A 114368-nucleotide genomic window follows, 5' to 3' on the forward strand; every position below is an offset into this window, starting at 1 on the left:
GACGCGGAGGCGGCGGCCGCCGCCTCCGGTGGTGGTGGCGGCGCCGCCGTCGAACTGCTCGCCGCCGCCCGGCGGGAGGCCGCCTGCGAGCGCCTCGATCCCCCCGCGGTGCTCCGGCGCATCGACGAGGCCGCCGCCGCCCTCGACGAGGCCCTGCCCCCCGACGACCCCCTCCGCGAGTCCCGCTCCCGCGCCCGGGCCGGCCGCGCCCTCCTCGCCGCCCGCGGCACCGTCGCCTGCGCCCGCGACTTCGTCGCCACCCACCGCGGCGCCGTCGCCAGCCGGGCCCGCACCCGCCTCGCCGAGGCCGAACGCCACCTGACCCTGGCGCGCCCCGCGGGCGGCGCCTCCCCCGCGACCGTCCTCGCCGAGGCGGACCGGGCCGCTGCGCTCGCCCGCCAGGCACGGGAGCTGGCCGAGAGGGACGTGGGGGTGTACGGCGTCACGCACGACGAGCCCGATCCGGGCGTTCCCGGGCTGCCCGACGCGCCTCGGGCGCTCGGTGGGGCGCTGCTCGGGGGGATCGTTCTGGCGGGGTTGCTGCCGGCGACGTTCGGCGGGGGCGCGACGCGGGGGCGCCTGGCGGCGCCGGAGAGGTGAGCCCCGGTCCCGCCCTTTCACCGTTTCCCGGGGCGCTGCCCCGGCCCCCGTGAAAGCGGCTTCGCCGCTTGTCCTCAATCGCCGGACGGGCTGGTTGTCGCGCCCGGGCGCGAACTTCAGCCCGTCCGGCGATTGAGGACGCCGCGCGCAGCGCGGCTCGGGGGGTCTGGGGGCTCGCCCCCAGGAATCGGAGAAGGGGCGGGACCGGGGCACCCCCACCGCCTCAATAGAGGCTCATCAGAGCCTCCACCGCATCCGGCGCCCCCGCCTCCCCATCCGGCAACGCCAGTTCAAACCACACCGTCTTCCCATCAGGAATCCGCCGACTCCCCCAAGCCGCACTCAGCAACCCCACCAACTGCAACCCCCGCCCCCCCTCATCCGTATCCCGAGCCCGCCGCCGCCGCGGCTGCACGGACCCCCCGTCCCAGACCTCGCACACCAACGTCCGGTCAAGAAGCAGACGCAGCCGGATATCACCCTCGCCGTACCGCAGGGCATTGGTGACGAGCTCACTGACGAGAAGCTCGGTGGTGTCCACCAGAGCCTCCAGCCCCCACTGCGGCAGCATCTCCCGGGCCAGCTCGCGCGCACGGGCGACGGAGCGGGGCTCGGGGGGAAGGGTCCAGTCGCCGACGTGACCGGGGGGCAGGCCGCGGAGGCGGGCCATGAGGAGGGCGATGTCGTCCTCGCCGTGGTGGGTGTCGAGGGCGGAGAGGACGTGGTCGCAGACGTCCTCCAGGGGGCGGGCCGGGTCGGTGAGGGCGTCGCGGAAGGCCTGGAGGCCCTCATCGAGAGGGTGGTCGCGGGACTCGACCAGGCCGTCGGTGTAGAGGGCGAGGAGCGCGCCGTCGGGGAGGTCGATGACGGTCTCCTCGAAGAGCTCGCCGCCGACGCCGAGCGGCATGCCCGGCTGCACCTCCAGCAGCCGCGCGGGCTTGCCCTCCTCGACCAGGACCGGGGGCAGATGCCCGGCGTTGGCGACCGTGCACCGCCGGGTGACGGGGTCGTACACGGCGTAGACGCAGGTGGCGAGGTAGACCTCGGACAGGTCGGCGGGGCGTACGCTGCCGCGCACCCCGCGGGAGGCGGACTGCTTGCCGCCGGGCCGCCCGAGACCGTGGGCGATCTCGTCCAGGGCGGACAGCACCTCGGCGGGTTCCATGTCCAGCATGGCCAGGGTGCGGACGGCCGTGCGGAGTTCGCCCATCGCGACGGCGGCCCGCAGGCCGCGGCCCATCACGTCGCCGACGACCAGGGCCGTGCGGTGACCGGGCAGTTCGATGACGTCGAACCAGTCGCCGCCCACCTCGGTGGCGGCGTTGCCGGGCAGGTAGCGGCAGGCGATCTCCAGCCCGGCGGCCTCCGGGTCGACCGGGGGCAGCAGGCTGCGCTGGAGGATGAGGGCGCGTTCGTGCTCGCGCCGGTACAGGCGCGCGTTGTCGATGCAGACCGCGGCCCGCGAGGCCAGCTCCACGGCCACCGCCGTCTCGCGCTCCCCGAAGGGCTCGCTGCCCTTGGTGCGGGTGAACTGGACCAGCCCCATGACCGTGTCGCGGGCGACCATCGGCACGGCGAGCGTGCACTGCGCCGACATCCCCGGCTCCGGCGCGTCGGCGCCGTCCCCGCCCCCGGGGACGGCCTGCACCTGGGCGGTGCGCAGGGCGCTCGCGCACGGCGAGTGGAAGGCGTACCGGTGCACCTCCCCGACCTGGATCGCCTTCTCGTCGGGGGCGTCGGAGGCGACCGGCGCGCCCGACACCGCGCTGGCGAAGGCGACGCGCCGCAGTTCGGCGCTGCCGTCGGCCAGGCCGGGCGGCGCCTCGTCACCGGCCAGGAGGCCCTGGTACAGGTCCACGGACGCGAGGTCGCAGAACTGCGGCACGGCGACGTCCAGCAGTTCGCGGGCGGTGGTCTCCAGGTCGAGCGAGGTGCCGATGCGGGCGCTGGCCTCGTTGAGCAGGGCCAGGTTGCGGCGGACGCCCGCGGCCTCCCGCTCGGCGCGGCGGCGGCCGGTGACGTCGGTGGCGATGGCGGCCACGCCGATGGGCCGCCCGCTGCCGCCGTGCAGCCGGTAGAGCGACACCGACCAGCGGCGGCGTTCCGCCTTGCCGGGCACCGGCCCCATGAGCTGGAGATCGGCCACCGGCCGGCCGGTGTCGAGGACCTGACGCAGGGCGAGGGTCAGCCGCTCGGCCTCGGTGCGGGGCAGGAAGTCCTGCGGCCGCCGGCCCCGGTGCCAGGCGACCGGGTGGCCCAGGGCCTGCGCGAAGCTCTGGTTGACGCGGAGCAGCCGCAGATCGGTGCCGACGAAGAAGAACCCGAGGGGAGATTGGCCGAAAACGGCTTCGGACGCCGCGATGTCGGTCTCTATTCCCTGGAGCGCCCGGACGTCGACGGCCACACAGAGCGCCGCGCGCTCCCCGTGCTTGTTCTGACTGGGCATGACGTAGACCTCGGCGAGGCCCTGCTGCCTGCCGTCGCGCTGGTACGGGACGAGTCCGGTCCTGGCCCGTACCTCGAATCCGTCGCCGGGCGGCGCGTCCCCCGAAAAGAGGACCCCCTGTTGCGAGGAGGCGAACACGTCCTGGGGATCACGGCCGACGGCCTGACCCGGAGTTATCCCGAAGAGCTCGGTGGCGCGCTCGCTCCACTGCTCGATCCTGCCGTCGGGTCCCAGCGAGAACGACGCCACGCGAATGTAGTCGTAGAGGGATCCGGGCGGGCTGTTCTGCCACATCGAGGTGGTGTCCTTACCCTCTGGGCTGCCCGCCTCAGCGCCCGCTGGCTTTTCGCTCACGTGCCCGTCCCCTCCGGCTCATGTGCTCGCACCGGCATCAGAAGGCCGAGTATCCAGCACGAGAGGCCCTCGGAACACGGACTTCACGATCACAGCACGGTCTCGACCCGCAATGGGTCTTCCCCGGGTTCCTAACCTGGCAAGCTCAGTTCGAACCACACCGTCTTGCCGTTGTCACCCCGGCGGGTACCCCAGCGGCGGGAAGCCAGTGCGACGAGCTGAAGTCCGCGGCCGCCCTCGTCGTCGGCCTCGGCCACGCGTTCGCGGGGCGGATCGGGGAGCGGGTCGGAGACCTCGACCTGGAGCACGCGGCCGGCGCGGGAGTACATCCGGACGCCGATGGGCCCGGTGGCGTGCCGCAGGGAGTTGGTGACGAGCTCGCTCACGAGCAGGACGGTCACATCGGTGACGGCCGCCAGGCCCCACTCGTGCAGGGTGTCGCGGACGAGCGTACGGGCGGTGCGCACCGCACCGGCCTCGGCGGGGAAGCTCCATTCGGCGAATCCCGGCGTCGATGCCAGTGCGCTGTCGCTCACGCCGACCACTTCCCAGACCGCTGACGCGACCCAGCCGGAATGCCCGGCTTGGGACCAATAATCAGCACATACCCGGTATGGGGGTCGGCATATCGTCCGCGCCCGCAGTCGGGTTACGGCGGGCCGTCGGAGGACCGGCGTGCGCCGGGCGGCGTCAGGGCGCCACGCGCACGCGCTCGACGATGTAGAGCTGCTTGTGGCCCTTCTCGTCCAGCCGGTCGGCGACCCGCTCGGCCTCCGTCCTGGTGGCGTACCGCCCGACGCGGTAGCGATTGCCGTTGTCGTCCTGGCGGATCACCAGCCAGGGCAGGACCGGTTCGTTCTCACTCATCGCCCCTGCCCTTCCGCCGTCGCACCCCTCGCGAAGAAACCGCAGTCCGCATATGCCCGAGCGTACGCCCGACCTTTACGCAGCGGATACGGGTTTTCACGAAGAGGTGCGCATTCGGCCACCCGTACGTGTCAGCGGGTACCAGCGGTCGCGCTCGCGGCCTCTTCCTCGGCCTCGGCGCGCTCCATCTCCGCGATCTCCTTCTCGGTGGCGACCAGCGTCGGGTTGCGCCAGGCGCTCCGCACACCCCACACGTAGAAGGCGAGGCCGATCAGGGCGACGACCGCCAGGTCCCAGCCCGGGGCCAGATAGCCCTTGCCGCCGAACTCGGTGCCGCCGGCCCATGAGACGAACGCCATGACCAGCAGGTACGTCACGACCCAGGCGCCGGCCTTGAGGTGCGGCTTGAGCTCGGCCCACGGCTTGCGCAGCTCGTACCAGGCCCAGATCGGCAGGCCGACCGCCATGATCAGGATGACCTTGCCGGTGAGCGGCCACTTGCCCCAGTAGAGGACCAGCGAACCGAAGACCATCGCGATGGGCGCGATGACCGGCATGGCGCGCAGCTTGACCGGGCGCTTGAGGTCCGGGGCGATGCGGCGCAGCGACATCACGGCGACGGGGCCGGTGATGTACGAGATGACGGTCGCCACGGAGACGATCTCGGCGAGCGAGCCCCAGCCGCGGAAGACGGCGAGGAAGAGGAAGGCGACCACGAGGTTGAGCAGCAGGGCCGGGCGCGGGACGCCGGTCTTCTTGTCGACCTTGCCGAAGATGCCGGGCAGGTGGCCGTTCTCCTGGACGCCGTGGATCATGCGCGAGGTGGTCGCGGCGTAGATCATGCCGGTGCCGGACGGGGAGACGAAGGCGTCCGCGTAGAGCACGATCGCCAGCCAGTTCAGGCCCCAGGCGATGGCCAGGTCGGCCAGCGGGGACTTGTAGGTGAGGGCGTTCCAGCCGTCGGAGAGGTCACCGGAGGGCACGGCCATCAGGAAGGCGACCTGCAGCGCTATGTAGATGACCAGCGCGATGAGGATGGAGCCGATGACGGCCTTCGGCAGCGACTTGCCGGGGTTGCGGGCCTCACCGGCCATGTTCAGCGGGGACTGGAAGCCGTTGTACGCCCAGACGATGCCGGAGGTGGCCACGGCGGTGAAGACGGCGCTCCAGCCGTTGGGCGTGAAGCCGCCCGCCGACTCGATGTTGTGCGTGTCGAAGTGCGACCACATCAGGGCGCCCGCGGTCAGGACCGGGACGACGACCTTGAAGACGGTGATCGCGTTGTTGGTCTTCGCGAACAGGGTGATCGCGAACCAGTTGAGGAAGAAGTAGAAGACCAGCAGCACGCTGGCGAGGGCCACACCGCTGCCGGTGAGCTCCTTGCCGTCGTACAGGTCCTTGGCCCACTGCCACTTCCAGGAGCTCATGTACTGGACGGAGGCGGTCGCCTCGCCGGGGATCACGGAGACGATCGCGATCCAGTTGGCCCAGGCGGCGAGGTAGCCGGCGAGCGAGCCGTGCGAGTACTGGCCGTAGCGGACCATGCCGCCGGCCTTGGGGAACATCGCACCCAGCTCGCTGTAGGTCAGCGCGATGGTGAGCGCGACGACGGCGCCGATGACCCACGCGAGGATGGCGGCCGGGCCGGCGATACCGGCGGCCCGCTGGGCGCCGAAGAGCCAGCCGGAGCCGATGATCGACCCGAGGCCGACGGCCGTCAGGGCCACCGGACCGAGGGTCCGGCGGTAATTGGAGTGGGAACCCTGTTCGGTACTCAAGCCCCGGCTCTCCTTTTCTTTCTCATCCCCCGCAGGACACAAACCGCGCCATCGTACGAGCGATTTGGCCGAGTTGGTTCTGCGAAACGGCCCTGACCAGGGGCTATGTGAGGTTTGCAACACCGGGAACACGGTCTTTATGTAGGGATGAGTCCGGACATAGCGCGCACTTCCTACCCCCGGGTAAGGACCGCGGGTAAGGGGCGCTTTCCGGTCACAGTCCTGACGAGTACGTCACCTCGTCAGGGGGTCGCGAAGATTCACCGGGACGACATGTTCCGGTCATGGTCGAGTGGTAGGCGGCCGTGCGTCGCGCACGAGGGCGCGGGGGCCATCTCACGGGCAGGCGCGGGGGCACTTCGCGGATAGACGCGGGGTCATTTCACGGGCAGACGCGGGGGTCACTTCGCGGGCAGACCCGGGGCATTTCACGGGCAGAACGCGTGGGTCATTTCACGGGCAGGTGATACGCGACCCGGTGCCGCTCGGCGAGCATCACCACGTCCGCCGTCTCCACGGCCCGGCCCCCCGCGAAGTACGTCCGCGAGACGACGAGGACACAGTGGCCCGGGACCCCGCCCAGGGCGAGCGTCTCCTGCGCCAGCCCCGGCCGGGCGCTGATCTCCTCGACCACGTTGTCGACGACGAGGTCGATGGCGGCCATCCGCTCGACGACCCCCCGGCCGGCCAGCGGCCCCTCCTCGGGAAGCATCACCGGCGTCCGGCCGGTGACCGCCAGGGGCTCCCAGGAGGTGGAGAGCATCGTCGGCTCGCCGGCGCAGCGGAAGACGTAGTCGGTGCGCATCACCCGGTCGCCCGGCCCGATCCGCAGCCGCTCGGCGATGACGCCGGTGGCGGGCACCTGCTCGCTGCGGGACTCCCAGGTGCCCTTCACCCGAGGGTCGGCCTGCTCCTGCCGGAACGCCGAGGACTCCCCCACCGTCCGGTAGCCGGTGCGGACCACGGCGCGCCGCTCGGGCCGCTCGCGTACATAGGTGCCCGAGCCGGAACGGCCCTCCACCAGGCCCTCGGCCATCAGGACCTTGCGGGCCTCCAGGGCGACCGTGTCCGAGACGCCGTACTGCTCGCGGATGCGGGCCTGCGAGGGAAGGCGGGTGTGCGGCGGCAGCTCGCCTGCGACGATCTTCTGACGGAGATCACCGGCGACGCGAAGGTATGCGGGCTGGTCACCGAATGCCACGTCCACTCCTGAGGTTGACGGTCCGCAACAGCTTGGCAACCCACCGTGGCGATCCGCAACTCAAGGCCAAGGAATCACTAGATGTGGTGAATTGCAGCTCAGAGGGGAGTGAACGCCACCCTGACGCACGTGCAATACGCAATCTCCGATGGCACATCTGCGACGATGCGGAAGATCCCGGTGATCTTCAGGCGATCTCAGTGATCTTAAGGAGCCGCTCGTGCTTCGCCGCTCTTCGCTGTGGGCCCCTTCCCGCACCCTCCCCTGCGCCCTCCTCCTGATCGTCTGCGCCGGCTGCGCCCCCACCGGGACGGCCGTCCGCCCCGCGGACCCCAATGAACCGGCCACGGCCGGCGTCAAGGGCGTCGGCGACCCGCTCTTCCCCGCCATGGGCAACGGCGGCTACGACGTGGAGCACTACGGCCTCTCCCTCGCGTACGAGCCGAAGGACAACAGCCTCATCGGCACCGCCGAGATCCGCGCCCGCACCGACCGGGCACTGTCCTCCTTCAGCCTCGACCTGCACGGCCTGCAGGTCGAGGCGGCCACGGTCGACGGCGACCCCGCCACGGTCGCCCGCCGGGGTGACGAGCTCCGGCTGACCCCGGCCAAGAACCTGACCGCCGACACCACTTTCACGGCCGTCATCACCTATCGGGGCGTCCCACAGACCGTCGTCGACCCGGACGGCTCCAAGGAGGGCTGGCTCAAGACCCCCGACGGCGCCGTCGCCCTCGGCGAGCCGAACGGCTCCATGGCCTGGTTCCCGGGCAACCACCACCCCTCCGACAAGGCGGCCTACGACCTGTCCGTCAGCGTCCCCGAAGGCCTCACCGCAGTTTCCAACGGCGAACTGAGCAAACAGGAGACTGTCAACGGACGCACCGTCTTCACCTGGCGCACCGCCGAACCCATGGCCAGCTACCTGGCGACCGTCGCCATCGGCTCCTTCACCCTCGACCGCACCGCCGCCGGCAAGGTGCCGCAGACCGTCGCCGTCAACGCGACCCAGGCCGGGCGGGCGAAGCAGATCCCCGCCCGGGTCGGCACCATGACCGACTGGGGCACCCGCCTCTTCGGCCCGTACCCCTTCTCCTCCACCGGCGCGACCATCGGCTCCGGCCCGTCCATCGACTACGCCCTGGAGACCCAGACCCGCCCCTACTTCAACCACGCCCCCGACGAGATCTCCCTCGTCCACGAGATCGCCCACCAGTGGTTCGGCGACTCCGTCACCCCGCGCTCCTGGCAGGACATGTGGCTCAACGAGGGCTTCGCGACCTACGCCGAGTGGCTCTGGGAGGAACAGCACGGCGGGCCGACCACGGCCGACGCCTTCGACGAGTACTACGCCCTCGACAAGGACGAGGACCTCTGGTCGTTCCCGCCCGCGAAGCCACCCTCCGCCGAGGACGTCTCGGGGGACCCCGTCTACTACCGGGGCGCGATGGCCCTCCAGCGACTCCGCGAGACCGTCGGCGACACCGCCTTCTTCACCGTCCTGCGCACCTGGACGACGGACCACCGGCACGGCAACGTCCGGACGAGCGACTTCACCGCCCTGTGCGCGAAGGTGACGGGGAAGGACCTGACGGCCCTCTTCAAGAAGTGGCTCTACAGCAGCGGCAAGCCGTAGGCCGTGCGCCGGCGCTCGTCAGCCTTCCTCCGGGGCGGGCAGTACGGGCCGTTCGAAGAACGTCTCCAGGACGACGGTCGCCTGGGTGCCGCTGACCCCGTCGATCGCGTAGAGGCGGCGCAGCACGTCCTGGAGCTGCTCGGTCGACGCGGTCCGCACCTTCACCAGGACCGACGCGCTGCCCGCGATGACGTGCGCCTCCTGAACCTCCGGGACGGCCGCGAACGCGGGGGCCGAATCCCCCATCCAGGACGTGGAGTCCACCATCACGAACGCGAGCACCCCGCGTCCCACCGCCGCGGGATCGACCTCCACCCCCGTCCGCCGGATGACGCCACGCTCCCGCAGCTTGCGCACCCGCTCGTGGGCGGCGCCGGCCGAGAGCCCGACCGCCTTGCCCAGGGACGCGTAGGAGCGGCCGGCGTCCTGCTGGAGCAGGCCGAGCAGTTGAAGATCGACGTCGTCCACTTTTTTCATGGCGGAACAGTATCTCATCCAACAACACACCTGATAAGTTGAATGAAATCCAGTGATCAAGGGAATCGAGGCAACAATGTCCAGCCAGACGCTGTACGGGGTGTACGAGATCCTGGACGAGCGGTTCCGTACCGGCGGCTGCGTGAACGGCGACGCGCGCCTGGAGACGCTGTACGGGGACTGCCGCTGGGCCGAGGGCCCGCTCTACCTCCCGGCCTGGCGCCAGGTCGTCTGGAGCGACATCCCCAACGACCGCATGCTGCGCTGGGACGAGGCGACGGGCGCGGTGAGCACCTTCCGCTCCCCCGCCGGCCACTGCAACGGCAACACCCTCGACGGCCAGGGCCGTCTCATCACCTGCGAACAGGGCAACCGCCGGGTGACCCGGACCGAGCACGACGGAACGGTCACCGTCCTCGCCGACCGCTTCGAGGGGCGCCGGCTGAACAGCCCGAACGACGCCGTCGTCAGCTCCGACGGGACCATCTGGTTCTCCGACCCCGACTTCGGCATCACCAGCGACTACGAGGGCCACCGCGCCGAGAGCGAGATCGGCGCCTGCCACGTCTACCGCGTCGACCCCGCCACCGGCGAGGTGCGCATCGCAGCGGACGGCTTCAGCGGCCCCAACGGCCTCGTCCTCTCCCCCGACGAACGGCGGCTCTACGTCTCCGACACCCGCCTCAACCAGATCCGCGTCTTCGACGTCCGCGACAACGGCTCCCTCTCCGACGGCGAGGTCTTCGCCACCTGCCGCCCCGGCATCGGCGCGTTCGACAACATCCGCTTCGACAACACCGGCCGCCTCTGGGCCGCCGCCTGCGACGACGGCGTCCACTGCTACGCCCCCGACGGCACCCTCATCGGCCGCCTCCTCATTCCCGAGACCGTCTCCAACATCACCTTCGGCGGCCCCAAGAACAACCGCCTCTTCATCACGGCCACCACGTCCCTCTACTCCCTCGTGATGTCCGTGACGGGACTCCCCCGCGTCCCGGGACCGACGAAGGGACCTGCCTCCGGGGGCGAGTGAGTGCCGCACCGGAGGCAGCGCCACCACGGTCCGGGCCGACCGCGCCGGATTGTCAGTGGCGGCTGCTTCCATGGCGCCATGAGCACTGTGCACGAGACCGCACGCCTTCTCCCCGACCCGGCCCAACTCCGCGCCCATCTGCGCGCACTGGCCGCCCTGGACACGGCGCTCGGCGACGATCCGCAGTTCTGCCACTACACCTTCGACACCACCTGGGGCCCCGGCGAGGAGGCAGCCCTGCTGGACAACGGCTCGGGGGACGACTTCTCCGTCCTCTTCTCCCCGGCCGGCGTGCTCATACGCGGCTTCGACCACGAGTCGGAGATGAGTCCGTACGGAACGGAGGGCGAGCAGATCTGGCCCGGCGTCATCGACGAAGTGCCCGCCGCGCTGCGCCCGCTCCTGGACCAGCCCTCCTCCCACGACGAGGGCATCAACGCCTCTCGGGTCACCGCCTGCCTGTGGCGGGAGACGGGGGACACCGTCTGGCGCACCGGCAGCGAGGACCCGGACGGCTCCGGCTTCCTCTTCCGCCTTCTCACGGACCGCTCCCCGGAGGCCGTCCAGGCCCACTTCGAGGACTACTACGAGCGCCCCGTCCCCCTCGACGCCATCCGCCACGTCCTCGCCGGACATCCCCTCGCCCCCGCGATCGCCATAGCCCTCAACCCAGCCGTCCTCTCGGACGACGCACTGCTCCGCAGAATCGCCGCACATCCCGAGGCCGCTTCCTACCTGTCCTGCGACGGTGAGTTCGACCTCGCCCGCACCGACCCGGTCGAGTCGATCGCCCTGCCCAACGGCCTCCCGGTGGAGCCCGTCGCCGGCTGCGGCGCGGGTGGCACCCACTACCTCTGCGGCCCTGCCGTCCCCGACAGCCCCCGCCCCGTCCTCTACACCGACTCCGAGGGCCGGGCCTCCCTCATCGCCGAGTCCCTCGCCGAGGCCCTGACCCTTGCCATCGTCCTCCCGTCCTGGCACGACGCCCTGGACGACTTCCGGCCCCCGGCCCTCAACTCCGACTACCTCGACGATCACCCGGACCACCCCACCGTCCGCGACCGCCTCCTCGCCGCACTTCGGCTTCCCCCGGCCTCCGACCGGGAAGTCCTGAACCGCCTGCTCACCACCGCCGCCCGCACCGTCCCCGACGGATTTCTCCCGTACGTCCCCGCCGAGGAAGAGTCCACCTTCGAGCCGATGCTCGAACCGTCGGTCGAGCAGGGCCGAGAACCCGACCGCTACTGACATTGCGTCAGGACACGCGGCTCGTCCAGCGTGGTGCGAGGGGGGCGCTGGACGGTTCCTCGCGTGCGCCTCCCGCACCACCTGACCGGAGGTCAGATGACCGTTTCCCTGCTCTTCACCGCTGAGATCAGTCCCACCAGAAGTCCCAGCAGTTCATGCCGACGATGTGCTCGGCGTAGGCGGCCAGGGTGCAGGGACGGGAGCCCTGCCAGACGTTGTCCGGGCAGAAGGCGAAGTGCTCGGCGGCGACCAGGAGGGCGTCCTCGGTACTCATCGGGGGCGCCACGACGCTGAGATGGAGGGTGCTGAAGCCGACGGCTACGACGCGCACACCGAAGCGGCGCTCCCAGTCACGCACGACGGCGGAAAACTTGGCCGTGTCGTTGTCGTAGTTGGCGGGACCGCCCCAGCCGACGGCGGTAAGTGCGTCCGCACCGCAGGCAGCGGCGACGAGCCCAAGCCTCGACCGAGGATGCTGATCGGCGAAGACCCGCGCGTACTCTGCGGCCATCTCATCAGCACCTGTCACGGGCCCTTGGCTGCGGGCGGGACTTGGGCAGGCCTGGCCGAACGGCGCGGTGACGGCGAGACGCTCCTCGGGCGTGAGGAGGCCATCGTCGTCATCGGTACTCGTGTACACCTTCCACCACTGCGCCAGGAGAACCGCCGGGTCGTGCACGTCGGGTGAGGACATCCGCTCAGGAGACAGCTCGCCGGACGCCCAGGGCCGGAATTCGCCGTCGTCCAGGTCATCGGCGTCAAGAAGGAGAGGCCAAAGGCCCGAGGCGCTGTGCTCGGAGCACAGGTGGGTCCACAACTCGGCGGAAGCCGGGGTATCACTCAGCCACAGCGGTTGCATGTCGCCGTCACCCTCATCAGAGGTAATCATCCGGCCCTTCGGGAGCGGGACAGCTACGGAGGCAAGGAGTTCAGGATTCACGGGCGGATGCTAGTTCGAGGGTCTGACAACTGGGGGCACGCCGGTTGGTGATCGTTCACTCCTGTTCAGGTGAGGTATTGGGTGAGCACGCCGGCGACGGCAGTGGCGAGGGTGATCACAGCGGCGAAAGCGGCGGCTGCACGCATCAAAGCGGCCGGGTAGGTGGCGCCATCGAGGCGGGCCAGTGTGCCCGTGGCAGCGGCGGCCAGGAGTGCGAACACAACGGTCACGGCGGCGGTCAGTAGGACGACGGCGACATGGGTCACGACGATCTCCCTGCACATGGTGGGATGTTGATGTGACCGAAGTTCGCCGAAGCGATGTTCGCCGTGGTTCGGCCGGACAATGATGAACATCGGCGAACACATGCGACTGGGGGCCTGATGCCTAGCGAGGAGCACGATGGAGGGGAAAGCCCGCTGGCCAAGCTGCGTGACAAGCTCAGCGATGGACTGGCTCGCAAAAGACTGACCAAGACCCAGCTCGCTAACCAGTCAGGGCTGGGTCGCACGACCATCCAGGAAGCGTTCCGGGTGGATGGGGCTGTCCCGTCGGCTGAAACAGTCGTGGCGCTGGCCCGAGTGCTCGGGGTGTCAGAAGCGGAGCTGCTGGATCTGCGGCGTAGGGCTGCCGCCCACTCGATCGGTTCGGTGCCCGGGCACGGCGAGGGACCTGGCAGGCCGATCGGACAGTGGGATCCGCACGACCTGGAGGTTCATCCATCTGGATCCGCCGCAGCGGCCAGCTCGGTGCGGGCATTGTCCGGCTACGTCCGCCGTGCGCACGACCAGGTGTTGGCTGAGGCGGTGAGCGAGGTCATGGAGGGCCGCAGCCGGATGTTGGTCCTGGTCGGCTCGTCGTCCACAGGCAAGACACGGGCGTGCTGGGAGGCTGTTCAGCCGCTTGCTGACGAGGGGTGGCAGCTCTGGCATCCCTACGACCCAACCCGCGCAGAAGCGACGCTCGCCGAACTCGAACGTGTCGTGCCGCTCACGGTGGTATGGCTTAACGAAGCCCAGCACTACCTCGGTCACCCTCAAGTAGGCGAACGCATCGCAGCCGCCCTGCACACCCTCCTCACTGACCCCAGCCGCGGACCGATCCTCGTCCTCGGAACCCTCTGGCCCGAGTACGAGGGCCAATACAACGCCATGCCCAGACCTGGCAGCCCAGACCCGCACAGCCGAGCCCGCGAGTTGCTCGCTGGCCGCACAGTGACTGTCCCCGACACCTTCAACCAGGACGCACTCCGAACAGCCACGATCCTCGCCCAGGACGGTGACCGGCTGCTGTCGGATGCCCTTTCCCGTGCTGGCACTCACGGCCGCGTCGCCCAAGACCTCGCTGGTGCCCCCGAACTCCTGCGTCGCTACGAGCATGGCGCCCCGGCCGTTCGGGCACTGCTGGAAACCGCGATGGATGCCCGCCGTCTCGGGGTGGGGCTCCACCTTCCCCAAGCGTTCGTCACTGACGCCGCCGCCGACTATCTCACTGACGACGACTGGGACCGACTCACCAACGACTGGGCAGAGGCCGCCTACGCGGACCTCGCCCGCCCCGTCCACGGCAAGCAGGTCCCGCTCGGCCGGACAAACCCTCGACCCTCGCGTCGTCCTCCGATCGATCCGACGCCGGCAAGTGCTGCGCCCCCACCAACGGGTCCTATGCTCCGCCTCGCTGACTATCTCGAACAGCACGGGAGGAGCACCCGCCGTCTACTCTGCCCACCGGCATCCTTCTGGCACGCTGCTCACACCCATCTCACACACCCTGGCGATCTCAACAACCTTGCTCAAGCCGCCGAGAGCATGGGCCGTTCACAATGGGCCCACCACCTCCGCCTCCGAGCAGCCGGGGCTGGTCACCCTGATGCCCTGATCAAAGTCGCCTGGGTACGGGAGCGCGTCGGGGACCCTGAGGGTGCCGAGTCCCTATTCCGGCAGGCTGCGAACGCTGGGGACCCAAGAGGTCTGAAGTTCTTGAGCTACGGGCCGGAGACGGCCAGGGACTGGGAGGGCGCAGCGGCCTATTACCGGCGGGCCGCCGACGCCGGCGACCCAGATGCGATACGCGGTCTGGCACGGCTGCGGGAACGGGTTGGGGATTTGGATGGTGCCGAAGTCCTGTATCGGCAGGCAGCCGACGCTGGCGACCCCAATTCCCTGTCCGATCTGATGATGATGCGGGAGCGCGCCGGAGACCGGGAAGATGCCGAAGCCATCGCCCGGGAAGCCACCGACGCTGGCGATACCTTGTGCTTCGAGATCCTCGCGGAAATGCGGGATGAAGCCGGGGACTGGGAAAGCGCCGAAGCCATCGCCCGGGAAGCCGCCAATGCCGGGAACATTCTCCCTCTGTTGCAGCTATGGCGATCGCGGCTTGACGGCGGCGACTTGGAGGGCGCCGAATCTGCCTTCCGGCAGGCCGCTGAGGCCAACGGCGGACCCACCCCGGCCCACTTGGCACGAATGCGGGAGCAGGCCGGGGACCGAGAAGGCGCCGAATCCCTTGCTTTGAAGGCTGCCGATGCCGGTGATTTCTACATCCTGCGCGACCTGGAGCGAATGCGGAACGAGGCCGGGGACGAGAAGGGCCTTGACGCCCTCTACCGACACGCCGCCGACGCCGGCCACATCCGCTCACTGTTGGGCCACAGAAGGTGGCAGTACGGGCTGGACCCGGACGGTTCACCCTCATCTCCGTGGATCTCGGAATAGGGGCATCAGTTCGACCATCAGGGATCCGTGATGGCTCACTCGGTCCGCACCACCAACGCGAACGATGTACACATGCGTCGGAAGCTCCCATGCCCCGTCCGGCCGGTGTGGCTCATGCACTCGACGTCCACGGCCGCGCCCTCCATCGACGGTTGCGCCGACCACCCGCACTCGTAGGCCAGGCATTCCGCCTCGAACGTCACGTCCGTGCCCGGGTGCTGAGCAATCCGGTGCTCTACGTAGCGCAGGACGGAGCGGCTCACAGCCTCCTCCGACCATGTGTCCGGTGCGGGTGGTTGCGGATCTCCACGTCCGCGTCCGTCGCTGCCGACAGGTCGCCCCTGTCGCGCGCCGCCTGGCGCTGCGAGACCAACGCCGCGCACACCCCGCAGCCGGGTGCAGGATCAGGCGGAGTCCGAGGCAGAGACACATGCACCGGGCCGCTCATCGTCGTTCTCGGATTACTCACGCTTGCCGCCTCCCCGACCGATTGCAACCAGTTTCATCGGGCGAGCCGGAGGGGCCCAGGTCTATTGGCGTTGTCGGGTAAAGATCATGGCCCAGTCGTGCAGAAGTGAACGGCAGTCGTCACCCCACACGGCGTATCCCTCGTACCGCTCGAAGTCCTCCCGGTACACGTTCACGTCCCGATGGTCCCGAAGTATCAGGGCCCCTGTTCCTGTCTCCACGGTGGCCAGGCGACGGTCATAAACGGTGAACGTGTTGAGGGGCTGCTCTGGAATGTGTCCACCCAAGGGGATCACACCCAACCGCACATTCGGGATACGGGACACAGAGACGAGCCGGTCCATCTGCATGGCCATTTCCAGGGGAGGAAGCAGCGGCCATCTGACGGCCTGTTCCGTCAGCAGGAACGTGAACCGCTTCTCCGGATTGACCAGGACGCTCTGCCGCTCCAGCTTCTTCGCTATGGTCTTGGACTGGTCTCCAGGAACGTCAGCGATGCTCGCGCGCACGTACTCAGGCGTGGCGAGCAGGCCGGTAATCATGGAGAGCAGGAAATAGCGGAACTCCGTGGAGACCGCCTCAAGCCTGGCCAGTTCGTTCTGCTTCTTGTCCAGGCCCCTGCGGCGTGAGCTCCAGTGGTCCTGCCACTCCGTGTTCGCGGAGCGGGCGAGAGCGAGGATCTCAGCCGCCAGAGGCCCTTCCGCTCCGAGGGCATCAAGGATCAACTCTACGTCGACTATGGCAGGGGTGAGCTTCCCGCTCTCGATATTGCTGATCTTTGTCTGGCTCATGTTGCAGCGCTTCGCGAGCCGGACTTGAGTCCAGCCGGCCCGCTTGCGCTCGTTCTTCAGGACCGCCGCTAGGTCTGACCTGGATTGACCTAGGGCTTCTGGCTCAAAGCTCAAGGCCCTTCACGTACTCCTCAAAGGGAACCGACTCGGCTACCGCGATCCTCTGGTATTCGACGAACGGCGCCGTATCGCCCTCGTACACTTCGCGGCTGATCTGCCTACCGTCCGGGTGGTAGTTCATAAGAACCACTTCGGAGTGGTCAAACATCCAGAAGTCCTGTGCGCCCTCAAGGGGATTGAGCCTGTCCGTCACATCGAGGATGCGGATCTGCTCACCGGCCAAGGCATGGGCCTTGTAGTAGTGGTGGAACTCGAACCGCAGGTATTCAGAGAGAGGGCGGGTCACGACGTGGACGCGGCCCTGCGTGCGCCCCTCTGCCGCCTGTCGACGTAGCCGATCCGTGTACTCGTTCGCCACGGTCTCCGGGTCGATACGGGCCCCGGAACGGAACGCCGCGAACTCCTCTTCCTCCTGCGGCATGAGGTACTGCGGCAATGTCTCAAGACGCCACGCCTCTCGCGTGAAGCGGTCGAACCGCGCCGCCCACGCCTCACCAGCCAAGAGCACGGAAAGCCTCCCTCAACGTCTCCTCCGGGATCTCCACGAGCCCTTCCCCTTCGGGAGCGGTGAACGCATTGGACACGTCGCCCTGAATGACGAACGAGCCGGACACGGTCCGGTAGACGTTCGGGCAGTCATCCTTGCCGCACTCGCCGTTCCCGTTGCCGGTCAGCCGGGTCAGTTCCTCACGAGCCATGGTGAAACCCCCTGTCCCGCGCCCCCCTCGTGGGGCGGCATCACGACCGTACGGAGGGGGCGCTGTCGCCGTCCATGCGGTCACGCGAATATTCGCGTTGTCGCATAAACAGGGGCCATTCCCGGAGGCCCGAAGCAACATCGTCAGGACGCGAACGGCTCCGCCATCAGCACAACACGATCGCTCTGGACCTCGAATCCAAGTACGGGATGGCTGCCGTCGCCGCCCTCGGCATCCATCAGCACCGGCTTGCCCAACCGCCGTCCGATGGCAGTGAGGAACCCGCAGAACAAGTCGAGTCGCTCCTGCCCCTGGAGTTCCCGCAGGTCGACATCAAAGTCGATCTCGTCTGCCGAGTAGAAGCGGAAGATCACCAGCACCTCGGGGGCCAGCCAGACCCCCAGCTGCGGACACTCCGCGTCAGCCTGGCGGGACAGAACTACCTCCGCCCGAGGCACAGGAAGCACTGACTCTCCTTCGGAGTACTGGCACTTCCATCCGCTCACGTCAACAAGGTCGAGGACAGCCTGCCAGTCTTCGACCGAGGCCCCAGGAACGAGCACGTCTGGCAGCGCGCCCATCAGATCGGGGTCGAAGAACCCCTCTGACGTCATCCCACAGCAGGTCAGCCACTCCCCCATCCTGCCCGGCGGCCCTTCCGCGTGCGTACCGGGTTTCCCGTGCCCGGCCCCAGGTGCGCCCCCGTTCTCTCCGGCCTCGCACGGCACCCCGGAAACCCCAGCTCAGAGCACGCACAAACCCGCCCGGTGAGTCAGCACCAAGTCAGCACAGGGCCAGGAAACAGGCTGATCCAGCCGGAGAAAACAGGAAGGGGCCAGACCCGAAGATCTGGCCCCTGAGCTGGGATTTTACCGTCTGACCAGCATCTCAGCCGATCACGGCGTCAGCCCGTCACACGTTGAAGCGGAACTCCACCACGTCCCCGTCCGCCATCACATACTCCTTGCCCTCCATGCGGGCCTTGCCGGCCGCGCGGGCCTCGGTGACGGAGCCGGTGGTGACGAGGTCGTCGAAGGAGATGACCTCGGCCTTGATGAAGCCCTTCTGGAAGTCGGTGTGGATGACGCCGGCGGCCTCGGGGGCGGTGGCGCCCTTCTTGATGGTCCAGGCGCGGGATTCCTTGGGGCCGGCGGTCAGGTAGGTCTGGAGGCCGAGGGTGTCGAAGCCGACGCGGGCGAGGGTGGCGAGGCCGGGCTCTTCCTGGCCGACGGACTGGAGGAGTTCGAGGGCCTCGTCCTCGTCGAGCTCGGCGAGGTCGGACTCGAGCTTGGCGTTGAGGAAGATGGCTTCGGCGGGGGCGACGAGGGCGCGCTGTTCGGCCTTGAAGGCGTCGTCCGTCAGCTCGTCCTCGTCGACGTTGAAGACGTAGAGGAAGGGCTTGGTGGTGAGGAGGTGCAGGTCGTGCAGGAGCTCCTCGTTGCCGGAGCCCTGGACGATGCCTGCCGAGAAGAGGGTGTCGCCCCGCTCCAGGATGGCCTTGGCCTCCTCGACGGCCTTGACCTTGGCGGCCTTGTCCTTCTGGATGCGGGATTCCTTGACCAGGCGGGGCAGGACCTTCTCGATGGTCTGGAGGTCGGCGAGGATCAGCTCGGTGTTGATCGTCTCGATGTCGTCCTTGGGCGAGACCTTGCCGTCCACGTGGACGACGTTCTCGTCCTTGAAGGCGCGGATGACCTGGCAGATCGCGTCGGACTCACGGATGTTCGCCAGGAACTTGTTGCCCAGGCCCTCGCCCTCGGAGGCGCCGCGGACGATGCCCGCGATGTCGACGAAGTCGACCGTGGCGGGGAGGACCTTCTGCGAACCGAAGATCTCCGCCAGCTTGGTCAGCCGGGTGTCGGGGACGCCGACGACGCCGACGTTGGGCTCGATGGTGGCGAACGGGTAGTTGGCCGCCAGCACGTCGTTCTTGGTCAGGGCGTTGAACAGCGTCGACTTGCCGACGTTGGGCAGACCGACGATTCCGATCGTGAGCGACACGTGACGACTTCCTGTAGTGAAGGGCCCAGAGCGAACAAAGCCAACAAAGGGGGCCCTGGCCGGGCCGGTCAACCAGTCTACGGGTCCGTGCCGGGCAGCGGCCCGGGGCGGCCGCGGCCGGGCGGGGTCGAACGAACGGCCGAGGGGGTGCAAAGAGCGTGTCCAACGCCGGATTCCCGGCGTTCCGCGACCTAGTTTGGACGGGTGGAGCAACCCGGCGCACGCATCACTCAGCACAAGGTCCGCCGCGCGGCCCCGGTGCCCCGCCCGGCCGCCCCGGTGGGGCAGGGCAGGGCGGCACCGGCCGGCCGGGACCGGGCGGGACGCACTCCGCCGCAGTTGCTGCGGGCGCTGCGGCGGGACCAGCCCGTCCGGCTGACCGGGCTCGGCAGCGGGCTGCTGGCCGTCCTGGCGATGCTGACCGCCGGCCTGCTGGTGGCCAGGCTGGCCGGCGGCTCCCCCGCCGCCTACGGCGTGCTGTTCGTGCTCTGCTGCGTGGTGTGCGCGCTCGGGGTGCGGCCGGCGGAACTGGTGGCCGCGCCGGTAGGCGCGCCCATCGCCTTCGCGGTCGGCGCCGTCCCCGTCACGGCCGTGGCGGGCGGCCCGGGGGCCCGGGTGATGGCCATGGTCAGCTTCCTGTCGTTGCAGGCGGGGTGGCTGTACGGCGGGACGCTGCTCTGCGCGCTGATCGTCCTGGGCCGGCGGGTGGTCCTCGTCAGGCGTCGCCGGCTGGCACGGGTACAGGCCCGGAGGCGGCCATCGCGGCCCCCACGATCCCCGCGTCGTTCTCCAGCAGAGCGGGCACGATCTCGGCGTTGACGCCCTCGATCAGCGGCAGGAACTTGTCCGCCTTGCGGCTGACGCCGCCGCCGATGACGAAGAGCTCGGGCGAGAAGAGCGATTCGACGTGCCGCAGGTACTTCTGCACCCGGCGCGCCCACCGGGGCCAGCTGAGGTCGCCGTCGTCCTTGGCCCGGCTGGAGGCCCTGGTCTCGGCGTCGTGGCCGTTCAGCTCCAGGTGGCCCAGCTCGGTGTTGGGGACGAGCCGGCCGCCGGTGAAGACAGCGCTGCCGATGCCGGTGCCGAAGGTGAGCACGATGACGGTGCCCGTACGGCCCCGGCCGGCGCCGAAGGTCATCTCGGCGATGCCGGCCGCGTCCGCGTCGTTCAGCAGCGTCACGGGGGCGCCGATCCGCTCGCCCAGCAGGGCGGCGGCGTCCAGGCCGATCCAGCCCTTGTCGACGTTGGCGGCCGTCCTGGTGGTGCCGCCGACGACCACGCCCGGGAAGGTGGCCCCGACGGGGCCGCCGGACCAGCCGAAGTGGTCCAGGACCTCCTTGACACGGTCGGCGACCGCGTCCGGGGTCGCCGGGTGCGGCGTGAGCACCTTGTGGCGCTCCTCCGCCAACGTCCCTTTCGTCAGGTCGACCGGTGCGCCCTTGATGCCCGATCCGCCGATGTCCACACCGAATGCGTCCATGGCGACCACGCTAGAGGCGGAAGCCCGCGGTCACCCCTCGGCGGCGCCGGAGGAACCGGAAGAAGGCGTGGACGGGCCGGAAACGGCCGCCGCGGCCTCGGCGCGCAGGTCGCGGCGGAGTTCCTTGGGCAGCGAGAAGGTGATGGACTCCTCGGCGGCCTTGACCGTCTCGACGTCCTCGTAGCCGCGGGCGGCGAGCCACTCCAGGACGCCCTCGACGAGGATCTCCGGCACGGAGGCCCCGGAGGTGACGCCGACGGTGGCGACGCCCTCCAGCCACGCCTCGTCGATCTCCTCGGCGTAGTCGACCAGGTGGGCGGCGCGGGCGCCCGCGCCGAGGGCGACCTCGACCAGGCGGACGGAGTTGGAGGAGTTCTTCGAGCCGACGACGATCACCAGGTCGGCCTCGGCGCCCATCTGCTTGACGGCGGTCTGCCGGTTCTGGGTGGCGTAGCAGATGTCGTCGCTGGGCGGGGAGAGGAGGTTGGGGAACTTGTGCTGCAGCGCGCCGACCGTCTCCATGGTCTCGTCCACCGAGAGGGTGGTCTGGGAGAGCCAGACGACCTTGTCGGGGTCGCGGACCTCGACGTTCGCCACGTCGGCGGGGCCGTCCACGAGCTGGATGTGGTCCGGGGCCTCGCCGCTGGTCCCGATGACCTCCTCGTGGCCCTCGTGGCCGATGAGGAGGATGTCGTAGTCCTCGCGCGCGTAGCGGACGGCCTCCTTGTGGACCTTCGTCACCAGCGGGCACGTCGCGTCGATGGTGGCCAGCTTCCCGCGGGCGGCCTCCTCGTGGACGACGGGGGCGACGCCGTGCGCCGAGAAGATGACGATGTTGCCCTCGGGCACCTCGAACGTCTCGTCAACGAAGATGGCGCCCTTCTTCTCCAGGGTCTTGACCACGTATTTGTTGTGGACGATCTCGTGGCGCACATAGACCGGCGCGCCGTACTGCTCCAGGGCCTTCTCGACGGCGATCACGGCACGGTCCACGCCCGCGCAGTAGCCACGGGGGGCGGCGAGCAGGACCTTTCGAGCGCTGGTTGCAGTCATGCCGTCCATCGTACGGGCCGGCACCACCGGCGCGTCCCGGCTCCCGCCCCGCGCCGGTGGCCGAATACTGGCCGGACGGGGACCCGTCGGGCCACCTGACCGACCTGACCGGGCACCGCCGCAGCCGACCGCAGGAGGGCGCCCGTATGTCCGTACCACCGGCCACCGGCGAGGACGGCCTGCGCCGGGCGCTGACCTTCCGGGACCTCGTCGTCTACGGGCTGCTGTTCATCGCCCCGATGGCGCCGGTCGGCATCTTCGGCACGCTCGTCGCGAAGGCGGACGGCGCGGTGGCCGTGGTGTACCTGGTGGCGACGGTGGCGATGGGGTTCACGGCGTACTCCTACGCGCGGATGGTGCGGGTGGTGCCGCGGGCCGGGTCGGTCTACGCCTACGCGCGTGTGGGGCTCGGCGAGGGGGCCGGGTTCGTGGCGGGGTGGATGGCGATGCTGGACTATCTGCTGATCCCGGCGGTGGCGTACCTCTTCTCCGGCATCGCGATGCACGCCCTGGTGCCGTCCGTGCACGCGTGGGTGTGGACGGCGCTCGCGGTCGTGGTGACGACCGGGCTGAATCTGTCGGGTGTGCGGGTGGCGGCGCTGGCCGGTTCGGTGGTGCTGGTGGTGGAGATCGCCGTGCTGTGCGTCTTCGTGGCCGCGGCGGCGTACGCACTGGCGGTGGACGGGCCGCGGCGCGGCTGGCTGTCGCCGCTGACCGGTGAGGGGGCCTTCGACGCGGGTGCCGTGCTGACGGCGGTGTCGGTGGCGGTGCTGTCGTACCTCGGATTCGACGCGATCGCCTCGTTCGCGGAGGAGGCGGTGGGAGGTGCGGGCCGGGTGGCGCGTGCGGTGCTGACGTGTCTGGTGGTGGCCGGGGCGCTGTTCCTCGTCCAGACCTATCTGGCGGCGCTGCTCGCTCCCTTGTCCGCGGCCGAGCTGGCGGCCGAGCCGGCGCGGCAGGGGGCGGCGTTCTACGACACGGTCGACGCGTCGACGGGGCGGTGGCTGCACGACCTGGTCGCGGCGAGCAAGGCGGGCGGCGCGGCCTTCGCGGCGCTGTCCGGCCAGGCGGCGGCGGGCCGTCTGCTGTTCGCGATGGCCCGCGACCGTCGGCTGCCCGGGCCGCTGGCCAAGGTCGACCTTGCAAGCGGCGTGCCGCGGCGGGCGCTGCTCGGCGCGGCTGCGGTCACGCTGGTGGCCGCGGTGTGGGCGGCGCGGCGGGATGACGGGCTGGACCGGCTGGTGTCGGTGGTGAATGTGGGGGCGTTGGTGGCTTTCGGGCTGCTGCATCTGTCGGTGATCGGGTGGTTCGCGGTACGGGGGCGGGGCGGGGCCCGCGTTGACGTGGTGCGGGATGTGGTCGTGCCTCTCCTTGGGCTGGCCGTGGTTCTCGCCGTGATCGCACGGGCGGCGGGGGCGGCGCAGGTGGTGGGGGCGGTGTGGTTGGGGGTGGGGTTGGTGGTGCTCGTGGTGCAGGGGGTGGCGGGGCGCGGGGCGCGGTGAGGGTGCCCCGGTCCCTCCCCCAGAGGGGGCACCCCCACCCCCCGCTACCCTCAACCGCATGGCGCTCACCACCTCCCCCGACGCCCCCCTCCCCGTAGGCCAGGTCTCCCGCCTCATCGGCGGCTGGATCGACCGGCTCGGCGCCGTCTGGGTCGAGGGCCAGATCACCCAGCTGTCCCGGCGGCCGGGGGCGGGCGTGGTGTTTCTGACGCTGCGCGACCCGTCGCACGACATCTCGCTGTCGGTCACCTGCTACCGCGCGGTCTTCGACCGGGTCGCGGACGTCGTCTCGGAGGGCGCGCGGGTCGTCGTCCACGCGAAGCCCGAGTGGTACGCGCCGCGCGGGTCGCTGTCGCTGCGGGCGGCGGAGATCCGGCCGGTGGGGGTCGGGGAGCTGCTGGCGCGGTTGGAGCACCTGAAGAAGTCGCTGGCGAGGGAGGGGCTGTTCGACGCTGAGCGGAAGCGGCCGCTGCCGTTTCTGCCGCAGTTGATCGGGCTGGTCTGCGGCCGGGCGTCGGCGGCCGAGCGGGACGTGCTGGAGAACGCCCGGCACCGCTGGCCCGCGGTCCGCTTCGAGGTGCGCAACGTCCCGGTGCAGGGGGTGCACGCGGTGCCGAAGGTGGTCGAGGCGGTCCGGGAGCTGGACGCGCTCGACGAGGTGGACGTGATCGTCGTGGCCCGGGGCGGTGGCAGCGTGGAGGACCTGCTGCCGTTCTCGGACGAGGAGTTGATCCGTGCGGTGGCCGCCTGCCGGACGCCCGTGGTGTCGGCGATCGGGCACGAGCCGGACGCCCCGCTCCTCGATCTGGTGGCCGATCTGCGGGCGTCCACCCCGACCGACGCCGCCAAGCGCGTCGTCCCCGACGTGGGCGAGGAGCTGGCGCGCGTCGAGCAGCTGGGCGGCCGGGCGCTGCGCGCCGTGACCTCGCTGCTGGACCGTGAGGAGCGCGGGCTGGCCGCGGTGCGGGCGCGGCCGTGCATGGAGCGTCCGCAGCGGATGGTGGAGGAGCGGGAGGAGCAGGTCGAGGCCCTGCTCGGGCGGGCGCGGCGGACGTTCGGGCACCTGCTGGACCGGGCCGACTCGGAGCTGACGCACACGCACGCCCGGGTGGTGGCCCTGTCGCCGGCGGCGACGCTGCGGCGCGGCTACGCGGTGCTCCAGCACGCGGACGGCTCGGTGGTGCGGGGGGCGGACGAGGTGGCGGCGGACGAGGAGCTGCGGGCGCGGGTCGCGGAGGGCGCCTTCACCGTGCGGGCGGTGGCCGGGGAGCCGGCGGGGCCCGCGGCCGGATGAGGGCCCGCGACCGGCGAGAGCCCGCAGCCGGGTGAGACCCCGCGCCCGGGTGAGAGCCCGCGACCGGTGAGAGCCAGCCCCCGGGTGAGGGCCCGCGGCCGGCGAGAGCCCGCAGCCCGTGAGAGCCCGCGCCCGGTGAGGGCCCGGGGCGGTCCGCGGGTCAGGCCCTACGCTGGGCGTCATGGCCAACACAGGTGAGCCCGGGAGCAACGGGGACGAGGAGCTGGGCGCGCTCGGCTACGAGCAGGCGCGGGACGAGCTGATCGAGGTCGTGCGCCGGCTGGAGACCGGCGGTCAGACCCTGGAGGAGTCGCTGGCCCTCTGGGAGCGCGGCGAGGCGCTGGCCCGGGTGTGCCGGCACTGGCTGGAGGGGGCGCGGGCGCGGCTGGACGCGGCGCTCGCCGGGCCGGAGCCGGGTCCGGCCGAGGGGGAGTGACCGGGCGGGGCCCTCGCATTCAGGCCACTCAGGAGGGTCATTCAGGACACTTAGTTGAAACTTCACACACTTTGTCCTACGGTGGCGTGCGAGGTAACCCCCTTGGTAACCCCCACAGCAAAGAAGGTCACCCCCATGACTCTCGCCCTGGACACCGCCGCGCAGGACCTGCTCTTCCGCCAGGCCCACACGGCCAACGCCTTCTCCGACGAGCCCGTCACCGACGAGCAGATGCAGGCGCTCTACGACCTGATCAAGTACGCCCCCACCGCGTTCAACCAGTCGCCGCTGCGCGTCGTCCTGGTCCGCTCGGCGGAGGCCCGTGAGCGCCTGGCCCCCCACCTGTCGGAGGGCAACCGCGCCAAGACCCTGGCCGCGCCGCTGGTCGCGATCCTGGCCGCCGACAGCGAGTTCCACGAGGAGCTGCCGGAGCTCTTCCCGCACTTCCCGCAGGCCAAGGACGTCTTCTTCAGCGAGCGTCCGGTCCGTGACAAGTCGGCCGCGCTCAACGCCTCGCTGCAGGCCGGTTACTTCATCCTCGGCGTCCGCGCCGCCGGTCTGGCCGCGGGCCCGATGACCGGCTTCGACGCGGCCGGCGTCCAGAAGGAGTTCCTGGACGACGACCACACGCCGCTGATCATCGTCAACATCGGCAAGCCGGGCGCGGACGCCTTCCGCCCCCGCTCGCCGCGTCTGGCCTACGACCAGGTCGTCTCGGTCGTCTGAGACCGGACCGGTCGTCCGACGACCGCGCCGCCCCGCCCCGCGGGGCACCGGCCGTCGCGCCCCGCACGGGTCAGCTCTTCGCCTTCCCGTCCCGGAGCGCGGCGGCCATTTCCGTGAGCCGCCGGTCGGACGCGGTCCCGGCGACCACCGTCGTCACACCGCGCTCCGTCCGTACCAGGGCGTTGTACTTCTCGCCCTGGTAGCGCTGCCAGACCCGGTCGCCCACCCGCTGCGTCTTCCCGGTCTTCTCCGCGCCCTGGGTGGAGTCCTCGATGAAGTCCAGGGCCGGGCCGTCGCTCTGGTCGACCTCGACGTACTCGGTGTCCGGGTCGACGAAGCCGAGGTGCCACCCGTTCCCGTGCCGTTCGCCCGCCCGGTACCAGACCGAGGTCGCCCGCCAGTCCGTGCCCAGCCCCTCGGGCGCGGCCACCGGGTACGGTGCCGCGCGCCGGGCGGACAGCAGCTCCACCCGGTAGTCCACCGTCTTCACCGGGTCGCGACCGCTGCCCTCGTGCGGGAGGAGCAGATAGCCCGTGCCCGCGACCGGAACCACCACCGCCAGCGACAGCAGCATGTTCCGTACCGTCTGATTCTTGCCGTTCCTGCCTGCCACGCCCCCCATCGTCCCCCATGGCGATACCGATCATGACGCCGGAGGGGGGCAACGGACCGCGGCGTGGCGGGCGGAGGGGCCTTGACGCCGCTCATGCGTGGGGCGCCCTGCTCATTCTCGAAATCAGCGGATAAAGTCATGGACACCCTCACCCTCCTGGCCCACCGGGGCAGGCGGGGCCCCACGGCCGATCGCCGTACAGAAAGGTGCGCCCGATGACCGATCACCATCTCCCGTCCCAGCTTGAGGTCAGCCCGGAGGCTCCGGACCGCAACCTCGCCCTGGAGCTGGTCCGGGTGACCGAGGCGGGCGCCATGGCCTCGGGCCGCTGGGTCGGCCGCGGCGACAAGAACGGTGCCGACGGCGCCGCCGTACGCGCCATGCGCGCGCTGATCCACACCGTCTCGATGAACGGCGTCGTCGTCATCGGCGAGGGCGAGAAGGACAACGCGCCGATGCTCTACAACGGCGAGCGCGTCGGCGACGGGACCGGCCCCGAGTGCGACGTGGCCGTGGACCCGGTGGACGGCACCACGCTCACCGCCAAGGGCATGGCCAACGCCGTCTCCGTGATGGCCGTCGCCGACCGCGGCTCGATGTTCGACCCGTCCGCCGTCTTCTACATGGACAAGCTGGTCACCGGCCCCGAGGCCGCGGACTTCGTGGACATCAACGCCCCCGTGGCCGTCAACATCCGCCGTATCGCCAAGGCGAAGCGCTCCTCCCCCGAGGACGTGACGGTCGTCGTCCTGGACCGGCCGCGCCACGACGGCATCGTCAAGGAGATCCGCGAGGCGGGCGCCCGGATCAAGTTCATCTCCGACGGCGACGTGGCCGGCGCGATCATGGCGGTGCGCGAGGGCACCGGCGTGGACCTGCTGCTCGGCATCGGCGGGACGCCCGAGGGCATCATCGCCGCCTGTGCCATCAAGTGCCTCGGCGGCACCATCCAGACCAAGCTGTGGCCGAAGGACGACGCCGAGCGCGAGCGGGCCCTCGACGCCGGGCACGACCTGGACAAGGTGCTCTGCACCGACGACCTGGTCAGCGGCGAGAACGTGTTCTTCGTGGCCACCGGCATCACCGACGGCGACCTGCTGCGCGGCGTCCGGTACCGGGCGGAGACGGCGACCACGCAGTCGCTGGTCATGCGGTCCAAGTCGGGGACGATCCGGCAGATCGACTCGACGCACCGGCTGTCGAAGCTGCGGGCGTACAGCGCGATCGACTTCGAGCGGCCGAGCTAGGGCACGCCCCGGGCGCGGTCCGGGGAGCGGCGGCGCCGCTTGTTCCCAGACGTCGGACGGGCCGGGCCGGCCCGTCCGACGTCTGGGAACACCGGGGCGTCCGCTACCCCGCCGCGGCCACCCGGGTGGAGCGCTGGAGCTCCGCCTCCCGGCGCCGCCGACGGGCGAGCACGACGCGGCGCTCGGCCGCGGTGAGACCGCCCCACACCCCGTACGGCTCCGGCTGGAGCAGCGCGTGCTCCCGGCACTCGACCATCACCGGGCAGCGCGCGCAGACGCGTTTGGCGGCCTCCTCGCGGGACAGGCGTGCCGCCGTGGGTTCCTTTGACGGTGCGAAGAACAGCCCTGCTTCGTCCCGGCGGCACACCGCCTCCGAATGCCAGGGGCCGGCCTGATCCCGCGCGGACATCCGCGGCGACGGTACGGCGGCTTCCTGCAGGGGCTGATGCGGTAGCAGCACGGTCCACTCCTGACGACGGCTTTGCTCGGCCGGTTGAGTCACCCTTGCCCGTCTCACCCTGCACGGCCATTCGCACCCGCAGCCGTACGAGAGACGATGCACCAAGCTTTACCCGCTGTGCGCGCGCTTATTCACACCGTTGCCATGACCGGAATCCCGTCCGTCACCCCCGTCCCCGCCCGCCCGTCGGCACAGGCTGTCCGGCGGCCTGCCCTGCGGCCTTATCCGGCGGCTCGGAGGTCCCTGACCCGCTTGCCCCGGCGGGCCTTGGCCATGACGCCGCCGAACAGCGCCCAGCCGGTGATCAGGACGGCGGGGGCGCCCTCGTCCGGCGACTCGTGGCCGTCGACGTCGAAGCCGCCGAATATCCCGGTGCCGGTGGAGCGGAGCGACACGTTCTCGGGGACCTTGATGTCGACGCCGCCGAACAGGGCCCAGGTGTTGATGACCACGGTCCGCTGCTCGAACAGTGCCTCGGTGAGGTCGATCTCCACCCCGCCGAACAGGGCGAACGCGTTCAGCCGGCCGCCCGCGCGCCAGCGGCCCCTGCGGGTGGCGCCGCCGAAGACCGCGACGAGGTTCTCGGCGAGGGCGGGCGGCGCCTCGTAGGGGTCGACGGGCCCGGGGCCGGCGGCCGGGCGGGCGCCGGTGGCGGCCGGCAGGTCCCTTACCAGCGGCTCCAGTTCGGCGACCGTCCGCGCCCGGTAGACCGCGTCCACGCGGTCGGCGTGCTCGTCGGCGGTGAGCCGGCCCTCGGCCAGCGCCTCGCGCAGGATGTCCGCGATCCGGTCGCGGTCCGCGTCGGAGGCGCGCAGCGCGGGGGCGGCGGGGGCGGGCGGCGCGGCCTGCGGGCGTGCCGCGGGCCGCGACTTGGTCAGGGGAACCGGGCGCTTCTCCAGCGATGACTCGTCCACGGCACCAGGGTAGCCAAACGCGATAGATCGCGACAGGGGGTGTGGAGGGTGCACTCCGGGGTGACTGAGGCCTACCTCACCGGCTCGCGCCCAGCCCGGCCGCCTACCCTGAGAAGCGCCGGCGGCTCCCTCGACGCGGCCGGCCCACACCATCCGCAGAGTGAGTGAGGAATCGCCGCGATGTCTGACCGGTCAGTCCCCCCGGGGTTCGCCTACACCGACCTCCTGCCCCTGGGCGAGGACGAGACGCCGTACCGACTGATCACCTCCGAGGGCGTGTCGGCCTTCGAGGCGGACGGCCGCACCTTCCTCAAGGTGACGCCCGAGGCGCTGCGCACGCTGGCGGAAGAGGCGATCCACGACATCCAGCACTATCTGCGCCCCGCGCACCTCGCGCAGCTGCGGAAGATCGTCGACGATCCCGAGGCGTCGTCCAACGACAAGTTCGTCGCCCTCGACCTGCTGAAGAACGCCAACATCGCGGCCGCGGGCGTGCTGCCGATGTGCCAGGACACCGGCACGGCGATCGTCATGGGCAAGCGCGGCCAGAACGTCCTCACCGAGGGCGGTGACGAGGAGGCGCTCTCCCTCGGCATCTTCGACGCGTACACCAAGCTGAACCTGCGGTACTCGCAGATGGCTCCGCTCACCATGTGGGAGGAGAAGAACACCGGCTCCAACCTGCCCGCGCAGATCGAGCTGTACGCCACCGACGGCGGCGCGTACAAGTTCCTCTTCATGGCCAAGGGCGGCGGCTCGGCCAACAAGTCCTTCCTCTACCAGGAGACGAAGGCCGTGCTCAACGAGGCGAGCATGATGAAGTTCCTGGAGGAGAAGATCCGTTCGCTCGGTACGGCGGCCTGTCCGCCGTACCACCTCGCGATCGTCGTCGGCGGCACCAGCGCCGAGTACGCGCTCAAGACCGCCAAGTACGCCTCCGCGCACTACCTGGACGAGCTGCCTGAGGAGGGCTCCCCGCTGGGCCACGGCTTCCGGGACAAGGACCTGGAGGAGAAGGTCTTCGAGCTGACGCAGAAGATCGGCATCGGCGCCCAGTTCGGCGGCAAGTACTTCTGCCACGACGTGCGCGTGGTGCGGCTGCCGCGGCACGGCGCGTCCTGCCCGGTGGCCATCGCGGTGTCCTGCTCCGCCGACCGCCAGGCCGTCGCGAAGATCACCGCCGAGGGCGTCTTCCTGGAGCAGCTGGAGACGGACCCGGCGCGGTTCCTGCCGGAGACGACCGACGCGCACCTGGACGCGGACGGCGACGTGGTGCGCGTCGACCTCAACCGTCCCATGGACGAGATCCTCGCCGAGCTCACCAAGTACCCGGTCAAGACGCGGCTCTCGCTGACCGGTCCGCTGGTCGTCGCCCGCGACATCGCCCACGCGAAGATCAAGGAGCGGCTCGACGCGGGCGAGGACATGCCTCAGTACCTCAAGGACCACCCCGTCTACTACGCCGGTCCCGCCAAGACCCCCGAGGGCTACGCCTCCGGCTCCTTCGGTCCGACCACGGCCGGTCGCATGGACTCCTACGTCGAGCAGTTCCAGGCGGCCGGCGGCTCCAAGGTCATGCTCGCCAAGGGCAACCGCAGCAAGCAGGTCACCGACGCGTGCGGTGCCCATGGCGGCTTCTACCTCGGCTCCATCGGCGGGCCCGCCGCGCGGCTCGCCCAGGACTGCATCAAGAAGGTCGAGGTCGTCGAGTACGAGGAGCTCGGCATGGAGGCCGTCTGGAAGATCGAGGTCGAGGACTTCCCGGCGTTCATCGTCGTCGACGACAAGGGCAACGACTTCTTCACGGACCCGGCGCCGGCGCCGACGTTCACGTCGATTCCCGTGCGGGGGCCGGGGGTGGGGTAGGTGGCTCTCTCCGGTCCCGCCCTTTCACCGTTTCTGCGGGGGGTGCCCCGCGCCCCCTTGAAACCGCGCTGCGCGCGGTTGTCCTCAAGCGCCGGACAGGCTGATTCAGCCTGTTGGGGGTGCCCCCTCTGGGGGAGTTTGAGGACAGCGCGCGCAGCGCGCTTCGGGGGTCCGGGGCCCTCCCCGGGAAACGGTGAAAGGGCGGGTCAGGGGCAAAGTCCCCCAACCACTACCCGAAGCTCTGGCTCCGCGAACCGTCACACCGCTGCAACCGCACCGGATCCTTCGCCGCCGCAAGCGTCAGGCACAGGTCCTGCGCCGCCACCGGCCGAATCGTCCCACCGGTACGGACGAACCGCTGATTGCCACCACCGTGGCAGTCCCAAAGCGTCACAGCAGCCCCCGCCGCATACTTCCCACCCGGCACATCGACACACCGGTCATGCGACAGAGCAGTCCGCAGCGAGCCCCGCTCCGCGTCGTACCACCACTCCTGGTTCCGACTCCCGGAGCAGTCCCAGCCGCCCACCGCGGTCCCGTTGCGGGAAGCCGCGCCGTACGCGTCGACGCACGTCCCGGTGGCGGCGTTCCGCAACGGCCGGTACGCCTCGTCCCAGGCGACCTTGCGCAGCTCGGGCGTCCCGGTGCTCGCGGGGTCGGCGCAGCCGGCCTCGCGGTAGCCGGAGGTGTAGAGCTGGGTGAGGCAGGCCGCGAAGGCGGCGTGGCCGCGGGCGTTGGGGTGGAAGGACTGGCGGACGGAGTTGGAGTCGGGCGGGAAGGGGTTGGAGAGGTCGACGTAGAGGCCGCGGGCCCAGGCGTTGTCGCTGCAGACCTCGTGGCCGTGGAAGAGGCGCGAGTTGTCGAGGTAGTACGCGCCGCTCGCGAGGGCGGCCCGCCGCATGCCGCGTTCGAAGGCGGGTACGGCGGTGTTGCGGCCCCAGCCGGCGTCGGAGGTGTAGCCGGCGCAGCCGCCCGGGAGCTTGCCGGGGAAGTCGGGGTTGTCCTCGAAGTCGGGGCCGATGGGGCTCGGGTAGCCCATGACGACGAGTTTGTAGTCGGCGTCGGCGTAGCCGGCGTCGCGCATGACCGTGCGCAGGTCGCGTACGGTCCGCTCGACCTTGGGCACCAGGCCGTCGACGCGGGCCTGCCAGCCGGGGGCGTACTTGGGTTCGCAGGTGCCCTGGAGGGTGAGGTAGCGGGTGACGCAGTCGGTCATGACGGGGCCGAACTGGAGGTCGTCGTTGGCGCCGGCGACGAGCAGGACCAGCTTGACGCGGGTGTTGCGGGCCTTGACCGCGAGGTTGTCGCTCTGTACGAGCTCGTCCGCGTACTGCTTGCCGCCGCCGATGCGGATGTTGGTGGTGTCGGCGCCGGAGCAGGCGACGTTGTAGGTGACGTCGGCGGGGATCGAGGTGCGGTGGATGGCGGCGTCGGGCGAGCGGTGGCACCAGTTGTCCGGGCCGTTGGTGCCCGGTTCGTAGGTTCCGATGCCCTCGCCGGATATCTCGCTGTCGCCCAGGGACAGCAGTGAGGTCTTGCGTTCGGTGAGCGGGCGTTCGGCGGAGTCGCCGTAGAGCCTCACCGCCTCGGCGGCCCGGATCTTCTCCAGCTCGGGAGTGAGCGGGGTCGAGGCGGTGGTGCGGGTCCCGGCGTGGGCGGTGGTGCCGGTGGCGGCGATTCCGGTCATGCCGCCGAGAACGGCAGCAAAGGCCGCGACGGATGCGAGTGAACAGCGCAGGGTGGGTCTGCGTGTCATGGAGCCTCCCCGATTTCTGTTGTTACTCGCGGTATTTACTGGCTGGTAGTGGCCTTCGGGAACACGGTGAACCGGCCAAACGCTGTACACGACAGGAGGTAAGTGACGATGACCGAGAGCGATCAGTACCGGATCGAGCACGACTCGATGGGTGAGGTGCGTGTCCCCGCCCATGCGAAGTGGCGGGCGCAGACCCAGCGGGCCGTGGAGAACTTCCCTGTCAGCGGGCAGCGGCTGGAGCGGGCGCACATCGAGGCCCTGGCCCGGATCAAGGCGGCCGCCGCCAAGGTCAACGCCGAGCTGGGAGTGGTCGACAAGGAGGTGGCGGAGGCGATCGCCGACGCCGCGGCCGAGGTCGCGGAGGGCCGCTGGGACGAGCACTTCCCGGTCGACGTCTTCCAGACCGGCTCGGGCACCTCGTCCAACATGAACACCAACGAGGTCATCGCCACCCTCGCCGGCGAGCGGCTGGGCCGGGACGTGCACCCCAACGACCACGTCAACGCCAGCCAGTCGTCCAACGACGTGTTCCCGTCCTCGATCCACATCGCCGCCACGGCCGCCGTCACCCGCGAGCTGATCCCGGCGCTGGAGCATCTGGCGGAGGCGCTGGAGCGGAAGGCCGAGGAGTTCGCCGAGGTCGTCAAGTCGGGCCGGACGCATCTGATGGACGCCACGCCGGTGACGCTCGGCCAGGAGTTCGGCGGGTACGCGGCGCAGGTCCGGTACGGCGTCGAGCGGCTGCGCTCGTCGCTGCCGCGGCTGGCCGAACTCCCGCTGGGCGGCACGGCGGTGGGCACCGGCATCAACACCCCGGCCGGCTTCTCCGCGGCGGTCATCGCCGAGGTCGCCCGGACGACCGGGCTGCCGCTGACCGAGGCCCGCGACCACTTCGAGGCACAGGGCGCGCGGGACGGGCTGGTGGAGACCAGTGGTCAGCTGCGGACCATCGCCGTCGGCCTCACCAAGATCGCGAACGATCTGCGCTGGATGTCCTCGGGCCCGCGCACGGGTCTGGCCGAGATCGGTCTTCCCGACCTCCAGCCCGGCTCCTCGATCATGCCGGGCAAGGTCAACCCGGTCGTCCCGGAGGCCGTGCTGATGGTGGCCGCCCAGGTCGTCGGCAACGACGCGACGGTGGCGACGGCGGGCGCCGCGGGCAACTTCGAGCTCAATGTGATGCTGCCGGTGATGGCCAGGAACCTGCTGGAGTCCGTCCGTCTGCTCGGCAATGTGTCCCGGCTGCTGGCCGACCGGACCATCGACGGCATCACGGCCAACGTCGAGCGGGCCCGGGAGTACGCCGAGTCGTCGCCCTCGGTGGTCACGCCGCTGAACCGGTACATCGGGTACGAGGAGGCGGCGAAGGTCGCGAAGAAGTCCCTCGCCGAGCGGAAGACGATCCGTCAGGTGGTGCTGGAGGAGGGGTACGTGGACCGCGGCCTGCTCACCATGGACCAGCTGGACGAGGCCCTGGACGTCCTGCGGATGACGCGCCCGTAACGGGAGTTGGTACCCGGCGCTCCTTCCCCGCCGATCACGCGGCCACCATTTCTCCGACGATTTCCCGCGTTCGCACAGGCCGGACGGGCCGTACGGCCCGTCCGGCCGACCCATACCGTCCGGACGGCCGGCCCCCGTGCGGTACACATCACGGCACGGGCCCGTCCCCTCCCCCTAAGATCTGCGCATGGCAGCGGAGACAGCGGACACCAGGACCCCCACCGGATCCGCGGGCGGATTCTGGGCCCCCGGCGACCAGATCCTCTGGCGCTACCGCGCCAACGCCGGTGACCACGTCCACATCTGCCGTCCCGTGACGGTCGTCCAGGACACCGCCGACCTGCTCGCCGTCTGGGTGGCGCCCGGGACGCCGTGCGTCCGGCCCGTGCTCACCGACGGCAGACCGCCGTACCAGGAGCCACTGGCGACCCGTTACACCACTCCGCGCACGACGAGCGTCGACGCCTGGTCGGGGACCGGGGTGCTCAAGCTGGCCCGGCCGGGCGATCCCTGGTCGGTCTGGCTCTTCTGGGATCTCGACTGGCGGTTCAGGAACTGGTACGTGAATCTTGAGGAACCGCTCGCGCGCTGGGCCGGCGGGGTCGACTCCGAGGACCACTTCCTGGACATCGCCGTGTATCCGGACCGCAGTTGGAAGTGGGAGGACGAGGACGAGTTCGCGCAGGCGCAGCGCGTGGGCCTGATGACAGCCGCCCGGGCCGAGGAGGTGCGGGCCGCCGGGCACGCGGCGGTCGAGCGGATCGAGGCCTGGGGCGCCCCGTTCGCCTCCGGCTGGGAGCGCTGGCGGCCCGACCCCGCCTGGCCGGTGCCGGCGCTTCCGGACGACTGGGGGCGCACTCCGGCGCCCCTAGGGGCGTGAAGAGCTTGCCGTCGCCCCGCGGGGCAACCGTAGGATCGTCCTCCGCGACATCGCGCATGCCGCCGCACGACAATCCCGCGGGCAGGACGACGAAAGTGACGCGGAGTCATACAGGAACGGGCACAGGAGGGCGGAGCCGTGAGCGGTGACCACAACCGGCGGGCCTATGACGGCTACGCCCTCGCGGGCCTGGACCGCAGCGGGCAGGCGGAGGCGTTCGACGCCATCGGCGACCGGTACGACGAGGCGTTCCCGCACAAGGAGGGCCAGCTGGCCTCCGGCGCCTGGCTCGCCGAGTCGCTGCCGCCCGGCTCCCGGATCCTCGACGTCGGCTGCGGCACCGGGCTGCCGACGGCCCGGCAGCTGGTGGAGGCCGGGCACGAGGTGGTGGGCATCGACCTGTCCGCCGGGATGCTCGACCTGGCCAGGGTCCACGTCCCGGGGGCGACGTTCCACGAGGCCGACCTGGCGGAGCTGCGGGACGGACGGCTGGGGACCTTCGACGGCGTCGCCGCCTTCTTCGCCCTGCTGATGCTCCCGCGCCCGGAGATCCCCCACGCGCTGCGGCTGTTGCACGAACTGCTGAGACCAGGGGGGCTGATGGCACTCTCGATGGTGGAGGCGGACGTGGATGACTATGCGATACCGTTCCTCGGTAACACGATTCGGGTATCGGGTTATCTGCGCGACGAGTTGCGGGAAGTCGTCCGCGAGGCGGGGTTCGAGATCACCGGGGAGAGCTCGCTGGCCTACGCCCCACTGAGTACGGACGTCCCGCCCGAGATCCAGCTCTTCCTCAATCTGCGACGCGCCGCCTGACCATGGTGCGCCCTGTGCGACCGGGCTTAACGCCCCGACGGATGGAACCCCACGCGTGACGGAGCAGACCGACTCCCACGGAGGACAGCGGAATGCCGCAGTCCGGCATACCCCCGCGCCGGCCACAGCGCCGCGCCCCCGACCAGCCGACGACCCCGACGACGGCCTGCCGCTGCCGCGCGGGGCGCGGCCGGTGCGTCCCGTCATGAGCGCTTCCGAGGCGCCCGACCCGCCCGGCGGGAGCCGGCCGGCCGCCGGCCCGCACACCGCCGCCGGCGGCGGGGAGCGGCTGCGCTTCGTCGGCGCGGCCACCCGCCGTATCGCCCGGGGCATCGACCTGGACGAGATCGTCCTGGGCCTGTGCCGGGCGACCGTGCCGACCTTCGCCGACGCGATCCTCGTCTATCTGCGCGACCCGCTGCCGGTGGGCGACGAACGGCCGGTCGGCCCCGTCGTGCTGCGGCTGCGCCGCACCGACCGGCTGCCCGAGTACGCGCGCGGCCTCGGCACCCCCGACACCGCCTGGCCCGCGGAGGGCACCGTCCCGCCGGACCCGTCCGCCACCCCGGAGGCCCCGGCGGACTCCCCCGGTCTCGGCCTGGAGCTGGCCGACGAGGCGGCCGAGCGCTGTGAGGTGCGCATAGGCGGGCCGCTCGCGGAGGTGCTGCGGGGTGTCCGGCCCGTCTTCGGGGACTCCTCAGCCGCGCGGGCGGCCCTGCCCGAACTGCTGGGCGAGGACCGGCACGTCCCGCAGCCGCGCCGGACCATCCTCGCGCCGCTGCGCGGCCGCCGCCGGGTGATAGGCGCGGCGGTGTTCATCCGCCGCCCCGACCGGGCCGCGTTCGAGAGCGACGACCTGCTGGTGGCCGCGCAGCTGGCCACGCACACCGCGCTCGGGGTCGACAAGGCCGTGCTCTACGGCCGCGAGGTCTACATCGCGGACGAGCTCCAGCGCACCATGCTCCCCGACTCCCTCCCGCAGCCCACCGGCGTCCGGCTCGCCAGCCGCTACCTCCCCGCCGCGGAGACCGCCCGGGTGGGCGGCGACTGGTACGACGCGATCCCGCTGCCCGGCAACCGCATCGCGCTGGTCGTCGGCGACGTGATGGGCCACTCCATGACGTCCGCCGCGATCATGGGCCAGCTGCGGACCACGGCCCAGACGCTGGCGGGCCTGGACCTGCCGCCGGCGGAGGTACTGCACCATCTGGACGAGCAGGCGCAGCGGCTGGGCTCGGACCGGATGGCGACCTGCCTCTACGCGGTCTACGACCCGGTCTCGCACCGCATCGTGATCGCCAACGCGGGCCACCCGCCGCCCATCATGCTGCACCGCGGCGGCCGCGCCGAGGTGCTGCGGGTGCCGCCGGGCGCGCCCATCGGCGTGGGCGGGGTGGACTTCGAGGCCGTGGAGCTGGACGCGCCCGCCGGGGCGACGCTGCTGCTCTACACCGACGGCCTGGTCGAGTCGCGCATCCGGGACGTGTGGACGGGCATAGAGCAGCTGCGCGAGCGGCTGATCGACACCGCCCGGCTGACCGGCCCGAACCCGCCGCCGCTGGAGCCGCTGTGCGACGAGGTGCTGGGCATGCTCGGCCCCGGCGACCGGGACGACGACATCGCCCTGCTGGCCGCACGCTTCGAGGGCATAGCGCCGAGCGACGTCGCGTACTGGTTCCTCGATCCGCGCCCCCAGACCGCCCGCCAGGCCCGCCGGCTGGCCCGCCGGGCGCTGGACCGCTGGGGTCTGCCGGAGCTCACGGACGCCGTGGAGCTGCTGGTCAGCGAGGTGATAACCAACGCCGTCCGGTACGCCGAGCGGCCGATCACCCTGCGGCTGCTGCGCACGGACGTGCTGCGCTGCGAGGTCGGCGACGATGTGCCGCAGCTGCCGCGGCTGCGCCAGGCCCGGCCGTCGGACGAGGGCGGGCGCGGCCTGTACCTGGTGAACAAGCTGGCCAGGCGGTGGGGCGCCACCCGGCTGAGCACCGGGAAGGTGGTGTGGTTCGAGCTCGGGCTGCCGCCGCACGGGCACTGACCGCGCGTTTCCGGTCAAGGTCCGGTGGGGCCCGCGGGCCGTGTTGCCGACATCCTGTCGGCGGGGTTGACTTGCTCGGTGCGGAGGGCGTCAGTGACGACGTCCTCCTTCGTCCGCGGCAGGAGGCGTCCTTCCATGACCGACTCGGCGCACAGCACCCCGTACACGACGAACAACGTGGGCATCCCGGTGGAGAGCGACGAACACTCGCTCACCATCGGTGACACCGGCCCCATCCTTCTCCAGGACCACTATCTGATCGAGAAGATGGCCCAGTTCAACCGGGAGCGTGTCCCGGAGCGGGTGGTCCATGCCAAGGGCGCCGGCGCCTACGGCACCTTCCGGGTGACCAACGACGTCACCCAGTTCACCAAGGCGGTGGTCTTCCAGCCGGGGCGGACCACCGAGACGCTGGTCCGGTTCTCCACGGTGGCGGGCGAGCAGGGCTCGCCGGACACCTGGCGGGACCCGCGCGGCTTCGCGGTGAAGTTCTACACCGAGCACGGCAACTACGACCTGGTCGGCAACAACACCCCGGTCTTCTTCGTCCGGGACCCGCAGAAGTTCCAGGACTTCATCCGCTCGCAGAAGCGCCGCCCCGACAACGGGCTGCGCGACAACGACATGCAGTGGGACTTCTGGACGCTGTCGCCCGAGTCCGCCCACATGGTCACCTGGCTGATGGGCGACCGCGGCGTCCCTCGGACCTGGCGGCACATGAACGGCTACGGGTCGCACACCTTCCTGTGGGTCAACGAGGGCGGCGAGAAGTTCTGGGTGAAGTACCACTTCCGGACGGACCAGGGCATCGAGTTCCTGACCCAGGAGGAGGCCGACCACCTCGCCGGCGAGGACCCGGACCGGCACCGCCGGGACCTGTGGAACGCGATCGACAACGGCGACGCCCCGTCGTGGACCCTGCGCGTCCAGGTGATGCCCTTCGAGGACGCCGCGGACTACCGCTTCAACCCCTTCGACCTCACCAAGGTGTGGCCGCACGGCGACTACCCGCTGATCGAGGTCGGGCGCCTCACCCTGGACCGGAACCCGGAGGACTTCTTCGTCCACATCGAGCAGGCGGCCTTCGAGCCGTCCAACCTGGTGCCGGGCATCGGCCCGTCCCCGGACAAGATGCTCCTCGGACGGCTCTTCTCCTACCCCGACACCCACCGCTACCGCATCGGCCCCAACTACGCCCAGCTGCCGCCCAACCGGCCGCGCTCCGGCGTGAACTCCTACGCCAAGGACGGCCCGATGCGGTACGAGCCGTCGCGCACGGCCCGCCCGTACGCCCCCAACTCCTACGGCGGGCCCGCGGCCGACACCGCGCGCTTCGGCGAGATCGCCGGCTGGCACGCCTCGGGCGAGATGGTGCGCGAGGCGTACCGGCTCCACCGCGAGGACGACGACTGGGGCCAGGCCGGCACCATGGTCCGCCAGGTCCTCGACGACGCGGCCCGCGACCGGCTGGTCGCCAATGTGTCGGGGCACCTGCTCAACGGGGTGAGCGAGCCCATCCTGGAACGGGCGCTCCAGTACTGGCGCAACATCGACAAGGCGATCGGTGACCGGATCGCGACTCAGGTGAACGGGGGCTGAGCCGCCCCCCGCCCCCGCACACGGCGACGGCCGCCGCGCTCCGGTGTGGAGCGGGGCGGCCGTCGGTCGTTCCGCGGTGCGGTGCGGCTACGGCAGGTGGAACCCGTCGTCGTCGCCCGGTCCTCCCGGACCACCGGGATCGCCCGGACCACCGGGACCGCCGGTGTCCGGCGGCGTCGGTTTTTTGGTGTTCGGCGTGGACGGCTTCGAGGGCTTCGTCGGCTTGGTCTCCTTGCCGGACGGCTTGCCCGGCTTGCTCGGCGTCTGCTTGGTCGCCGGCGGCGAGGACGGCGGACGCGTGGTCGACGGCGGCGGCGTCGTGGGCGCGGTGGTCACCGGCGGCGCGGAGCTGGGCGGCAGCGGGGCGGGCGCGGTGGCGGCGCCGTTCTCGGTGTCGAGGTCGAACTTGGCGGTGGGGTCGTCGCCGAGAGCCTTCGACATGTACGCGTTCCAGATCAGCGCCGGGTAGCCACTGCCGTTGACGCGGGGCTCTCCACCCGCGCCGTAGAGCGGCACGTGCTTGTTGCCGTCCTCGCCGTACACGGCGACAACGGTGGTCAGGTCCGGGGTGTAGGCCGCGAACCAGGCCGAGCGGTCCTCGTCGGAGGTACCGGTCTTGCCGGCCACCTCGTAGTTGTCGCTCCGGACGACCTTGCCCGTACCGTCCTTCTGCACCACGCTCTTCAGAATCGCCGTGACACCGTCCGCGGCGCCCCGGGAGATGGCGTCACCACCGATCGGGTTGTCCAGGTCGACGTCCTGGCCCTTCCAGGTGATCGACTTGATGATGCTGGGGGTGACCTTCTTGCCGTGATTGTTCAGCGTGGCGTAGGCCGCGGCCATATGGAGCGGGCTCTGTCCCATGGAGCCGAGGGCCATGGCGGGGTGGGCGCCGAAGTCAGGTGCGTCGTTGTTCATGCCGAGGTCGGTCGCGGTCTTCTTGACCTTGTCCAGCCCGACGTCCACGGCCATCTGCGCGAAGGCCGAGTTGATGGACTTCATCATGGACTCTTCCACGGTCTGCGGACCGTAGTTCACGTCGTCCTCATTCGGGGGCTTGTACCCGATGGGGCCGTTGGGACCCTGCACCTGACGCTCGCTGTCACCGTTGTAGACGGTGTTGGCGTTGATCGGCTTGCCGTCCTGGGTCTTCGACCCGTTCTCCAGCGCCGACGCGTAGATGAGGGGCTTGAAGGTCGAACCGGGCTGGAAATCCTCACGCGTGGCGTTGGATATCTGGTGGGTCCTCCACTCCTTGCCGCCGTACATCGCCACGATGTGACCGGTCTTGCGGTCCACCGACACGGCACCCGGCTGGACGTGCCCGTCGACCTTGCGGGCCTTCGGGTCCATCTTGTCCCAGAGCTGGGACTTGACCGACTTCTCCAGCTGTTCCTGCTTCTTGGGGTCGATGCTCAGGGTGATCGTGTATCCGCCCGCGGAGAGAGTCTTGCCCTGCTTCTTGAGGATCTCCTCGGCCTGAGCCTTGGCCAGCGTATAGAGGTAGCCGTTCTGGCCCTTGAGACCGGAGTCGAGCTTGGGCTGCCTCGGCATCGGGAACTTCATCGTCTGGCGCTTGCTCTTGTCGAGCCAGTTCTTCTCGACCATCTTGTCGAGGACGTAGTTCCAGCGCTGCGTGACCAGCTTCTTGCCGGTCTCCGACGCCGTCGCGTAGTCGTAGGAGCTGGGCGCCTGGAGCAGCGCGGCGAGGTAGGCGGACTCCTCGATGGTGAGCTTGTCCAGCTCCTTGTTGTAGTACGCGTGGGAGGCGGCCTGGACGCCGTAGGAGTTGCGGCCGAAGTAGCTCGTGTTGAGGTAGCCCGCGAGGATGTCCTCCTTGGACATCTTGTTCTTGAGCTTCAGCGAGATGATCAGCTCCGTCACCTTGCGGCTGACCGTCTGACGCTGGTCCAGGTAGTAGTTCTTGACGTACTGCTGGGTGATCGTCGAACCACCCTGCTTGCCCTCGCCCATCACGGTCTTGAGGATGCCGCGGGAGGTACCCATGAGGTCGACGCCCGAGTCGTCCCAGAAGTCCTTGTTCTCCGCCGCGACGACGGCGTTCTGGACGTTCTTCGGGATCTTCGAGAAGACGACTTCCTCGCGGTTGAACTCACCGTCCCGCTTGAGGACCTTGCCGTCGGGCAGCTTGTAGATCGTGGCCTGCGCCATGGCCGCGTGCTTGCCGTCCTTCGGCACGTCCACGTAGAGGTACAGCGCCACGAACGCGCCCACCCCCAGGGCGATCACCCCGAAGAAGTAGGCAAGCAGCTTCTTCCAGGTGAAAAAGCGGCGTATACCGGTCTTTTTGGGCTTCTTGCCCTTGGCGCTGCGGGCACTGCCCTTCTTCTGCGCCCGTCGTGCTTCGGCTCGACCCATCTCTCCCGTAGCTCCACTCTGTCCGCCCCCAACCAGCTCACGAAGCTAACACCGCGACTGTGACCAAAGGCCCATCGATCAAGGGTTTGGAGCACGTGACATATAGCACCCCGGCGGGCGGAACCGGGAGCGGCGCGATAGCGGCTCGATGCGGAAAACCGTACAGGGCGATAAAGTGATATCAGTTTGCTAGACACACCTTCCAGGGGGACAGCCATGCCCGAAGCACTCACCGACACCACCGTCAACGGCCCTGCCGGGGCGCCGAAGCCACCTGTGCGCGAGATGCCGGCCAAGGACATCGGCGGCGGTCTCGCCCTGCTCCTGGGGCTGCTGGGACTGCTGGCCGGCGTGGGGCTGGTCATTGTGGGCGCGGGACAAGGGGCGGACGGGAACAAGGGCGCCGCGGCCGGGCTCATCGTCTGCGGGGTGCTCGTCGGGCTCGGCTCGATCATCGCGATGTGCGGGCTGAACACCATCGCCCCCGGCGAGACCAAGGTCGTCCAGCTCTTCGGCCGCTACCGGGGCACGATCCGCACCGAGGGCCTGCGCTGGGTCAACCCGTTCACCAGCCGGGAGAAGGTCTCCACCCGGGTGCGCAACCACGAGACCGCCGTACTGAAGGTGAACGACGCGTACGGCAACCCGATCGAGCTGGCGGCGGTCGTCGTCTGGCAGGTCGAGGACACCGCGCAGGCGGTGTTCGCGGTGGAGGACTTCCAGGAGTTCGTCGCCGTCCAGACCGAGGCCGCCGTGCGGCACATCGCCATCGAGTACCCCTACGACGCCCATGACGAGACGGCCCTGTCACTGCGCGGCAACGCCGAGGAGATCACCGAGAAGCTGGCCGTCGAGCTGCACGCCCGGGTGAAGACGGCCGGCGTCCGCATCGTCGAGTCGCGGTTCACGCACCTCGCCTACGCGCCCGAGATCGCGTCCGCCATGCTCCAGCGGCAGCAGGCCGGTGCGGTGGTGGCCGCCCGGCAGATGATCGTCGAAGGCGCGGTGGGGATGGTCGAGCAGGCCCTCGCCCGCATCAACGAACAGGGCATCGTCGAGCTGGACGAGGAGCGGAAGGCGGCCATGGTGAGCAATCTGATGGTGGTGCTGTGCGGTGACCGGGCCGCGCAGCCCGTCCTCAACACCGGCACCCTGTACCAGTGACGGACGACCTTCCCCCGCAAGGACGGCCGCGGCAGCGCAAGCAGGTGCTGCTGCGGCTCGATCCCCTGGTCCACGACGCGCTCTCCCGCTGGGCCGCGGAGGAGCTGCGCAGCGCCAACGCGCAGATCGAGTTCCTGCTGCGCAAGGCGCTGGCCGACGCCGGACGGCTGCCCCGGAACGTCGGTGCGATCCGCCGGCCGGGGCGCCCGGCGGCGGACGGGGAGCAGCAGCCCGAGGAGCCGGACGCCTGACGTGGCGGACCCGCTGCGTTTCGGCCAGCTCTGCACCACGTCTATACACGGGGCGTATACACCTGGTGTACATTCGCCCGCATGTCGATCGGACACACCCTGCTCGGCCTCCTGGAGTCCGGCCCCCGGCACGGATACGACCTGAAGCGGGCCTTCGACGAGCACTTCGGTCACGACCGCCCCCTGCACTACGGCCAGGTGTACTCGACGATGTCGCGGCTGCTGAAGAACGGCCTTGTCGAGGTGGACGGCATTGAGCAGGGTGGCGGCCCGGACCGCAAGCGGTACGCCATCACCGAGGCCGGCGTCACCGATGTCGCGCGGTGGCTCGCCCGGTCCGAGAAGCCGGAGCCGTACCTCCAGTCGACCCTCTACACCAAGGTCGTCCTCGCCCTGCTGACCGGGCGCAGCGCGGGCCGGCTGCTCGACGCCCAGCGGTCGGAGCACCTGCGGATGATGCGCGGGCTGACCGAGCGGAAGCGCTCGGGCGACCTGGCCGACCAGCTCATCTGCGACCACGCGCTGTTCCATCTGGAAGCCGATCTTCGGTGGCTGGAACTGACCGCCGCGCGGCTGGACCAGCTGGCCAGGGCGGTGGGCGCTTGATATCCGCCGGCTCCCTGCTGAGCGCCGTCGGCCTGCTCAAGTCCTACGGCCCGACGCGCGCCCTCGACGGTGCGGACTTCTCCGTCCACCCCGGCGAGGTCGTCGCCGTCATGGGCCCTTCCGGCTCGGGCAGGTCCACGCTGCTGCACTGCCTGGCCGGGATCGTGCGGCCGGACGAGGGCGTCGTGACGTACGACGGCCACCGGCTGACGGACCTGCCGGACGCCGAGCGCAGCGCCCTGCGGCGCGGGGAGTTCGGCTTCGTCTTCCAGTTCGGCCGGCTGGTGCCGGAGCTGACCTGCCTGGAGAACACGGCCCTGCCGCTGCGGCTGGCCGGCCTGCGGCGCAAGGAGGCGGAAGCCCGCGCCCTGCGGTGGATGGAGCGGCTGGACGTCGCGGACGCCCGCCGCAAGCGCCCCGGCGAGGTGTCCGGCGGCCAGGGGCAGCGCGTCGCCATCGCCCGCGCCCTGGTCACCACACCGCGAGTGATCTTCGCCGACGAACCGACCGGCGCCCTCGACTCCCTCAACGGCGAGCGGGTGATGGAGCTGTTCACCGAGGCCGCCCGGGAGACCCGCGCGGCCGTCGTCCTGGTCACCCACGAGGTGCGGGTCGCCGCCTACTCCGACCGCGAAGTGGTCGTCCGGGACGGCACCGTGCGGGACATGGCGGGCGCTCTGTGACGGAGAGCGGCGCCGCGCGCGGCTCCCGGACCCTCTCCCGCTGGCCGCGCGAGCTCTGCATGGGCGCCCGGTACGCGGGCGCCGGCGGCCGTGAGGGCCTGCTGCGGACCGCGCTCACGGCGGTGGGTATCGGGCTGGGGGTGGCCCTGCTGCTGATCACGGCCTCGATCCCCTCGATGCTGTCCGCGCGGGAGGCCCGGCTGGACGACCGCGCGGTCGCCACCACCGGCGAGTTCCGCGATCACCGGGTCCATGGTGTCCCGCGCAGCCCGGACACCCTGCTCTACCTGGAGACCGGCACCGACTTCCGCGACAAGCCCGTCACCGGCGGGCTGCTGCGCCCGGACGGCCCGGACGCCCCGCGCCCGCCCGGCGTGGACAGGATGCCGGGGACCGGCGAGATGGTGGTCTCCCCCGCGCTCGACGCGCTGCTGTCGTCGGACCGGGGGGCGCTGCTACGTGAACGGTTCACTGAGTACCGCAAGATCGGCACCATCGGTGACCGGGGACTCGTCGGCCCCTGCGAGCTCTTCTACTACGCGGGCGACGACCGCATCGACGAGGCGATGGCGCCCTGCGCATCGACGGGTTCGGCTACGACGGGCCCGACGTCCCGGTCGACCCCGTGATCGTCATTCTCACCGTCCTGGCGTGTGTCGTGCTGCTGACGCCGGTCGCCGTCTTCATCGCGACCTCCGTCCGTTTCGGGGGCGCCGGACGCGACCGCAGGCTCGCCGCGCTGCGGCTGCTGGGCGCGGACCTGGGGACGGTCCGCCGGATCGCGGCGGGCGAGGCGCTGGCCGGCTCGGTGCTCGGGCTGGGTTTCGGAGCGGTCGTCTTCCTGTGGCTGTGGGAGTACGCGCGGTACGTCACCCTCCTCGACATCAACCTCTTCCCGTCCGACGTCGTCCCCGCGCCCTGGATCCTGGCGCTGACCGTCCTCGCCGTGCCGGTCTGCTCGGTGGCGGTCGCCCTGTTCGCGCTGCGCGGCGTCATCGTCGAGCCGCTGGGGGGCGTCCGCGACACCGCGCCCCGGCGGCGCCGGCTCTGGTGGCGCCTGCTGCTGCCGGCGCTGGGCGCCGCGCTTCTCACCCCGTTCTTCGCCGGGGTCGCCGGGCGTCTGCCGGCCACACCGCCCGGCGTCTGGCAGGTGGCGATGGGCGCGACCCTGTTGCTGATCGGGGTGGCGGCCCTGCTGCCCTGGGCGGTCGAGGTGGCCGTCGCCCGTATCCACGGCGGCCCGCCGGCCTGGCAACTGGCCGTCCGGCGGCTCCAGTTGAACAGCGGCCCGGCACCCCGCGCGGTCAGCGGCATCACCGTCGCGGTGGCCGGGGCGATCGCCCTGCAGACCGTCTTCACCGGCGTGCAGGGCCGCTTCGAGAGCCCTCCCGTCGCCCTCCCCACCCACTCGCAGCTCGAGGGCTCGTACCCGCTCGCCCCGTCCGAGCGCGTGCGCGACTGGGCCGACCGGCTCCGGGCCACCAAGGGCGTGCGGGCCGCCACCGGTTACGTGGACCGCTACATCGAGAAGGACGACGAACCCGGCGCCGTGAGCTCCGTCGTCATCGGAGACTGCGCCACCCTGGCCCGGCTGGCCGACATCGGCTCCTGCCGGGACGGCGACGTCTTCCTCGGCCGGTCCGAGGAGCGCTCGCACACCGAGGCGTTCCGGCCCGGCTCCAAGGTGGCCGTGACCCCGTACGGCGGGAACCCGGCCCACGCGTTCCGGTGGACCGTCCCCGGGTCCGCGCGCGAGGTCCGCACCCGGCCCGGCCCGACGGACGACTGCCCCGACGGCGTTCTGGCCACCCCGGCGGCCCTTGACGCGTCGGCCCTGCCCGACGTCAGGACCCGGCTGTTCGTCAGGACCGACCCGGACGACCCGGACGCCATCGAACGGGTCCGGAACACCGCGGCCGGCTTCGGTCCGGGCGGCGGGATCCGGCGCCTGGGCGGGGTGGTGAAGGACGACAACTTCGCGCTGCTCCAGCGCGGCCTGGCCCTCGCCGCGGCGGGCATGCTGGCCCTGGTCGGCGCGGGCATGCTCGTCAGCACGCTGGAACAGCTCCGCGAACGCCGGCGCCTGCTGGCCTCCCTCGCGGCGGTCGGCGTCCCGCGCCGCACCCTCGTCCGGTCGGTGCTGTGGCAGACGGCGATCCCGGTGCTGCTGGGCATGGCCGCGGCGGTCGGCACCGGCCTCGGCCTCGGCTGGGCGATCCTGCGGCTGAACGGCGGACGGGTCGCCGACCGGTGGGTCTTCTGGCCGGTGACCTGCGCGGGCATGAGCCTCATCGGCCTCGTCACCCTCGCCGCCCTGCCGGCGCTGCTGCGGATGGCCCGGCCGGACGGGCTGCGGACCGAGTGACCGCCCTCCGGGTGCCCGGCCTCTCCTACCACACGGACCGGGGAGGAACCGGGCTCTCGGGCGTGCCCGAACCCACGTACGAGTGAACATCCACGCACAGGGCGCTACGAGCACCCCCGGCCTACGATGATGGTCTCGACACCGGCCGCCAGGAGGCACATGATGTCCGCCGCAGCAATCGAGCGCCCCTGCGATCGCGACGAGCCGACCCTGCTTGAGCAGGCCGAGCAACTCGCGGAACGGAATCCCGGCCACCGAGTCGAGATCCTGGGGGGACAGATCACCGTGACACCGCCGCCCGACATGCGCCACGCGCACTCCCTGACCAGCCTCACCTTCGACTTCCATGCCGCGGAAACCGAAGAGACGATGGTGGTTCAAGGTGCGGGCATCTGGCTCCCCGATGGTCCTTCGGACTACGCCATTCCCGACTTGGCCGTTGTCGACGCCGACGCGGACGAGCACGCCATCGAGTCGACCTACTACGATCCGGCCGTCTTCCGCCTGGTCCTCGAAGTCACCTCGACCAACTACGCCCAGGACGTGCGGACCAAGGTCGCCGCCTACGCGATCGCCAAGATCCCGGTCTACGTCATCGTCGACCGGAAGAAGCAGCGCCTGCACGTCCTCACGGACCCCTTCGCCAACGAGTACCGCAACCACCGCATCTACGCGCCCGGTGAGCGTGCCGTGCTCCCGGAATCCATTGGCGCGACGATCGAACTCGACGTCGACGGCCTTCTCAAGAAGGCCGGTCGCCGCGGCTGACCGCCGCTCACCTCACGATCCGCACCGGCAGCGCCGTCAGCGCCTCCCGCAGCGCGTCCGCGAACTCCTCGAACTCGCCCTGGCGCGCCGCCCCCGAGCGCATCGCGAGGGCGATCCGGCGGGAGGGCGGGGGCGTGGCGAAGCAGCCGGTGGCGAGGCGGTCGCTGCGGGCGGCCTCGACGCGGACGGCCGTGCGGGGCAGCAGGGTCACGCCGAGTCCGCCGCCTACCAGCTGGACCAGGGTCGACAGGCCGGCGGCGCTGGTCGTCACGGGGACGCCGGAGGTGCGGCCGGCCTCGCGGCAGATGTCGAGTGCCTGGTCGCGCAGGCAGTGGCCCTCGTCCAGGAGCAGCAGGTCGAGGTCGCGCAGCGCGGTACGCGGGATGTCGGTGCGGCCGGCCAGCTCGTGGTCGCAGGGGGTGACCAGGAGGAAGTCCTCGTCGAAGAGCGGGATTTCGGTGACGCCGGGGGCGCCGACCGGCACCGCGAGCAGCAGCAGGTCGAGCCGGCCCTGGGTGAGGCCGTCGAGCAGGGACGAGGTGCGCTCCTCGTGGACCTGGAGGTCGAGGTCCGGGTAGGTGTCGTGGACGAGCCGCAGCACCGTGGGCAGCAGGTACGGCGCGACGGTGGGGATCACGCCCAGCCGCAGGACGCCGGTGAAGGGCGCCCGGGCCGCCTCGGCCTCCTCCATGAAGTCGCCGACCGCGTCCAGCACCCTGCGGGCCCGTACGGCCAGCCGTTCACCCGCGGGGCTCAGCAGCACTCTCCGCGTCGTACGCTCGAAGAGCTGAATCCCCAGCGAGTCCTCCAGGGCGGAGACGGCGCCCGAGAGCGCCGGCTGGCTCATGGAGATGGCGGCCGCCGCGTCACGGAAGTGCAGGTGCTCGGCGACCGCGAGGAACGCGCGGAGCTGCGGCAGGCTGGGCCGGCCCGGGCGGCCGGACGGCGCCTTGCCGGTGCCCGGCCGGGCGGCCGCGTCCCGCTCGGGCCGCTCGGGCCGCTCATGAGATATGGACGACTCCATCGATAAGCACCTCCGATCAACTCCAATCAGTCTAACTATTTCCGCTATCAATGCCTCCTGTGGCAGGGTGGATCACGTCCAACCCCGCAGAAAGTCCGCAATCAGGGACTTTCTTCGCTGCAAGGAGAGCGCGTGCTCACTGTCGGTGACAAGTTCCCCGAGTTCGACCTGACCGCCTGTGTGGACCTCGACGCGGACAAGGCTTTCGCGCAGATCGACCACAAGACCTACGAGGGCAAGTGGAAGGTCGTTTTCTTCTGGCCGAAGGACTTCACCTTCGTCTGCCCGACCGAGATCGCCGCGTTCGGCAAGCTGAACGACGAGTTCGCCGACCGTGACGCCCAGATCCTCGGTGTCTCCGGTGACTCGGAGTTCGTCCACCACGCCTGGCGCAAGGACCACGCCGACCTGCGTGACCTGCCCTTCCCGATGCTGGCCGACGCCAAGCACGAGCTCATGCGCGCGTGCGGCGTCGAGGGCGAGGACGGCTACGCCCAGCGCGCCGTCTTCATCGTCGACCAGAACAACGAGATCCAGTTCGTCATGGTGACCGCCGGCTCCGTCGGCCGTAACCCCAAGGAGGTCCTGCGGGTCCTCGACGCGCTGCAGACCGACGAGCTGTGCCCCTGCAACTGGAGCAAGGGCGAGGAGACCCTCGACCCGGTCGCGCTCCTCTCGGGCGAGTGAGCTGATCCCTCATGGCTCTCGATGAACTGAAGTCCGCCGTACCGGACTACGCCAAGGACCTGAAGCTGAACCTCGGCTCGGTCATCGGCAACTCCGACCTCCCGCAGCAGCAGCTGTGGGGCACGGTCCTCGCCTGCGCCATCGCGACCCGCTCGCCGATCGTGCTGCGCGAGCTGGAGCCCGAGGCGAAGGCGAACCTGTCCCCGGAGGCGTACACCGCCGCCAAGGCCGCCGCCGCCATCATGGCGATGAACAACGTCTACTACCGCACCCGGCACCTGCTGTCGGACCCGGAGTACGGCAACCTGCGCGCGGGTCTGCGGATGAACGTCATCGGCAACCCGGGCGTGGAGAAGGTCGACTTCGAGCTGTGGTCCCTGGCCGTCTCCGCCATCAACGGCTGCGGCATGTGCCTCGACTCGCACGAGCAGGTGCTGCGCAAGGCCGGTGTGGCCCGCGAGACGATCCAGGAGGCGTTCAAGATCGCCTCTGTGCTCCAGGCCGTCGGCGCCACGCTCGACGCCGAGGCCGTGCTCAACGGCTGAGCACCCCCCGTACGACGGCGGCCCGCCGACCTCTCCGGTCGGCGGGCCGCCGTCGTCGTGTCCGGGCCCGGCTCACTCGGGGCGTTCGCCCGGGACCTCGCCCCGGGAGTACGCCCTCAGATAGCCGACGACCGTATTGGTCACCGCCACCAGCGGCACCGCCACCACCGCGCCGCCGATGCCAGCGACCATCGAGCCGGCCGCCACGGAGAGCACGACCGCCAGCGGATGGACGCGCACCGCGCGGCCGAGGATGAACGGCTGGAGGATGTGACCCTCTATCTGCTGCACGGCCAGCACGACCAGCAGCACCATCGCGGCCGAGAACACTCCCTGGGTGACCAGCGCCACCACCACGGCCAGCGCGCCGGAGACCACGGCACCGACGAGCGGGATGAAGGCGAAGAGGAAGATGAAGACGGCCAGCGGCACGGCCATCGGCACCTTCAGGAAGTAGAGGCCGATACCGATGCAGATCGCGTCGATCATCGCCACTATCACCGTGCCCCGCACATAGGCGGTCAAGGTCGCCCAGGCACGCGGCCCCGCCCCGGCGACACCCTCGCGGGCCGCGCTCGGGACGAGCTTGAGCATCCAGCGCCAGATCCTCGGCCCGTCGTAGAGCAGGAAGAGGGTGGTGAACATCGCCAGGACGATGCCGGTCAGCGTCTCGATGATGACCTGGACGCCCTCTATGCCGGCGGAGGTGATCTCCTTGGTGTTGGAGCTCAGGGCATCACTGAGGTTCTCCGTGATGTTGTCGATCTGCTTCTGGGTGACGTGGAACGGGCTCGTCCGCAGCCATTCCTTCAGGTCGTGCAGACCCGTCTCCAGCTGGCCGGACAGGTCGTCGACGTTCTCCATGACCTGCCACACCACGAACCAGCCCACCAGCCCCATGACCACGAAGCCGGAGATGAAGGTGATGGCCGTGGCCAGTCCCCGGTGCAGCCCCCGCCGCTTCAGCGCGGCGACGGTCGGCTGGAGCAGCGCCGTGATCAGCAGGCCGGCGACGAACGCCAGCACCACCAGCTGCACCGCGCTGATGACGCGCATCAGCACCCACAGCGTTCCGGCGAGCACGAGCAGCCGCCAGCCGGCCTCGGCCGCGACGCGCATGCCCCAGGGCACGGCGGAGACCGGGTGGGGTCGCGGGGGTTCGGCGAGGACGGCCGCGGCGGGGGCCGGTGCCGTCCGGCCGGCGGAGGCGGGGTCGGCGCCCGGTTCTTCGGGCCCGGGCGAGGTGGGCTCCTTTGCGGACGCGGGTTCCGGGGCGGATGCGGGTTCCGGGGCGGGTTCCGACGCGGGTTCCGCGGCGGAGGCGGGACGCTCGGGTTCGGCGCCGTCCCCGGCGGGTCGCGCCCAGCCGGGCACGCCGTCCGGGTCGGTGCGCGCCTTGCGCTCCTCCAGCCGTCGGGAGAGCCGCGTCAGGCCCGACCCCACACTGCCGAGCCATTGTGGCAATCTGGACATTTCTCTTCCTCTACCCCCACATCCCCCGTGGCCATCGGGCATGAACGTTACCCGGGCCCGGCCGCTCCGAGGGGAAAGGTTTCCGCCCGTAGGACCCGCGTTCCCCCCGGAAGACCCACAAAGCCCCCGACCGGTTGAGGTCGGGGGCTCGCGGATGTGTCACTCGGCGCGTGCCGGAGGGCCGCCTAGTACCAGTTGTTGGCCTGCCAGAAGGACCATGCCCCACAGGGGCTGTGGTACCTCTCGTTCATATAGCTGAGGCCCCACTTGATCTGGGTGGCGGGGTTGGTCCGCCAGTCGGCCCCCGCGGATGACATCTTCTCGGCCGGGAGGGCCTGGACGAGGCCGTAGGCGCCGGAGGAGGCGTTGGTGGCCGTGTAGTCCCAGCTGCTCTCGTTGTTCACGATGTTGCTGAAGCACTGGAACTGGTCGGCGGGGACGATCTGCCGGGCTATGGACTGGACCTCGGCGACGGAGTACGAGCCCTTGGCGGGGAAGCTGGAGGCGTCCCGCGTGGCCGAGCGGCTCGCGACGTCCTCCGCCTTCTCCTTCTCCCGCTTCTCCGCCTTCTCCTTGGCCTTCTCCTCCGCCTCCTTCTTGGCGGCGGCCTCGACCGCTTCCTTCTTGGCGGCGGCGTCCTCGGCGGCCTGCTTGCGGGCGGCCTCCTCGGCCTCCTTCTTGGCGACCGTCTGGGCGACACCGACCTGCGTGTCCGCCTGCTGCGTCAGCGAGGCGTGGCCCTGGACGCTCTGCCCGGCGGGAACGTCCGCGAGGAGCGTCGCCTCGGGGGCGGCGGCTTCGACCCCGCCGGTCGTCGTCCTGCTCTGCTCGTCGCCCTGGGCGACGCCCACGACGGCGCCGACGGTGGTGACCGCGGTGGCGGAGGCCACGGCGAATCCCCGGACCGAGATCCGGCTCACACGCTTTCCTTCCAGCATCGCCCGCGCAGGTGACCCTCGCGGACGCGATCGCGCCCCTCGCTCTGGCCTCTGCTGGTACGGAACCGCGGACAGCGGGACCGGCCGGTCACTGGAGGCGCTGGCCCGGCGGGTCCGCCGGTGAACCCCTGAGAAAAGAGGTCCGCACGGTGCACGGGCGGCATACGGCGGCACTGTTCAATTGGCGGTGAATCGCACGCCCCCTGAGGAGCACGTGCCGTATGCGGGGCCTGACAGGACCCAGACTCTGCCCCACGCGTACGGCCGCAGGCAATTCCGCGTTGCGTGGGAAAGGTCACACCAGGTTCGACACACTGGAATTGCGGGAATCCTGGCGCGACATCACAGCGCGCGGCTAAGCTCCCGGGCTTTTGCCGCGCGCTGTCCGTCCGTCACCGGACGCCGGCGTCGGATACGTCCGGCGTCAGATGCGTCCGGCACCGGATACGTCCGGCACCGGACGCGTCCAGGCGTCAGATGCGTCCGTCCTCCAGCATCTCCGTGACCAGCGCCGCGATCGGCGACCGCTCCGAACGCGTCAGCGTCACATGCGAGAAGAGCGGATGACCCTTCAGTTTCTCCACCACCGCGGCCACCCCGTCGTACCGTCCGACCCGGAGGTTGTCGCGCTGCGCCACGTCATGGGTGAGCACCACCCGGGAGTTGGCGCCGATCCGGGAGAGGACGGTCAGCAGGACGTTCCGCTCCAGCGACTGGGCCTCGTCCACGATGACGAACGCGTCGTGCAGCGACCGGCCGCGGATGTGCGTGAGCGGCAGCACCTCCAGCATGCCGCGCCCGACGACCTCCTCGATCACCTCGGCCGTCGTCACCGCCGACAGGGTGTCGAAGACCGCCTGGGCCCAGGGGCTCATCTTCTCCGACTCGCTGCCGGGCAGGTACCCCAACTCCTGGCCGCCGACGGCGTACAGCGGCCGGAAGACCATCACCTTGCGGTGCTGCCGCCGCTCCAGCACGGCCTCCAGTCCTGCGCACAGCGCCAGCGCCGACTTGCCGGTGCCCGCCCGGCCGCCCATCGAGACGATGCCCACGTCCGGGTCGAGCAGCAGGTCCAGGGCGATGCGCTGCTCGGCGCTCCGGCCGTGGATGCCGAACGCCTCCCGGTCGCCGCGCACCAGCCGCACCTCGCCGTCCGCCGTCACCCGGCCCAGCGCCTTGCCGCGCTCCGACTGGAGCACCAGCCCGGTGTGCACGGGCAGTTCGGCCGCTTCCGGGACGTATGTCCGTTCCACGGCAAACAGTTCGTCCACCTGCTCGGCCGTGACGGACAGTTCCGCCATACCTGTCCAGCCGGAGTCGGTGATGGCCAGCTCGGCCCGGTACTCCTCGGCCAGCAGGCCGACCGACGACGCCTTGATGCGCAGCGGCAGGTCCTTGGAGACCACGGTGACGTCGTAGCCCTCGGCCTGGAGGTTCCGGGCCACGGCGAGGATGCGCGAGTCGTTGTCCCCCAGGCGGAAGCCGACCGGGAGTATGCCCGGATCGGAGTGGTTCAGCTCGACCCGCAGGCTGCCGCCGAGCTCCCCGATGGGGATGGGCGCGTCGAGCCGGCCGAACTGCACCCGGTACTCGTCCAGCAGGCGCAGCGCCTTCCTGGCGAAGTAACCGAGCTCCGGATGGTGCCTCTTGGCCTCCAACTCCGTGACCACCATGACGGGCAGCACCACCTCGTGCTCCTCGAAGCGGCACATGGCGCCTGGATCCGCCAGCAGGACGCTGGTGTCGAGGACATAGGTGCGCCGGTCGTTCTCACGGCGCTTCTTGCTGGTCACCACGGGTGCACGAACCCCCTCGGGGAGAGGTCTGGACGCGACCGGAGTCGCGGGGAAGGGGCCGGGTACACGCCCTCCGAGGGCCGGTCGACGGCCCTCCACGTCCTCCGCACGGCCCGGAGGGGCGGCAGGACCCGCCTGCACCGCTCAGCCGTCGCGGGCTTCGTCCGTCGCAAAGGGCCTCCCGGGCGGGCGGCCCCATGCCGCCCGCTGGCAGAGCGACGGTCATTGGGACGACCGCCGGCCTGCAGGGGATATTCCCGCCGAAGCGCTTGACCATGCAACGGCATATGCGACGAGCAGGTGAACGATTGATCACCGGGCCGCGACAGCGGCCCGGTCGGCGACCGTACGGAACCGGGCAATCGCCCAGCGCACATGCGGGGACCGGGTCATGACGGTCCGTACGACGGCCGCTTCCCGTCCGGCGCCCGCCGGAACCGCTCAGTATCCGTAACGCCGGTGGCGCGCCGCATAATCACGCAGTGCGCGGAGGAAGTCGACCTTGCGGAAGGCCGGCCAGAAAACCTCGCAGAAGTAGTACTCGGAATGCGCGCTCTGCCAGAGCATGAAACCGGACAGCCGCTGTTCGCCGCTGGTGCGGATGATCAGGTCCGGGTCGGGCTGGCCGCGTGTGTAGAGGTGCTTGGTGATGTGCTCGACATCGACCGTCTCGGCCAGTTCCTCGAAGGACGTGCCGTTGTCGGCCGCCTCCAGGATCAGGGAACGGACGGCGTCCGCGATTTCCTGCCGGCCGCCGTAGCCGACGGCCACGTTGACCAGTATTCCCTTGACGTCGAGAGTGGCCTGTTCGGCCTCTTTCAGGACGGTCTGAGTGCCGGCCGGGAGCAGGTCGAGCTGCCCCACGTGGTGGACGCGCCAGCGGCCGTCCGCCGCCAGTCCGCGGACCGTGTTCTCGATGATGCCCAGGAGCGGTGTCAGCTCCTTGCCCGGGCGGTCCAGGTTGTCCGTCGAGAGCATCCACAGGGTGACGACCTCGACGTCCGTCTCGGCGCACCAGCCCAGGAGCTCCTGGATCTTGTCCGCGCCGGCCTGGTGGCCCTGCTCGGTGGTCCGGCCGTCGGCACGGGCCCAGCGACGGTTGCCGTCCAGGATGACGCCGATGTGCTTGGGCACCTGGGCGTGGTCGAGGCGGCCTTCCACCCGGTGTGCGTAGAGCCTGTACACCAGGTCGCGCAACTTCACGTTTCCAGCCCCTCCATGCCACTGCGGTTCCCCGCCACTGCGGGCGCCCGAGGGCGCCACATTACTGCCAGCGTGTCGCGAGAACCCAACTCGGCCGGTCACCGGACCGTGATAGTCAGTGGCGGCATGACCGATTCGCGCTACCTCGCGGCCGAAACACGCTACGACTCCATGGAGTACCGGCGTACGGGCCGCAGTGGACTCAAGCTGCCCGCCATCTCCCTCGGACTGTGGCACAACTTCGGGGACGACCGCACCCTGGAGTCGCAGCGCGCCATTCTCCGGCGCGCCTTCGACCTGGGGGTCACCCACTTCGATCTGGCCAACAACTACGGCCCGCCGCCGGGTTCCGCCGAACTGAACTTCGGCAAGCTGTTCGCCCAGGACTTCCGGCCCTACCGTGACGAACTGGTGCTCTCCACCAAGGCCGGCTATCAGATGCACCCCGGGCCGTACGGCGAATGGGGTTCGCGGAAATACCTGCTCTCGTCCCTGGACGCGTCACTGGTCCGAATGGGTGTCGATTACGTCGATATCTTCTACTCGCACCGCTTCGACCCGCACACGCCGCTGGAGGAGACGATGGGCGCCCTCGCGTCCGCCGTCCGGCAGGGCAAGGCGCTGTACGCCGGGATCTCCTCGTACAGCTCGGAGCAGACCCGTGAAGCCGCGCGGCTGCTGCGCGAGATGGGCGTGCCCGCGCTGATCCACCAGCCCTCGTACTCCATGATCAACCGCTGGACGGAGGACGACGCCCTGCTCGACACCCTGGAGGACGAGGGCATGGGCTGCATCTCCTTCGCCCCGCTCGCCCAGGGCCTGCTCACGGACAAGTACCTGCACGGCGTCCCGGAGGGCTCGCGCGCCTCGCGGGGCACCTCGCTGGACCCGGGGCTGCTCACCGAGGACGTGGTGCGCCGGCTGCGCGGCCTGAATGACATCGCCCGGCGGCGGGGCCAGTCCCTCGCGCAGCTCGCCCTGCTCTGGGTGCTGCGGGACGAGCGGATGACCTCCGCGCTGATCGGCGCCTCCAGTGTGGAGCAGTTGGAGGCGAATGTGGCGGCGCTCGGGGGACCGGAACTGACCAAGGAGGAACTGGCCGAGATCGATTCCTTCGCGGTGAGCACGGAAGGGGTCAACATCTGGGCGCGTCGGGGCGATTCCTAGGCGGAAACCCTGCGGTGGCCGGCTTCGGGGGTGAGGCCGGGGGGCTCCGCGGAGCAGGGCAGGCGCCCGCTCCGCGGGGGCGCCCCCGCGCGGGCCGTCGGCCGACGCTCCGGGTGCTCTCCTCCGCGTACGCGGCGTGGACGATTCGAGGGTGGTTTGTGAATGAATCGTGGGTGATTCCGACGCGCTTGCCACGGTGGCTTTCCGCCGGATTCGGATCACAACTGTCCGGAGTCGCACGATTCCATACGGAGAGTGACATTGCCCCAAGAAAAACGGGCCGGTCCGTGGGGGGGATACGGACCGGCCCGAGGGGGGGTTTCCACCATAACCGGTCGGAGGGGGTGCATCGCGCATCGGCGGGGGTGACAGTGCGTGGCGCGCTGACTTTCGGCACAGTTGTTGATCTTGAAAAGGTACTCCCGGCGATCCCTGCCACCCCTCATTCCCCCTGTCAGCACAGGGCCTACGGTGTAGAACCGGCCATGTGATCGCCGGCTGATGATGCCGTCCGTCACATTCATCGAAATGTTGCACAAACTCATCGCCGACTTGACGGCGTAGGCCGATCGGGAACGGTCGGGGTGCGGCTCCGGAGGCTCCCCCTCCGATCGGAGGGGGTGGGGGTGGCGGCCTGGGGCGGGCTCCGCTCGATCCGATGGACGGTCCGGGGGCCTCCCCCCTCCCCCTCCCCACCCCCGCCCCTCCGGCCCCTCACGGCCGTACGGACCAGCCGCCCGCCAGGAGCCCGGCCCATGCCCCGGCGATCAGGAACGGGCCCAGGGGCATGGTCGCGCCGCGCCCGGCCCGGCGGGTGAGCATGAGCCCGATGCCGTACAGCGACCCGAGCAGCAGGCCGGCGAGCCCTCCGAGGATCAGCACGCCCCAGCCGTACCAGCCCAGGACGCAGCCCAGCCCGGCCGCCAGCTTGACGTCTCCGAAGCCCATCCCGGCCGGGTGCGCCAGGTACAGCAGGAGGTAGGCCCCGCCGAGCGCCGGACCGCCGAGCAGGGCCCCGGTCCAGGACCCGCCCGCGCCGGGCAGCACGGCGGCCACGCCCAGCGAGGCGGCCACGCCCACCGCCAGGGGTACCGTCAGCACGTCCGGCAGCCGGTGCACCGCCCAGTCCACCCCCGCGAGCACCACGGCCACGGGTATCGCGAGCAGCCACACGGCCAGTTCGGGCCGTGCGCCGACCGCGGCCGCCGTCCCCGCGCACACCACCGCCGTCACCCCGGCCGGCCACACCGCCCCCGGCCCGTACCGCCCCCCGCACACCCCGCACCGCGCCCGCCCGGCCCACCCGCCGAGCCGGTGCCCGCACGGCGCCGCCGTCCGCCACGCCTCCTCCGGCTCGACGGACAGCCGGTACAGCGCCCCCGGCACCAGCGCGCCGGCCAGGGCTCCGTACAGGGCCGCGGCCGGGACGACCAGTGCGATCAACAACCAGTCCATGCGCCGAGATTACGGACACGGGGCCGGTCCCGCGGGGGGCTGTGGACAAGTCCTTGTGCATGTGGACGGTGGGACGGGGGCATGGGGCGCACGTGCACGGGGTTGAGAGTGGAGGCGCGGGTGGGTGGTGATCTCTTTCCGCACTTCGGACGCCGTGACCACCGCCCGCACCGGACCACCGCCCCGCACCACCGGGGCGTAGGGATGACGGCCGGGTATCGTCGGTCGCATGATCGAGCGGCTGGAGATCGAGAGCTTCCTGGTGCTGGCCGAGGAGCTGCACTTCGGACGCACGGCCGAGCGGTTGCACATCACACGGGCCCGGGTGAGCCAGGTCGTCCGGAGCCTGGAACGGCGCATCGGTGCTCCGCTGTTCGAGCGGACCAGCCGCAGGGTCCGTCTCACGCCGCTCGGGCAGCGCCTGCACGACGAGGTGCGACCGGGCTATCAGCGCATCGAGAAGGCGCTCGCGCATGCCCGGGCCGAGGCCAAGGGCGTGGAGGGAGTCCTGCCGGTCGGCTATCTGGGCAGCGCGGCCGGGGAGTTCGTCATGGATGTGATCCGTGTCCTCGCCGTACGGCATCCGGGCACGGAGGTGGAGATCCACGAGACACAGTTCAAGGACATGCTCGGGCCGCTGCGCACCGGTCAAGTCGACCTGCTGGTCACCCAGTTCCCGGTGGAGGAGGACGACCTGGTCCGGGGCCCGGTGGTGCTGCGCGTGCCCCGGATGCTCGCCGTCCCGGCCAATCACCAGCTGGCCAAACGGGACCGGGTGTCGGTGGAGGACCTCGCCCGCGACCGGGTCTTCGCCTGTTCCGGCGACGTGCCGCGGTACTGGCAGGAGCACCTGGCACCGTCGCACACCCCCGGCGGCCTGCCGGTGCGGCGCGGGCGGTCGGCGGCGACGTTGCACGAGACGCTCGCCCAGGTCGGCGCCGGGCAGGGCATCTCGCCGGTGGGCGCCGACGTCGCGCGGCACTACACGCCCCGGGGCGTCGTCTACGTCCCCTTCGACGACGCCGATCCGCTGGAGTACGGCCTGGTCCGGCGCGCGGCCGGGGAGACGGCCCGCATGCGGGCCTTCGCCGCGGCGGCGGTGGAGGTGGCCGGCATGGATCCAGGGAATCGGTAAGCCGGGCTTACCGATCGTTGCGCAGATCGGGGCTGATCACGGCCCGCCGTCGCGTGAGCCTGAAGTCATGACCTACGACCTTCGCGCAACGGAAGCACCTGCGGAAACGCCGGCAGCACCACCACAGACCGCCTCGCGGCCGGGCACTCGCGGGAGAGGAAGCGCCGCGGCGCTGTTCGCACTCGCGCTGGGGGCGTTCGCGGTCGGGACGACCGAAGTCGTCATCGCCGGACTGCTGCCCGAGGTGGCCGCCGACTTCGGCATCCCGCTGCCCACCGCGGGGCTCCTGGTGTCGGGGTACGCCGTGGGCATGGTCGTGGGCGCTCCGCTGCTGACCGTCCTGGGGACGAGAGCGCCGCGGAAGCGGATGCTGCTGTGGCTGGTGGGCCTGTTCATCGTGGCCAGCCTGCTCAGCGCACTGGCCCCGAACTACCCGGTGCTGCTGGCGGGGCGCGTGCTGTCGGCCCTGGCGGGCGGGGCCTACGTCGGCATCGCCGCGGTGGTCGCCGCCGGCATCGTCGCGCCGGAGCGGAAGGCGAGCGCGATCGCCATGGTGTTCATGGGGCTGAGCCTCGCCAATGTGTTGGGCGTTCCGGGCGGGACGGCGCTGGGGCAGGCGTGGGGCTGGCGGGCCACCTTCTGGGCCGTGACGGCGATCGGCGTGGTGCTGCTGGCCGCGCTCGCGCTGCTCGTGCCGCTGGTGCCGCGCGAGGCCGGGGCGGACATCAGGAAGGAACTGGCGGTCTTCCGGCGCGGACGCGTCTGGCTGGCGCTGGCGGCCACGGCCTTCGGGTGGGCGCCGTTCCTGACCGTCCTCACCTACGTCTCCCCCTTGCTCACCGAGGTCACCGGCTTCGGCTCCCGGTCCGTACCGCTGCTGCTGGTGCTGCTCGGCATCGGCATGGTCATCGGCACTCCCCTCGCGGGACGGCTGGCGGACCGGGCGCTGACGCCGACGCTGTACGGCGCGCTGGCGGCGACCGCGGCCGTCTCGGCGCTGCTGCTCGCCGCGGTGCACAGCAAGCCGGCGGCCGTCGTCGGATTCCTGCTCTTCGGCATGGTCGGCGCGGCGGTCATCCCCCCGTTGCAGGCCCGGGTGCTGGCCACCGCGCAGGGCGCGGACAATCTCGCCTCCGCCGCCAACATCTCCGCCTTCAACGTCGGCAATGCCGGTGGCCCGCTCCTGGCCGGTGCGGCCCTCGGGGCGGGCGGCGGCTACACCGCGCCGCTGTGGATCGCGGCTCTGCTGGCAGTCGTCGGGCTGGTGTTCGCCGTGGCCCAGCGGCGTGAGCGAGTTGCCTGATCACGGCCCCCGGTGCCTTGTCGCGGTCCGGGTGACTTCCCCGGGTGCCATGGGACACCACGCGCCATGTGGAATAACTTGGCTGCCCGGACGTGCCGATGGACCGTGGCGAAAGGTCGTGCCGATGCCCGGATGGATGGACGGGTTCACCCAACTGACCGTGGTGGGCGCCGAGTTCGGTGGGCCGGTGATTCCGGTGGAGGTCGCCGCCTCCTACCGGGCCCGTACCCATGGGCTTCTGGGCCGTGACGAGGTCGAGGGGGCGATCCTGTTGACGCCGGCGAGTTCGGTGCACACCTTCGGGATGCGGTTCCCGATCGATGTCGCGTATGTGACGCGGGACATGAGGGTGCTCGCCGTGCGGACCATGCCGCCCCACCGGCTGGGGCTGCCCCGCCTCCGGGCACGCTATGTACTGGAGGCGGAGGCGGGCGCGATGGCCGCGTGGGGGCTGCGCAAGGGGGTCCGGGTGCGGATCGGTCTGGCGGCGCCGGAGTGAGGGCGCGTCCGGCGGGGCGTGTTCACTCCCCCGGTCTGCGGGCCAGGAGTGTCCAGCCGCCGAGTCCCAGGAGCAGTGCCGTTCCGGTGCCGATGCCGGCGTAGCCGAGGGCGCGCAGCGGCCGGTCCGGGGCCGGGTGGGCGGCCGATTGCGGTGAGGGTGGACCGGGCGGGGACGCGGGGGCGCGCCGGGCGGGGGTGGTGTCGACGGCGAGCGTGACGGGTACGGCGCCGGAACGTCCGGTCGCGGCCTTGAAGTTCAGGCTGACCTGGAGGTAGTACCAGCCGCTCGGCGGGCCGCCGCCGAGTGCGGCCGGGGGTGCGGCGAGGGGGACGGAGACGGGGCTGCCCTGGTAGCCGTCGGTGCGGTTGGCCACGTGGCCGCGGGCGGTGTCGTTCAGGCCCAGGCGCACGCCGTTGGCGACGTAGGGGGTGTGTCCGGGGGCGTTGCCGAACGTCGCTTTCGCGAACAGTTGCCGTCCGGCCGGTACCGGGGTCCGGTAGAAGCGGGTCTCCCCCGGGCGGATGGTGTCCTTCCAGGTGCCCGTGCGGACCTCGGCCGCGTCGTTGAAGCCGCTGCCCCCGGTGACGTCCTTCGCCGGGCCGGCCGGTTCCGGGGGCGGTGCCGAGCTCCAGGGTCCGGAGTTCCCGGGCGAGGGGACTGTGACCGGTGGGTGTTCGGTGACGTACTTCAGTTCCAGGGGCATGGGGGCGGGGTCGCCGCCGTCCGCGTCGCCCCGGGTCACGACGAAGTGGTAGGTGCCGGCCGCCGCGCACGGTCCGTCCGTTCCCGCTCGGCGTTCCGCGTGGTCGGCGAGGGGGTAGGCGCCGCCCGCCGACAGGAAGGAGCGGTGCCGGGGCGGCCCGCACGGGGTGCCGTCGGCACGGTGCAGCGACACGTCGATGCCGTCCCGGAGGCCCAGCGCGCTGCCCGGCCGGGGGGCGGCGACCGCGGAGACGTAGACGTCGGAGACGCCGTCCAGGCGGACGCCGTAGTACTTCTTCCCGCCGGGGGCGATGGTGTCCGTGGCGGTGCGGTCGCCGGGCATGAGGGGCGGGCCGTCCGTGGCGGCCGGGGTGCCGTGGACCTCCAGCGCGTCGGTGGCCATCCGGTAGGCGACCGGCGCTCCGGCCCGTTCCGCGTCCTTGGTGCCGGCCGCGGAAGCCGCAGAGGCCGCCGCGGGTGCCGTCGTGGTCACGGCGAGCGCTCCCAGCGCGAGGACCAGCCGCACGCCGCGGTTCCCCTTCCGCGCCGCCCGCCTCGTACAGCCCGTCACGTACCGCCCCCCTCACCCGCCGCCGGGGTCCCCGGGACGCCCATCCTGCCCTGTGGGGCGTGGGGTTGGCGAGGGCCGGTCATGGGGCGAGGGAGGCGACCTCCGCGGCCCGGGCGTCGAGGCCCCAGGGGTGTGCCTCGGCCAGGACCTCCTCCGGTCCTTCGCCCACCCGGAGGGTGAGCACGAACCGGTGGGTGCCGCCGATGCGCCGGGGTTCGAAGGCGAGGTGGGCGAACCATCCGGTCTCCGGTCCGGTGGCGGCGGTCCGCAGCCGGCGGAGTTCGCCCTCGGCCCGGGACCACTCCTCCGCGGGTACGTACTGCCGCATCACGGAGTGCCAGACGACGGTGAGGGTGCCCGGCCGCAGGGCCGCGTCGACGAGGAAGTCGGCGGCACCGCGGGCCCGGACGCGGGCCGGTACCTGCCGTGCGAGGGCCAGGGCCCCGGCCAGGCGGGCCGTGCGCGACGGGTGGTCGGGCCAGACGTAGGCCCGGAGGGCGAGGGCGCCCGCGGGGTCGAGGGGGTCCAGCGGGTCGACGTCGCAGCCGAGCCGTTCGACGACGTCCAGGGCGGGGACGCGGGCGGCGGCCCCGGCGATCCGGGGCGGCGGCGCGCCGTCCCGCCATGCGCCGTCGAGGACGACGGGCGATCCGGGGTCGCCCCAGGAGAACTCCGGCCCGCCGGGGCGGCCGGACGCGGTGCGGAAGCGGTCGGCCCGGAGGTTCAGGCCCGCGCTCGCCCCCAGTTCGAGCAGGCGGACCGGCGGCGGCTCGGGCAGCGCCAGTCCGGCCACCGCCGTGACGAGGCCGCTGATCAGCATGTTCGCGCGGCCGACCTCGTTGGTCTGCGGAGGGCGCCGCATCCATGCGGCGATGTGCTCGGGGTGCTCGGCCACAGCTCGCCGGAAGGGTCCCCAGGCGGCTTCCGGGTGGTCGGCCGATCCGCCCGAGGTGGGGTAGTGGGCGGCCAGTTCGGGCGTCTCGCCGAGCAGGACGAGCGCGTGGACCGCGCCCAGCAGGCGGAGCGCCACCGCGGCGGGTCCGGGCGCGCCCTCCAGCGGCGCGACGGCGTCGGCGCAGGGCCCGCCGTCGCGGACGTCCTGGGCCGCCCGCGCGAGCAGGGTCGCATACAGCGGGGCCTTCAGCTCCGCGCAGGCCTGGGCCTGCATGTCGATGAGGTCGGCGGTACGGGCGCGGGTCACGTGGGCCTCCCCGGTGGACGTCATAACCACCGGTCAGCCTACGCGGATTGATCACGAGCGTTGTTGACGTCGTTGACGGGGCCGCCCCGCCGGAAGTGCGACCCGGGCCCCCTGCCCGACTCCCGTCGCAGGGCCGCTTCACCGGCTCCGGCGCGGGAAGCTCACCTCCACCCGGCGGTTCTTCCGGCGGCCGTCCTCCGTCGCGTTGTCCGCGATGGGGTAGTCCTCGCCGTATCCACGGATCTGGTACGCGATCGCCGATGATGCCAATTCCTTGGCCAGTTGGCGTTGTACGGCGTTGGCCCGTTCCTTCGAGAGGGCGATTCCGTGGTCGGCGGATCCGAGGTTGTCGGTGAAGCCGAAGACGCGGAGTGTGGTGGTCCGCTGATTACGGGCCTCGTCGGCGATGACGCGGATCCGCTGGGCGGCTTCGCGGTTCAGGGACGCGCTGTCCTTGTCGAAGAGGACTTCGGCCTGGAGGGCGAACGTGACGTCGACGTTGGTGTCCTGGCGGCGTTCCGCGCCGTTGCCGGTTTCGACGATCGAGGTGATGTCGAGGACGCGCCCGGGGGCGAGTTTCGCGCCCTTCCGCAGTTTGAGTCCGGAGGCGTGGGCGTCGAGTTCGACCGGGGGCCTGGAGTCGGCCGGGTCGCCGGGGCCCGAGGCGCGGGCGGCGTCCGGTGCGACGGTCACGAGGGCGGCGGCCGCCAGGAGGAGGGCGGCGAGGCGGGCGGCTGACGTCGGAGGGCGGCTGGTCACCGGTCACCCCGAGAGGGCGATGCGGACGGAGGGCATGGTGGGGATCTGGAAGTCGACCGCGGTGACGTCGGAGGGCGGTGCGGGGAATTGGGCGAAGAGGGGGCGGGATTCCTGGGGTTTGATGCCGGTGAGGCCCGTACTGCACAGGCATTCGCCGTCGGTGTCCCGCAGGACCAGATAGCGTTTCTTCCCTTTCGCGTCCACGAGGGTGGCGCCCGAGACGGCGGACTGCGATCTCATGACCGTCTCCTTGGACCGCCATTCCAGGGCGTTGAACAATTTCGCCCCGCGATTGGTGACCGTTCCCTGGACGGTGACGAAACCGCCGTCCTCCCGGGCCGCGGAGGTGATGGTCACGACGATTCCGTCGCCGTTCCGCATCTCTCCCAGGGCGCCGGACGAGGACGGCCGCTCCGAACCCTTCGACGCGGAATTCCGGGAATCCGCCGGCTCTTTCGTACGGCGCGGCGCACTCTCCCCGTCGCCGTCGCCGCCGCAGCCGGAGAGGGCGAGTACCGCGGCGGCGGAGAGCGGCACCAGCAGCACGGCCGCGGGACTTCGGCGCCTTGTGCTCATGGAGGGCGTTCCTTCACTCGGAGGTCGTCGGGGGGCATCGGGGGTCGTCGGGGGGGCATCGGAGGTCGTCGGAGGCCGTCAGTCAGTGGCGTCGTCAGTCAGTGGCGACGAGGCGCACGGCGAACAGGGTCCGCGCCGTGAGCCGGGGGTCGGGGTGGGCGGGGTCGACGGTCCACGGCCCGTCGTCGCAGTCGAGCCGGGCGTACGGGCCCTGGTCGCCCCCGTCCGCCGCCGGCCGGCAGCGCGGTGCGACGACGGCCCGGGAGCGGGCTGTGGGGTGGGTGTTCTCGGTCCCGGGGACGACGGATCCGCCGACCGCGTCCCGCGAGACGACGGTGACGTCGAAGGCCAGGGAGGCGGGGTCCGGTCCTGGGGCCGCCGCGCAGCCGGGGCCGGACGGCTCCGCGCCGTTGTCGCGCGCGAGGCGTTCGGCCTCCCGGCAGGCGGTGGCGGGGGCGTCCCCGAGACCGTCGAGCCAGCGCCGCCAGTCGCCGGCCGGGGGGCCGGTGCGGCCGGTGAGGTCACGGAGGAAGCCCGTGTACGCCTGGTCGCGGTAGCTCTGGGCGGCGGCGAGGGCGGCCGCGTCGGCGGCGGACCGGGTGCCGTTCCTGGCCGCTCCCGCCATGCCCACCGCGAAGACGGCGAACGCGACGAACAGGAGTCCGGCGACCGCCACGACGTACAGCGGAAATGCCTGGCCCGCGTCATGTCGCCCGCCGTTCCGGTGAGGTAAGCGGGGGCGTTCCGGTATCACTTGGCGATTTTTTGGATCTGATCCATGATCGCTTTTGCGATCACCGTGCCGAAATCCGTCGTCGTCAGGACGAGCACGATCGCCACCACCACGGCGATGATGCCGAGGTACTCGACCGAGGTCTGCCCCCGGTCCTCTCGCCTCAAGCGCTTTCCCATCCTCTTCCCCTCCGCGGTCCGGCCGGTTCTGCGGGTGACATCCGGAACGGTCACTCACCGCACGGGAAACGTACGCCCAAACACCAGGCGCGGGACAGAGCGCGTGTACCAGGTTCCTTCTTTCGCAGGGGAGTTGGGAATTCCCTTGCGTCACACGAATCACCTCCCTCCACGCCGCGTGCCACCGCCGAGGTGCCTTCGGGCGAAGACTGTCCCACAACGGGTTGCAGAAGCGAAGGGCATTCACAGAACTCGCCCGCCTCGGACACCGGGCGCGCGTTCCGGGACACCTGGCGCGCGTCCGGGACGCCGGGAGCCCGTCCCGGACACCGGGGCCCGTCCGGCCTCACTTGCCCGCCACCGAGCCGAAGTCCACGCCCGAGCCGAGGAAGAAGCCCGCGATCATCAGGGCCAGCGTCCCCGGGACCATGAACGTGGTGACGATGACGGTGGCCTTCGGCACGGCGCGGGCGGCCCGGCGGCGGGCGTTCTGGGCGTCGGTGCGGCGCATGTCCTCCGCGATGTCCATGAGGGTGTCGACGATGGGCGACCCCAGCTCCTCGCCCTGCTGGAGGGCGGAGACGAGCTGCGCCACCTGCTCGGAGTCGTTCCGCCGGCGCAGCCCCTCGAACGCCTCGCGCCGGCTGACGCCCATGTCCATCTGCCGGAGCACGATGCGCAGTTCGTCGGCCCAGGGGCCCTCGTACCGCTCCGCCACCCGGTCGAGCGCCTGCCGGAAGCTCAGGCCCGCGCTGACGACGACCGCGAGGACGTCGAGGAAGTCGGGGAGCGTCCGCTCGATCGCGCTCCGGCGCTCACGGACGGCGACGCGGATGCCGACCTCGATCCAGAACAGGCCGAAGGCGACGAGCAGCACGGCCGCCAGGAACTGTCCCTCGACGAGCATCACCAGCGCACCGCCGAAGCCCAGCGCCCCGTACACGGCACGGCGGGCCGCGTAGCGGTCGACGGTGAGGCCGCCGGGGTTGCCCGCGCGGTCGATGCGGGTGCGGACGCGCGCCACGCGGCGCTCGCCCATCAGACGGAGAACGAGCGGGGCCCACCGCATCCCGAGGCGGTCGACGGCGGAGCCGACGGCCGAGGTGCGCGTGGCGCCGACCTCCAGGGCGACGGCGAGGTCCGGCGGGAGCCTGGCCTCGCTGCGCCACAGGGCGACGCCGTAGCAGACACCGGCCACGGACGCGCCGGCCAGGAGGGCGATCAGCAGGCCCATGTCCGTCTCCCTCGGGGGGGGTAGGTAGTGAGTGCGGCTCAGATGTCGACGCGGGACAGTCGGCGGATGAGGAAGAAGCCCACGCCGTACAGCGCGAACGCGCCGATCACGGCCAATTGGCCGAGCGCGGTGCCCGTCATGCGGTCGATGGAGCCGGGGGCGATGCGGTCCATGAGGAAGAGGGTTCCGATGCCCATCAGGGGGACGACGTAGGCGGTGGCGGTCACTTGGGACAGCTGGGTACGGACCTCGCGCCGCGTCTCCTTCCGCTCCTCCAGCGTCTCGGTGAGGTTCCGCAGGGAGCGGACGACGGAGCCGCCGGCGCGGTGCGAGAGGACCAGGGTGGTGACGAGGACGACGAGTTCGCGGGAGGGCAGCCGGTCCGACAGCTCGGCGAGGGCGTCCTCCATCGAGTGACCGACGGCGAGCCGGTCGGCCACCGCCGCCAGTTCCTCGCCCGCGGGGGCGTCCATCTCCTCCGCCGCCATCCCGAGGGCCGTGCGCAGGGCGAGCCCGGCCTGGGTGGCGTTGGCGAGGATGCGGGCGAGCTCGGGCAACTGGTTGATGAACTTCTCGATCCGCTTGCGGCGTTGCCGCCCCAGGAACGCGAAGGCCGACCAGACCGCCACGACGGCCGCGAGCGGACCGAAGAAGGGGGCGAGGACGACCGCCGCGACGACCCAGAGGACGACGGCCGCCGCACCCGTCCACAGGACGAAGTCGCCCGGCGTGACGCTCAGCCCGGTGGACGCGATGCGCAGCTCCAGCCGCCTGCCGGGGCGCGTCCCGCGCAGCACGCGGTCGAAGCGGCGGAAGGGGCGGGACGTGCCGGTGGCGCGGGAGGGGTCCCCGGCGTCGGAGAGTCGCTCGACGAGGGCCGCGTGCTGCTGCCGTCCGGCGAGGTACGTCCGTACGCCCGCGACGGCGAGCGCGCCGCACAGGAGGGTGGTGCCCAGGGTGAGGAGTGCGGGGGTGTCGTCCATGTCCGGTCGCCTTCGGCTGCCTTCCGTGTGCGGTGTGTGGTCTGTCGTGCCGCGCGTCGCTCTCCGGTGCCGGACCGCCGCTGAGGTCCCGGCACGCTCCTCCCCGCTACCGCCTCCGTGCCGGCCCCCCGCCGAGGCCGAGCGGGTCCTCGTCCTCCGCCCGGCCCGCGTGCCGTCCCGCCGAGCGGACGGTGAGGTCGGCGGGGACCGCGGCGACGCCGAACGCCTGCGGCACCGGCTCGTTGGCCAGGCGCAGCCGCCCCGCGGCCCGTTCCGGCAGCGGGAAGTGGGCGAACGTGCCGTGGACGACGCGGTCGGGGCCCATGGGCAGGGCGTCGAAGCGGGCGGCGGTGACGAGGCGGTACTCGGCGGCGGGCGGCGCTCCATGGAGGTCGTGTGCGCCGGACGCGTCGAGCAGCGCCACCTCGCTGATGCGGCGCGCCCCGTCCGCGGTGCGGGTGAGCTGGACGACGCAGTCCACCGCGCTGTCGATCTGGTCGCGCAGCGCCTCGTACGGGATCTTGACCTCCGACATGGAGGCGAGGGTGCGCAGCCGCATCAGCGCGTCCTCGGCGCTGTTGGCGTGGACGGTGGCGAGGGATCCGTCGTGGCCGGTGGACATGGCCTGGAGCATGTCGAGGGTCTCGCCGCCGCGGACCTCGCCGACGATGATGCGGTCGGGGCGCATGCGCAGGGAGTTGCGGACCAGGTCCCGGATGGTGATCCGGCCCTTGCCCTCCACGTTCGGCGGGCGGGATTCGAGTCGGATGACGTGCGTCTGCTGGAGCTGCAGTTCGGCGGCGTCCTCGACGGTGATGATGCGTTCGCCCTCCGGGATGAGGCCGGAGAGGGCGTTGAGCAGGGTGGTCTTGCCGGAGCCGGTGGGGCCGGAGATCACGATGTTGAACTTCGCCCGGACGAGACCGGCGAGCAGCATCAGCGTCGGCTCGTCCAGCGTTCCCGTGCCGATGAGTTCGCGCAGGGTGTAGACGCGGGGGAAGCGGCGGATGGTGAGGGTGGCGCCGTTGAGGGCCAGGGGCGGGATGATGACGTTGACGCGTTCGCCGCTGGGGAGGCGGGCGTCGACCATCGGATTCGACTCGTCCACGCGGCGGTTGACGGTGGAGACGATCCGCTCGATGGTCTGCATCAGCTGTTCGTGCGAGGCGAACCGTACGGGTACGGGTTCGACGCGGCCCGCCCGTTCGACGAAGACCTGGTCCGGCCCGTTGACCATGATCTCGGTGACGGTGGGGTCCTCCAGGAGGGGTTCCAGGATGCCCAGGCCCAGGGCCTCGTCCACGACCCGGCGGATGAGCCGGTCGCGCTCGGCCGTGGAGAGGACCGGCCCCTCGCGGCTGATGATGTGCCCGAGCACCCGTTCCAGCCTGCCGCGCCGCTCGGAGGCGGTGAGAGCCGACATCTCGGCGAGGTCGATCTCTTCCAGGAGCTTGGCGCGGTAGACGGGGACGAGGTGGCCGGACTCCCGCCCCTCGACCGGGGGTTCGGGGGTGACAATGCGTGCTCTGAGGCTCATGTCCCTACCTCTGTCCCTACCTCCTGGGCGCCCGACGGCCCGCCCGGGCAGCGCATGGTGGCGTGCCGGGTGACCCGGAAGCCGGTGCCGGGCAGGACTCCGGGGACGGTCACCGTCACCGTCGCCGTGACCTCGGCGCCCGGCGTGCACGGGGGCGCCTGGACGGTGTCTGCGCGCCGGGCCACCCAGTCGGTCATGGCGGCCCTGGCGGCGGCCTCGGGGGTGGTGAGGGGTTCGTCGAGCGTCGCCGTGCGAGCGGCGGCGCGGGCACCGGTGCCGGCCTGCTGGGCTGCGAAGGCGGCGAGGCCGAGCTGGATGGCGGCTAAGCCGACCAGGAGGAGCACGGGCAGGAAGCCTGCGAACTCGACGGCGGCGGAGCCGCGGTCCCGGGGGGCGGAGGGCCGGGGGGCCTGTGCGGCGGCGGGCCCACCGTCCCGTACAGCCGCGGACCCGAGGTCCCGTGCGGCGGCAGGCATGGGATCCCGTACGACCGCACACCCGCCCTCCCCCGTGGGAGCAGGCCCACCCTCCCCCGTGGGCCGGCCAACCCCGACCCCGCCCGCGGTTCCGGTCACTCAGTCCTCCCGCGCCACGCCCGCCGTGCCCCCGACCGCCCAGGGCCAGTCGACCGCGTCCGGTACCAGCACCGGCACCTTCAGCCTCACCTTCGCCTTGTAGACGCCGTCCTCGCGGCCGCAGTCGATCGTGCCGGTCCGCCATTCCTCCGGCAGGTCCGCCCGGGCGGCCTCCGTGCAGTCGCGGCCCACCGCGCCGGCGCGGGCGGCGCGGTCCGCCGCGTGGCCGGCGAGGGAGTAGGTGTAGCCGACGAGGACGCACTGCCAGACCACGGCGAGGGCGACGAGGATCATGGGGACGATCCCGGTGAACTCGACGGCGATCTGCCCCCGGTCCCCGCCGCCCCACCTCCGCAACCGGCGGAAGGGCGAGGGGACGGGCGCGAGTTGGTCCGCGCCTGTCCCGCCGCCCGCCGACGCCTCCGGCCCCGGCCCCGGGCCCGGGCCCGGGCCCAGCGCGCGGTGCCGGTGGTGCGGGCCGGTGCCGGACGCGGGACCGGCGGCCGGGGCGGCCAGGCCCAGCTCGCCGGCGAGGGACCACAGGGCCTGGCGGACATGGGACTTGGCGTCGAGGTCCTGCATCCGCCCGGAGTCGACGGCCGTCCGCAGCTCCTTGAACGCGGCGGGGACGGTGGTGCGGGCGACGCGCGTCCCCGTCGTGCGGGCGACGAGCGGCGGCTGTACCTCGGCGGACCGGGTGTGCCGGTTGACGACGGTCATGGTGTCCTCCGCCTTGCGGATCTGGAGCCGGTCCCAGAGCCGGACCATGCGTTTGGCGGCCCGTACGGAGACCACGTCCGGGGTGGTGACCAGCAGGGCCAGGTCGGCCGTCTCGATGACGGCCGCGCCCGCCGCGGTGATCTGGGTGCCGCAGTCGACGACGACGAGCGGGTAGCGGCGGCGCAGCGCCCCCGTGATCTGGCGGGAGGCGAGGTCGCCCGTCTCCTCGCCGCGTTCGCCCTCCGCCGGGGCGAGGAGCAGGCCGAGTCCGGTGGGGTGCGGGAAGACGGCGTCCTGGAGGACGCGGGGCGAGATGTCGCTGATGCCCGCGAGGTCGGCGATGGACCGCCGGAACTGGACGTCGAGGTAGGAGGCGACGTCGCCGGACTGGAGGTCCATGTCGACGAGGGCGGTCTCCCGCCCGGCGGCCCGTGCGGCGAGGGCGAGTTGTACGGCGATCACGGTGGTCCCCACGCCGCCCTTGGCCCCGACGACGGCGACGAGCCGCCCCTCGGCCCCGCCCGCGCCACCGCTCCCGGGCCCGTCGCCGGGGCCCAGGTGGCGCCGGACGCCGGTCGCCCAGTGGGCGGCGGCCTGGACGCGGGTGCCGAGTTCGTCGTAGGAGAGCGGGAGCGCGGCGAGGCCGCGGGCGCCGCAGTCCATGGCGGCGGCGTACAGCGCGGGTCCCGCCTCGGCGGAGAGCAGGACGACGCCGGTGGCCGGGAAGCGGAGGGCCACCTCGCGGACGATGTCGAGGGCGGGGACCGGTCCCAGCCGTTCATGGACGAGGACGACCTCGGGGAGGCCGGAGACCGAGGCCGCGCCCAGAACGGCGAGGGCGTCGAGGAGGGCCGTCGAGTCGCCCACGGTGCGCAGGAGTTCGACGCCGGGCAGCTGGGCGAGGAGCCCGCAGGCGGCGTGGGCGGTCTCCGGGTCCGCGACGGCCGGGAGGATTCGGATGGTCACTGGCGCGTCCCCCGTCCTATTTGTCGCCGTCGAGGGTGTACGTACGGTCGGACCCGCTGACGCCGGAGTCGTCGCCGGGCGCCACCAGGGCCAGCCGCACATGGGTGGCGAACGACTCGGCGTACGCGACCCGTTGCGCGTCCTTCGCGTCCAGGGCGAAGGTGATCGGCACGGCGTCCCCCGCCTGCCGGACGCCGGTCGTCCCGGTCCGCCCGCCGCCCTGCCGGTCGAGCGGGGTGAGCTTGCCGACCTCGATGACCTGCGCTCCGCTCACGATGATCTTCGATACGGGCTGGGGGTTCGCGTCCTTGGCGTCCTTCGCGTCCTTGGCGGTGTCCCTGGCGGCCGTGCCGTTCCTGCCGTCGAAGGTCGCGTAGATGTTGACCTTGGCCCCCGGGGTGATCTTCCCCGCCACCCCGGTCGCGGCGTCGATCATGATGGCGATCTCCTGCTGCCCGGCGGCGAGTGCGGGCCGGTTGACGATCATGTCGCTCTGGAGGAGGGAGCCCTTGCGGAGCGGGGTGACGGCGATCTTGCCGCGCACTCCGGCGAGGTCGGTGACCGCGGTGGAGGGCAGCCAGCGCTCGGGCATGGAGATCTTCTCGAAACGGTCCTCGTCCAGGGCCGTGTAGGCGGGGACGTCGGCCCGCAGCCGGTAGGCGGTGACCTCGGGGCCGACCTTCGACTCGGCGTCGTCGATCACCGCGTACACCCCGGCCGCCGCTCCGACGGCGCAGAGGACCGACAGGAGCAGCAGGATGATCCCGCGTCGCTGGCGTGAGTTCATGGGGCGGCGGACCTCGCTGGGGGACGGATCGGTGGCAGCGGCACGGTGGCTCCCCGGTTCAGCGGCGGCCGGCGGCGCGGCGGCCGGGCCGGTGGACGGGGCTGCGACGGTACGCCGAACACCGGGCCCGCGGGGGGTGTTCGGCCGTAAGACAGCCCTTCGAGCGGTGGCGCCCGTCGACGCGGCGGGGTGCGGGAAGCACGTCCGGCCGGTGGAGGTTAGCCGAGCGGGTGCCCCGCGGGCGCCGCCCGCCCGCCCTCATGCCGCCGCCCCCGCCGCCGCCGAGCAGAAGCCGCAGCGGTCGCCGATGAGTTCGAGCCCGCACCAGTGGCACTCCTCGCGCCGGACCGACGTGATGAGCTGGTAGAGGATGGACGGGTCGGGGATGGCGGCGGCGAACTCCACCGCCCGCCGCGTGCCCCACCAGCGCGCGGAGTCGGCCGGGAGCGGGCTGATCTCCTGGACGCCCTCGACGCGCCAGCCGGGGGCGAGGTGGTCCAGGACCCAGTCGTCGCCCTTGCGCGGGCCGTCGCGGGCCACGGTCAGCCGGGTCGGGTAGGCCGGCCCCGGTACGTCGTCACCGCCACCGCCGGGGCGGACGAGGCGGGGGGCGGGGTTGACGAGGACGCCGAAGCGGACGCCGGGGAGCAGGGAGGTGAGGTGCGGGCCGAGGCCGACGGGGACCCGGTCGAACCGGGCGACGCTGGCGAGCTGGGCTCCCGCGTAGATGTAGTGGGCGAGCAGCCGGGTGGCGGAGGCGAGCACGCCGGGGCCGAGGTCGGAGAGCGACAACTGGCGTAACTGGCGGGCCAGGACGGCCACCGCCAGCGGCGGCAGCGCGACCGGCAGCAGGGCGACCCGGTCGCTCTCCAGGACGGACCGGACGGAGTGCAGGCGCCGGACGTAGTCGGCGGGCAGCGCGTCGGGGTAGACGACGACCAGGTGGCCGCACTGGTCGAGCAGGAGGGCGGCCTGGGCGACGGCGGTCTCCAGCGGCTGCGCGTCCGGCGGCCGGAACACGGCGGCGGTCGGGGCCGGGCCGTCGGGCGCGGGCAGCACCAGGTCGGGGCTGGTGACCGCTATCGCAATCGGCACGTCGGAATCCCCGTCCACTCCGGCCCCCGGCGCCCCGGCGGCCGCGGATCGACTCTGCTCGGCGCTGGCGCCCCGCACTTTATCCACGAACGGGGCGTCCCGGAACAGGTCCTCCGTATCCGGATGCGCCCCGACCGGTGCACCCGCCGCCCCTTGACGGACGTATTGGTCTGGACCATCCTCACGCACCAGACGGTGGGCACCGTCTCCGCAGCGATACCCCCCACTCACCGTTTCAACTCTCCCCCCACCGGAGGCAGCAGTGGATCGCCCATGTCATGACGCACGTCCCCACCGGAGGCCCGACCGAAGGCCCGACCGGAGGCCCGGAGGCAGACGCCGGGTCAATGGCCTCCTCACCGCGCTCGCCCTCGCCGCCGGCGGTCTCGCCGTCGCCGGACAGGGCGGCGCGCAGGCCGCCGAGCCCAACCTCGTCAGGAACCCCGGCTTCGAGAACGGCCTGACCCCCTGGACCTGTTCGGGCGACAGCGGCACGACCACGTCCGCCCCCGCCCGCACCGGCACCGCGGCGCTCAAGGCCGCGCCCGGCGGACTCGACAACGCCCGGTGCTCGCAGACCGTCGCCGTCAAGCCCGGCTCCGCGTACCGGCTGAGCGCCTGGGTGCAGGGCTCGTACGTCCACCTGGGCGCGAGCGGCACCGGCACCACGGACGTCTCCACCTGGACACCGGGCACGGGATCCGACTGGAAGGAGCTGACCACCTCCTTCACCACCGGCCCGAACACCACGTCCGTCACCGTCCACACGCACGGCTGGTACGGGCAGAGCGCCTACTACGCCGACGACATCACCCTCACCGGCCCCGGCGGCGGCGACCCGGGCGAACCGGTCCCGTCCGCGCCCGGTGGGCTGACGGCGGGCCGGGCCACCTCCTCGTCCGTCGACCTGTCCTGGACCCCGGTCGCCGGCGCCACCGGCTACCACGTCTACCGGGACGGCACCAAGGTGCAGGCGGTCACCGGCGCCTCGGCCACCGTCACCGGGCTCGCACCCGCCACGGCGTACCGCTTCCAGGTGACAGCCGTCAACGCGGCGGGCGAGTCCGCCCGTTCGGCCGAGGTCACGGCCACGACGGCGCCGGGCGGCAGCGGCCCCTCCGTGCCGAAGCACGCGGTGACGGGGTACTGGCAGAACTTCGACAACGGCGCCAAGGTGCAGCGGATCAGCGATGTGCAGAGCCAGTACGACATCATCGCCGTCGCCTTCGCGGACGCCACCACCACACCGGGGGCCGTGGACTTCACCCTCGACCCCGGACTGCGGTACAGCGAGGCCGACTTCAAGGCCGACATCGCGGCCAAGCACGCGGCCGGCAAGTCCGTGGTCATATCGGTCGGCGGCGAACGCGGCACGGTCCGTGTCTCCGACGCGGCGTCCGCGGCCAACTTCGCGGACAGTGTGCACCGGCTCATGCAGAAGTACGGCTTCGACGGGGTCGACATCGACCTGGAGAACGGCCTCGACCCGACGTACATGACGCAGGCCCTGCGCGCCCTCTCCGCGAAGGCCGGGAGCAAACTGGTGATCACCATGGCGCCGCAGACGCTCGACATGCAGTCCACGTCGAGCAGTTACTTCAAGACGGCGCTCAACATCAAGGACATCCTGACCGTCGTCAACACGCAGTACTACAACAGCGGCTCCATGCTCGGCTGCGACGGCAAGGTGTACTCCCAGGGCTCGGTCGACTTCCTCACCGCCCTCGCCTGCGTCCAGTTGGAGGGCGGGCTCGCGCCCTCGCAGGTCGGGCTCGGCCTGCCCGCCTCCCCGCGCGGCGCGGGCAGCGGGTACGTGGCGCCGTCCGTGGTCAACAACGCCCTGGACTGCCTGGCCAAGGGCACCGGGTGCGGCTCGTTCAGGCCCCCGCGGACCTATCCGGACCTCCGGGGCGCCATGACCTGGTCGACGAACTGGGACGCGAGCAACGGGAACGCCTGGTCCGACGCGGTCGGGCCGCACGTCCACGGGCTGCCGTAAGGCATGCACGGGCGGGGGCCCCAACGGACCCCCGCCTCACGGCCTCACGGCGTCACGGCTTGGGCAGGGTGCAGCCCGGCAGGCTCAGGTCGATCCTGTTGCCGGTGGTCACGCACTTGGCGATGCCGTACGTCTGCTCGGCGTAGTTGATGCCGCGGCGGACCGTGACGTTGCCTTTCTCGTCCACCTCGCACGGGTTGTTCATCGTGCAGCGCTCGCCGCTCTCGTTGCCGGTGTTGTTGACGGCGATCACCTTTCCGGTGTTCACGTCGATGACCGGCGAGCCGGACGTGCCCCCGATGGTGTTGCAGGAGGACGTGTAGCGCAGCGCGTCCTTCCAGGTCCAGTCGCCCTCGCGGAGCTCGTGGACGAACCCGTCCACGTTGCAGGAGTAGATCCGCTTCCAGTAGCCCGAGACGACCTTGATGGGTGTGCCGGTGACGGGGTGGTCCGCGGACAGGTTGAGGGCGTCGATCCCGTAGCTCTTCTTGATCTGCGCGTAGCTGGTGGTGAGCTGGTAGAGGGTGACGTCGGTGTCGGTCATCGTGGCGTACGCGACCTTGCTCGCGCGGAGCGTGCCGGCCTTGCCCGCGGTGGAGTTGAGCAGGCTGAACGTACGGGACGACGCCTTGTTGACGATGACGTCGCCCGGTCCCGGCATGCCCGTCTCCAGACAGTGCCCGTTGGTGAGCACGAGGCCCGGGTCATTGTCGGCCGAGTTCGGGAGGCGTATCAGCGAGCCCGAGCAGTTGCTGAGGGCGACGGTGCCGGCGAAGTCGACTGCCTTCGGCTTGGCTTGTTTCTCCGCTTGCGGCGCGGCCTGGGCGGTGCTCCGCGCCTGGGGCGCGGCGGTCGCGGGGGCGGCGGCGACGCCGACCGCGGCGCCGCCGCCGATCAGCAGCGTGGTGAGTACGCCGACGAGAGGTCGTCTCATGGGGGGTGGTCCTCTCCGGACGGAAGAGCTTCCGATTTGGCATGTGCATTGTTGGTGCCCATGGGGCCGCGCGCAATCAACCGGGCCACTGCGACCTGTAAGTTGGCCGGAACCCCTCGCACCGGAGTCCTTGACCTGCTCATGTCATTCTCTTGACACTGGCGAGGCCCAACCCCCCACCCGTCGCACCACCGGACCCTCCAGGAGACCGTATGCGACTGCGATCACACGGCGGCCGGGCAGCCGCCCTCGCCGCCCTCCTCTCCCTGGCCCTGGCGGCCCCCGCCGTCTCCTCGCCGGACGGCACCGAACGGACCCACGAGTACCGGGTGACCGGCCCGCGCACCGCCGCCCAGCGCTCGGCCGTCGCGGCGACCGGCGCCTCCGTCGACGCCGTCCACGGCAACTCCGTCGTCATCACGGCGAGCACGGCCGAGGCCGAGCGCGTCCGCCGCCTCGGCCACCGGGTGACCGAGCTGCCCGGACCGCCGGACCGCACCGGAGGCGAGCGCCCCGTCCCGCGCGATTTCCCGTCCCGGGACGCCAAGTACCACAACTACCGCGAGATGATGGCGGAGATCGACGCGGGCGTCGCGGCCCACCCGTCGATCATGAGCAAGCGGGTCATCGGCAAGAGCTACGAGGGGCGCGACATCGTCGCCGTCCGGATCAGCTCCGGCGCCAAGCCCGACGACGCCAAGCCCGAGGTGCTCTTCACCCACCACCAGCACGCCCGGGAGCACCTGACCGTCGAGATGGCCCTCTACCTGCTGAAGGAGTTCGGCAACGGCTACGGCTCCGACGCGCGGGTCACCAAGATGGTCGACGACCGGGTGATCTGGATCATCCCGGATGTCAACCCCGACGGTGGCGAATACGACATCGCCACCGGCACCTACCGCAACTGGCGCAAGAACCGGCAGCCCAACTCGGGCTCCTCGAACGTCGGCACCGACCTCAACCGCAACTGGAACTACAAGTGGGGCTGCTGCGGCGGCTCCTCCGGCAGCACCGGCTCCGAGACCTACCGCGGCCGCGCCGCCGAGTCGGCGCCCGAGGTGAAGGTCGTCTCCGACTTCGTCCGCGGCCGGGTCGTCGGCGGGAAGCAGCGGATCAAGGCCGCGATCGACTTCCACACCTACAGCGAACTGGTGATGTGGCCGTTCGGCTGGACGTACAACGACACGGCGTCGGGCATGACGCAGGACGACCACGACGCGTTCGCGAAGGTCGGCAAGGCGATGGCCGCCAGCAACGGGTACACCCCCGAGCAGTCGAGCGACCTCTACATCACCGACGGCACCATCGACGACTGGCTGTGGGGCAACCAGAAGATCTTCGCCTACACCTTCGAGATGTACCCGACCAGCGCGGGCGGCGGCGGCTTCTACCCGCCGGCCTCGGTGATCGACCGGGAGACGGCGCGCAACCGTGACGCCGTGCTCCAACTGCTGGAGAACGCCGACTGCATGTACCGGTCGATCGGAAAGGAGCAGCAGTACTGCCCCAAGCGGTAGGAAGCGCTCGGACATGAGCCGGGCGGGCCCGCGCGGGCCCGCCCGGCGTCTTCTGAACCCAGTGGGTCTTCAGTCCAGGACGGCCAGTGCGTCGATCTCCACGAGCAGCCCGGCCGGAAGCCCGACGTACACCGTGGTCCGGGCCGCCGGAACGCCCTTCAGATCGGCGAAGTAGGCGTCGTAGACCTCGTTGAACTCGGCGAAGTGGCCGGTGTCGGTGAGGTACACGCGCAGCATCACCACGTCCTCCCACGACGCCCCGCCCGCTTCCAGCACCGCCAGCACATTGGCGAACGTCCGCAGCGTCTGCTCCCGGAGCCCGGGGCCCGCCACGACGGGCGGCTCGCCCTCCTGGGCCGGCAGGAAGCCGACCTGGCCGGCGGTCTGGAGGATGTTCCCCTTGCGCACGCCGTGCGAGAACCGGGCGGGCGGGGTGGTGTGGCCGGCGGGGGTGACGGCGGTCTTCTCGGTCATGGCTTCGCTTTCGTCGACGGGGGCGGTGGGCGGGAGCGGCGGTGCCGACAGCGTCCGGGGGCCGGGCTCCGGGCCGACGGACCTCCCGGCGCCGATGACCGTTTGTTCACCGTCGATGACCGCCAATGACCGCCGTTGACCGGGCGTTCTGGCGGATGTTAGACAGCCGCCAGCGGTGTGCGCAACGGACGTCGCACCGGATGCGACAGGAACGAGGAGGCTCGATGGCCATCGCCGACGACGCCCTGGCCCGGCTCGCCCACGAGACGGTGGACCACCGCTTCAAGGGGCTGCCCCCGGACGCGGAGGGCCTGACCGTCGGCGCCCTGACGGCCCAGCGGCGCTCCCTGTTCACCGGCGGCTTCACCACTCCCGTGCTCGCCCTCTCCACCGAGGCGCTGGACCACAACCTCGCGCTGATGGAGCGCTGGTCCGCGGAGCACGGCCTCGCCTTCGCCCCGCACGGCAAGACCTCCATGGCCCCGCGGCTCTTCGAGCGCCAGCTCGCCCACGGGGCCTGGGGCATCACCGCCGCCGTACCCGCCCAGGTCCGGGTGTACCGGGCCTTCGGCGTGCGACGGATCTTCCTCGCCAACCAGGTCGTCGACGCCGCCGCCCTCCGCTGGCTGGCCCGCGAACTCGCCGCCGACCCGGACTTCCGCGTCGTCACCTACGTCGACTCCGTCCGCGGCGTCGAGCTGATGGACGCCGCCCTGCGCGACGCCGGAGCCGGCCGCCCCCTCGACGTCGTCGTCGAACTGGGCGCCCTCGGCGGCCGCACCGGCGTCCGTACCGAGGCGGACGCCACCCAGGTCGCCGACGCGGTGGCGGCTGCGGAAACGCTGCGCCTGGTCGGCGTCGCCGGCTACGAGGCGGAGATCCCGGGCGCGGACGAGACGCTCGTCCGCGCCTGGCTGCACCGTCTGACCGGACTCGCCATCGGCTTCGACGCGGCCGGGCGGTTCGCCGGGGTCGAGGAGATCGTCGTCAGCGCGGGCGGCAGCGCGTGGTTCGACACGGTCGCCGAGGTCTTCGGAGAGCTTCCGTCACTCTCCGCGCCGGTGCTCAAGCTCCTGCGCTCCGGCGCGTACGTCACCCACGACGACGGCCAGTACCGCCGCAAGACCCCCTTCGTCCGCCGCCCCGACGAGGGCACCCTGCTCCCCGCCTTCCGCCTCTGGGCCCAGTGCGTCTCCCGCCCCGAACCCGGCCGCGCCTACCTCAACGCCGGCAAGCGGGACGCCCCGTACGACCTCGACCTCCCCGAGGTCCAGACCATCCGCTCCGCCCGCGACGGCTCCCTCCGCCCCGCCCGGGCCATGACCATCACCGGCCTGGCCGACCAGCACGCCTTCGTCTCCCTCCCCGCCGACGACCCGCTGGAGGTCGGCGACTGGGTCGGGCTGGGCGTCTCGCACCCGTGCACGACGTTCGACAAGTGGCAGCTGATCCCGGTGGCGGAGGCGGACGGCACGGTGACGGACTACCTCCGGACGTTCTTCTGAGGGCGACGGGCGGACTGTCCGAAACCGGCTGGCGCGCCTGTCTCCCGGGAGTCCCGTTCCGGAGGATCTGCTGAGGGCGCCCAGGCGTCGGGCCGGGCCCGGGAGAGAGGCAGCCGCATGGACACCGTGCTCCGCGACGTGCGCGTCATCGACGGCTCCGGGAGTCCGTCCTTCCGGGCGGACGTGGGGCTGGCCGGGGGCCGGATCGCGGCTGTTGTCGGGGAAGGGGGTCGGCGGCCGTCGGGGCGGCGCACGGTGGAGGCCCACGGGCTGGCGCTGGCGCCCGGGTTCGTCGACATGCACGCGCACAGCGACCTCGCGCTGCTGCGGGACCCCGGGCACGAGGCGAAGCTCGCGCAGGGGGTGACGCTGGAGGTCGTCGGGCAGGACGGACTCTCGTACGCGCCGGTGGACGACCGCACCCTGGGCGAGGTGCGGACCCTGATCACGGGGTGGAACGGTGACGGCGGGGACATCGACTTCGGCTGGCGGTCGGTCGGCGGGTATCTGGACCGTCTCGATCACGGCTTCGACGGCGCCGGCATCGCCGTCAACGCCGCGTACCTGGTGCCGCAGGGCACCGTCCGGATGCTGGCCGTCGGGTGGGAGGACCGCCCGGCCACGGGGGCGGAGCTCGACACGATGCGGCGGCTCGTGGCGGAGGGGCTGGAGCAGGGGGCCGTGGGGCTGTCGTCGGGGCTCACGTACGCGCCCGGGATGTACGCGGACGACGCCGAACTCACCGCGCTGTGCCGGGTCGTGGCCCGGTACGGCGGCTACTACTGCCCGCACCACCGTTCGTACGGCGCGGGCGCCCTGCGGGCGTACGCGGAGATGACCGAGGTGGCGCGCGCCGCCGGGTGCGCGCTGCACCTCGCGCACGCGGTGCTCAACTTCCCGGGGAACGAGGGGCGCGCGCCCGAACTCCTGCGCCTGCTGGACGCCGCCCGCGCGGAGGGGGTGGACATCAGCCTCGACTCCTACCCCTACACCCCGGGGTGCACCACGCTCGTGTCCCTGCTGCCGGGCTGGGCGGCGGAGGGCGGCCCGGAGGCGGTGCTCGCCCGGCTGCGGGACGACGTGACGGCCGCGCGGATCCGGCACGCCCTGGAGGTGACGGGCTCGGACGGCCATCACGGGGTGCCCGTCGACTGGTCGGCGGTCGAGGTGTCGGGCACGGCGGACGAGCGGCTCTCGGCGGCGTACGGCGGCAGGACCCTGGCGGGGGCGGCCCGCGAGCGCGGCGAGGAGCCCTGGGCGACGGCCCGGCGGCTGCTGGTCGAGGACCGGCTGGGGACGACGGTCCTCCTGCACGTCGGGCACGAGGGCAACGTCCGGGAGATCATGCGCCACCCGGCGCACACCGGAGGGAGTGACGGCATCCTGCACGGCTCCAGGCCGCATCCGCGGGCGTACGGCACCTTCCCGCACTACCTCGGGCACTATGTGCGCGAGCTGGGGGTCCTCTCGCTGGAGGAGTGCGTGGCGCATCTCACGTCGCGTCCCGCGGCCCGGCTCCGGCTGCCGGACCGGGGCCTGGTCCGGGTCGGACACCGGGCCGATCTGGTGCTCTTCGATCCGGAGACGGTCGCCGCCGGCTCCACTTTCGAAGATCCTCGACGACTTCCGACCGGCATTCCTTATGTCCTGATTGCCGGACGCTTTGCGATGGAAGACGGACGGCGTACGGACGTCCTCGCGGGGCGCTCGGTCCGCCGCACTCCGCGGCCCTGAACAAGCCCTGAACAGCGCCCTTCGCCCGCCCGGCGCCCGCCGGGAAAGCCCGCGCGTGTCCCCACGCGCCCCCGTAGGGTGGCCGTCATGCAGGTGATCCAGTCAACGAAACTCGCCAATGTCTGCTACGAGATCCGTGGTCCGGTGCTGGAGGAGGCGATGCGGCTGGAGGCAGCGGGCCATCGCATCCTCAAGCTCAACACCGGCAACCCGGCGATCTTCGGATTCGAGTGTCCCCCGGAGATCCTGGAGGACATGCTGCGGAACGTCGGCGACGCACACGGCTACGGCGACGCCAAGGGCCTGCCCGCCGCCCGGCGCGCGGTGGTGCAGCACTACGAGACCAAGGGCATCGAACTGTCCGTCGAGGACGTCTACCTGGGCAACGGTGTCTCGGAGCTCATCCAGATGTCGATGCAGGCACTGCTCGACGACGGCGACGAAGTCCTCGTCCCCGCACCGGACTACCCGCTGTGGACGGCGTCGGTCTCGCTGGCGGGCGGCACGGCGGTGCACTACCGCTGCGACGAACAGTCGGACTGGATGCCGGACCTGGCCGACATCGAGCGCAAGATCACCGACCGCACCAAGGCGCTCGTCATCATCAACCCCAACAACCCCACGGGTGCCGTCTACGACGACGAGATGCTGCGCGGCCTGACGGAGATCGCCCGCCGCCACAACCTGATCGTCTGCTCCGACGAGATCTACGACAAGATCCTCTACGACGGCGTCACCCACACCCCGACCGCCGCCATCGCCCCCGACCTGCTGACCCTCACCTTCAACGGGCTGTCCAAGGCGTACCGGGTCGCGGGCTACCGCAGCGGCTGGATGGCGGTGTGCGGGCCGAAGGCGCACGCCGACAGCTATATCGAGGGTCTGACGATCCTGGCCAATATGCGGCTGTGCGCCAACATGCCCGCCCAGTACGCGGTGGCCACCGCCCTCGGCGGCCGGCAGTCGATCAACGAGCTGGTCCTGCCGGGCGGCCGGCTGCTGGAGCAGCGGGACGTGGCGTACGAGCTGCTGACCCGGATCCCGGGTGTGACCTGTGTGAAGCCGAAGGGCGCGCTCTACGCCTTCCCGCGGCTCGACCCCAAGGTCTACAAGGTCAAGGACGACCGGCAGATGGTGCTGGACCTGCTCCGCGCCGAGAAGATCATGGTCGTCCACGGCACGGGCTTCAACTGGCCGGAGCCGGACCACTTCCGCCTGGTCACACTGCCGAACGCCAAGGACCTGGCGGACGCGGTGACCCGGATCGGCACCTTCCTGGACGGCTACAGCCAGCCCTGAACCCCTCCCGTCTCATACAGAACACAACTTTAGACAGAATCTAAGTTAGGATGGCCTTCTGAGGAGGACAGGAGGCCCATCCGATGTACGAGCCGATCCGCACCAAGTCGGTCCACACCATGACCGCGTTCGCGCGCGACACCCACGGCGCCCACGGGCCGCGCCGCTCCCGTGAGCAGGAGCTCGACATCCGGCTCGCGGGCCATCTGACGGCGCTGCTCACCGTGACCGATGAACTCCGCGCCCTGGACCCGTCCGCCGGGCTGGACGACGCCGCCCGGCTGCTGGCCGCCCGGGTCGAGCGCCTGCGCGGCGGCCACGCCCCGCTGCGGGCGGTCCCGACCGCGGCCGACGGCGGCCCCTCACGGGTGCACGCCCTGCACCAGCGGGCCCACATGCTGGCCGGCCAGGCACTCGTCGTCGCCGGCACCCGGGGCGACGCCGCCGGGGCGGCGCTGGCCGAGGAGCGCCTGCGGGCGCACGCGGCGGCGCTGGGGATCACGGACGAGGCATGAGAGAACGCCGGACGGGCGGACCGTCCGGCGTTCGGGTACTTCGGGTCGGGGACCGGGCCCCGGGCGGGGCGTGCGGGCCGGGTTCCCCCGCCCGCACGCCGTCACCTCAGCCCAGGCGTCTCAGCCCAGGCGTTTCACCAGCGCCCGGTACTCGTCCCACAGCTCCTTCGGCGTGTGCTCGCCGAAGGTGTTGAGGTGCTCCGGCACCAGCGCGGCCTCCTCGCGCCAGACCTCCTTGTCGACCGAGAGCAGCAGGTCGAGGTCGGCGTCGGCGAGCCGCAGGCCCTCCGTGTCGAGCGCCTCGCGCGTCGGCAGGACGCCGATCGGCGTCTCGACGCCGTCCGCCCTGCCCTCCAGGCGCTCGACGATCCACTTGAGCACGCGGCCGTTCTCGCCGAAGCCCGGCCAGACGAAGCGGCCCTCGGCGTCCTTGCGGAACCAGTTGACGTAGTAGATCTTCGGCAGCTTGGACTGGTCCTTGCCCTCGCCGACCTTGATCCAATGTCCCATGTAGTCGCCCATGTTGTAGCCGCAGAACGGCAGCATGGCGAACGGGTCGCGGCGCAGCTCGCCGACCTTGCCCTCGGCGGCGGCGGTCTTCTCGGAGGCGACGTTGGCGCCGATGAAGACGCCGTGCTGCCAGCTGAAGGACTCGGTCACCAACGGCACGGCCGAGGCGCGGCGGCCGCCGAAGAGGATCGCCGAGATCGGCACGCCCTTGGGGTCCTCCCACTCGGGCGCGATGATCGGGCACTGTGCGGCGGGAACGGTGAAGCGGGCGTTGGGGTGGGCGGCCGGGGTGCCGGACTCCGGCGTCCAGTCGTTGCCCTTCCAGTCGGTGAGGTGGGCGGGCTGCTCCTCGGTCATGCCCTCCCACCACACGTCGTTGTCGTCGGTCAGGGCGACGTTGGTGAAGACCGCGTTGCCCCACAGGGTCTTCATCGCGTTGGCGTTGGTGTGCTCGCCGGTCCCGGGGGCGACGCCGAAGAAGCCCGCCTCGGGGTTGATGGCGTAGAGGCGGCCGTCCTCGCCGAAGCGCATCCAGGCGATGTCGTCGCCGATGGTCTCCACCGTCCACCCGGAGATGGTCGGCTCCAGCATGGCGAGGTTGGTCTTGCCGCAGGCGGACGGGAAGGCCGCGGCCACGTACTTCGCCTCGCCCTGCGGCGGGGTCAGCTTGAGGATGAGCATGTGCTCGGCGAGCCAGCCCTCGTCGCGGGCCATGACGGAGGCGATGCGCAGGGCGTAACACTTCTTGCCCAGCAGGGCGTTGCCGCCGTAGCCGGAGCCGTAGGACCAGATCTCGCGGTCCTCGGGGAAGTGCGAGATGTACTTGGTGGAGTTGCACGGCCACGGGACGTCGGCCTCGCCCTCGGCCAGCGGGGCGCCGAGCGAGTGGACGGCCTTGACGAAGAAGCCGTCGGAGCCGAGCTCGTCGAGGACCGGCTGTCCCATGCGGGTCATGGTGCGCATGGAGACGGCGACGTACGCGGAGTCGGTGATCTCGACGCCGATCGCGGAGAGCGGGGAGCCGAGCGGGCCCATGCAGAACGGCACGACGTACATGGTCCGACCGCGCATGGAGCCGCGGAAGATGCCGTTCTGCCCCTGCTCACCCTGGAAGATCTCCCGCATCTCGGCGGGGTCCTTCCAGTGATTGGTCGGACCGGCGTCCTCCTCCTTGGCGGAGCAGATGAACGTGCGGTCCTCGACGCGCGCCACGTCCGTGGGGTCGGAGGCCGCGTAGTACGAGTTGGGGCGCTTGACCGGGTCGAGCTTCCGGAAGGTGCCCTTGGCGACGAGCTCCTCGCACAGGCGCTCGTACTCGGCCTCGGAGCCGTCGCACCAGACGACCCGGTCCGGCTGGGTGAGGGCGGCGATCTCATCGACCCAGGAGATCAGTTCCTGGTGGTTGGTGGGGGTGGTGGGAGCCGCATTTGCGCGCGCCACGATCGCTCCGTCCCGCCGGGGGCCCACGGGCGCCCGGCGTCACTTATTGAGGGTGGAACGAGCCTTCCGCTTGCCTGACCCGGCAGTTGGCCCGCATCTGCACTTCGCCCCTTGGGGGCTGCGACCCAGACGCTTCGTGACCGCTCATCCGGTGCCGCCCGCACTCATTTGATCATCCGACTCCGTTTCGGTTCTGTCCAGGGGGCACTCCCGTGACCATCGCCACGTGATACCGGTCCGTAACCTACGGTGGCGTAGGTAACATTGGGCCATGACACCCGCGTCCGACGCGGCGCCCGTCGCGCCCGCTACTCCCGCCGGTGCCGCGACCACCGCGCCTTCCAGCACCCCTTCCGAGTCCCTGTCGGCAGTCGTCAAGCCGCGGCTCCGCGGCTGGCTGCACGCCGGGATGTTCCCAGCCGTCCTGATCTCCGGCGTCTTCCTGACCGCCCTCGCGGACAGCACCCGCGGCCGGATCGCCTGTGCCGTCTATGTCCTCAGCGCCTGCCTGCTGTTCGGCATCAGCGCCCTCTACCACCGCGGCGACTGGAGCCCGCGCGTCACGGCCGTGCTCCGCCGCCTCGACCATGCCAATATCTTCCTGATCATCGCGGGCACCTATACGCCGCTGACGATGCTCCTGGTCCCGGGCGGCCGCGGCCAGGTGCTGCTCTGGGCGGTCTGGGCCGCGGCCGCGGCCGGCATCGCCTTCCGCGTCTTCTGGGTCGGCGCGCCGCGCTGGCTCTACACCCCCTGCTACATCGCCATGGGCTGGGCAGCGGTCTTCTTCCTGCCCGACTTCCTGCGCAAGGGCGGTATCGCCGTCCTCGTCCTGGTGATCATCGGCGGCCTCCTCTACAGCGCCGGCGGCGTCATCTACGGCATCAAGCGCCCGAATCCGTCACCGCGTTGGTTCGGTTTCCACGAGGTGTTCCACTCACTGACGCTGGCCGCCTTCGTCGTCCACTACGTGGGCATCTCTCTCGTGGCCTATACGCACGCCTGACCGCCCCTTCCGCGCGCCCGACCACCCGTCCCGCGCGCCCGACAACCTTTTCCGCGCCCCCGACGGCCCGGCCCACCGGCCGTCCGGCGCCGACCGGGGAGCGCGACGCCCCCGACGCACCATCCGCAGTGGCCGTGGCCGAGAGGTCACGGCCACTCGCCATGCCAGGCCCCCGACGCCGGCCATCACCACGAGCAGCACCGCCATCTCACCGGCGACCACGTAGGCGCCCACGCTCAGCGCCGCGATCAGTACGGCGACGGCGTTCACCACTGCACCCATCACGGGATCATCCCTCCCTTTCGGTCTCTCACTGACCGCTCCCCTGCCCTGTACACAGCGTGACACACCCCTCTGACATCAGCGTCGCGTCAGGAGCGAGCACCAAACCTGTTAACGGTTGACACTCCCCATCTTTTGAGAGTTACTGTCAAAAGACTGCAACGTTCATCAGCGTTCGAGGAGTGTGCCCGTGACGACCGCGCCCGCCATATCCCCACCCACCACAGGACCCCACCCGGATCCCCGCCGCTGGTGGGCCCTGGTCGCGATCGTCGCCTGCATGCTGGTCCTGGGCTTCGACGGCACGATCCTCAACGTGGCCCTGCCGACCATGGCCACCGAACTGGACGCCGACGCCGGCACCTTGCAGTGGATGGCCGACTCCTACCTCGTCGTCCTCGCGGCCCTGATGCTCCCCGCGGGCCTGCTCGGCGACCGCTTCGGCCGCCGGCGGATGCTCATCCTCGGCCTGACCGTCTTCCTCGCCGGCTCACTGGCCGGCACCCTCGCCCACGACGCGACCGCCGTCATCGCAGCCCGCGCGGTCATGGGGGCCGGCGCCGCGCTGATGCTGCCGCTCGCCATGGCCGTGCTCCCGGCACTGTTCGCCCCGGAGGAGCGCGGCAAGGCCATCGGCGCGGTCTCCGCCGCCTCCGCGCTCGGCCTGCCGCTCGGGCCCATCATCGGCGGACTGCTGCTCGACCACTTCTGGTGGGGCTCGGTCTTCCTGATCAACCTGCCGCTCATCGGGGCCGCCCTCGTGGCCTGCCGCCTCCTGCTCCCCGAGTCCGGCGACCCCGCCGCGCCCGCCGTCGACGCCCTCACCACGGTCCTCGCCGCGGGCGGCCTCGGCGCCCTCGTCTACGGCGTCACCGAGGGCCCGGGACGCGGCTGGGGCTCCGCTCCGGTGCTCGGCACCCTGGCCGCCGCCATCGTCCTGCTCACCCTGCTGGTCCTGCGCTCCCGCCGGCAGACGCGCCCGATGCTCGACCTCACACTGCTGCGCCACCGCGGCTTCCTGTGGAACACCGTCGCCGCGTCCCTGGTGATGTTCACCTTCACCGGCCTGCTCTTCGTCCTCCCCTCCTACCTCCAGACCGTCCTCGGCAACGACGCCTTCGGCACCGGACTCCGGATGATCCCGATGCCCCTCGGCATGCTGGTCTCCTCCCGCCTCGCCCCGCTCCTGGTCAAGCGGGTCGGGGCGCGCCTGGTCATCCCCGGCGGTCTGATCGTGATGGGCGCGGGCGCCCTCCTCGGCAGCAGTACCGCCGTCGGCGACGGCTACGGCTTCACCGCCCTGTGGCTGACCGTGGTGGGCATCGGCTTCGGATTCGCCGTGATCCCCGCCATGAGCAGCGCCCTCGGCGCCCTGCCCCGCGACCGGGTGGGCGTCGGCTCGGGGCTGCTGATGACGCTCCGCCAGGTCGCGAGCGCCGTCGGCCTCGCGGCCCTGGGCAGCCTGCTGACCGGCGCCTACACCGCGCGGCTGGACACCGGCGGGCTGCCGGACGCCGCCGCGGCAGCGGCCGGGGACTCCGTCATGAGCGCTCACCTGGTGGCCGCGAAGCTGGCCGACGCCGCCCTGCTGCGGTCGGCCGACGCCGCCTTCCTGCACGGTATGAACCTGGCGCTGCTGGTCTGCGGTGTCATAGCCTTCGCCGCGGCCCTGCTGGTGGGCGCCTTCCTGCCGGACACCCGCGAACGGCAGGAAGACCCGGAGTCCGCCATCTCTGTGGCCTCCGAAACGTCTGATGCCTGACAATGCGGTTATGGCATCGGCACGCACCTCCGCCGCCGCGCAGCCGGGTCCCCGGCTCGGGCTGCGCGAACGGAAGAAGATCCAGACCCGACAGGCGATCCGCACCGCCGCCTACCGGCTCTTCGAGGAACAGGGGTACGACGCGACCCCCGTGGATCAGATCGCGGACGCCGCCGACGTCTCACCCAGCACCGTCTTCCGGTACTTCCCCACCAAGGAGGACATCGTCCTCACCGACGAGTACGACCCGGTCCTGGAAGCGGCGCTCCGGGCCCGTCCCGCCGACGAGGCCCCGCTGACGGCCATCCGCAACACCATCGTCGAGGGCCTGCGCGGCATCCTCGACAGCAACAGCCCCGAGATGCGCATGCGGACCCGGCTCATCCGGGACGTCCCCGGGCTGCGGGCCCGCTCCGGGGAGGGCATGGCCGGGTCGGCGAAGATGCTGCGCGCCGTACTGGCCGGGCGCGCCGGCCGGTCCGAGAACGACCTCGAGGTGCGCGTGGTGACCACCGCGATGCTGGCGGCGATGCAGGAGGCCCTGATGGCCTGGGTCGACGAGGGACAGACCGGTGATCCGGTGGTCTACGTGGACCGGTCGCTGGCGGTGCTGGAGCGGGGGCTCACCCTCTGACCCCCGGGCCCTCCGCCCCCGGGCCTGTGTCTCCCGGGGGCCGCGGCCTCAGCGGCCCGCCAGTTTCGCCGCGAGCTCCCCGGGATCGCCCGTCGGCGCGTCGCACGTGAAGCCGCGGCACACATACGCGGCGGGGCGGCCGGCCAGCAGCGGCCGGTCCGCCAGCAGCGGCACCTCCGCCGCCGTCGCCGACGCCGGCTCGCCCAGCGCCACGGCCAGCCCGGGGCGCCGCGAGAGCAGGGCGGCGCGGTGCAGCTCCCGGGTGGCGGGGTCGTCGGCCGGGCCGACGACGGCGACCTCGTGGGGCCCGTCGAGCAGCGCCTCGGCCACCGCCAGGCCCCAGCCCATGAAGCGCGGCGCCTTGGGCCCGATCGCCCGCACCACGCCGAGCGCCCGTTCGGCCGCCTCCCGGTGCGGGGCGCTCCCGGTGAGCGCCGCGTACGTCAGCAGCGCCCCCGCCGCCGCGGTCCAGCCGGACGGGGTGGCGTTGTCCGTCGGGTCCTGCGGGCGGCGGATCAGGGCCTCGGCGTCGTCGGCGGTGTCGAAGAGCGCGCCGCTCTCGTCCCGGAAGCGGATGAGAACGGTGTCCAGCAGCAGCCCCGCGAAGTCCACCCAGACACCCTCCCCGGTGACCGCCGACAGGGCGAGAAAGCCCTCGGCGACGTCCGCGTAGTCCTCCAGCACGCCCGCGTGACCGCCCGCGACGCCGTCCAGGGAGGTGCGGAAGAGCCGCGCGTTCCAGTCCATGTGCGTCCGGACGAGGAGGTCGGCGGCGTCCGTCGCCGCCTGGACGAGGTCCGGGCGGTCGAAGTACGCGCCGGTCTCGGCCAGCGCCGCGACCGCCAGACCGTTCCAGGCCGCCACGACCTTGTCGTCCCGGCCGGGGCGAACGCGCCGCTCGCGCGCGGCCAGCAGCCGCTCCTTGACGGACGCGATCCGGTCGGCGTCCACGAGCCGCTCGGTGTCCGGCAGTTGGAGGACGGACGCGCCCTCCTCGAACGTGCCCTCCTCCGTGACGCCGAAGGTGAACGCCGCGAGCTCCGCGTCCGCCTCGCCCAGCACCTCACGCAGCTGCTCCGGGGTCCAGACGTAGTACGCGCCCTCGGTGTGCCGTCCCCGCTCGTCCTCACTGTCCGCGTCCAGGGCCGAGGCGAAGCCGCCCTGGTCGGTGCGCATCTCCCGGACCAGGAAGTCGGCGGTGTCCAGGGCGACCCGCCGGGCGGACTCCGAGCCGGTGGCCCGCCAGAGGTGCGCGTAGACCCGGCACAGCAGGGCGTTGTCGTACAGCATCTTCTCGAAGTGCGGCACGACCCAGCCGGCGTCCACGGAGTAGCGCGCGAAGCCGCCGCCCAGCTGGTCGTGGATCCCGCCGCGCGCCATGGCCTCGCAGGTGGCCGTCACCATGTCGAGGGCGGCGGCCGAGCCGGTGCGGACATGATGACGGAGCAGGAACTCCAGCACCATGGGCGGCGGGAACTTCGGCGCCCCGCCGAAGCCGCCGCGCACCGCGTCGAAGTCGCGGGTCAGCGCCATCAGGGCCAGGTGCAGCTCGTCGGCGGCGGGCGGCTGCGCGCCGGGCGTGGCGAGCGTCCGCTCGGACAGATCACGCACGATGCGCCCCGCCACCTCCCCCACCTCGTCCCGCCGGTCCCGCCAGGCCGCCGTCACCCCCTCCAGCACCTGCCGGAACCCGGGCATACCGTGCCGGGGCGCGGGCGGGAAGTAGGTGCCGAAGTAGAAGGGTTCGGCGTCGGGGGTGAGAAAGACCGTCATGGGCCAGCCGCCCTGGCCGGTGGCGGCCTGAACGGCCTCCATGTAGACGGCGTCGATGTCGGGCCGTTCCTCGCGGTCGACCTTGACCGGGACGAAGTGCTCGTTGAGGTAGGCGGCCGTGTCGTCGTCCTCGAAGCTCTCGGCCGCCATCACATGACACCAGTGACAGCTCGAATAGCCGACGCTCAGCAGCACCGGTACGTTCCGCCGCCGCGCCTCGGCGAAGGCCTCGGCCGACCACGGCCACCAGTCGACCGGGTTGCCTGCGTGCTGAAGCAGATAAGGCGAGGTCATACCAGCCAACCGGTTCATACGACCCAGCCTCTCACAGCGCCTGGCGCGACCGGCGAAACCGTCACGCGCCCGCCTCGCCTGGCCGAATTGCATGTGTGAGCCATCACGTGGCGGGCGACTCCTCCCCCTCGGGGCCGGTGTCGAACTTTTCCCGCGTTCGTCCGAGTCGGGCGGTCCGACACCGCGGAACAGTAGGCTGGGCGCAGCAGCGCCGGACCTGCGTAGGCTCCTCGAAGGAGGTACACCATGACCGCCGAGATGGTGGCGCCCGCGTGGATGCATACGCAGATCAGCGCGGAACAGTACGACTCCTGGTCCGAGGAGCAGTGCGCCGGCATCGAGATCGTGGACGGGATGGTCGTCGTGAGTCCGAGCGCCTCCAAGCGGCACAACCGGCTGGCGCGGATCCTGGCCAATGCCCTGGACGCAGCTGCAGGCCCTGGCTGGAACGCGGACACGGACTTCGACGTCCGCCTGCAGGACGTTCCGCTCACCAACCGCCGCCCTGACGTCATCGTCTACCGGGCAGAGACCATCGACCTCACACCCACCCGCCCCGAGCACGTACTGCTGGTCGTCGAGGTCGTGTCGCCCGGCTCGGAGACCACTGACCGGATCGTGAAGGTGGACCAGTACGCCAAGGCCGGCATCCCCTTCTACTGGCGAGTCGAGCAAGCCGCCACCGGGATCCCGATCATCTACACCTACGTTCTTGATCCCGCCACAAAGGTCTACAGGGACGGTGAGATGTTCACCGGCGCGGTGAAGGCCACCGCGCCCTTCTCCGTCGCGGTCGATCTTGGGGTCATGTAGGGAAGAGGATGGGCACGTCCCGCCGCTGCGCTTCCGCCATCGCCTCCTCTCCCCATGGCCACCAGTCCACCGGGTTGGAGGCGTGCCGGAGCAGAAGGGCGACTGAGAGTTGGCCAGTCGATTCACAAGGCGTGTCGCACAACCCGAGCCGCACCGACCGGCGACCGGACGCCGGGCTCCGTGCGGTCGGCTCGAAACCCTCGCCGCTCGGTCGCCGCTGATCCATGCAGGTGACAACTTTCAGCCAACCTGCACCGAAGATGAGAGAAAACCTGCCCAGCCTCCACCCACATGGCCTAGCTTGGCGGGCCGGGCCGCATGAGCCATCGGCCTGTGGGTGAAATCGGGGGGAATGCAATGGATCCGGTCACGGCTGTCGCGGCCGCGGGTGTCGCGCTCGTGGTCAAGGGGGCGCTGGAGAGCGCGGGTCAGGAGGCCGGGCGTTCGGGGTGGAGCGGCGGTGCTCGGCTGATCGAGCGGATCCGCGCGCGGTTCCGCGGTGACTCCGAGGCCGAGGCCGCGCTGGTCGAAGTGACCCGGGCGCCCGACGACGAGAGCGCCCGGCAGGCCCTGGAGCGGACTCTTGCCGCCCACATGATGCTCGACCGCGGCTTCGAGGACGAGATGCGCCGCATGGTGGACGAGGCAGTGGCGGCCCGGGGCGGCGGTGCTCAGGTCAACGCGGCACTGATCAAGAACTCCCAGGTGTTCAACGAGAAAGTCGAGATCAAGGGCGACTGGAACATCTCGTAGCCGTCCGTCCGTCCGTCCGTCCGGACACCGCCCGCCGCGTTCACTCCGCACCACCGTCACAGCCCGGAAGACCACGATCCAATTGAGCGAGGAAGCAGCACCGGAGCCCCGGCCGCCGGTCGGCGCCTCCGCGTCCGACAGCGCGCCGGCGGACACCGCACCGTCCGCCGAGGAGTCCCCGAAAGGCGAGGCGCGCCCCTTCGACGAGGAGCGGGACGGGCCCGTCAGTGAGTCGGACGCGCTGCGTTCCCTCACCTCGGACGCCGGACACGACGCCGCCGAGCGGTCGGAGGCGCGGCGGGCGTCCGCCATCGCCGACCTCATCGCCGCACGCCTGAACGCCGACGCGTCAGGGACCCGGATCGGCACGCTCGCGCTCTTCAACGAGACCGTCAGCTTCGGCGGCGGGTTCCACACCGGAGGTGCGCGCGGCACGGGGGCACCCCGGCGCGCAGGCGCGGTGGTCGCGCTCGACAGCGCCGAACTCGACGAGTACACCGTGCTGTTCATCCAGCCTGAAGGGTACGACTCAGCCCTCGACGACCTGCGCGAGCAGGCTCTGCTCGTGCTGACCGGGCCGCCCGGCAGCGGGCGCACGGCCACCGCCGTCAACCTGCTGTCCGAGGCCACTGCTCTCAGCGGCACCCAGGACGGCGGCTGTCACCGTCTGCTCGACCCGTCGGCCCTGACCGAACCCGGCTGGGAGCCGCCCGCGAAGAACTGCGGATATGTCGCGGAGGTCGACGAGGGGCCGACGGGTGCGCGGGAGTTCGGGGTGCGCCAGTTGGCGTCCGTCGCCGCCGCCCTGCGTGCGGCCGGCTGCCGGCTCGTCCTCACCGGCGGCCACGACCTCGCGCTCGCCGCCACCAGCGCGAGCGGCAGCGAGTCGTTCGCCCGTCATGAACTCGCGCCGCTCGACCCGCTGGTGATCCTGGAGCGCCGGGTGCTCGGCCACGCGCCCGAGCCCGCTGCCCGGGCCCGGCTGCACGCGCTCCTCGAGGCCGGCGACGCCATCAGCGCGCTGCGGGAACAGCCCGCCGCCCGGCACGCCGTACGCCTCGCGTCGGTGATCACCGCGGAGGGCGATCTGACCGCCGCGGTCGCGGCCCTGCGTGATCCGAGTGACCAGGTCCGTTCCTGGTTCCACCAGCACCGGGCGCCCGAGGCGGTCGCCTTCGCGCTGGCCGCGGCGGTGCTCGAGGAGAGCAGCTACCTCACCGTCGCCGAGGCCGCCGTGAAGCTGCACGCCGCCCTGACCCCGCCAGAACCGGCCCCGCCGGACCTGCGGTTCGCCGATCGTCTCGGCCATGAGCAGCAGTGGATCCGGCTGGACTCCGACGGCTCGGGGCCGCTCGGTGCGGGCGGCCCGCCCCGGGTCCGGTTCCGGGGCGCGCTGATCGGCCAGGCCGTCCTGGTCCACGCGTGGAGCACGCTGGACGGGCGCCGCGAGGCCTTCCTCGAGTGGCTGCGCCGCCTGCTCGGCCACCGCGACCTGGAGGTGCGGGCCCGGGCCTCCGTCACCGCCGGGGTCCTCGCCTGGGCGGACCACCACTACGCGGTGCACCGGTTCCTCACCGGCTGGGCCGGCAGTACGTCCTGGCCCCAGCGCCAGGCCGCGGCGACCGCGCTCGGGGTGGCCGGCAGCCGCCCCGAATCGGCCGAGGCCGTCTGGGAGTTGCTGGAGGAATGGGCCCGGGGCGGCAGCACCGCGTACGAGCGGCGCCTCGCGGGCACCGCGGCGAACGCGGTGGGCGGGATCCTCGGGCGGGCCGCCCCCGACCGCGCCGTCGGCGTGCTGCGCGGCGCGCTCGACCACGGCGACGACTGGGGCACGCTGCCGTCGGTCGCCTGGGGCGGCGTCCACCTCGTCCACCAAGGACAGGCGGCCGCGCTCCTGGACGCCTATCTGGACTGGTCCGCGCCCATGGACCTCTCCCCCATGGTCGTCAAGACGCTGTCCGCCTTCGTCTTCGCGGCGTCCCGGCCGTACGAGCGTCCGTCGGCGAAGTACGAGCGTCCGTCGGCGAAGACGGAGGCGTCGGGCGTCACGGGGGTGCCCCTGCTGCTCAGCTCCCTGCCCGAGCACGGTGAGCGGATCGCGGAGCTGTGGGCGCGCGCGCTGGCCAGGCGCCCGGTGCAGGACTCCGCGCTGCCGGCCCTGCGGGAGTGGATCGACACCTACGCGCCCCTGTGTCCCGGGAGCCTCGACCGTATCGCGGCGCTCCTCGCCGACGTGGCCCGCAGACCCGGCAAGCACCGCGAACGGCTGCTGTGGTGGCTCGACAAATGGTCGGCCGACCCCGACCGCCCGTCGGCGAACGCGGCGTGGCTGCGCCGCCGCATCTGACCTGTAGACGCAAGAGAGCGAGGTGAAAGGTCGACCGTGCAGGAACAGACATACGATCCGGTCCTCGAGGTCGCCGAGCTGCCCAAGTGGCGGCTGACGAGTCCGCTGCGTCCGCCGGACCCCGGCCGCGCCCTGGTCCTGGTCCGCGACAGCGGCCCTTCGCTGACGATCCGCAGCGGGGAGGAGATCCCGTCGGCGCGGTACGGCAGCTACCGCTCGGTGTTCACGGTGGACCTCGGGGAGCACCGTCTCGTCCTGGACATCCCGCTGCTCAGTCGCGACCCCACGTTCTCCTTCCGCAGCCGCGTCGACCTGGTCTGCAAGGTCGCGGACCCGTCGAAGGTCGTCGCCCGCGGCATCCGTGACATGAGCGGCGCCCTGTACGGATATCTGCGCAGGACGCTGCGGGAGGTGGCACGGGACTACGACATCGCCGAGTTCCACGAGGCGGAGCAGGCGCTCAACTCCGTGGTCGCCTCGTTCACCGGTGACGACGCCATCCGCCTGCGCGGCATCCACGTCGAGCTCTTGGTCGACGAGGACGAGATCGCCACCACCGGGCGCGCGTTCAGGGACGTGGTCCGGGAGACCAGGCTCTCGCGCATGCGGCGCACCCGGCACGTCGAGATGATCCGCGACGAGGGCGTCGACGGCCTCATCGCCGAGATCATGGAGAAGGAGGGGCCGCGCGCCGCGCTCGCCTGGATCGAGAAGAGCGAGGCGGAGAAGCGCGAGGTCAAGCGCGAGGTCATGCGGATGGTCCTGGAACGAGGCGACGGGGACAGGGAGCCGTTCGAGCAGACGGAGCTGGAACGCGCGGTCCTGGAGGAGGTGCTGCGGGACGGGGACGGCCTGTTCGAGACGGCGACACGGCGCGGACGCCTGCGCGGTTCGCTGTCCCGTGCCCTCGGACCGGCCGCGGCCGAACCCGCCGAGGAGGAGCCCGAGGCCCCGCCCCTCAGGGGCGAAGTGCTGCGTGAGGGCCCCGAGGCGCGCGGTGCCGGCCGGGGCTCCGGAGGCCGTACGGCCGGCGGCCGGCGCGGGTTCGGTACGGACGACGCCCCGGGCCACGGGCGGGACGCCGGCCGTGACGCACCCCGTCGGCCCGGCGCACCGCCCGAGGACGAACCGTTGCCGTCCTCGGGCAGCGCCCCGCACCCGCGTCCGGCCACTCCCGAGGCGCCGAAGCCCAGGGTGAGCCGGGTGCGCGGCACCGCCAAACGCCGGCCCGCCGGTCCCGGCCGGGAGCCACGATGAACCATCCACGCCGGGACACCACCGAACCGTCCCCTCAGCCCCGGCCCCCGTGGGCCGGGGCTGCGACTCTCGCGCCCGGCCCCACCGTGCCCGGCGGACCGTCGGCCCCCACGCCACCCCGGCTCGCGTGGGGCAAGGGCCAAGGGCAGCTCCAGGCGGTCTCCGTGTGGACCGAACGGGTGCCGGACCGCGGGGAGGACGCGGAGCCGTTCGTCGCCCACCACTGGGAGTCGGGGCAGGGCCTGCTCGCCGTCTTCGACGGCTCGGGCGGCGCGGGCGCGGCCCCGGCCTGGCGGGCACCCGACGGTACGTCCCGCACCGGTGCCTGGGTCGGGGCGCGCACAGCGCGGCTCGCCACCGAGTGCTGGTTCCATGACGTCACGAGGGGCCATCAGGGTGCCGAACCGCAGTCGCTGCACACGTACCTGAAGTACTTCCTCGCCAAGGCACCACAGCGGCACAGCAAGATCGGCGGCACCATGCGCCGGCAGCTGCCCACCACCCTCGCGGGCGTGCACTACCAGGTCGCCCGCGGGGAAGCGGAGATCGGGCTGCGCCCGCTGTGGGCGGGTGACTCACGGGCGTACGCACTGCTGCCGGAGAGCGGGCTGCACGTCCTCACCCGCGACCACACCCGGGAGAGCGACGCGCTGGAGCTCCTGCGCAGCGACCCGCCGATGACCAATCTCGTCTCCGCCGACCGGGACTTCTCCGTCGACACCCAATACCTGACCCTGCGGTTGCCGTGCGTGCTCGTCGCGGCAACCGACGGGTTCTTCGGCTACGTCCACACGCCCGCCGACTTCGAGCACCTCCTGCTGCACACGCTGCAGCAGGCCGGTGGCGCGGCCGAATGGGCCCACCTGCTCCGGCGCGAGGTGGAGTCCTTCACGGCCGACGACGCCTCGCTCGCGCTGGTGACCCTCGGCTACCAGGACTTCGACGAGTTGCGGTCCCAATTCGCGGCCAGGCTGGCGAAGCTGACCGACCAGCAGTCGCGCGGTAGGCCGAGCGTCCTCACGGCCGCCGCGGACCCCGCCGTGGATCCGCACGGGACCGCGGCCCGGATCAGGGCGTGGCAGGACCGGTCGTGGCAGGCGTACCGCGAGGACTACGAGTCGTATCTGCCGCACGCGCCCCAGGAGCTCGTATGAAACAAGGAGACGTGATCGCGGGCTACCGCGTCACCACCGCGCCCACCAACGCCAACGGCGGGAAGTGCATCTGGGCCTTCGCCGAGAAGTCCGGCACCGAGTACTTCATCAAGCAGTTCCTCGAGCCCAAGCGGCCCAAGGACGACGCCCGTGACTCGCCGAGCCTGCGGATCAGGCGGCAGCTGGCCCAGGAGTTCGAGGAGCGGCACCGCACGATCATGAAACGGCTGCGGCCCGACGCCGTCGGTGGCGGCAACCTCGTGCTTGCCACGGACTTCTTCCACGAGGGCAGCACCTACTACAAGGTCACCGAGCGCATAGACACCTCCAACCTGGAGAAGCCGCAAGCACTGGAGCCGCGCCAGAAGATGGTCCTGCTCAAGACGCTCGGCGCCAGCCTGAAGCAGCTGCACGACATCGACGTGGTGCACGGCGACCTCAAGCCGCTCAACGTGCTGGTGCAGAAGCGGGACGGCGCGGCCTTCCACACCGCGAAGCTGATCGACTTCGACGATTCGTACGTCGCGGGGAGGCCGCCCGCCCCCGAGGACATCTCCGGCGACTCCGTGTACGGGGCGCCGGAGTGGCGCCGCTATCTGCGGAGGGACGACTCCGTCGGCCCCGAGCGGCTGACGTGCGCCGTGGATGTGTTCGCGCTCGGCCTGATGACCCACCTTTACCTGACGGGTGACCTCCCGCGCCACGACGCGCGGTTCGACTCTCCCGCGGACGCGGTCAACGCGGGCGAGCCGCTGCGTCTGGATCCGCGTCTGTCGGACGAGATCCAGGGGCTGGTGCGGGCCACGACCCAGGCGGACCCCAAGCGGCGTCCGCGCATGGCGGCGTATCTCAAGGTCCTGTCGGACCCGAAGGTGTGTGCCCTCCAGCACCGCCGGCCCGGCTCCGCGGCACCGAAAAAGGCACCCGCGGAGGAGAGTTCGGCACCCCGCCCGCGCACGAGCCGGGTCCGCGTCAACCTCAACCCGCGTCCGGGCGGCCCCGCGCCGCACTCCGCACCGGCCGGGCCCACACCCGTTCCGCCGGAGCCGGACACCGCGCCGGCCCCGGCCGCCCCGCCTGCTCCCCGGTCGTCCCGCGTACGCATCAACCTCGGCGACCGCGGCCGGGACCGCAACGCACCGTGAACCAGGAGTCGTACATGAACCTCACCAACGGCCAGTACCAGGGCAATCTGCAGTACGCCGTCGACATCGTGCTCTGCATCGACGCGACCGGCAGCATGTTTCCCGTCCTCGACAACGTGAAGTCCAGCGCGCTGCAGTTCCACGACCGGCTCAACGACGTGATGGCGAAGAAGGGCAAGTCGATCAGCCAGCTGCGTCTGAAGACCATCGCGTTCCGGGACTTCGGTGACGACCCGGCTTCGGCGATCGAGCAGACCGACTTCCTGCGCCTGCCCGACCAGGCCAAGGACTTCGAACGGTTTGTGCGCGGCATCGAGGCGGGCGGCGGCGGTGACATCCCGGAGTCGGGCCTCGAAGCGCTCGCCCTCGCCATCAACTCTCCCTGGGAGACCGGTCTGGACCGCAGGCGCCACGTCATCGTGATGTTCACGGATGCCCCCGCCCACCCGCTCGGTACCGTGGGCGCCTCCGCGCAGACGTACCCGGCGAACATCCCGCGCAGCATCGACGATCTCTTCGAGCAGTGGGGGTACGCCCGCAGCCAGACCGCCGTCATGGAGCAGTCGGCCAAGCGGCTCGTTCTGTTCGCGCCGGACCAGGAGCCGTGGAAGGACCCGATCTCCGAGGAGTGGGACCTCACCTTGCACTTCGAGTCCAAGGCGGGCGAGGGACTGGAGGAGTTCGAGATGGACGAGATCATCGAGACGATCGCGAACAGCCTGTGACCCTGCGGCTGGAGTGGCCCGGATTCCGGCTCGTCTACGAGGAGGGGGTCCTGGGGCTGCGCTGGTCCGACGCCGCGGATCTGTGGGTCAAGGCAGAACGCTGCGTCGAGGCCTCCATGCGCGCCACCTCGGCCGACGGCTCCGGGCAGTTGGCATTCCGGTTCGGGAGCGCGCCGTCCGATGCGACCGACCTGATCGTGGTGCGGGCCGGCGTCCCGGCCGACCACGTCCAGGACGCCGAGCAGCTGGTCCAGCGGTTGCGGCGTGAGCACGGCGTGCCGGACCGGCGGGCCGACGAGGACGAGACCGCCGAGCTCGCCCGAGTCCCCGTGGGGACGGACGGCTGGGTCCTGGCGCCCACGGGCCCCGCGTCCGAGGAACTCTTCGACGAGGTCATGGAGCGGATCAAGAACGAAGCCGACTGAGCCGGGGAACCCCGGCCCACGTAACAAGAAAAGCACGCGACAAGGAAAGGCAGTACAGGGGTGGCGGCGACGGCCAACTGGCGCTGCGCGGACTGCGACAACTACAACGATCCCTCGGCGAAGGCCTGCACGCTCTGCGGCAGCACCCGACGCGCACCCGCCCCCGCTCCTGCCGCGGCCCCGCCCCGCAAGAGTCCCCCGCGGCCGGCGGCCAAACGACCGTCACCGGCCAGGCCGGCCGCGGACTGGCGCTGCGCCAAGTGCGACTGGGACAACCGCAAGGCGGATACCTCGTGCTTCGTCTGCGGCACCGGCTGGAAGGCGGCGACAAAGCCCGCGGCCGGACCGGCGGCGAAGAAGTCGCCGGCCAAGCCGGCCAGGCCCGCTTCTGGCGGTGCGGCGAGGCCGGGGCCCAAGAAGCCGACCCCGAGGAAGACCACGTCCTCGTCGGGCTCGACGGGCTCGACGGGACGGGCGGGGTCGACGGGGTCGACGGCCAGGAAGTCCGCCCCGAAGCGGCCGTCGTCCACGGGGTCCACGCGCCCGGCATCGAGCCCGCGCCCCGAGAGTCTTTTCCACCCGCCGCCCGCCGCCACGACGGGCTACACCCCGACCGCCCCACGCCCGGCCCCACCGCCTCCCCCGGCTCCCGGGCCGCGCCGGTCGCCGCCACCGGCCCCGGCTCGGGTTCCCGCGAAGAAGAGCAGCGGCTGCGCGAGCTGTCTGGGCGCCCTCGTCCTGGGTGTCGTGCTCCTCGTGGCCGCCCAGAGCTGCATGCGTGCGTTCGACTCCGGCTCCAGCACGCCGGACGACTCCGACAAGAGCCCGAGCGCCGCCGCCGCTTCCTGCCCCACGCGCATCGCCGAGGAGCTGCCGTCGGGTGACGGTGCGAAGCTGGTCAAGGCCTTCCGCACGAAGAACAAACAGATCACGCTGTGCCGCACCGGCGGGGGCAAGCTGTACTACTTCGGTGAGTTCAGCGATCACCGCGAACCGGGCATCGCCATGCCTGCCGAGCGGACCGGCGACGGATACGAGGCGAGCAACCCCCCTTACCGGTACGACATCCACGACAGCGTCGTGACGATCTACAGGTCGGGCACGCGAATCGGTCAGGAGGACCTGACCTCGGAGCCCTCCCCCAAGTGACCGGCGTCGGCGCGCCACCGCGGCCGGTGTCCGGACGGCAGGAGCCCCGCGCGCTTCCGCCGCCGGGGCCCGTACGAGTTGTCCACAGGCGGTTATCCACAGGGCTGCCGGAATTCCCTCCGAGGCGGAACACTGGAACGCCTTGGGTATTCGCAGGTCGAAGGGGGACGGCACATGCAGAGCTCACAGTCCGCGCTGCGGCAGGGGCACCGCGCGGAAGTCGAGGGTCTGCTGGAGCGGGCGGTCGAGGAGGAGGTGCGCCGTTCGGGCGGGCGGACGGACGGTGATGCCCTGGTGCGCCGGGCGCGCGAGGAGCTGGACACGTTGGCGGGGGCGGCGGCCGAGGAGTACGCGGCGTACGTCCGGGCTCTGGACGAGGAGGCGGCGGCCGTCGGGCCGTTGTCGGCGCGGTTGTCGGGGGCCGCGCTCGGTACGCCCCTGCTGGTGACGGCCGTCACCGCGGCGACGGCCTTCGGGGCCGACCTCGGGTACGGGACGTCGACGGGCACGGCCGTGAGCACGGCGGTCGCGGTGGCCCTGGCGGGCTCGGTGGCGACGCTGCTGAAGCTGACGGCCGGTCACTGGCCCGCGGTGCACCGGCGGGCGGGGCTGCGGGGCCAGCCGGGCGGGGCGGAGCAGTTGCGGCTCCAGTGGCGGACGGCCGTGGAGGTGCGGGGCATCAGACCGTTCCTGGACCGCCAGCGGATGCTCCAGGGCGCGGCGCAGAACGGCTCGCGTTCCGCACCGGGGAAGCCGGGGAAGAGTGCCGGCTCGCGCGTGGTGCAGCTGCGGGGCGGGGACCGCAGTGCGGCGGCCCGCAGCCGCAGTCTGCTGGCCCGGTCGTTCGACGATCTCCCGGCGGTGGACGGCCGGTTCACCGGCCGGAAGGCGCAGCTCGACCGGATCGCCCAGTGGGTGCACCAGGCCCGGGCGAGCACCGAGACCAGACCGACGGTCGTGGTGCTGCACGGGCCGCCGGGCGTGGGGCGGACGACGCTGGCGTTGCGCGCGGCGCGGCAGTTGCGGGACCAGTTCCGGGGCGCGTGCGTGGTGGACCTGCGGGGCGAGAGCCAGGGGGAGCCGCCGCTGCCGACCCGGGACGCCCTGCTGCACCTGCTCAACCGGCTCGGCGCCCCGCGCGACCAGTTGCTCTTCCGGGAGCGGTCCTCGCGCGAGCAGTACCTGAGGCGGCTGTCCGAGGTGTACCACCAGCATCTGACCGGGCTGCCGGTCACGATCGTGCTGGACGACGCGTCGGACGCGGAGCAGGTGCGCGCGCTGGTGCCCGACCGTTCCGAGAGCCTGGTGCTGGTGACCGCCCGGGAGCCGCTGGCGCTGCCGCCGGACCTGGTGGCGTGGGTGCACGAGCTGGAGGTCGGTCCGCTGGACGAGGCGGGCGCGGAGGAGCTGCTGCGCACGGTGGCCGGGGACGACAGCGAGGAGGACGGGGGCGAGGCCGGAGCGGCGGGCGCGGACGAGCTCTACGACGCCCAGGCCCTCACCCGCGTCCGGGAGTTGTGCGGCGGTCTGCCGCTGGCCCTGCGGGTGGCGGGCACGTCGCTGGGCGCGCGGACCCCCCGTGCCCTGGCGGTGGAGCTGGACGCGGCGGGGCAGTCCGGCCCGGTGGAACGGGCGCTGTGGCTGCGCTACATCGACCAGGGCGAGGACGCCCGTCGGCTGCTGCGACGGCTCGCGCTCGCCGGCCGGGCGTCGCTGGGCGCCGCCGCCGCGGCGGCCCTGCTCGCGGCGGACGGGCAGGAGGCCGCGCACCGGCTGACGGAGCTGGCCCGGGCGGGGCTGATCGAGCCGGTGCGCGCCGGGCGGTACCGGATGCACGACCTGGTCCGCGACTTCGCCCACGCGCGACTGCACGAGGAGGAGGACCCGGGTCAGCGGGGCGCGGCCCAGGAGCGGCTGATCCGCAGTTACGCGGAGCTCGCCGACTCCGTCATCCGCATGGTGGACGGCAAGACCTCGACGCGCGCCGACATGTTCGCCGAGGGTGCGGCGGGGGGCCACGGCTTCCCCTCCCTCGACGCGGCGCTGCGCTGGCTGGACGACGAGTCGAGCTTCATCACGGCGGCGCTGCGGCACGCGGAGGGCGTGGACCAGTCGGCGGTGCTGCACCTGCTGGGCGCCCTGTGCGACTACTGCCTGCTGCGCGGCGACCTCTACCGGCTGGGCGAGCTGAGCGAGTTGACGCAGGCCACGGACCGGGAGCTGCTGACGCGTTCGGTGCAGTGGCGCACGGGTGTGGCGGCGCGGCAGCTGGGCGAGCTGGACACCTCCCGGACGACGCTGACGTCGGTGGTGGACCTGTACTTCGACGCCCAGCACCACGCGGGGGCGGCGCGGGCGCTGCGCGACCTGGGGATCACCCTCCAGCACCAGGGAAACCTCAAGGAGGCCGCGGCGAAGCTGCGGGAGGCGCTGGAGCTGCAGACGCCCCCGGAGCTCAGCGGCGACCGGGCGTGGACGATGCACGCGCTGGCCGCGGTGGAGCGGGACCGGGGGCGGCTGGCGGAGGCGCTGGAGCTGCTGGCGGTGGCGCTGGAGCTGCACCGGGAGAGCGAGAGCCTGCACGGGCAGGCGTGGGCGCACTTCCAGCTGGGTCAGGTGCGGCTGCGGATGGGCCGCCCCGATCCGGCGGAGGCCGAGCTGCGGCAGGCCCTGGAGCTGTACGGGCGGACGCAGGACGGGCGGGGCGCGGCGTGGGCGCTGACCCAGCTGGCCCGGGGCCGGCTGATAGCCGGGGACGCGGCGGCCGCGGTCGAGGGGCTGCGGCAGGCCGCCTCCCGGCACCGGGAGCACGAGGACGCGCGGGGCGAGGCGTGGACGCTGTTCTACCTGGGCCAGGCCCTGGAGGAGCTGGGCGATCTCCCGGCGGCGCTGCGGGAGCTGGAGCGGGCCCGGACGATGTTCAACCGGATGCGGGACGTCTACGGCCTGGCCTGTGCCCGCCACCATTCGGCGCGGGTCACCCGCGACCAGCGGGCGGCCCAGACGGGGAGCCTGCGGAACAGCGGCTTCGCCCGGCAGTTGCTCCAGGACGCCCGGCTGGACTTCCAGCGGATCGGGGTGGCGCACGGCGAAGCGTGGTCGTGCCTGGAGCTGTCGGTGATCGACGCGGGCAACGGCCGGCTGGAGCAGGCGATGGATCTGGCCGAGGAGGCGGAGCGGCTGTTCACGGAGTTCGGCGACCGGCGCGGCGAGAGCTGGGCCGTCTTCCTGCGCTGCACGCTGCTGCCCTTCGTGTCGCCGGGCGGCTCGGTGGTGGGCGCGGCGGTGGCCGGGGAGGACCTGGCCCGGCTGCGGCGGGAGCTGCGCGGGGCGGACTGGGCGGTGGACCCGGCACTGGGGCAGTACGCGGAGGCGTACGCGCTGGTGCTGGAGCGCGGGGTGGAGCCCGAGACGGGGTGGCAGGCGTGGCGCCTGGGCATGGTGCCGGGGCGGCGGGCACGGGAGGTGATGGCCGTGCTGCCGCGGTAGCCGGGCCGGGGGTGCCCGGCCGGCGGGTCCGGCCGACGAGGCCGGCCGACGGTGCCCTGCCGACGAGGTCGGCCGACGGGTCCGGCCGGCGGCCCGGTGGGGCATCCGTCGCAGGGCGCCCTCGATCACCGGACGGGCTGGGGAGCGGCCGGTCCGGCGTCGGGGGGCGAGCGGCGGGGCCGCTCGTGCGGGCGTCCGCCCGGAATCAGGCGGTGGCCTTGCCGCCCCCGGCCCCGCTGTCGGCGGCAGCGGCGGCGGGAGCCGGGGCGGCGCCCTCCGGCGCCTCCTCGAAGTCCACCCGCTTCATGTGCTTCGTCATGCTCTTCATCAGGAGCCACACGGCGGCACCGATGACGGCGAAGACGATGAAGCCCAGGACACCGGGGGTGACCTTGTTCTTGTCCAGGTCGTCTCCGGCGGCGGCGAGCGGCACGAGGTGGGTGACGGCCAGGGAAGCAGTCGCGCTCATCATGGACTCAATTGTTGCGGATGCCCGCGAAGAGGTCGTCCTCGGGGAGGGACGTGCCGACGAGAGACTTCGCGAGCTCGTACTCCTCGGTCGGCCAGACCTCCCGCTGGAGGTCCATCGGCACCCGGAACCAGCCGCCGTCGGGGTCGATCTGCGTGGCGTGGGCGATCAGCGCCTTGTCACGGATCTCGAAGAAGTCGCCGCAGGGGACGTAGGTCGTGAGGGTGCGCTCACGGCCCATCGAGTCCCAGCGCTCCAGCCACTCCCCGTAGGGCGACTCCATGCCGCGCTCCAGCAGCGCGTCGTGCAGCGCCTGGGTGCGCGGCCGGTTGAAGCCCTGGTTGTAGTAGAGCTTGAGCGGCTGCCACGGCTCGCCGGCCTCGGGGTAGCGCGACGGGTCGCCGGCCGCCTCGAAGGCCACCATCGAGATCTTGTGGGTCATGATGTGGTCGGGGTGCGGGTAGCCGCCGTTCTCGTCGTACGTGGTGATCACGTGCGGCTTGAACTCGCGGATCAGCTTCACCAGCGTCCCCGCCGCCTCGTCGACGTCCTGGAGCGCGAAGCAGCCGTCGGGCAGCGGGGGCAGCGGGTCGCCCTCGGGCAGCCCGGAGTCCACGTAGCCCAGCCATTCCTGCTTGACGCCCAGGATGTCCCGGGCCTCGTCCATCTCCTTGGCGCGGACCTCGTGGATGTGCTCCTCGATGTAGGGGTCCCCTTGGAGCTTGGGGTTGAGGATGGAACCGCGCTCCCCACCCGTGCAGGTGGCGACCAGCACGTCCACCCCCTCGGACACGTACTTGGCCATCGTGGCCGCGCCCTTGCTCGACTCATCGTCGGGGTGGGCGTGAACGGCCATCATTCGCAGCTGCTCAGTCAAGGCTCGATCCTCAGTCACTCGTCTCGGCAGACGCCTCCTATAGTGACCGAAGCGGGAGCCGTTTCATTCCGCGTTCACAAATCGGCGTCCGGGAGGCGATGATCATGGCTGCGCAGCGCGAGGCCCTGCCCGACGGGCGTTACGGCCGCTCTGCGGAGGAGCGCGCGAACCGCAAGCTCAAGATCATCGGCGGGACGCTGGGGGTGGCGCTGCTCGGCTTCGTCGCCTGGGCCGGCGTGCATTACGTCACCAAATCGGACGTCAGCGGCCAGCTCGTCCGTTTCAAAACGGTCTCCCCGACCTCGGTCCAGGCGGTCCTGGAGATCCGCAAGGAGAAGGGCGACACGGGGGTCTGCACCGTCCGGTCGCTGGGCGAGGACGGCGCCGAGGTCGCCCGCAAGGACGTCACCGTGGACCGGCGTGAGACGCACTTCACTGAGCTGGTCACGCTGCGCACCACCGCGCGGGCCCGCACCACCCAGCTGGAAGGCTGCAGGACCGCCGGCTCCCAGTGAGCCCCGGCACACCCCGGGCACGCCCCGGCACACCCTCGGGGAGACCCCGCCGCACGCCGCTGACCAGGCTTGATGCGATTCTTGTGGGTTTTCGTTCCACGACTTCTTCCCCCATTCCGGACGTAATTGTTAGGCTCGTGGTTTCGCCCGCCTTTGGAGGTGCACCCTTCTGAGTAGGGCGTTCATTTGTATCCGTGACCCCGAAGTTTTTCCCAGCACCGACGAGGAGCACCTGTGACCCAGACCAGCGACAGCGTCACCTGGCTGACTCAGGAGGCGTACGACCAGCTCAAGGCCGAGCTGGAGTACCTGTCTGGTCCCGCTCGCACCGAGATCGCGGCCAAGATCGCCGCGGCGCGCGAGGAAGGTGACCTGCGAGAGAACGGCGGGTACCACGCGGCCAAGGAGGAGCAGGGCAAGCAGGAGCTCCGTGTGCGGCAGCTGACGCAGCTGCTCGAGCACGCGAAGGTCGGCGAGGCCCCGGCCGCCACCGGCGTGGTCGCCCCCGGCATGGTCGTCACCATCGCCTTCGACGGTGACCCGGACGACACCATCAAGTTCCTGCTCGCCTCCCGTGAGTACGCGAGCTCGGACATCGAGACGTACTCGCCGCAGTCCCCGCTGGGCACCGGCGTCAACGGCAAGAAGGTCGGCGAGGACGCCGAGTACGAGCTGCCGAACGGCCGCAAGGCGAAGGTCCGCATCATGGACGCCACGCCCTACCAGGGCTGAGCACAGCACGCTCCCCGGCCCCGGACCGCAGAGGTTCCGGGGCCGTTCGGCGTCCGAGGGCACCCCCCCCCGTCGACCGGTGCCGCCACCGCCCCGCGCCTCACCCCACGCCTCACCCCGTGCCTCACCCGGTGGCCGACCGGTACTTCCGCACCGCCAGCCACCGGAACACCACGATGATCAGCGCCGACCAGATCAGCGACGCCCACACCGGATGCTGCATCGGCCAGGCCGAGGGCACCGGATAGCCCGCCGGCAGATTGCCGAAGAGCTCCCGGGCCGCCTGCACGGTGGAGCTGAAGGGGTTCCACTCGGCGATCACCCGCAGCACGGTCGGCATGTTGTCCGACGGCACGAACGCGTTCGAGATGAACGTCAGCGGGAACAGCCAGATCAGCCCGCCGGAGGTGGCCGCCTCCGGCGTCCGCACCGAGAGCCCGATCAGTGCGCCGATCCACGAGAAGGCGTACCCGAGCAGGAGCAGCAGGGCGAAGCCCGCCAGTGCCTTCGGCACCCCCTCGTGGATCCGCCAGCCCACGATGGCCGCGACGATCGCCAGCACCACCAGGGTCAGCGCGGTCTGGACGAGGTCGGCGAGGGTCCGTCCGGTCAGCACCGCGCCCCGGGCCATGGGCAGCGACCGGAACCGGTCGATGAGCCCCTTGTGCATGTCGTCGGCGATCCCCGCCCCCGCTCCCGCGGTGGCGAAGGTGACCGTCTGCGCGAAGATGCCCGCCATGAGGAACTCGCGGTAGACCGCCGACTGCGTACTGCCGCCGACGGCGATCGAGCCGCCGAAGACGTAGCTGAACAGCACCACGAACATGATCGGCTGGACGAGGCCGAAGACGACCACTTCGGGGATCCGCACCATCCGGATCAGATTCCGCTGGGCGACGACCAGGGAGTCGTGGACGGATTGGCCGACGCCGCCGCCCCTCCCGGCCGCCGGCCTCCTGGGCACGGCCCGGTCGACGGCGGTCACGGCAGGGCTCCTTCCTGCTGCCGCGCCGGCTCCCCGCCGGTCTCGGCGGCGTGGCCGGTCAGGGAGATGAAGACGTCGTCCAGGGTGGGACGGCGCAGTCCGATGTCGTCGATGCCGACGTCCCGCGCGTCCAGCTCGCGGATGATCTCGGCGAGCAGCCGGGCGCCGCCGGAGACCGGGACGGTGATCTTCCGGGTGTGCGGTTCGACGGCGGACCCGCCGTCGCCGAAGCCGCGCAGGACCGCGTCGGCCACGTCGATGTGCTCGCGCCGGTGCACGACGACCTCGACGCGCTCCCCGCCGGTCCGCGCCTTGAGCTGGTCGGACGTGCCGCGCGCGATGACCCGGCCGTGATCGACGACGGCGATGTCGTGCGCGAGGTGATCGGCTTCCTCAAGGTACTGGGTGGTCAGCAGCAACGTCGTTCCACCGGCCACCAGTTCCTGGATGACCTCCCACAACTGCTGCCGGTTGCGCGGGTCGAGGCCGGTGGTGGGCTCGTCCATGAACATCACGGGCGGGCTGACCACCAGGGCCGCGGCGAGGTCGAGGCGGCGGCGCATACCGCCGGAGTACGTCTTGGCGGGCCGGTCGGCGGCGTCGGCGAGGTGGAAGCGGTCCAGCAGCTCACCGGCCCGTTTCTTCGCCTCGCGCCCGCTCAGCTGGTAGAGCCGGCCGACCATGCGCAGATTCTCACGGCCCGTCAGATACTCGTCCACGGCGGCGAATTGCCCTGACACCCCGATGCTGTGCCGGACCTCGTCGGGCTTCTTCAGTACGTCGATGCCCGCCACGGACGCCGCGCCGCGATCGGGCCGGATGAGGGTGGTCAGCACGCGCACGGTCGTGGTCTTCCCCGCGCCGTTGGGGCCGAGCAGCCCCAGGACCGTCCCCTCCGGGACGTCGAGATCGACGCCGTCCAGAGCCTTCACGTCGCCGAAGGCCTTGGCCAGGCCCTCGGCGTAGATCGCGCCCGGCATGGAATTTCTCCCCGTTCGGTGACGTAATACAGGATTTTACGTTCACGGGGAGCATTCCGCTCTGTGAACGGAAATTCCGGATATTCGGGCTGTTGCGCAGAGCCCGGTTCGGAGCCCGATCCACGAGTCCGGTCCACGGCCCGGCCCCGGACACGCGGCTCAGGACAGCACCGGATATCCCGCCTCACGCAGCGCCGAGCGCACCGCCGCGCAGTGCTCGTGTCCCTTCGTCTCCAGGTGCAGTTCGACCTCCGCCTCCGTGAGCCGCAGCCGGGGATCGGTGCGGACGTGACCGATGTCGAGGATGTTGACGTCCGCCGCGGACAGCACCTCCAGCAGCGCCGCCAGCGCCCCCGGACGGTCGACGATCCGCAGCCGCAGCGACAGGTAGCGGCCCGCCGCCGCCATGCCGTGCCGCAGGACGCCCTGGAGCAGCAGGGGATCCACGTTCCCGCCCGACAGGACCGCCACGACCGGTCCCTCGAACGAGCGGGGAGCCGCCATCAGCGCCGCCACCGGGCTCGCCCCGGCCGGTTCCACCAGCAGCTTCGCCCGCTCCAGGCAGAGCAGCAGCGCTCCGGCCAGCTGGTCCTCGGAGACCGTGCGGACGTCGTCCACCAGCCGTTCGACGATCCGGAACGGCACGTCGCCCGGCCGCCCGACCCTGATGCCGTCGGCCATCGTGACGGGCTCCGCCACGGTCACCGGGTGCCCGGCCGCCAGCGACGGCGGATAGGCCGCCGCTCCGGCCGCCTGCACCCCGACGACGCGTACGTCCGGCCGCAGCGCCTTGAGCGCCACCGCGATCCCGGCCGCCAGCCCGCCACCGCCGAGGCCCACCACGACGGTGCGCACCTCGGGGCACTGTTCCAGGATCTCCAGCCCCACGGTGCCCTGCCCGGCGATGACATCGGGGTGGTCGAAGGGGTGGATGAGCACCGCTCCCGTGCGCCGCGCGTGCTCCCGCGCGGCGCGCAGCGAATCGTCCACCACCTCTCCGCGCAACCGCACTTCAGCCCCGTACTCACGGGTGGCCGCGATCTTCGGCAGCGGCGCGCCCTCCGGCATGAAGACCGTCGAACGCACCCCGAGGAGGGAGGCCGCGAGCGCCACCCCCTGGGCGTGGTTGCCCGCGCTCGCCGCGACCACCCCGGCCGCGCGCTCCGCCGCGGTGAGGCCCGCGATCCGCACGTACGCGCCGCGCAGCTTGAACGAGCCGGTCCGCTGGAGGTTCTCGCACTTGAGGTGGACCGGGGCGCCGATCAGGCCGGACAGGTACCGGCTGCCCTCCAGGGCCGTGACCCGCACGACGCCTGACAGGGTCTTCTGCGCCCGCCGCACGGCGTCCAGCGTGACGGGCAACGCGACGGGCAGGGGGTCGCGGCCCGCCGCCGGGCCGGGATCGCGGGGGTCACCGGCGCCGGACGGGCCGGAGGAACCCGCGGACGGCACGGCCCCGGAGGCCGGACCGGACGCGGGGGACGAAGGGGGCGGATCAGGCGTAAGGAACACCGCGTGATCGCCGCCGTCCCCCACTCGTGCAGCCATGCCGCCAGTCTCGCAGCCCGGCGCCCGCCGCGGGCCCGCCGTCCGGACGAACGGGCCCCGCATCCATACGAACCGACCGGTTTGCCCAGCAGCGGCACGCGCACCCGTCCGGCCGCGTACTCTGTCCCCCATTCCCGAGCAATTCCAGCCCGCCGCACGAAGTGAGTCCCCAGCCATGCCCACCCCTCCGGACATGACGACCGACCTCGCACCAGGTGTCCTCGACACTCTCCAGCACCAGGTTGCCGTCTTCGCCCGTCGCGCAGAACAGACCCGGCTCGGCGGCGTCGGCCGGGTCCACAACTCCATGGACCGCGCCGCCTACCTGCTGCTCAACCGCCTCGACCAGGAAGGCCCGATGGGCGTCAAAGCGCTCGCCGCGGGCATGGGCATCGACTCCTCGACCGTCACCCGCCAGGTGGCGCCCCTCGTCGACACCGGCCTGGTCAAGCGCACCTCGCACCCCGAGGACGGCCGGGCCGTCGTCCTCCAGCTCTCCCCGCGCGGCAAGGCGCGGCTGGACGAGGTCCGCGCCTCGCGCCGGCAGCTGATGGCGCTGTGCACGGAGGGCTGGTCGGAGGAGGAGCGGGCGGTGTTCTGCACCCTGCTCACCCGGTTCAACTCGGCGCTGTCCGAGGTCCACAGCGCGCTTCCGCAGGTGCCGCCCGCTTCCTGACGGCCTCACGGGAGAGGACGAACGAGGACGAACGAGGACGGGCGGACCGGACGAACGAGGACGGGCGGACCGGCACCCCGTCCCCGATCAGGGTCCGCGTCCGGTCCGCCCGTGGGTCACGCGCCGGCCCGAGGACCGGCGCCGCGTCGCGGGACGGTCAGCCCAGCGCCTGCTTGAGGTCCGCCAGCTGGTCGTCGACCGCCTCGATGCCCACCGAGAGGCGGACGAGGTCGGCCGGGACCTCCAGCGCGGAACCGGCCACGGAGGCGTGCGTCATCAGCCCCGGGTGCTCGATCAGCGACTCGACGCCGCCGAGCGACTCCCCGAGGGTGAACAGCCGGGCCCGGTTGCAGACCTCGACCGCCGCCGCCTCGCCGCCCTCGACACGGAACGAGACCATGCCGCCGAAGGACTTCATCTGCTTGGCCGCGACCTCGTGGAGCGGGTGCTCCGGCAGGCCGGGGTAGTAGACCCGGGTGACCTTGGGGTGCGAGAGCAGCAGCTCGGCCACGCGCTCCGCGTTGGCGCTGTGCCGGTCCATGCGCACGGCGAGGGTCTTGATGCCGCGCAGCGTCAGCCAGGAGTCGAAGGGGCCCGCGACGGCGCCCATGGCGTTCTGGTGGTACGCCAGCTCCTCGCCGAGGCCGGCGTCCGCGGTGATCAGCGCGCCGCCGACGACGTCGGAGTGACCGCCCATGTACTTGGTGGTCGAGTGCACGACGACATCCGCGCCCAGCGCCAGCGGCTGCTGGAGGTAGGGGCTGGCGAAGGTGTTGTCGACGACCAGCTTCGCCCCGGCCTCGTGCGCGACCTGGGCGACGGCGGCGATGTCGGTGATCCCGAGCAGCGGGTTGGACGGCGTCTCCACCCACACGGCCTTGGTGTGCTCCGTGATCGCGGCCCGGACGGAGGCCGGGTCGGAGGTGTCCGCGACGGACCACTCGACGCCCCAGCGGCTGACGACCTTGGCGAACAGGCGGAACGTTCCGCCGTAGGCGTCGTTCGGGATCACGACATGGTCGCCGGGCGACAGCAGCGTACGCAGCAGGCAGTCCTCGGCGGCCAGGCCGGAGGCGAAGGCCAGGCCCCGCACACCGCCCTCCAGCGCCGCGAGGTTCTCCTCCAGCGCGGTCCGGGTGGGGTTGCCGCTCCGGCTGTACTCGTAGCCGCCGCGCAGGCCCCCGACGCCGTCCTGCTTGTAGGTGGACACTTGGTAGATCGGCGGCACGACGGCCCCGGTCAGCGGGTCCGCGGCCTGGCCGGCGTGGATGGCGAGGGTCTCGAAGGATTGCTGCTGGTCGCTCATTGCTCCGAGAGTAGTACCCGATTTACCGGAATACTCCTGTTCACTTGTAACCGGCATATGAACGATCGGCCGACCCGCGGAAACGGCGATCCCGTGGCGGTCAGGAACGATCGGACCCGCTGCCTCGTCCTAACGTCGTCGGCCCCTTCGCACCCGGGACAGCTCATGGAGTTTCTGCTCATCCTCCTCGCCCTCGTCATCATCTGTGGCGTCGTCGTCGCGCCCGCGCTGCGCCGTCGGCGCGCGGCACAGGACGCGCTGCGGGGCGCCGGCACGGCCGTCGACCCGTCGTACGGGCACGGCTTCGTCCCCCCCGAGCGGCTGGACGTACGCCTGCCGGGGCCGGACCCCGAGCTGCTGGCCGCCGTCGAGGAGGCCCGCCGCACCCAGGACTGGAAGCCGGCCGCCGAGCTGCTGGCCCGCACCCCCGCCGACAGCAACGCCGAGCTGCGCTGGCAGCGCGTCCAGACGCTGGCCGGGGCCGCCGCGCAGGAGCTGGCGGAGACGCCCGGCACCGGCGGCATGTGGCTGCGCCACTGGCGTGTGGTGGCCCCCAAGGACGCGGGCGGCGCGGCCGTCCAGGCCGAGTTCCTGGTGCAGCAGGCGCTGCGCGACCCGTCCTCCCAGGACTACCGCATGATCCTGGAGGAGGCCCGGACCGTGTGCGCCGAGGCCGCGCTGCTCGCGCCGGGCGACCCCGTCCCGTACATCGTCGAGCTGAACATCGCCCGGGGCCTCGGGGCGAGCGAGGCGGAGTTCCAGTCGGCCTGGGAGACCGTGCTCTCCCGCGCCCCGCAGCACATGGGGGCGCACCTGGTGGCGCTGCGCTACTGGAGCGCGAAGTGGCACGGCTCGCAGGAGCGGGCCGACGCCTTCGCCCGGCAGGCCGCCGCCGCGGCCCCCGAGGGCAGCCTGCTGCCCGCCCTGCCGCTCTTCGCCGTCCACGACCACCTGCCCGACATCAACCTGGTCCGCAGCCTCTACGACAGCGTCGTCGTCCGGCAGGCCGTCGAGGCCGCCCAGTACGCCGTCGCCCACGCCCCGGCCCACCACCCCGTCCTCCCCCACGTGCGGCACCTGCTGGTCTGGTTCCTGGTGAACGCCGGCCGGTACCCGGAGGCCCTGGAGCAGCTGCGCGCCGTGGACGGCCACATCGGCGCCATCCCGTGGACGTACGAGCAGGACCCCGTCGCGGCGTACACGGCGTACCGCGCGCGGGCGGTGGCGGGCCTCTGAGGGCTCCCCCCGGGGAATTCCGCCCGATCCGGACGCGTTCCCGTCCTAGGCACCGTCCGCCGCCCTCCCGCCCTCCCAGGAGTCGTGATGCTCTTCCCCCACCTCCGCCACGACCACCGCCTCCCCACCGAGGACGAGGCCCTGAAGGGCCGCCCCGAGCCCGCCTTCCCCCTCACCGGCCGCCACACCGTCCTCGGCAACCCGCTGGCCGGCCCCTACCCCGACGGCCTCGCCGTCGCCGACTTCGGCCTGGGCTGCTTCTGGGGCGCCGAACGCCGCTTCTGGCAGACCCCCGGCGTCTGGACGACCCTCGTCGGCTACCAGGGTGGCACCACCCCCAACCCCACCTACGAAGAGGTCTGCAGCGGCCTCACCGGCCACACCGAAGCCGTCCGCGTCGTCTTCGACCCCGCCGTCGTCCCCTACGCCACCCTCCTGAAGGTCTTCTGGGAGTCCCACGACCCCACCCAGGGCTTCCGCCAGGGC

Annotated in this window: 103 protein-coding genes and 2 pseudogenes (1 of these 105 running past the window's edge); 54 read left to right on the forward strand and 51 right to left on the reverse strand. The window is 71.7% G+C overall.

What is annotated here, in order from left to right; translation table 11 throughout:
* A pseudogene (locus tag HN013_RS06170) lies at positions 1-600 on the forward strand (TPM domain-containing protein); the annotation flags it as partial.
* 223 nt (positions 601-823) lie between these two features.
* On the opposite strand, the gene HN013_RS06175 reads toward HN013_RS06170, so the two are convergent.
* The 5 genes from HN013_RS06175 to HN013_RS06195 all read right to left on the reverse strand — a co-directional run bounded on the left by HN013_RS06175 (position 824) and on the right by HN013_RS06195 (position 7246).
* Positions 824-3340 (reverse strand): SpoIIE family protein phosphatase, encoded by a 2517-nt coding sequence (locus tag HN013_RS06175; protein ID WP_171163838.1) that lies wholly within the window; start codon positions 3338-3340, stop codon positions 824-826.
* 191 nt (positions 3341-3531) lie between these two features.
* Positions 3532-3945 (reverse strand): ATP-binding protein, encoded by a 414-nt coding sequence (locus HN013_RS06180; protein ID WP_171163840.1) that lies wholly within the window; start codon positions 3943-3945, stop codon positions 3532-3534.
* Positions 3946-4090: 145 nt separating this feature from the next.
* On the reverse strand, positions 4091-4267 hold the full coding sequence (locus HN013_RS06185) for an SPOR domain-containing protein (RefSeq protein WP_171163841.1): 177 nt from the start codon (positions 4265-4267) through the stop codon (positions 4091-4093).
* Positions 4268-4398: 131 nt separating this feature from the next.
* Positions 4399-6045, reverse strand: a complete 1647-nt coding sequence (locus HN013_RS06190) for an APC family permease (RefSeq protein ID WP_171163843.1) — start codon at positions 6043-6045, stop codon at positions 4399-4401.
* Positions 6046-6493: 448 nt separating this feature from the next.
* A complete protein-coding gene (locus HN013_RS06195; RefSeq protein ID WP_171163845.1) occupies positions 6494-7246 on the reverse strand; it encodes a GntR family transcriptional regulator in 753 nt (250 codons plus the stop codon).
* A 220-nt stretch (positions 7247-7466) separates the two neighbouring features.
* Here HN013_RS06195 and HN013_RS06200 point away from each other — a divergent pair, with 220 nt between their 5' ends.
* Positions 7467-8882 carry a M1 family metallopeptidase gene (locus tag HN013_RS06200; protein ID WP_312018518.1) on the forward strand — a complete coding sequence of 472 codons (1416 nt, stop codon included), beginning with the start codon at positions 7467-7469 and terminating at the stop codon, positions 8880-8882.
* 18 nt (positions 8883-8900) lie between these two features.
* Here HN013_RS06200 and HN013_RS06205 read toward each other — a convergent pair whose 3' ends face one another.
* Positions 8901-9359, reverse strand: a complete 459-nt coding sequence (locus HN013_RS06205; RefSeq protein ID WP_212764035.1) for an Lrp/AsnC family transcriptional regulator — start codon at positions 9357-9359, stop codon at positions 8901-8903.
* Between the two features lie 76 nt (positions 9360-9435).
* Here HN013_RS06205 and HN013_RS06210 point away from each other — a divergent pair, with 76 nt between their 5' ends.
* Together HN013_RS06210 and HN013_RS06215 are read left to right on the forward strand one after the other, a co-directional pair.
* Positions 9436-10392 carry an SMP-30/gluconolactonase/LRE family protein gene (locus tag HN013_RS06210; protein WP_171163847.1) on the forward strand — a complete coding sequence of 319 codons (957 nt, stop codon included), beginning with the start codon at positions 9436-9438 and terminating at the stop codon, positions 10390-10392.
* Between the two features lie 78 nt (positions 10393-10470).
* On the forward strand, positions 10471-11640 hold the full coding sequence (locus HN013_RS06215) for a hypothetical protein (protein ID WP_171163849.1): 1170 nt from the start codon (positions 10471-10473) through the stop codon (positions 11638-11640).
* A gap of 127 nt (positions 11641-11767) precedes the next feature.
* Here the strand turns inward: HN013_RS06215 and HN013_RS06220 are convergent, their stop codons facing one another.
* Entirely contained in the window at positions 11768-12580 is an 813-nt protein-coding gene (locus tag HN013_RS06220) for a DUF4253 domain-containing protein (protein WP_312018519.1), read from the reverse strand.
* 65 nt (positions 12581-12645) lie between these two features.
* Entirely contained in the window at positions 12646-12936 is a 291-nt protein-coding gene (locus HN013_RS06225) for a hypothetical protein (protein ID WP_249374791.1), read from the reverse strand.
* Between the two features lie 27 nt (positions 12937-12963).
* Between HN013_RS06225 and HN013_RS06230 the strand changes: the two genes are divergently transcribed.
* Positions 12964-15297, forward strand: a complete 2334-nt coding sequence (locus tag HN013_RS06230) for a helix-turn-helix domain-containing protein (protein ID WP_171163851.1) — start codon at positions 12964-12966, stop codon at positions 15295-15297.
* A gap of 530 nt (positions 15298-15827) precedes the next feature.
* Here HN013_RS06230 and HN013_RS06240 read toward each other — a convergent pair.
* From HN013_RS06240 to ychF, 5 genes and pseudogenes are all read right to left on the reverse strand, one after another.
* On the reverse strand, positions 15828-16670 hold the full coding sequence (locus tag HN013_RS06240) for a helix-turn-helix transcriptional regulator (protein WP_171163854.1): 843 nt from the start codon (positions 16668-16670) through the stop codon (positions 15828-15830).
* Positions 16660-17184, reverse strand: coding sequence for a DUF6879 family protein (locus HN013_RS06245; RefSeq protein ID WP_171163856.1), 525 nt, complete (start codon positions 17182-17184; stop codon positions 16660-16662). The genes HN013_RS06240 and HN013_RS06245 overlap by 11 nt, the downstream gene beginning before the upstream one ends.
* Positions 17168-17374, reverse strand: a complete 207-nt coding sequence (locus HN013_RS06250; RefSeq protein ID WP_171163858.1) for a hypothetical protein — start codon at positions 17372-17374, stop codon at positions 17168-17170. The genes HN013_RS06245 and HN013_RS06250 overlap by 17 nt, the downstream gene beginning before the upstream one ends.
* 143 nt (positions 17375-17517) lie before the next feature.
* A pseudogene (locus HN013_RS06255) lies at positions 17518-18007 on the reverse strand (hypothetical protein).
* Between the two features lie 279 nt (positions 18008-18286).
* On the reverse strand, positions 18287-19375 hold the full coding sequence (gene ychF, locus HN013_RS06260) for a redox-regulated ATPase YchF (RefSeq protein WP_171163860.1): 1089 nt from the start codon (positions 19373-19375) through the stop codon (positions 18287-18289).
* A gap of 204 nt (positions 19376-19579) precedes the next feature.
* Between ychF and HN013_RS06265 the strand changes: the two genes are divergently transcribed.
* Positions 19580-20194 carry a DUF6542 domain-containing protein gene (locus HN013_RS06265; protein WP_171163862.1) on the forward strand — a complete coding sequence of 205 codons (615 nt, stop codon included), beginning with the start codon at positions 19580-19582 and terminating at the stop codon, positions 20192-20194.
* Here HN013_RS06265 and ppgK read toward each other — a convergent pair.
* Positions 20091-20855 carry a polyphosphate--glucose phosphotransferase gene (gene ppgK / locus HN013_RS06270; protein ID WP_171163864.1) on the reverse strand — a complete coding sequence of 255 codons (765 nt, stop codon included), beginning with the start codon at positions 20853-20855 and terminating at the stop codon, positions 20091-20093. The two genes, HN013_RS06265 and ppgK, sit on opposite strands and share 104 nt — an antisense overlap.
* Before the next feature lie 30 nt (positions 20856-20885).
* Positions 20886-21908, reverse strand: coding sequence for a 4-hydroxy-3-methylbut-2-enyl diphosphate reductase (locus tag HN013_RS06275; protein ID WP_171163866.1), 1023 nt, complete (start codon positions 21906-21908; stop codon positions 20886-20888).
* Positions 21909-22054: 146 nt separating this feature from the next.
* Here HN013_RS06275 and HN013_RS06280 point away from each other — a divergent pair, with 146 nt between their 5' ends.
* From HN013_RS06280 to HN013_RS06295, 4 genes are all read left to right on the forward strand, one after another.
* Positions 22055-23410: an APC family permease gene (locus tag HN013_RS06280; protein ID WP_171163868.1), complete on the forward strand. Its 1356-nt coding sequence runs from the start codon at positions 22055-22057 to the stop codon at positions 23408-23410.
* A 58-nt stretch (positions 23411-23468) separates the two neighbouring features.
* Positions 23469-24704, forward strand: coding sequence for an exodeoxyribonuclease VII large subunit (gene xseA / locus HN013_RS06285; protein ID WP_171163870.1), 1236 nt, complete (start codon positions 23469-23471; stop codon positions 24702-24704).
* A 181-nt stretch (positions 24705-24885) separates the two neighbouring features.
* Complete coding sequence (locus HN013_RS06290; RefSeq protein WP_171163872.1) at positions 24886-25140, forward strand: exodeoxyribonuclease VII small subunit; 255 nt, start codon at positions 24886-24888, stop codon at positions 25138-25140.
* 135 nt (positions 25141-25275) lie between these two features.
* Positions 25276-25866 carry a malonic semialdehyde reductase gene (locus HN013_RS06295; RefSeq protein WP_171163874.1) on the forward strand — a complete coding sequence of 197 codons (591 nt, stop codon included), beginning with the start codon at positions 25276-25278 and terminating at the stop codon, positions 25864-25866.
* 70 nt (positions 25867-25936) lie between these two features.
* Here the strand turns inward: HN013_RS06295 and HN013_RS06300 are convergent, their stop codons facing one another.
* Positions 25937-26488: a DUF4245 domain-containing protein gene (locus HN013_RS06300; protein ID WP_171163876.1), complete on the reverse strand. Its 552-nt coding sequence runs from the start codon at positions 26486-26488 to the stop codon at positions 25937-25939.
* Positions 26489-26694: 206 nt separating this feature from the next.
* Here HN013_RS06300 and glpX point away from each other — a divergent pair, with 206 nt between their 5' ends.
* On the forward strand, positions 26695-27726 hold the full coding sequence (gene glpX / locus HN013_RS06305; RefSeq protein ID WP_171163878.1) for a class II fructose-bisphosphatase: 1032 nt from the start codon (positions 26695-26697) through the stop codon (positions 27724-27726).
* Positions 27727-27829: 103 nt separating this feature from the next.
* Here glpX and HN013_RS06310 read toward each other — a convergent pair whose 3' ends face one another.
* Positions 27830-28135, reverse strand: a complete 306-nt coding sequence (locus HN013_RS06310) for a WhiB family transcriptional regulator (protein ID WP_171163880.1) — start codon at positions 28133-28135, stop codon at positions 27830-27832.
* A gap of 272 nt (positions 28136-28407) precedes the next feature.
* Positions 28408-29100, reverse strand: a complete 693-nt coding sequence (locus HN013_RS06315; protein ID WP_312018520.1) for a DUF1707 domain-containing protein — start codon at positions 29098-29100, stop codon at positions 28408-28410.
* A 180-nt stretch (positions 29101-29280) separates the two neighbouring features.
* On the opposite strand from HN013_RS06315, the gene HN013_RS06320 reads away from it, so the two are divergent.
* Positions 29281-30966 carry a fumarate hydratase gene (locus HN013_RS06320; RefSeq protein ID WP_171163882.1) on the forward strand — a complete coding sequence of 562 codons (1686 nt, stop codon included), beginning with the start codon at positions 29281-29283 and terminating at the stop codon, positions 30964-30966.
* A gap of 229 nt (positions 30967-31195) precedes the next feature.
* Here HN013_RS06320 and HN013_RS06325 read toward each other — a convergent pair whose 3' ends face one another.
* Positions 31196-32722 carry a ricin-type beta-trefoil lectin domain protein gene (locus tag HN013_RS06325; protein ID WP_171163884.1) on the reverse strand — a complete coding sequence of 509 codons (1527 nt, stop codon included), beginning with the start codon at positions 32720-32722 and terminating at the stop codon, positions 31196-31198.
* Positions 32723-32830: 108 nt separating this feature from the next.
* Here HN013_RS06325 and HN013_RS06330 point away from each other — a divergent pair, with 108 nt between their 5' ends.
* From HN013_RS06330 to HN013_RS06350, 5 genes are all read left to right on the forward strand, one after another.
* Positions 32831-34225 (forward strand): aspartate ammonia-lyase, encoded by a 1395-nt coding sequence (locus tag HN013_RS06330; protein ID WP_171163886.1) that lies wholly within the window; start codon positions 32831-32833, stop codon positions 34223-34225.
* 187 nt (positions 34226-34412) lie between these two features.
* Positions 34413-35105, forward strand: a complete 693-nt coding sequence (locus HN013_RS06335; RefSeq protein ID WP_171163888.1) for a DUF402 domain-containing protein — start codon at positions 34413-34415, stop codon at positions 35103-35105.
* Positions 35106-35243: 138 nt separating this feature from the next.
* Positions 35244-35924 carry a class I SAM-dependent methyltransferase gene (locus HN013_RS06340; protein ID WP_171163890.1) on the forward strand — a complete coding sequence of 227 codons (681 nt, stop codon included), beginning with the start codon at positions 35244-35246 and terminating at the stop codon, positions 35922-35924.
* Between the two features lie 55 nt (positions 35925-35979).
* Complete coding sequence (locus HN013_RS06345) at positions 35980-37962, forward strand: SpoIIE family protein phosphatase (protein WP_398978613.1); 1983 nt, start codon at positions 35980-35982, stop codon at positions 37960-37962.
* Positions 37963-38097: 135 nt separating this feature from the next.
* Positions 38098-39561, forward strand: a complete 1464-nt coding sequence (locus tag HN013_RS06350) for a catalase (protein WP_171163892.1) — start codon at positions 38098-38100, stop codon at positions 39559-39561.
* A gap of 87 nt (positions 39562-39648) precedes the next feature.
* Here HN013_RS06350 and HN013_RS06355 read toward each other — a convergent pair whose 3' ends face one another.
* Positions 39649-41940 carry a transglycosylase domain-containing protein gene (locus HN013_RS06355; RefSeq protein WP_171163894.1) on the reverse strand — a complete coding sequence of 764 codons (2292 nt, stop codon included), beginning with the start codon at positions 41938-41940 and terminating at the stop codon, positions 39649-39651.
* Positions 41941-42156: 216 nt separating this feature from the next.
* On the opposite strand from HN013_RS06355, the gene HN013_RS06360 reads away from it, so the two are divergent.
* From HN013_RS06360 to HN013_RS06385, 7 genes are all read left to right on the forward strand, one after another.
* Positions 42157-43104 (forward strand): SPFH domain-containing protein, encoded by a 948-nt coding sequence (locus HN013_RS06360; RefSeq protein ID WP_171163896.1) that lies wholly within the window; start codon positions 42157-42159, stop codon positions 43102-43104.
* A complete protein-coding gene (locus HN013_RS06365; protein WP_171163898.1) occupies positions 43101-43355 on the forward strand; it encodes a hypothetical protein in 255 nt (84 codons plus the stop codon). Before HN013_RS06360 ends, HN013_RS06365 begins: the two co-directional genes overlap by 4 nt.
* Before the next feature lie 81 nt (positions 43356-43436).
* Positions 43437-43961 (forward strand): PadR family transcriptional regulator, encoded by a 525-nt coding sequence (locus HN013_RS06370; RefSeq protein WP_171163900.1) that lies wholly within the window; start codon positions 43437-43439, stop codon positions 43959-43961.
* Positions 43958-44644 carry an ABC transporter ATP-binding protein gene (locus HN013_RS06375; protein ID WP_171163902.1) on the forward strand — a complete coding sequence of 229 codons (687 nt, stop codon included), beginning with the start codon at positions 43958-43960 and terminating at the stop codon, positions 44642-44644. Before HN013_RS06370 ends, HN013_RS06375 begins: the two co-directional genes overlap by 4 nt.
* Positions 44641-45273 (forward strand): hypothetical protein, encoded by a 633-nt coding sequence (locus HN013_RS32780; protein WP_249374793.1) that lies wholly within the window; start codon positions 44641-44643, stop codon positions 45271-45273. The genes HN013_RS06375 and HN013_RS32780 overlap by 4 nt, the downstream gene beginning before the upstream one ends.
* Positions 45270-47009, forward strand: coding sequence for an FtsX-like permease family protein (locus HN013_RS06380; protein WP_249374794.1), 1740 nt, complete (start codon positions 45270-45272; stop codon positions 47007-47009). Before HN013_RS32780 ends, HN013_RS06380 begins: the two co-directional genes overlap by 4 nt.
* A 162-nt stretch (positions 47010-47171) precedes the next feature.
* Positions 47172-47777, forward strand: coding sequence for a Uma2 family endonuclease (locus HN013_RS06385; RefSeq protein WP_171163903.1), 606 nt, complete (start codon positions 47172-47174; stop codon positions 47775-47777).
* 7 nt (positions 47778-47784) lie between these two features.
* Here HN013_RS06385 and HN013_RS06390 read toward each other — a convergent pair whose 3' ends face one another.
* Positions 47785-48801, reverse strand: coding sequence for a hydrogen peroxide-inducible genes activator (locus HN013_RS06390; protein ID WP_171163905.1), 1017 nt, complete (start codon positions 48799-48801; stop codon positions 47785-47787).
* Positions 48802-48933: 132 nt separating this feature from the next.
* On the opposite strand from HN013_RS06390, the gene HN013_RS06395 reads away from it, so the two are divergent.
* Together HN013_RS06395 and HN013_RS06400 are read left to right on the forward strand one after the other, a co-directional pair.
* A complete protein-coding gene (locus HN013_RS06395; RefSeq protein WP_171163907.1) occupies positions 48934-49488 on the forward strand; it encodes a peroxiredoxin in 555 nt (184 codons plus the stop codon).
* Between the two features lie 11 nt (positions 49489-49499).
* On the forward strand, positions 49500-50033 hold the full coding sequence (locus HN013_RS06400) for an alkyl hydroperoxide reductase (protein WP_171163909.1): 534 nt from the start codon (positions 49500-49502) through the stop codon (positions 50031-50033).
* 72 nt (positions 50034-50105) lie between these two features.
* On the opposite strand, the gene HN013_RS06405 is transcribed toward HN013_RS06400, so the two are convergent.
* The 4 genes from HN013_RS06405 to HN013_RS06420 form a co-directional block, all read right to left on the reverse strand.
* Entirely contained in the window at positions 50106-51506 is a 1401-nt protein-coding gene (locus HN013_RS06405) for an AI-2E family transporter (RefSeq protein ID WP_171163911.1), read from the reverse strand.
* Positions 51507-51691: 185 nt separating this feature from the next.
* Positions 51692-52444: a transglycosylase SLT domain-containing protein gene (locus HN013_RS06410; RefSeq protein WP_171163920.1), complete on the reverse strand. Its 753-nt coding sequence runs from the start codon at positions 52442-52444 to the stop codon at positions 51692-51694.
* A gap of 473 nt (positions 52445-52917) precedes the next feature.
* A complete protein-coding gene (locus tag HN013_RS06415; protein ID WP_171163922.1) occupies positions 52918-54240 on the reverse strand; it encodes a PhoH family protein in 1323 nt (440 codons plus the stop codon).
* A gap of 441 nt (positions 54241-54681) precedes the next feature.
* The gene (locus tag HN013_RS06420; RefSeq protein WP_171163924.1) at positions 54682-55443 is read right to left on the reverse strand and encodes an isoprenyl transferase; all 762 of its coding nucleotides are present in this window, start codon (positions 55441-55443) and stop codon (positions 54682-54684) included.
* Positions 55444-55569: 126 nt separating this feature from the next.
* Between HN013_RS06420 and mgrA the strand changes: the two genes are divergently transcribed.
* Positions 55570-56610 (forward strand): L-glyceraldehyde 3-phosphate reductase, encoded by a 1041-nt coding sequence (gene mgrA, locus HN013_RS06425; protein ID WP_171163926.1) that lies wholly within the window; start codon positions 55570-55572, stop codon positions 56608-56610.
* Between the two features lie 714 nt (positions 56611-57324).
* On the opposite strand, the gene HN013_RS06430 is transcribed toward mgrA, so the two are convergent.
* Positions 57325-58065, reverse strand: coding sequence for an A24 family peptidase (locus tag HN013_RS06430; protein WP_171163928.1), 741 nt, complete (start codon positions 58063-58065; stop codon positions 57325-57327).
* 229 nt (positions 58066-58294) lie between these two features.
* On the opposite strand from HN013_RS06430, the gene HN013_RS06435 reads away from it, so the two are divergent.
* From HN013_RS06435 to HN013_RS06445, 3 genes are all read left to right on the forward strand, one after another.
* Positions 58295-59200 (forward strand): LysR family transcriptional regulator, encoded by a 906-nt coding sequence (locus HN013_RS06435; RefSeq protein ID WP_212764036.1) that lies wholly within the window; start codon positions 58295-58297, stop codon positions 59198-59200.
* A gap of 67 nt (positions 59201-59267) precedes the next feature.
* Complete coding sequence (locus HN013_RS06440; protein WP_171163930.1) at positions 59268-60503, forward strand: MFS transporter; 1236 nt, start codon at positions 59268-59270, stop codon at positions 60501-60503.
* A 124-nt stretch (positions 60504-60627) separates the two neighbouring features.
* Positions 60628-61002, forward strand: a complete 375-nt coding sequence (locus HN013_RS06445) for a DUF192 domain-containing protein (RefSeq protein WP_171163932.1) — start codon at positions 60628-60630, stop codon at positions 61000-61002.
* 22 nt (positions 61003-61024) lie between these two features.
* Here HN013_RS06445 and HN013_RS06450 read toward each other — a convergent pair whose 3' ends face one another.
* The 13 genes from HN013_RS06450 to HN013_RS06510 all read right to left on the reverse strand — a co-directional run bounded on the left by HN013_RS06450 (position 61025) and on the right by HN013_RS06510 (position 73623).
* Entirely contained in the window at positions 61025-62233 is a 1209-nt protein-coding gene (locus HN013_RS06450; RefSeq protein ID WP_171163934.1) for a hypothetical protein, read from the reverse strand.
* A 124-nt stretch (positions 62234-62357) separates the two neighbouring features.
* Positions 62358-63479 (reverse strand): DUF2332 domain-containing protein, encoded by a 1122-nt coding sequence (locus tag HN013_RS06455; RefSeq protein WP_171163936.1) that lies wholly within the window; start codon positions 63477-63479, stop codon positions 62358-62360.
* A gap of 138 nt (positions 63480-63617) precedes the next feature.
* Entirely contained in the window at positions 63618-64238 is a 621-nt protein-coding gene (locus tag HN013_RS06460; protein WP_171163938.1) for an OmpA family protein, read from the reverse strand.
* Positions 64239-64241: 3 nt separating this feature from the next.
* The gene (locus HN013_RS06465) at positions 64242-64814 is read right to left on the reverse strand and encodes a hypothetical protein (protein WP_171163940.1); all 573 of its coding nucleotides are present in this window, start codon (positions 64812-64814) and stop codon (positions 64242-64244) included.
* Positions 64815-64908: 94 nt separating this feature from the next.
* The gene (locus HN013_RS06470; RefSeq protein ID WP_312018521.1) at positions 64909-65568 is read right to left on the reverse strand and encodes a pilus assembly protein TadG-related protein; all 660 of its coding nucleotides are present in this window, start codon (positions 65566-65568) and stop codon (positions 64909-64911) included.
* Positions 65565-65726, reverse strand: a complete 162-nt coding sequence (locus HN013_RS06475; protein ID WP_171163942.1) for a hypothetical protein — start codon at positions 65724-65726, stop codon at positions 65565-65567. Before HN013_RS06475 ends, HN013_RS06470 begins: the two co-directional genes overlap by 4 nt.
* Before the next feature lie 346 nt (positions 65727-66072).
* Positions 66073-66960 carry a DUF5936 domain-containing protein gene (locus tag HN013_RS06480; RefSeq protein ID WP_171163943.1) on the reverse strand — a complete coding sequence of 296 codons (888 nt, stop codon included), beginning with the start codon at positions 66958-66960 and terminating at the stop codon, positions 66073-66075.
* Positions 66961-66998: 38 nt separating this feature from the next.
* Positions 66999-67943: a type II secretion system F family protein gene (locus HN013_RS06485; protein ID WP_171163951.1), complete on the reverse strand. Its 945-nt coding sequence runs from the start codon at positions 67941-67943 to the stop codon at positions 66999-67001.
* A 106-nt stretch (positions 67944-68049) separates the two neighbouring features.
* The gene (locus tag HN013_RS06490; RefSeq protein ID WP_249374795.1) at positions 68050-69480 is read right to left on the reverse strand and encodes a CpaF family protein; all 1431 of its coding nucleotides are present in this window, start codon (positions 69478-69480) and stop codon (positions 68050-68052) included.
* A complete protein-coding gene (locus HN013_RS06495) occupies positions 69477-69956 on the reverse strand; it encodes a TadE family protein (protein WP_171163953.1) in 480 nt (159 codons plus the stop codon). The genes HN013_RS06490 and HN013_RS06495 overlap by 4 nt, the downstream gene beginning before the upstream one ends.
* Before the next feature lie 99 nt (positions 69957-70055).
* Complete coding sequence (locus tag HN013_RS06500; protein WP_171163955.1) at positions 70056-71741, reverse strand: CpaE family protein; 1686 nt, start codon at positions 71739-71741, stop codon at positions 70056-70058.
* A 16-nt stretch (positions 71742-71757) separates the two neighbouring features.
* Complete coding sequence (gene cpaB / locus HN013_RS06505) at positions 71758-72528, reverse strand: Flp pilus assembly protein CpaB (protein WP_171163957.1); 771 nt, start codon at positions 72526-72528, stop codon at positions 71758-71760.
* 258 nt (positions 72529-72786) lie between these two features.
* The gene (locus tag HN013_RS06510; RefSeq protein ID WP_312018522.1) at positions 72787-73623 is read right to left on the reverse strand and encodes a hypothetical protein; all 837 of its coding nucleotides are present in this window, start codon (positions 73621-73623) and stop codon (positions 72787-72789) included.
* A gap of 262 nt (positions 73624-73885) precedes the next feature.
* Between HN013_RS06510 and HN013_RS06515 the strand changes: the two genes are divergently transcribed.
* The gene (locus HN013_RS06515; protein ID WP_171163961.1) at positions 73886-75622 is read left to right on the forward strand and encodes a chitinase; all 1737 of its coding nucleotides are present in this window, start codon (positions 73886-73888) and stop codon (positions 75620-75622) included.
* A 52-nt stretch (positions 75623-75674) separates the two neighbouring features.
* On the opposite strand, the gene HN013_RS06520 is transcribed toward HN013_RS06515, so the two are convergent.
* Positions 75675-76556, reverse strand: a complete 882-nt coding sequence (locus HN013_RS06520) for a serine protease (RefSeq protein WP_171163964.1) — start codon at positions 76554-76556, stop codon at positions 75675-75677.
* 212 nt (positions 76557-76768) lie between these two features.
* Here HN013_RS06520 and HN013_RS06525 point away from each other — a divergent pair, with 212 nt between their 5' ends.
* On the forward strand, positions 76769-78073 hold the full coding sequence (locus HN013_RS06525; RefSeq protein WP_171163966.1) for a M14 family metallopeptidase: 1305 nt from the start codon (positions 76769-76771) through the stop codon (positions 78071-78073).
* Positions 78074-78142: 69 nt separating this feature from the next.
* Here the strand turns inward: HN013_RS06525 and HN013_RS06530 are convergent, their stop codons facing one another.
* Complete coding sequence (locus tag HN013_RS06530; protein WP_171163968.1) at positions 78143-78547, reverse strand: RidA family protein; 405 nt, start codon at positions 78545-78547, stop codon at positions 78143-78145.
* A gap of 224 nt (positions 78548-78771) precedes the next feature.
* On the opposite strand from HN013_RS06530, the gene HN013_RS06535 reads away from it, so the two are divergent.
* From HN013_RS06535 to HN013_RS06550, 4 genes are all read left to right on the forward strand, one after another.
* Complete coding sequence (locus tag HN013_RS06535) at positions 78772-80052, forward strand: amino acid deaminase (RefSeq protein WP_171163970.1); 1281 nt, start codon at positions 78772-78774, stop codon at positions 80050-80052.
* A 117-nt stretch (positions 80053-80169) separates the two neighbouring features.
* Positions 80170-81786 carry an amidohydrolase family protein gene (locus HN013_RS06540; RefSeq protein WP_171163972.1) on the forward strand — a complete coding sequence of 539 codons (1617 nt, stop codon included), beginning with the start codon at positions 80170-80172 and terminating at the stop codon, positions 81784-81786.
* 87 nt (positions 81787-81873) lie between these two features.
* A complete protein-coding gene (locus HN013_RS06545; RefSeq protein ID WP_171163974.1) occupies positions 81874-83085 on the forward strand; it encodes a pyridoxal phosphate-dependent aminotransferase in 1212 nt (403 codons plus the stop codon).
* 83 nt (positions 83086-83168) lie between these two features.
* The gene (locus HN013_RS06550; RefSeq protein ID WP_171163976.1) at positions 83169-83600 is read left to right on the forward strand and encodes a hypothetical protein; all 432 of its coding nucleotides are present in this window, start codon (positions 83169-83171) and stop codon (positions 83598-83600) included.
* Between the two features lie 120 nt (positions 83601-83720).
* Here the strand turns inward: HN013_RS06550 and HN013_RS06555 are convergent, their stop codons facing one another.
* Positions 83721-85550 carry a phosphoenolpyruvate carboxykinase (GTP) gene (locus HN013_RS06555; protein ID WP_171163978.1) on the reverse strand — a complete coding sequence of 610 codons (1830 nt, stop codon included), beginning with the start codon at positions 85548-85550 and terminating at the stop codon, positions 83721-83723.
* A gap of 271 nt (positions 85551-85821) precedes the next feature.
* On the opposite strand from HN013_RS06555, the gene HN013_RS06560 reads away from it, so the two are divergent.
* The 3 genes from HN013_RS06560 (at position 85822) to HN013_RS06570 (ending at position 89234) form a co-directional block, all read left to right on the forward strand.
* Positions 85822-86556 (forward strand): hemolysin III family protein, encoded by a 735-nt coding sequence (locus HN013_RS06560; protein WP_171163980.1) that lies wholly within the window; start codon positions 85822-85824, stop codon positions 86554-86556.
* A gap of 472 nt (positions 86557-87028) precedes the next feature.
* The gene (locus HN013_RS06565) at positions 87029-88600 is read left to right on the forward strand and encodes an MFS transporter (RefSeq protein ID WP_171163982.1); all 1572 of its coding nucleotides are present in this window, start codon (positions 87029-87031) and stop codon (positions 88598-88600) included.
* 10 nt (positions 88601-88610) lie between these two features.
* Complete coding sequence (locus tag HN013_RS06570; RefSeq protein WP_171163984.1) at positions 88611-89234, forward strand: TetR/AcrR family transcriptional regulator; 624 nt, start codon at positions 88611-88613, stop codon at positions 89232-89234.
* A 48-nt stretch (positions 89235-89282) separates the two neighbouring features.
* On the opposite strand, the gene HN013_RS06575 is transcribed toward HN013_RS06570, so the two are convergent.
* Positions 89283-91319 carry a thioredoxin domain-containing protein gene (locus tag HN013_RS06575; RefSeq protein WP_171163986.1) on the reverse strand — a complete coding sequence of 679 codons (2037 nt, stop codon included), beginning with the start codon at positions 91317-91319 and terminating at the stop codon, positions 89283-89285.
* A gap of 228 nt (positions 91320-91547) precedes the next feature.
* On the opposite strand from HN013_RS06575, the gene HN013_RS06580 reads away from it, so the two are divergent.
* A complete protein-coding gene (locus HN013_RS06580) occupies positions 91548-92114 on the forward strand; it encodes a Uma2 family endonuclease (protein ID WP_171163988.1) in 567 nt (188 codons plus the stop codon).
* Here the strand turns inward: HN013_RS06580 and HN013_RS34100 are convergent.
* Positions 92107-92340, reverse strand: coding sequence for a DUF255 domain-containing protein (locus HN013_RS34100; protein ID WP_212764039.1), 234 nt, complete (start codon positions 92338-92340; stop codon positions 92107-92109). The genes HN013_RS06580 and HN013_RS34100 overlap by 8 nt on opposite strands.
* A gap of 131 nt (positions 92341-92471) precedes the next feature.
* Here HN013_RS34100 and HN013_RS06590 point away from each other — a divergent pair, with 131 nt between their 5' ends.
* The 7 genes from HN013_RS06590 to HN013_RS06620 all read left to right on the forward strand — a co-directional run bounded on the left by HN013_RS06590 (position 92472) and on the right by HN013_RS06620 (position 99920).
* Positions 92472-92867, forward strand: coding sequence for a hypothetical protein (locus HN013_RS06590; protein ID WP_171163990.1), 396 nt, complete (start codon positions 92472-92474; stop codon positions 92865-92867).
* Between the two features lie 82 nt (positions 92868-92949).
* On the forward strand, positions 92950-95214 hold the full coding sequence (locus HN013_RS06595; RefSeq protein WP_171163992.1) for a hypothetical protein: 2265 nt from the start codon (positions 92950-92952) through the stop codon (positions 95212-95214).
* Between the two features lie 36 nt (positions 95215-95250).
* Positions 95251-96471, forward strand: coding sequence for a hypothetical protein (locus HN013_RS06600; protein WP_171163995.1), 1221 nt, complete (start codon positions 95251-95253; stop codon positions 96469-96471).
* Entirely contained in the window at positions 96468-97625 is a 1158-nt protein-coding gene (locus HN013_RS06605) for a serine/threonine protein phosphatase (protein ID WP_212764040.1), read from the forward strand. Before HN013_RS06600 ends, HN013_RS06605 begins: the two co-directional genes overlap by 4 nt.
* On the forward strand, positions 97622-98770 hold the full coding sequence (locus HN013_RS06610; RefSeq protein ID WP_212764041.1) for a protein kinase domain-containing protein: 1149 nt from the start codon (positions 97622-97624) through the stop codon (positions 98768-98770). The genes HN013_RS06605 and HN013_RS06610 overlap by 4 nt, the downstream gene beginning before the upstream one ends.
* Before the next feature lie 14 nt (positions 98771-98784).
* Complete coding sequence (locus HN013_RS06615; protein ID WP_171163996.1) at positions 98785-99495, forward strand: vWA domain-containing protein; 711 nt, start codon at positions 98785-98787, stop codon at positions 99493-99495.
* Positions 99492-99920 carry a hypothetical protein gene (locus HN013_RS06620; protein ID WP_171163998.1) on the forward strand — a complete coding sequence of 143 codons (429 nt, stop codon included), beginning with the start codon at positions 99492-99494 and terminating at the stop codon, positions 99918-99920. Before HN013_RS06615 ends, HN013_RS06620 begins: the two co-directional genes overlap by 4 nt.
* A gap of 101 nt (positions 99921-100021) precedes the next feature.
* Here the strand turns inward: HN013_RS06620 and HN013_RS06625 are convergent, their stop codons facing one another.
* Positions 100022-100459 carry a hypothetical protein gene (locus HN013_RS06625; protein ID WP_171164000.1) on the reverse strand — a complete coding sequence of 146 codons (438 nt, stop codon included), beginning with the start codon at positions 100457-100459 and terminating at the stop codon, positions 100022-100024.
* 217 nt (positions 100460-100676) lie between these two features.
* Here HN013_RS06625 and HN013_RS06630 point away from each other — a divergent pair, with 217 nt between their 5' ends.
* Both HN013_RS06630 and HN013_RS06635 read left to right on the forward strand, forming a co-directional pair.
* On the forward strand, positions 100677-101069 hold the full coding sequence (locus HN013_RS06630) for a hypothetical protein (protein ID WP_171164001.1): 393 nt from the start codon (positions 100677-100679) through the stop codon (positions 101067-101069).
* Between the two features lie 174 nt (positions 101070-101243).
* Entirely contained in the window at positions 101244-104558 is a 3315-nt protein-coding gene (locus tag HN013_RS06635) for a tetratricopeptide repeat protein (RefSeq protein ID WP_171164003.1), read from the forward strand.
* A 205-nt stretch (positions 104559-104763) separates the two neighbouring features.
* Here HN013_RS06635 and HN013_RS06640 read toward each other — a convergent pair whose 3' ends face one another.
* Positions 104764-105030 (reverse strand): hypothetical protein, encoded by a 267-nt coding sequence (locus tag HN013_RS06640; protein ID WP_398978649.1) that lies wholly within the window; start codon positions 105028-105030, stop codon positions 104764-104766.
* A 4-nt stretch (positions 105031-105034) separates the two neighbouring features.
* Entirely contained in the window at positions 105035-105904 is an 870-nt protein-coding gene (mca, locus tag HN013_RS06645; protein WP_171164005.1) for a mycothiol conjugate amidase Mca, read from the reverse strand.
* Positions 105905-106008: 104 nt separating this feature from the next.
* Between mca and HN013_RS06650 the strand changes: the two genes are divergently transcribed.
* Together HN013_RS06650 and greA are read left to right on the forward strand one after the other, a co-directional pair.
* A complete protein-coding gene (locus tag HN013_RS06650; protein ID WP_171164006.1) occupies positions 106009-106419 on the forward strand; it encodes a DUF4307 domain-containing protein in 411 nt (136 codons plus the stop codon).
* 234 nt (positions 106420-106653) lie between these two features.
* Positions 106654-107151 (forward strand): transcription elongation factor GreA, encoded by a 498-nt coding sequence (gene greA / locus HN013_RS06655; RefSeq protein ID WP_171164008.1) that lies wholly within the window; start codon positions 106654-106656, stop codon positions 107149-107151.
* A 124-nt stretch (positions 107152-107275) separates the two neighbouring features.
* On the opposite strand, the gene HN013_RS06660 is transcribed toward greA, so the two are convergent.
* The 3 genes from HN013_RS06660 to ilvA all read right to left on the reverse strand — a co-directional run bounded on the left by HN013_RS06660 (position 107276) and on the right by ilvA (position 110664).
* A complete protein-coding gene (locus HN013_RS06660) occupies positions 107276-108136 on the reverse strand; it encodes an ABC transporter permease (RefSeq protein WP_171164010.1) in 861 nt (286 codons plus the stop codon).
* Positions 108133-109116: an ATP-binding cassette domain-containing protein gene (locus HN013_RS06665; RefSeq protein WP_171164012.1), complete on the reverse strand. Its 984-nt coding sequence runs from the start codon at positions 109114-109116 to the stop codon at positions 108133-108135. Before HN013_RS06665 ends, HN013_RS06660 begins: the two co-directional genes overlap by 4 nt.
* Before the next feature lie 159 nt (positions 109117-109275).
* Positions 109276-110664 (reverse strand): threonine ammonia-lyase, encoded by a 1389-nt coding sequence (ilvA, locus tag HN013_RS06670; RefSeq protein ID WP_249374796.1) that lies wholly within the window; start codon positions 110662-110664, stop codon positions 109276-109278.
* Positions 110665-110839: 175 nt separating this feature from the next.
* On the opposite strand from ilvA, the gene HN013_RS06675 reads away from it, so the two are divergent.
* Entirely contained in the window at positions 110840-111340 is a 501-nt protein-coding gene (locus HN013_RS06675; RefSeq protein WP_171164014.1) for a MarR family winged helix-turn-helix transcriptional regulator, read from the forward strand.
* A gap of 157 nt (positions 111341-111497) precedes the next feature.
* On the opposite strand, the gene HN013_RS06680 is transcribed toward HN013_RS06675, so the two are convergent.
* Positions 111498-112646, reverse strand: coding sequence for a cystathionine gamma-synthase (locus HN013_RS06680; protein ID WP_171164015.1), 1149 nt, complete (start codon positions 112644-112646; stop codon positions 111498-111500).
* 165 nt (positions 112647-112811) lie between these two features.
* Here HN013_RS06680 and HN013_RS06685 point away from each other — a divergent pair, with 165 nt between their 5' ends.
* Positions 112812-113882 carry a hypothetical protein gene (locus tag HN013_RS06685; RefSeq protein WP_171164017.1) on the forward strand — a complete coding sequence of 357 codons (1071 nt, stop codon included), beginning with the start codon at positions 112812-112814 and terminating at the stop codon, positions 113880-113882.
* A gap of 87 nt (positions 113883-113969) precedes the next feature.
* Positions 113970-114368, forward strand: the 5' portion of a protein-coding gene (msrA, locus tag HN013_RS06690) for a peptide-methionine (S)-S-oxide reductase MsrA (protein ID WP_171164019.1). 276 nt of this gene lie beyond the right edge of the window; the window shows 399 of its 675 coding nt (coding positions 1-399); it begins with the start codon at positions 113970-113972; the stop codon falls past the right edge of the window.

This window comes from Streptomyces sp. I05A-00742, from assembly GCF_013055795.1.
In the GTDB taxonomy this organism is placed as follows: domain Bacteria; phylum Actinomycetota; class Actinomycetes; order Streptomycetales; family Streptomycetaceae; genus Streptomyces.

Coding starts and splice junctions, on each gene's coding strand:
- HN013_RS06175 (WP_171163838.1), bottom strand. CDS start 3,340: ATGTGGCAGAACAGCCCGCCCGGATCCCTCTACGACTACATTCGCGTG.
- HN013_RS06185 (WP_171163841.1), bottom strand. CDS start 4,267: ATGAGTGAGAACGAACCGGTCCTGCCCTGGCTGGTGATCCGCCAGGAC.
- HN013_RS06205 (WP_212764035.1), bottom strand. CDS start 9,359: ATGAAAAAAGTGGACGACGTCGATCTTCAACTGCTCGGCCTGCTCCAG.
- HN013_RS06210 (WP_171163847.1), top strand. CDS start 9,436: ATGTCCAGCCAGACGCTGTACGGGGTGTACGAGATCCTGGACGAGCGG.
- HN013_RS06215 (WP_171163849.1), top strand. CDS start 10,471: ATGAGCACTGTGCACGAGACCGCACGCCTTCTCCCCGACCCGGCCCAA.
- HN013_RS06225 (WP_249374791.1), bottom strand. CDS start 12,936: ATGTTCATCATTGTCCGGCCGAACCACGGCGAACATCGCTTCGGCGAA.
- HN013_RS06230 (WP_171163851.1), top strand. CDS start 12,964: ATGCCTAGCGAGGAGCACGATGGAGGGGAAAGCCCGCTGGCCAAGCTG.
- HN013_RS06250 (WP_171163858.1), bottom strand. CDS start 17,374: ATGGCTCGTGAGGAACTGACCCGGCTGACCGGCAACGGGAACGGCGAG.
- ppgK (WP_171163864.1), bottom strand. CDS start 20,855: ATGGACGCATTCGGTGTGGACATCGGCGGATCGGGCATCAAGGGCGCA.
- HN013_RS06275 (WP_171163866.1), bottom strand. CDS start 21,908: ATGACTGCAACCAGCGCTCGAAAGGTCCTGCTCGCCGCCCCCCGTGGC.
- HN013_RS06280 (WP_171163868.1), top strand. CDS start 22,055: ATGTCCGTACCACCGGCCACCGGCGAGGACGGCCTGCGCCGGGCGCTG.
- xseA (WP_171163870.1), top strand. CDS start 23,469: ATGGCGCTCACCACCTCCCCCGACGCCCCCCTCCCCGTAGGCCAGGTC.
- HN013_RS06290 (WP_171163872.1), top strand. CDS start 24,886: ATGGCCAACACAGGTGAGCCCGGGAGCAACGGGGACGAGGAGCTGGGC.
- HN013_RS06295 (WP_171163874.1), top strand. CDS start 25,276: ATGACTCTCGCCCTGGACACCGCCGCGCAGGACCTGCTCTTCCGCCAG.
- HN013_RS06300 (WP_171163876.1), bottom strand. CDS start 26,488: ATGGGGGGCGTGGCAGGCAGGAACGGCAAGAATCAGACGGTACGGAAC.
- glpX (WP_171163878.1), top strand. CDS start 26,695: ATGACCGATCACCATCTCCCGTCCCAGCTTGAGGTCAGCCCGGAGGCT.
- HN013_RS06310 (WP_171163880.1), bottom strand. CDS start 28,135: ATGTCCGCGCGGGATCAGGCCGGCCCCTGGCATTCGGAGGCGGTGTGC.
- HN013_RS06320 (WP_171163882.1), top strand. CDS start 29,281: ATGTCTGACCGGTCAGTCCCCCCGGGGTTCGCCTACACCGACCTCCTG.
- HN013_RS06325 (WP_171163884.1), bottom strand. CDS start 32,722: ATGACACGCAGACCCACCCTGCGCTGTTCACTCGCATCCGTCGCGGCC.
- HN013_RS06330 (WP_171163886.1), top strand. CDS start 32,831: ATGACCGAGAGCGATCAGTACCGGATCGAGCACGACTCGATGGGTGAG.
- HN013_RS06335 (WP_171163888.1), top strand. CDS start 34,413: ATGGCAGCGGAGACAGCGGACACCAGGACCCCCACCGGATCCGCGGGC.
- HN013_RS06350 (WP_171163892.1), top strand. CDS start 38,098: ATGACCGACTCGGCGCACAGCACCCCGTACACGACGAACAACGTGGGC.
- HN013_RS06355 (WP_171163894.1), bottom strand. CDS start 41,940: ATGGGTCGAGCCGAAGCACGACGGGCGCAGAAGAAGGGCAGTGCCCGC.
- HN013_RS06360 (WP_171163896.1), top strand. CDS start 42,157: ATGCCCGAAGCACTCACCGACACCACCGTCAACGGCCCTGCCGGGGCG.
- HN013_RS06370 (WP_171163900.1), top strand. CDS start 43,437: ATGTCGATCGGACACACCCTGCTCGGCCTCCTGGAGTCCGGCCCCCGG.
- HN013_RS06385 (WP_171163903.1), top strand. CDS start 47,172: ATGTCCGCCGCAGCAATCGAGCGCCCCTGCGATCGCGACGAGCCGACC.
- HN013_RS06390 (WP_171163905.1), bottom strand. CDS start 48,801: ATGGAGTCGTCCATATCTCATGAGCGGCCCGAGCGGCCCGAGCGGGAC.
- HN013_RS06400 (WP_171163909.1), top strand. CDS start 49,500: ATGGCTCTCGATGAACTGAAGTCCGCCGTACCGGACTACGCCAAGGAC.
- HN013_RS06405 (WP_171163911.1), bottom strand. CDS start 51,506: ATGTCCAGATTGCCACAATGGCTCGGCAGTGTGGGGTCGGGCCTGACG.
- HN013_RS06410 (WP_171163920.1), bottom strand. CDS start 52,444: ATGCTGGAAGGAAAGCGTGTGAGCCGGATCTCGGTCCGGGGATTCGCC.
- mgrA (WP_171163926.1), top strand. CDS start 55,570: ATGACCGATTCGCGCTACCTCGCGGCCGAAACACGCTACGACTCCATG.
- HN013_RS06430 (WP_171163928.1), bottom strand. CDS start 58,065: ATGGACTGGTTGTTGATCGCACTGGTCGTCCCGGCCGCGGCCCTGTAC.
- HN013_RS06435 (WP_212764036.1), top strand. CDS start 58,295: ATGATCGAGCGGCTGGAGATCGAGAGCTTCCTGGTGCTGGCCGAGGAG.
- HN013_RS06440 (WP_171163930.1), top strand. CDS start 59,268: ATGACCTACGACCTTCGCGCAACGGAAGCACCTGCGGAAACGCCGGCA.
- HN013_RS06445 (WP_171163932.1), top strand. CDS start 60,628: ATGCCCGGATGGATGGACGGGTTCACCCAACTGACCGTGGTGGGCGCC.
- HN013_RS06465 (WP_171163940.1), bottom strand. CDS start 64,814: ATGAGCACAAGGCGCCGAAGTCCCGCGGCCGTGCTGCTGGTGCCGCTC.
- HN013_RS06475 (WP_171163942.1), bottom strand. CDS start 65,726: ATGGGAAAGCGCTTGAGGCGAGAGGACCGGGGGCAGACCTCGGTCGAG.
- HN013_RS06480 (WP_171163943.1), bottom strand. CDS start 66,960: ATGGGCCTGCTGATCGCCCTCCTGGCCGGCGCGTCCGTGGCCGGTGTC.
- HN013_RS06485 (WP_171163951.1), bottom strand. CDS start 67,943: ATGGACGACACCCCCGCACTCCTCACCCTGGGCACCACCCTCCTGTGC.
- HN013_RS06490 (WP_249374795.1), bottom strand. CDS start 69,480: ATGAGCCTCAGAGCACGCATTGTCACCCCCGAACCCCCGGTCGAGGGG.
- HN013_RS06495 (WP_171163953.1), bottom strand. CDS start 69,956: ATGCCTGCCGCCGCACGGGACCTCGGGTCCGCGGCTGTACGGGACGGT.
- cpaB (WP_171163957.1), bottom strand. CDS start 72,528: ATGAACTCACGCCAGCGACGCGGGATCATCCTGCTGCTCCTGTCGGTC.
- HN013_RS06520 (WP_171163964.1), bottom strand. CDS start 76,556: ATGAGACGACCTCTCGTCGGCGTACTCACCACGCTGCTGATCGGCGGC.
- HN013_RS06525 (WP_171163966.1), top strand. CDS start 76,769: ATGCGACTGCGATCACACGGCGGCCGGGCAGCCGCCCTCGCCGCCCTC.
- HN013_RS06530 (WP_171163968.1), bottom strand. CDS start 78,547: ATGACCGAGAAGACCGCCGTCACCCCCGCCGGCCACACCACCCCGCCC.
- HN013_RS06535 (WP_171163970.1), top strand. CDS start 78,772: ATGGCCATCGCCGACGACGCCCTGGCCCGGCTCGCCCACGAGACGGTG.
- HN013_RS06540 (WP_171163972.1), top strand. CDS start 80,170: ATGGACACCGTGCTCCGCGACGTGCGCGTCATCGACGGCTCCGGGAGT.
- HN013_RS06545 (WP_171163974.1), top strand. CDS start 81,874: ATGCAGGTGATCCAGTCAACGAAACTCGCCAATGTCTGCTACGAGATC.
- HN013_RS06550 (WP_171163976.1), top strand. CDS start 83,169: ATGTACGAGCCGATCCGCACCAAGTCGGTCCACACCATGACCGCGTTC.
- HN013_RS06560 (WP_171163980.1), top strand. CDS start 85,822: ATGACACCCGCGTCCGACGCGGCGCCCGTCGCGCCCGCTACTCCCGCC.
- HN013_RS06570 (WP_171163984.1), top strand. CDS start 88,611: ATGGCATCGGCACGCACCTCCGCCGCCGCGCAGCCGGGTCCCCGGCTC.
- HN013_RS06575 (WP_171163986.1), bottom strand. CDS start 91,319: ATGAACCGGTTGGCTGGTATGACCTCGCCTTATCTGCTTCAGCACGCA.
- HN013_RS06580 (WP_171163988.1), top strand. CDS start 91,548: ATGACCGCCGAGATGGTGGCGCCCGCGTGGATGCATACGCAGATCAGC.
- HN013_RS34100 (WP_212764039.1), bottom strand. CDS start 92,340: ATGGATCAGCGGCGACCGAGCGGCGAGGGTTTCGAGCCGACCGCACGG.
- HN013_RS06590 (WP_171163990.1), top strand. CDS start 92,472: ATGGATCCGGTCACGGCTGTCGCGGCCGCGGGTGTCGCGCTCGTGGTC.
- HN013_RS06605 (WP_212764040.1), top strand. CDS start 96,468: ATGAACCATCCACGCCGGGACACCACCGAACCGTCCCCTCAGCCCCGG.
- HN013_RS06610 (WP_212764041.1), top strand. CDS start 97,622: ATGAAACAAGGAGACGTGATCGCGGGCTACCGCGTCACCACCGCGCCC.
- HN013_RS06615 (WP_171163996.1), top strand. CDS start 98,785: ATGAACCTCACCAACGGCCAGTACCAGGGCAATCTGCAGTACGCCGTC.
- HN013_RS06635 (WP_171164003.1), top strand. CDS start 101,244: ATGCAGAGCTCACAGTCCGCGCTGCGGCAGGGGCACCGCGCGGAAGTC.
- HN013_RS06640 (WP_398978649.1), bottom strand. CDS start 105,030: ATGATGAGCGCGACTGCTTCCCTGGCCGTCACCCACCTCGTGCCGCTC.
- HN013_RS06650 (WP_171164006.1), top strand. CDS start 106,009: ATGGCTGCGCAGCGCGAGGCCCTGCCCGACGGGCGTTACGGCCGCTCT.
- HN013_RS06665 (WP_171164012.1), bottom strand. CDS start 109,116: ATGCCGGGCGCGATCTACGCCGAGGGCCTGGCCAAGGCCTTCGGCGAC.
- ilvA (WP_249374796.1), bottom strand. CDS start 110,664: ATGGCTGCACGAGTGGGGGACGGCGGCGATCACGCGGTGTTCCTTACG.
- HN013_RS06675 (WP_171164014.1), top strand. CDS start 110,840: ATGCCCACCCCTCCGGACATGACGACCGACCTCGCACCAGGTGTCCTC.
- HN013_RS06680 (WP_171164015.1), bottom strand. CDS start 112,646: ATGAGCGACCAGCAGCAATCCTTCGAGACCCTCGCCATCCACGCCGGC.
- HN013_RS06685 (WP_171164017.1), top strand. CDS start 112,812: ATGGAGTTTCTGCTCATCCTCCTCGCCCTCGTCATCATCTGTGGCGTC.